This is a genomic window from Brachyspira suanatina (genome assembly GCF_001049755.1).
GTDB lineage: Bacteria > Spirochaetota > Brachyspiria > Brachyspirales > Brachyspiraceae > Brachyspira > Brachyspira suanatina.
On record NZ_CVLB01000001.1, the window covers coordinates 288,211 to 403,553 of the forward strand.

The window sequence follows — 115,343 nt, forward strand, 5'->3', positions numbered from 1 at the left end:
TTTGATTGAAATAAAAAAATAATTGAATAAAATGTAAAATATTTGGGGGCTTATTAATTTAAGCCTCCTTTTTTTATGAAAAAATCAAATATTATTGTTTAATAGTAAAAAAAAATTACTTGACAATAAAAAAATAAAAAATTATACTTTGCCAAAGTCTTATTTATTTGGAGATATTATTTATGGAAAACAAAAAAAAGAAATATATTTTAATGCTTAAATTTTTAGTTCCATTTGCAGTATTTATAATAGTGGTTGTTATAGGTTTGATGTTATATTTTATTCCTAGATATAAGAAAGAATTCTTATTAGAAATAGAATCTAATATGTACAAAAAAGAATCTTCCATTTCTTCTTGGCTTAGTTATTTTTATTCAGAGATTGATGTTTTATCTTCCTATTGTAAATATGAAACAGATTATACTCAAATGCTTGATTCTTTCAAAGAATTAAAAAATATGAAAGATGAGATTGGTAATATACATTTTAGCGGCACTGTGGGATATAAATACGGCGGATTATTAATTATAGTATACGGTGATAATATAGAAGGATTTGATCAAACTACGAGAGAATGGTATATAGAAGCTGTAAAAAATCCTTCCATTCCTTATTTGAGTGCTCCATATCAAGATGCTGAAACAGGGGAAACAGTTATAACTATATCTAAAGCTGTTTTTCAAAATAATGAGCTTAAAGGGGTAGTGGGATTGGATATTTCTTTTGCTAAAATAGCTAAGTCATTAATGGCTGATAAAGATAACAAATATTTTATAGCATTAACTGACGGCAGATTTATAACTCATACAGATGTAAATTTATTATTTAATCAGCAGAGAAATATTTATACTGAATTGAATGCTCCTAAGCTTGATGGTAAAGATTATGATGTAAACCTAAATAAAAAACAAAAACAGTGGACTGCAGCTTATAATATACCAAATACTCCTTGGGTTCTTGTAGGAAATGGAAGCTCATTAAATCTAACTAAAAAAATAATTACATTATCTATTATTATGATAATAGTTGCTATTGGTTTTTTAGCGATTCAGTTTATGCTTGTTCTATTAAATGTTAATCCTTTGGCTAGCACATTAGATAGGGCTATAGAGGTGATTAAGAATATGACCAATAAACATTTTAATGCTGTTTTCGATGAGAGGTTATTAAATAAATCAGATCAAACTGGTGTTTTAGTTAATTCTATTAAGGATATGCAGAAATCTCTTGGTGATTCTATTCATTTCTTTCAGGAATCACTTAACTTTATCAATAATGAAATAGATACTGTATCAGATGGAACAGCTAATTTATCGGATAGAAGTAATACTCAGGCTAGCTCACTTGAAGAGTTATCAAGCCTTATAGAATCATTATCTACATCTCTTGATGAAACTAATGTACATTCAGAAGATGCTAGAAATATGAGTGCTAAAGTTGCAGATGCTACTAAGGTGGGGGTAGAATCTTCTTCTGAAATTACTAGTAGTATGAATGAGATACTAGAATCAAGTAAGAAAATATCAGATATGACTAAACTTATACAATCTATTGCTTTTCAGACAAATATATTAGCTTTGAATGCGGCAGTAGAGGCAGCACGTGCTGGCGAACAGGGTAAAGGTTTTGCTGTTGTAGCTAGTGAGATACGTTCTCTTGCTCAGAATGTAGATGAAACTGCTAAAAATATCACTAATACAATAAATGATGCTTTGGATAAAGTTGAGATAGGAAATAAGGCTGTAGAAAATTCTTCTAAAATACTTTCTGAGATTGAAGCTTTGGCTCAGGATATGCTTAATAAATTAACTTCCATATCAGAGCGTGCTGTAGTAGAGGCCGACAGTATTAATCAGATAAATATTTCCGTAAGGCAGCTCAATTCTATAACTGGTGAAAATAGTATGTTAGCTGAATCTAATGCAAGCTCTACAAAAGAAGTAAGAAAAAAAATAGAGAATATGGTTGAGCGTATTGGCAGTTTTAAATTTTAATTAAAAATTTTGTTTATTAAAAAGAAATGGCTTTTAATTATAGTCATTTCTTTTTTTATATATTTTCTATACAGAATATATAATGAGGCATATCCATATTATAATAATGTTTTACCGTACTATCTATTATTTTCATTCCGTTTCTTATAGCTACTTTTTGAGATGCGATATTATTATCTCTTATTATTGAGTATACTCTATCAGCATTTAAAACATTAAAAGCATAATTTTTACAGGCTATTGCAGCTTCTGTAGCAAATCCTTTATGCCAGTAGTTTTTATTAAATAAATATCCTATTTCTATGAGTTCATAAGAATCATTTATTTTTTTATCTACCTTTTGCATAGTAAGTCCACATTGTCCTATAAACTCATTATTTTCTTTTAGTATACATGCCCATAATCCAAATCCGTAAGTTTTGTATCTGTTTATTTGATTATTGAACCATTGATGCACTTCCTCATTAGAAAAAGCATGTTCATAAGCATACATAGTTTCTTTGTCTTGAAGTATAGAAGATAATCCTTTATAGTCATTTTCATTATTTTCTTCAAATTCTCTTAAAATAAGTCTTTCAGTTTCTAGTATTTTTTTCATAATTATAAAACAAAAGTATTTTAGAAAAATGATATTAAATATTTGTTTTTTTGATTTATTTTTCAGTCCCGCCCTCTAGGCTTTTTAAATTTACATGTTATTTTTGTATTATATTTCTTTTTATTTTAATCTGTGATTATAGCACCCACCCAAAATTTTATTAGTATTTATAATCTCCTAACCGCACGCAGAGCGGCACTATAAATATAAGCTGATTAATAATTGCACTTAATTAATATATATAATATGCATTAAACGTGCGTTAAAAAGATAGAAAATTTAATTAAAACTTGGGTGGGTGCTATATATTCTGATTTCGTTTATAAGAAATTATTAGTTAAAATTGCATATAAATTTAATAAGGAAAAAGGGTGGGCATATGTAATTAGTAATAAAAAATATAGTTTTTTGTATTTTTCAGTATTGACAAAGTTTTAAAATATGTTAGAATATACTAACAAATGTTAGAGAGCATTGATAAAGTCAACAACTTTGTATCCCTAAATTGATACAATATATTTTATAACCTTCATTTAATTAAACTGTACGCCCCCTATGATGAGTAGGGGGCAATATTTTTTTATTAAATATAGAAAATAAATATAGCAAATTCTTTTTTATAACATATAATATTTTATCAATAAAAAAAATTTTATAGATAAACAAATGGAGGATTAAAATATTATTATGAAAGCTATAACAACTATAGTATTGCTTATATTGTCAAATACATTTATGACAATAGCTTGGTATGGACATTTGAAATTCAGCGAGATGAAAGGTTTTGCTAAGTTATCACTTCCTATAATTATATTAATAAGCTGGGGAATTGCTTTATTTGAATATTGTTTTCAGGTTCCAGCAAATAGAATAGGATTCCAAGGAAATGGAGGACCTTTTTCATTAATGCAGCTTAAAGTTATGCAGGAAGTTATTACATTAACTATATTCACTATTTTTACAGTGGTATTTTTCAAAACAGAAACTTTAAGAATAAATCATTTTATAGGTTTTTTATGTTTGATATTGGCAGTATTTTTTATTTTTAAGAAATAGTAATTATATAAAAAAGATATAATAAAAGGCAATTATATTTAGTATAATTGCCTTTATTTTATTGATGATTTTTTAATTATCTTAGATTATGTTTTTTTACTCTAGCATCTGCTATATGCTGATTTTCCCATTCTATTTGAATTAGATTCCTTCTCTGCATAGATAATTCTCTTTTCACAGCATTTTTAGTAGCAGCATCTAAAGTAGTTAAAGTAGCCATATTTGGTTTTTCTTCAGAAACTAATCTTATAACAGCCACACCATTATCCAATTTTATAACATCGCTTATTTGATTAGTCTGCATAGAGAATACATGCATATAGAAAGCTTCAGTAGAAGAATCAGGTATAATAGCACCTTCAGCAGTGTTTAGTCTTCCTTGATTATAAGAGAAAGGCTGAGCTGGTTTATAATATTTTATAAGTCCGTTTCCGTTTAATCTTGCTAAATTATTAACATTAGCAACAGCAGCTTTCAATATTTCAGCCTGTTTTGTTTTTTCAGCTTCTAAAAGAGTATTTATATTAGCATTTAAATATTCTCTTCTTATAACCTCTCTATTAACATCAGTATATTTTTCAGGTATTCTAATATCGTTAACTAATACAATATAGTAATATCCATTTGCATATATAGGCTGTAAAAGATTGCTTCCCTTAGTAGTGTTATTGTTATTAGCAAAAATTTTATTAGCAAAATCTTCATTAGGCATTTGCATTCTTGTAAGATATCCTAATTTATAGTTATTAGTATCAAAGCTTTTTTCCATAGCTGTTTTTTCAAATAAAGTTATATCATCTTTTAAAGTTTTATATAAATTATCAGCTACTCCTCCGCTTTGAGTTATTATCCAAGAAATATCAGCCTGAGCAAAATTAGTTTTATTATCTGTAAAATACTTTTCTAAATCAGCATCAGCTACTTGATTAGACTGTACTATTTCAGAAGCATTTATATAAACCATTTCAATATCTTTTTTTGTAAGATTTCTTTTGTATTCTTTTTGCATTTCTAAATCATTTAGTTTAACAGAAGTAAATAATTCAGCAGAAGCAGTTTGTGCTAATATATCTTCTTCTAAATCTTTTTGTATTTTTACTTTATCAGACTGAGAAGAATTTTTTATGAATGATTCATAAGCCATTTGATTATAAACACCATTAGTATCTATGAACTGACTTTTCATAGCTTCAACTATAAAATTATCGCTTACATTTATATTTTTTCTAGCTACATCATTTAAAAGAATAGTAGCAACAGCTCTTCTGAATGCCAAATCCTCTATATAAGTATACATTTCATTATTTATTTGTATTCCTAATTGCTGATAATAACCTTCTAATTGTCTGAAAGCTCTGCCATAAGGACTAGTGCTTGTATAATATATAGGTTTTCCATTAACAGAACCTATTGTAGGAGTTTTTTGGCTTCCTCTTGTATCAACTACCAAGAAATAAATTATCAAAAGTATTGAAACTGCTGATACTCCAAGCCATTGTAAAGTTTTTATTACTGGGCTTTTCTTTTTAGGTACAAAGTTTTTATTAGATGACATTATATATATCCTTAATTCTTTATTAAAAAATGATTATAATTTAACAATTATATAAGAAGAGTTTAAAAAATTCAAGTTTTTATAAAATTAAATTTATAATTGTTAGTATTTATGAACTTATGTAAAAAAAGCTGATAACCTTATAATTTAAATAAAGTTATCAGCTTCTAATTTCTTTTTTATTAATAGTTAGGTGCTTTAGAAGTTATTTTTACATCATGTACATGGCTTTCAGCTAAACCTTGATTAGTTATTCTTATAAATTCAGCTTTTTCCTGAAGCATTTGTATATCTTTAGCACCAATATATCCCATACCAGCACGAATACCGCCAACTATTTGATATACAACATCAGCAACATGTCCCTTATATTCAGTAACACCCTCTATTCCTTCAGGTACAAATTTAGATTTATTAACAACCTCACTTTGGAAATATCTGTCTTTGCTTCCATGTATCATAGCACCAACAGAACCCATTCCTCTATAAGGCTTATATTTTTTACCGTCTATTATAATAACATCTCCAGGAGCTTCATAAGTAGAGGAGAAAAGTCCTCCAGCCATAACAGCATCAGCTCCTATAGCAAATGCTTTAACTATATCTCCTGAATATTTTATACCTCCGTCAGCAATAGCTCCTACATTATATTTTTTAGCAATTTCAGAAGCATCATGTATAGCAGTAAGCTGAGGAACTCCAACACCGGCAATTATTCTTGTTGTACAAATAGAGCCTGCACCTATTCCTATTTTTATAGCATCTACTCCGGCATCAATCAAAGCTTTAGCTCCGTCTGCAGTAGCAATGTTGCCTGCTATTACTTCAACTTGAGTATATTTATCTTTAATTTCTTTTATAGCAGTAAGTACATTTTTTGAATGTCCATGTGCTGTGTCTATTACTATTAAATCTACTTTTGCTTCTATAAGTTTTTCTATTCTCTCATATCTGTCATCAGATATGCCTATAGCAGCTGCAGCTATTAAAGAACCATCTTCTGATAAAGTAGCCTTCTCTTTGTTTTCTATATCCTTAAAACTTTTTACTATTTCTACTTCTTTAACCTGCTGTTCTAAAGGCATGTTTTTATGTATAACCCCTAATCCTCCGCATAATGCCATAGCTATTGCCATTTTAGATTCTGTTACAGTGTCCATTGGAGAACTTATTAATGGTGTGTTTAATGTTACTTTTTTTGTTAATTTACTTCTTAAAGTTACATCTTTTGGAAGAATATCTGATTCTTTTGGTACTAATAATACATCATCAAAGGTTAATGCTTCTTTAATATTAATAGGCATAATTATTTTTCCTCTTTTTTAATTAGATATAGATTTGAATAATATAGATATTTTGATAAAAGATTCTATAGTAAAAATGCTATAATTGCAATGATTTTTTATTTTTTTAATGAATATTTTATTTAAAAATATTCAAATGTATTAAATGTTTATTATAATTGTAATTATATTGTAAAATTTTAAGTATTTTTGTATTTTTTAAGTAAAATATATTTACAAAAATATAATAATATATTATACTATAATTGTAAAGAAAGTTTACTAAGTATGCAGGAGGTAAATTATGACTATGACAATAAAAGATAATAACTTATTTGATATATATAAAATGTATTTTAAACATGGCGATTTTAATGATTTTTCAAATGTAAAAAGAAATCATATACTATCTTCTTTGATCAGAGAAATAAAAATCATAAGTGCTAAAAAAGATTCTATAAGTGAAAAAGAAATAGAGATTATATATGATATCTTGGTAAAACTTTCTGTTATAGCAAGAATTGATTTGATTATGGCTATGAAAGGTATAAAGAGTAAAGATACATCGTTTATAGGAGGTATAAAACGCTCTAAGGATGTTATAGATTATGCTTTAAAGATAATGGTGAAGTTGCTATATAAACTAGATGATGATCAGATAACTTCTCATTATGCTAATAAGTTTATTGATAATGACAGTATATCTCATACTAGCAGAGTATTTATTATAACTGTAAGATTTATGAAGTATTATAATAACAGCATAAATAATAATATTGTATCTGATATAAGAAAGAAATTTAAAAAGAGATATTCTAATTATTATAAAAATGTATTAAGAAAATTTAACATTAATAAAAAAATAACAAGATTAGAGCATGTGTATAAAAATGGTTTAAGAGATATTTTATTTAATGAATTAGTTAATATCGCTATAGCAGCATTTTGGCATGATATATCAAATTTATTTAATAACTATAATAAAGATTATAATACATCAAAATGCTATTCATATTTAAAGCATTTTGTAAAATATAATTATGATATATCATTAACAGTAGGGCTTCATAATGAATATTACGGACATGGAAATGGAGTATTTTTGAATTATTATAATACTATAGTTAATTCAAATACACTTTTCGCACCTAATTACATTATTAGTTTTGATTATAATGATACTTTGAAATTAAACAGCGTATCATATTTTCCATCAAAAGTTTTAGAGATAATAGATTTATTTGATAGAATAACTTATTCTAATAATAGTTCACTTAATAATGATGATGCTTTAGTATTTATTAGTGATAATTATTTGGATAGAGAAGTAAAAATTGATCCTATCATTTTTGATATATTTTCTTCTTTTGTATCTAATAACATGAAATTAATAGCTTGATAATAATTTAATTGTTTAAAATTATTTAAAAAAGAAAAGAGAGGGAAAATAATTTCCCCCTCTTTTTTATTTTTAAGAAATGTAAATTCTAAAATTAGAAGTTTTCAACTCTAACTTCGAAGAATTTTTTAGCATGTTTACAAACTGGGCAAAGTTCAGGAGCTTCTTCGCTTTCAACGATGAAACCGCAGTTTCTGCATTTCCATTGAACTTTAGTAGCTTTTTTGAAAACGCTTCCGCTTTTTACAGCTTCTCTTAATTTAGCATATCTTTCTCTGTGTTCTTTTTCAACATCACCGATTAATTTCATAGAACGAGCTATTTCATCGAAACCTTCTTCAGTAGCTTCTTTAGCCATTCTTGGGTACATATTTTCATATTCTTCGTTTTCACCTTCCCAAGCAGCTTGTAAGTTTTGAAGAGTATCACCTATACCGTTAAGATATTTGAAATGTACTTTAGCATGTTCTCTTTCATTTTCAGCTGTTTCAAGGAAAATAGCAGCGATTTGCTCATAACCTTCATTTCTTGCTACGCTAGCAAAATAAGTATATTTGTTTCTAGCCATAGATTCGCCAGCAAAAGCTTCATTTAAGTTTTTTTCTGTTTTTGTACCTTTTAAATCCTTCATTTTAATTCTCCTAAAAAAATATATAAATAATTAGTTAAACTATATTATTTAGCAAGTTTGATTCTTTCAGCAACATAGTCCCAATTTACTAAATGATCAACAAAAGTAGTTAAGAAATCAGGTCTTCTGTTTTGATAATCTAAATAGTAAGCATGTTCCCAAACGTCGCAAGTTAAAACACCATGTACTTTGTCAGCAATAGGGTTCATAGCATTAGCATATTTTCTAACTTCTAATTTACCATTATTAACAACAAGCCAAACCCATCCAGAACCGAATTGAGTTTTACCACCAGTAGTGAAAGCTTCTTTGAAAGCATCAAAAGAACCGAAATCTGCTTCTATTTTTGATTTTACTTCAGCAGGTATAGCAACATCTTTTTTAAGCATTTTAAAGAATTCTTCATGGTTATAAACTTGACCAGCATTGTTAAATACAGCTTGTTTATCAGCATTGTTATGAGATAAAGTGATTAATTCTTCAATGCTTTTTCCTTGTAAAGCTGAATCTTTAGCTACTAAATCATTAAGTGTAGTTACATAAGTATTTAAGTGTTTTCCATGATGGAAATCCAATGTGTTAGAAGACATATATGGTGCTAAATCTTCTTTTCCATAAGGTAATTTCATTAGATCAAACATACATTTTACTCCTTCATTTTATTTTATTTTATTATTAATAAATAATAACCTATTTTAAATTAATGTCAAGCATTTATTAAATAATAAAAAACTTTTATTAGTAAAAATTACTATTAATAAATAAAGGCACACCAAAAAATGGTATGCCTTTAATAATTTTTCATTTTTATTTTTAATTAGTTAGCAGCATCAGTAGTTTCTGTAGTAGTAGTTTCTGTAGTAGTTCCTGGATCAGCTGCTTCATTTTCATAATCTCTGAAAACTGGCATTTTTTCTCTGCTTAATATTTCATCTTCTGTTTGACCATAAGTAAATCCTAATTCATCATAGTATTTAGCATAAGTAGTTCTAAATCTTTCAGAAGTAGTATATAAAACTTTATGGTATTTAGTTATTAACAATTTATATTTAGCAGTTTTAATATTTTCATCAGCTGTTTTTAAAGTAGTCAAATCCCAAAGATTATTGAACATTTCATTTAAGAAATAAACTTTGCTTACATCGCTGTTTTGATTGATAGTAGCTAAGTTATAGTTAACACCTGCTAAATAAGTGTTTAACATAATCAATTTCTGACTATCATTAGCTCCTGTTAATTCATTATTTAATGCGTTCATTAAATGGAATCTGCTTTTTGCATAGTATCCAGCAGTACCTTTAAATAGATTCAAAACACCAGCATAAAGATTTAATTCATAATCTGCTTGTTTTAATTCATTAGTTTTTCCAAGTATTTCATAAATAGGTTTTATTTCATCATAAAGTCTAAAAGATTTATCTAATTCATGAAGAGCTATATCTATATTATTATCGTTAGCCAATGGGTTAGCTACTAGATCATAGTAATAAACCGCATTGTAGAACATTTCATTAGTGTCAGTGAAATTAACATTAGTATAACGCTCTAATATTTTGTTAGCTTTGTAAAGTACTCTGAATAAATAATCTTCTCTCATTTTTGTAAGATTAGTTTGAAGAAGATTGTATTCTTTGTCAAGAGCAACATCATCAGTATTTCTTAAATCAGTGAAAGAAGGACCAAAAGATGTTATTTCATTTACAGTATTAGTTCCTGTAGCTTCTTGATTTTCAGTTGTAGTTGCAGCAGTAGTTTCTGTTGTTTCAGTAGCAGTAGTATCTGCTGTAGTTTCGTCCTGAGCGTATACTGGGCTTAACGCTAGAATCATTACGCTTAATACAAGAAATAGTTTTTTCATGTATAACTCCTATATGTTTTTATTATAATTGTGTAACCAAGTATAAATGTTGCCTAAAGTTTTATAAAGCAGCATTTTAGGTTGAGTATTTGTATTAATTAGGGTATTGATTGTAGAATCTAATTCATCAATAGTCCATACAATACTTTCATCTGAAATAGAACTAGGCAATATATAATCTCTATTTTCTATTTCAAGATATTTATCTTCTAAAGACTTTTTTAAAATATTAATCATTTCTCTAAAAGCATCAATTATCTCATAATCTCCGTCACTTAATAATGTGGCAAGTGAGGCTATTTGAGACGGATTGTTATTTAAAGCAGCGTCCATAAAAGATAATAATACTTTGTATATATTATCGCTTGTATTTGATTTTTTGTCAAGTACATATTTTACTGCTTTAGCTACACTTCCATAAGAATTTTCTAATGCAAGGGCTGTTTTTTCTTCATTTAGCCTCAATCTCTTCATTAATATGGATCTTAAAGTATTTTCTGATAAAGGTGAAAATTTTAATTCCATCATGCGCGATCTTAGAGGTTTCATACCATCTTGCACCAATTTATTAGTATCTGAAGTTATTAGAATAAATATATTATTGTCAGAGGGTTCTTCTAAAGTTCTCAAAAAGATATTAGGAGCCCTTTTATCCATTAATTCTATACCTTCTATGATAATAATTCTCTTATTTGATATTCTCGGCTTTCTATACGTTAATTCTATAATATTTCTTACCGTATCGAGGGGAATTACCGTATGTATTATATTATAATAAATTTTTTTTAATGCGCTGAAGAAATCACCTTCTATTGAAATTTTCTTCTTTCCGCCTTTATTTTTAGCTATATTCAAGGCTTCTTTTGATTTATTTCTGAATATTGAATCTATAAACTCAACATTATCTGCATTTAACTCATTTAAAGTATAATTAACAGCCAAATAATAAGGTTCTATAAGAGCGTATCTTGAAGTTTCTTTTTTACTTCCAAGCATATATTCTTTGGGTTCGCTTGTAGGGTAATTATCATAACTATCAAAAAGCATAGATTCTACTTTGTAAAGTATAGAACGGCATGCAGAATAAAAATTATTAAACAAATGAGGCATTTTATACTCTAAATATTGATTAAAATAGAGTTCAGCATTTCTAAATCTTTCATCTGTGCCTGCTACTATAACATCAGGGTGTTTGTACTGATCTATCATTTTGCAGGATTTACATTCATCGCAGTAAGTTCCGTTTCCTCTCTCACAGCATATAGCTTTAGCATAGTTTAAAGCACTTTCAAATTTTCCAATACCTTCATCTCCGTAAAAAAGATAGGCATGATGAAGTCTGCCGCTTTTATATATTCCTGCCATTATTTTCAGCGGGGTTGTCTGTCCTAATACCTTAGCCAATATTAAACCTCTATTAGTATGATAATATTTTTTTATGGGTACATGTATAAATCATAAATAAAATTATATCAACAATAATTTTTAGCTTTTAAATTATAAGTATAATGATGACGATATTTTACTGTTGAGTTTTAATTTTTATATTAGAGCATAACAATATAATAACGAGGAATATTTAATGGCTGCAAATGATGATATAACAAAAAAAGATTTAAGTGAAAATAATGATAATAAAATTGTAAATATTTCTGAAAGACTAGATAAGTTAGAAAAAGATGTTGAAAATATTTTATCTGATGAGAAAATAACAGATGAGGAAAAAGAAAATCTTATCAAGGAAATTTTACAAAATGAAGAGTTTTTAAAATCTGCAGCGGAAACCATAAATAAAGATAATTCAAAATATGATGAACTTATAAATGAATTAAAAGAACAATTATCTAATAGTTTTGATGATAAGATAGATGAAAAAATCGATGAGAAGATAGAAAAAAATAATGCTAATTACAACAGCATAATGTTAGAACAGAATCTTAAAAATTTTAAAGATATTTCCAATTTGAGAAAGAATCAGAAAGATTTAGAGAATTCTATAACTGAAAATAATACAAAATATGATGATATTGTAAATAATATTAATAATATCAATGATAAATTAGACACTCATTCAGAAGAATATAAAAAAGATATAAAAATTTTAAATTCAAAATTAGAAGAATACAAAGAAGAACATTCTAAATTCTTAGAAGAAGAGATAGAACATTTTAATAACTTAAAAGAAGAATTATCTAATAACATCGAAGAAAAAATTGATGAAAAGATAGAAAAAAACAATGTTAATTATAACAGCATAATGTTAGAACAGAATCTTAAAAATTTCAAAGATATATCTAGTTTGAGAAAGAGTCAAAAAGATTTGGAAGAAAATATAAAAGAAAATGTTTCTAATATAGTTACTGCTTCTATCAATGAAAATAATTTAAAATATGATGAAGCTATAAATAATATCAATAATAAATTAGATACTCATTCAGAAGAATACAAAAAAGAAATAGAAACTATAAATAATATATTAGAAGAATATAAAGAGGAGCATTCTAAATTCTTAGAAGAGGAAAAATTAGATAATCTCAAAGAGGAATTATCTAATAGTTTTGATGATAAGATAGACGAAAAAATAGAAAAGAATAATGCTAATTATAACAGCATAATGTTGGAACAGAATCTTAAAAATTTCAAAGATATATCTAATTTGAGAAAGAGTCAAAAAGACTTGGAAGAAAATATAAAAGAAAATGTTTCTAGTATAGTAAGCTCTTCTATCAATGAAAATAATTTGAAATATGATGAAGCTATAAATAATATCAATAATAAATTAAATACTTATTCAGAAGAATACAAAAAAGAAATAGATGACTTAAATGCTAGATTAGAAGAATCAAAAGAAGATAATGTCAAATTTTTTGAAGAAGAAAAAAGCAATTTAAAGAAAAATTATGAAGATATACTAATTGATATAAAAGACATTAATGAACAAATGGAAAGATATAAGTCTATATATGATGAAAAACTTTCTACAGCAGAAAATCAATTTAGTACATTGATGTTGGATCAGAATTTGAAAAATTATAATGAGATTGATGCTTTGAAGAAAGATCATTCAGATTTAAAAGATGTTGTAGAAAGAATAGATAATACAGTAAGTATAAATAGTTTAAAATATGATGATTTAATAAATGATATTAATAATAAATTATCAGATAATTCATTGAAATACAGAAGAGAGCTAGAAAGTTTAAAAAATAAATTTGAAGAATCTAGAGAAGAACAAACTAAATTCTTAGAAGAAGAGAAAGAAAGCTTTAATAATTTCAAAGAAGAATTATCTAATAACTTTGATAATAAGATAGATGAAAAAATCGATGAGAAGATAGAAAAGAATAATGCTAATTATAACAGCATAATGCTAGAACAAAATCTCAAGAATTTTAAAGAGATATCAGATTTAAGAAAGAATTATAAAGATTTAGAAAATAGCATAAAAGAAAATATTTCTAATACAGTTTATGCTTCAGTAAATGAAAATAATTCAAAATATGATGAATTAATAAAAAATATAGATGATAAATTATCTTCTTATTCAGAGGAAAACAAAAAAGAAATAGAAGGTTTGAATACTAGATTAGAAGAGGCAAAAGAAGAACAAACTAAATTTTTAGAAGAAGAGAAAGAAAATTTAAATAATCTTAAAGAAGAATTCTCTAATATTGTAGATGAGAAAATAGAGAGAAGTAGTGCTAGTTATGGCAGTTTAATGGTAGAGCAGAATTTGAAGAATTTCCAAGAGATTTCAGACATTAAAAAGAGTTGTGAGGATTTGGGAAATTCTATAAATGAAAATAATGCTAAGTATGATGAATTAATAAAAAATATAGATAATAAATTATCCTCTTATTCAGAAGAAAATAAAAAAGAATTGGATAATTTAAATACTAAATTAGAAGAAGAAAGAGAAAGTTTAAATAATTTAAAAGAAGAATTATCTAATAACATAGACGAAAAAATTGATGAGAAGATAGAAAAAAATAATGCTAATTATAACAGCATAATGCTAGAGCAGAATCTCAAAAATTTCAAAGAGTTATCAGATTTAAGAAAGAATTACAAAGATTTAGAAAACAATATAAAAGAAAATATATCTAATACGGTTTATGCTTCAGTAAATGAGAATAATTCAAAATATGATGAATTAATAAATCAATTAGAAAACAAAACAGAAGAAAATAAAAAAGAAATAGATAGCTTAAATAACAAATTAGAAGAAGCAAAAGAAGAGCAAACTAGATTCTTAGAAGAAGAGAAAGAAAGTTTAAATAATTTAAAAGAAGAGCTATCTAATAGTTTTGATGAAAAGATAGATGAAAAAATGGAAAAAAACAATGCTAATTATAACAGCATAATGCTAGAGCAGAATCTTAAGAATTTCAAAGAGTTATCAGATTTAAGAAAAGGTCATAAAGATTTAGAAGATTCTATCTTATCAAATGATACAAAATACGATGAATTGATAAATCAATTAGAAAACAAAACAGAAGAAAATAAAAAAGAAATAGATAGCTTAAATAACAAATTAGAAGAAGCAAAAGAAGAGCAAACTAGATTCTTAGAAGAAGAAAAAGAAAATTTAAATAATCTTAAAGAAGAATTCTCTAATATTGTAGATGAGAAAATAGAGAGAAGTAATGCTAGTTATGGCAGTTTAATGGTAGAGCAGAACTTGAAGAATTTCCAAGAGATTTCAGATATTAAAAAGAGCTGTGAGGATTTAGGAAATTCTATAAATGAAAATAATGCTAAGTATGATGAATTAATAAAAAATATAGATAATAAGTTGTCTGCTTATTCAGAAGAAAATAAAAAAAATATAGAAGGTTTAAATACTAGATTAGAAGAAGAGAAAGAAACTTTAAATAGTCTTAAAGAGGAATTATCTAATAATGTTGATGAAAAGATAGATGAGAAAATAGAAAAGAACAATGCTAATTATAATAGCATAATGCTAGAGCAGAATCTCAAAAATTTCAAAGAGTTGTCAGATTTAAGAAAAGGACATAAAGATTTAGAAGATTCTATCTTATCAAATAATACAAAATATGAAGAAGTTCTAAATAATATCAATAGTATCAATGATAAATTGGATTCTACTTCAGAAGAAAACAAAAAAGAAATAGACAGCTTAAATACTAGATTAGAAGAACTAAGAGAAGAACAAACTAAATTCTTAGAAGAAGAGAAAGAAAGCTTTAATAATTTCAAAGAAGAACTATCTAATAACTTTGATAATAAGATAGATGAAAAAATCGATGAGAAGATAGAAAAGAACAATGCTAATTATAATAGCATAATGTTAGAACAGAATCTCAAAAACTTTAAAGAGTTGTCAGATTTAAGAAAAGGACATAAAGATTTAGAAGATTCAATCAATGAAAATATTTTGAAATATGATGAATTAATAAATCAATTAGAAAGTAAAATATCGAACTTTAATAATAATAAAGAAGAAGAATCATTCTTGGATGATGATAATAATTATATTGATGAAAAAATCGATGAGAAGATAGAAAAAAATAATGCTAATTATAACAGCATAATGTTAGAACAGAATCTTAAAAACTTTAAAGAACTATCAGGTTTGAAAAAAGCCCAAAAAGATTTGGAGGATTCTATTTTGGCAAATAATTCAAAATATGATGAATTAATAAGTCAATTAGAAAGCAAAATAACAAACTTTAATAATAACAAAGAAGAATTATTCTTGGACAATGATAATAATTATAATATTGATGAAAAAATCGATGAGAAGATAGAAAAAAATAATGCTAATTATAATAGCATAATGTTAGAACAAAATCTTAAAAACTTTAAAGAGCTATCAGATTTAAGAAAGCATTATAAAGATTTAGAAGAAGAAATTAATGAACTCGCTAATAGAGATAATAATTATAACTTTGAAGAGTTTGCTGATATCATTAATAAGAGATTGAATAATCAGGAAGTAAAAAATGATGAGTTTATAAAAGCAGTAAATGATATTCTAAATAGAAATAATATAAAGTATGAACAATTACTTGACTCAGTAAATAGAAAATCTGAAGTTAATAATATCAGAAATAATACTGAATATGTTAGGTATGTGAAAAATCATGATGAGAGATACAAAGATATTAATGATAATAATGTAGCTAAAGATATTAAAAGATTAGATAAAAAAATAAGCGATGTTACTATATTATCGATTTCTATTTTTGCAATTATAGTTGTGATATTTTTAGCTTATCAATTACTATGATTTTTTATGAAGATGTATTAATATATGGATATGTTTTTAGATAATAAAGCAGATAAATTTGTTTATGAGAGAGAATATTTATCATTGGGTTATAAATATATATGCGGCATTGATGAAGTAGGTAGAGGCTGTTTATTCGGACCTGTTACAGTTGCTGCTGTTATAATGCCTTTAGAACTTTATAATGAAACAGAATTAATAAAAGAAAATATAGTTGAAGGTGTAGATGATTCAAAAAAAATATATGTCAAAAAAAGAGAAGAACTTTATGATAAAATCATAGATAAAGCTTTATGTTATAGTATTTACTCAGTTGATTCAAAAACTATAGATGAGATAAATATTTATAATACAGTAAAACTTGCTATGGTTAATGCAGTTAATAATTTGAATATTAAGCCTGATATATTATTAATAGATGCTGTAAAATTGGATACGGATATAAAGCAATGTTCCATCACTAAGGGCGATGCCAAGTCATATAGTATAGGCTGTGCAAGTATAGTTGCAAAAGTATATAGAGATAGAATGATGAATGAGCTTCCGGATTCTTATCAGAAATATAAGGTTTCAAAAAATAAGGGATACGGAACTAAAGAGCATATGAAATATATAGAAATGTACGGACCAAGCGATATGCATAGATATTCTTTTGAGTCTATAAAATCAAATTATAAAAAAACAGAAGATGATTTATTATTATAAAATGCTTGTTTTTGATAAATTTTATGATAATATATTTATATGATTAAGAGTGATATAAAATTAATAGCTACCGATTTGGACGGTACATTTTTTAACAGCAATACTTCTATAAGCGATTATAATAAAGATGTTTTTCAATTTCTAATGAAAAATGGTGTAGAAATAATACTTGCTACAGGAAGATCTTTAAGCGGTATGAAACTTTATAAAGATATTCTTGGTAATGATAATTATTCTATAATATTTAATGGTGCGGCTATAATAGATAATGAGGGAAATTTTATATATGACAAAGTTATAGACTCTGATACATCAAAATCTATTATAAGTATATATAATAAGTATAATGTTTATTTGCATGTTTATAGACAGAATATGCATATAGCCTCAGAACCAGATTTTTATTTAAAAAGATATATTGAAAAAGAAAAAGTTAATAATATATCTATTGGATTGGAAAACATTGAGAATTTTGAATTTAATAAAATGGTATTTATAGGCGATAGAGAAGAACTTGAAAGACTTCAGAATGATATAAGAAGTAATTTTAATGTTCATACTTGTTTTTCTCATACTAATTTTTTGGAAGTATTAGGACCTGGTATTAATAAAGGAAGTGCTTTAGAATGGATATGCACTCAAAAAGGCATAAATAGAAACGAAGTAATAGCTTTTGGTGATAATTATAATGATATTGAGATGATAGAGTATGCCGGTGTCGGAGTTGCTATGGAAAATGCAGAAGAAGCATTAAAGAAAAAAGCTGATTATATATGTTTAACTAATGATGAGGACGGAGTAGGTAAATTTTTAAAAAAATATATGAAATTTTGATTCTATTAAATATATTTTGTTAGTATACTATTGACATTTTTTTTATTTAATGTTATATTGCTCTCAATGTCTATGCGGGAATAACTCAGTTGGTAGAGTTTCTGCTTGCCATGCAGACTGTCGCGGGTTCGAGTCCCGTTTCCCGCTCATTAATAAACCCCAATAGATAACTTCTTTTCTATTGGGGTTATTTTTTTTATTTTTAATTTTAAAGGTATTGCTAAAATGGATATTAAAGATTTAAATTTTGAAACTTCAACAGATGAAAAAGATTTAGTTACATTGAAAATCACTATTTCTAAAGATGCTTATGATAAAGAATTAGAAAAGCAAATAGAATATTATAAGCCTAGAGTTAATGTTAAAGGTTTTAGAGTAGGTCATGCTCCTAATAATATTATACTTTCAAGATATAGAGAAGCTTTAGAAGGTGCTACTAATGAAGTTTTGATAGAAGAGGCTTGGAATACTTATCATGATGAAAAAAATGTTAAGGCTTTAGGTACTCCTAAACTTCTTAATTTAGATAAAAAAGATGACGGACTTCATCTTGATTATGAATATTATCCTATACCTGAATTTGATTTGCCTGATTTAGCTTCTATAAATGTTGAAAAAAATAAATATACAGTTGATGATAATACTGTAGAGGAAGCTTATAAATTATCTCTTCAAAGATTTTCTCATTTTGAAGAAAGCGATTTGAAATCTGAACTTGGCGATAGAGTTTATGTAAAAATAGAATTCGATGATGATGAAAATAAAAAATATGACAAAGAACTTACAGTAGTTGCAAGCGATGATGAAAATGAAAGCATATTTGCTAAAAATGCTGTAGGCGTAAAAAAAGATGATAAAAAACTTCTTAAAACTTTTGTTGACGGAAGAGAAGCTACTTTAATAATGAATATAGTAAAAGTAGAAAAACCAGATATGAAAGATGATTCTAAAGAAGAAGACAGACAAAAAGTAAAAGAATCATTGAAAGAACATTTAGTAAAAAGAGCAGAAGACAGAGCTAACAGCGAACTTATTAATGATACATTATTTAATAAATTAATAGAGTTAGTTAATATTACTCTTCCTAAGGGTTATTTTGAAGAGCAGTTAGAAATATCTTTAAATGAATTTGAAAGATCTATGTCAAGCAGAGGAATGAGTAAAACAGATTTCTTAATTTCAGTTGCTAAAACAGATGATGATATCAAAAAAGAATATGAAGAAAATGTAAGAAAACAAATAACTTTTGATATGATCATGGCTAAACTTTCAGAAACTTATAAAGATTCTATAACAGTAAATGAAGATAAAGCAAAAGAATATGCTAATAGAATGTATCAATATCAAAGTTATATGGGACTTGCTAAACTTCCTAAAGAAGAACAGCAGAATATAATTAATTATATAATGCGTGATGCTCATACTAGAGCAACTTCTGAAGCTATAATGGATTATGTTAAAGAGCATGTAAATGTTTCAGAAAAAGATGCAGGCGAATTTAAACCTGAAGAAAGCGATGTTTGGGGCGGATATTAATAATTAATTGTAATAATAGGTAATTAGAGAGGTAATATATAGAATGGAGAAGAATTATATGACTATACCTTATGTAATAGAACAAACAAGCAGAGGAGAACGTTCCTACGATATATATTCCAGACTTTTAAAAGATAGAATTATATTTTTGGGCGGTGAGATTAATGATGATGTTGCTAATGTAGTTATAGCACAGCTTTTATTTTTGGAATCAGCTGATCCTGAAAAAGATATTTCTTTATATATAAACAGTCCTGGAGGAGTTGTTACTGCTGCTTTAGGTATGTATGATACTATGCAGTATGTTAAGCCTGATGTTGCTACTTTATGCGTTGGACAGGCTGCTTCAGCAGGTGCTTTACTTCTTGCAGGAGGGGCTAAAGGCAAAAGATTTGCTACTGCTAATTCAAGAATAATGATTCACCAACCTTCAGGCGGTTCCAGAGGTATGGTTACTGATATGGAAATACAGTTGAAAGAAACTATTCGTTTGAAAAGTATACTTAATAATATCATGGCTAATCATACAGGTCAGGATATCAAAAAACTTGAGGCTGATATGGACAGAGATTATTTTATGAGTGCTGATGAAGCTAAAGAATACGGCATCATAGATAAGGTTTTTTCAAGCAGAGAATAATTTTTTCAAATTGAAAATATATAAAGCTAATAATCTTTTTATTAAGTTTATTAGCTTTTAATTTTTTTATTGTAATTTTTTATTGCAATAGTTTTATTATAATATAGAATATGCTAATGAAATTTAAATTATTGTTATTTTTATAAAAAATAATACAATTTATATTGGAGAAATATGTCTAAAAAGAATAATGATAAGAAAGAAGTTTGCTCTCTTTGCGGAAGAGAATTAAAAGAATTGAATCGATATATTGAAGGCAATGAAGGATATTTATGTTCAGATTGTTCTGCTATAGCGAATGATTATTTCAATATGAATATGCAGAAGAAAAAATCTAAAGAAAAAGATTATGATATAAAAATAGTTCCACCTAAACAGATTAAAGCATTACTTGATGAATATGTTGTAGGGCAGGATTATGCTAAAAAAGTATTGTCTGTAGCTGTTTACAATCATTATAAGAGAATAACACAGAATGCTGAAGATAAAAATGATGTTGAAATAGAGAAGTCTAATGTGCTTTTAATAGGGCCTACAGGAAGCGGTAAAACATTATTAGCAAGAACTTTAGCTAAGGCTTTGAATGTGCCTTTTGCTATTGCTGATGCTACTACTGTAACAGAGGCTGGTTATGTTGGTGATGATGTTGAGAATATACTTTTAAGACTTATACAGAATGCTGATGGAGATATAAAATTAGCTGAAAAAGGAATAATATATATCGATGAGATAGATAAAATTTCTCGTAAAAGTGAATCACGTTCTATAACAAGAGATGTATCAGGTGAAGGAGTTCAGCAGGCATTATTAAAAATAGTTGAAGGCACTGTTGCTACAGTTCCTCCTCATGGCGGAAGAAAGCATCCTCATCAAGATAATCTTCATATAGACACTTCTAATATACTTTTTATATGTGGAGGTGCTTTCATTGATATAGAAAAGTCTATTGCTGAGAGAACTTCTAAAAAAGGACTTGGTTTTGCTGCTGAAGTTAATTCTATGGATAATCTCAATTATGATGAGATAATGAAAAATATTGCTACTGAGGATTTAGTTAAATACGGTCTTATACCGGAGCTTATAGGAAGGCTTCCTGTTATAGCTACTTTAGAAGAGCTTAAAGAAGAGGAGCTTTTAAAAATATTAAAAGAGCCTAAGAATGCTTTAACTAAACAGTATCAGAAATTATTTTCTTATGACAATATAGAATTAAAAATAGATGATGAGGCATTAAAATCTATAGTTAAAAAGACTATGGAAGAGCATACAGGTGCTAGAGGTTTAAGAGCACTATTTGAGAGAGTTATGCTTGATACTATGTATGATATGCCTGATGAAAGCAAAGAAAAGCAAGTATTTGAGCTTGATAAAAAATATGTTAATGAAAAATTAGGTATTGATGAGTAATGATTATCAATATTGAAATTTTATCTTTAATAAAATATAATTCACAAACTAAAAATTAATAAATTTTATATAGGGGTTTTTAATGTTACCAGTAAATGATTTAAGAAAAGGCGATGCTATAATTTTAGACGGAGAAACTTATTTAGTAGTAGATGCACATTTTCACAGAGCACAGCAAAGAAAGGCAAATGTTAAGACAAAATTAAAAAATATGCTTAAAGGAAATATGATAGAAAAAACTTTTTCTTCTACAGAAAGTGTTGAAGAAGCTGATTTATCATATAAAAAAGCTCAGTACCTTTATGAAGAAGGTGACAGTTATGTATTTATGATATTAGACAATTATGAACAAGTTCATGTAAGTGCTGATATATTAGGAGAGAGCAAATATTATCTATTAGACAGCTGTGAAGTTGATTTACAATATATTAATGATGAAGTTACAGCAGTACGTTTCCCTATTCATGTAATATTAGAGGTTACTTATACAGAACCTGGATTTAAAGGCGATACTACTGGTACTACTTTAAAGCCTGCAAAACTTGAAACAGGTATAGAGGTTAATGTACCTTTATTTATAAATATAGGCGATAAAATTAAAGTTGATACTAGAGATGACAGCTATGTTGAACGCGTAAATAAATAATGCTTTACATACTATACATCATTTCAGCTTTATTATTATTAATAACTATATTTTTTATAAAAGTTAATTATTTGATATATATTGCAATAGCTTTTTTTATACTTCATATAATATTTACTAAATCTATTTTTATGACTATAAAAAAGCTATTGTATTTAATACCTTATTTCTTAGCTATATTCATAATTCAGGCTTTAAATTCCAGGGGTGAGTATTATAATTTATTTGGATTCTATATTGATAAAGTAGGAGCAGATTTCACTATCATATATTTTATTAGAATAGCTTCTGTACTCTATTTATTATCAATTTTCTTTATTATCATAAAAAAGTTAAAAGTTCCTAATGGTTATATTTTTGATGAGATGATAAGAATTAGTATTTTTATGAAAATAGTTAGAAAATCATTTTTCGCAGAGTTCGCTAAAATAAGAGATAAAAATAAAACTTTTAAAGAAAAACTTAATTTAATAAAGAATTTACTTGAGAATGTTTATAATGATTCTTTTAGGCTTTATCCTTATGATATGCTTATTTCTCACTATAGAAATTTAAAAAAATAGATTTATTTTCATTCCCCGCCCTTTATATTTACTGCTCTATTTTTAATATTAGTTTTTCTATTTTTTATTGTTTAATTCAGATATTACAGTATCCCACCCAAGCGGAGTGTAGATTTTTTGTCTATTCAACGCACGGTGAGTTAAGCTAAAACTTTAAATCAAGTTATAAATACAATTTTTATTATATTATAAATTTTGCTAACCATGCGGTGAGAAATATAATAAATCTAATCAAAGCTAGGGTGGGGTATGCTCTTTCTTATTTGGACTTGTATATGATTATAGATTGTAATTTAAAGTTGATATCAAATTTAATGGGTGGGGTATGTAATTGATTTTAACAAAAAAGGAAACCAGTTTAACTGATTTCCTTTTTGATATTTTAATTAATTTAAAAATTATTTTTCTAAATATGCATAATCAAATCTATATTTAGCTAAAGGATCAAGTTTATAATCTTTAAGTTGTTTTGAAACCATTAAAGCATTTGCTCTGTAATGTATAGGTATTATAGGCATATCATACATAAGTATTTTTTCAGCATCATGAAGAACTTTCATTCTTTCTTGAGGATTAACTATTTGCTTTGAACCTTCTACAAGTTTATCATATTCAGGATTATTGTATCCAGGATTACTAGGGGCATAACTTAAATATAATTCAAGCATAGTCATAGGATCATTGTAATCACCAGTCCAACCGCTAAGCACCATTTGATAGCTTAAATCTCTGAAGCTCTGAAGTATAACAGCCCATTCTCTAGGTACTATAACAGCATCAACACCAATGTTTTTCCACATTTGCTGTATAGCTTCAACCATAACAACGTTTCCATCATTTGCTACTAACACTTCTAAAACAGGATAATTTTCACCATTAGGATATCCAGCTTCAGCCATTAGTTTTTTAGCTTCTTCTATATTTTTTTGATAATCATTGCTCTGTACGCTTATGTAATCTCCTCCTTTAGCTCTGAATTCACCTTCATAATCACTGATTAAAGGAGGAACAAAAGCACCAGCAGGTTTCTGTCCTGATTTGTTTATTGAATCTACTATGTAGTTTCTGTCAATAGCAAGAGCCAATGCTCTGCGGACTCTAGAATCTTTCAATGCTTCATTTGTAAGATTCATTTCAAAAAATACAGTACCATAAGCTTGATTCATAATAATTAACCCCTCTTTCTGAAGATTATCAACTTCTTGAGTAGGTACTAAATTAGAAAAATGTATTTGACCGTTTCTCAAAGCAGCTAAAGCAGTATTTTTATCGGCTATCATTGAAACAGTAATTTTTTTAGCAACTATTTTATCTTTATCATAATAGTTTGTATTAATTTCCATAACTATTCTGTCATCTCTTACCCTTTCAGTCATTCTATAAGCCCCATTACCTATATAACTTTCAGGACTAGAAACCCAAGTATCTCCATATTTTTCTATGATATCTTTTCTAACAGGTACAAACATATCAGAAAGTTCTAAGAAATATGCGGTAGGATTTTCTAATGTTATTTCTATAGTGTAATCATCAATCTTTTTTATTCCTAATTCTTCAACATTAACTTCGCCTTTTGATATTTTTAATGCATTTTTCACAGGAGCCATAAGTGAAGCATAAGGAGCAGCTGTTTTAGGATCTACAAATCTTCTATAGCTATATACAAAATCATCAGCAGTAACAGGGATACCATCAGACCATTTTGCATTAGTTCTTAGATAGAATGTGTAAGTAATTCCATCTTCACTCATTTTGTAGTTTTCAGCCATACCGCCTACTATTTTTCCGTCCTTATCTTTTTTCATAAGACCTTCAAAGAAATGTCTAATATAAACTGTTCCAGCACTTGCTGTATTAAGATGCGGATCTATAGTGGCAACTTCTCCTCCTAAAGATACAACTATAGAGTCTTCTGTGGTTTTCTTAGTTGAACAAGAAAATATAAAAAATAATAATAGAGTTATTGAAAGTATAATTCTTTTCATTTTATTTATCCTTTTAGTAAAGATACTATATTGTAGTATAAAATTATAAAAAGTACAAATTTATATTGATAATAAAATATATTTTATTTAATTATTATTATCTAAATAACAATAATTAAATCTATGCCTTCCAAATGGATTTAAAACAATATCTTTTAGAATAGGAGAGACTATAAAAGAATCAGATTTATAATATAAAGGTATAATAGGCATTTCATCTAATAATATAGCCTCAGCCCGCTTCATATTTTCCATTCTGAAATAATTGTTTGTGTATGTTGTTTTAGCTTCTGTTATTAAATCATCATATTTTGTATTAGAAAATCCTGAATGATTAACTCCTCCGTAACTAACCATAATATCAAGCATAGTCATAGGATCATGATAATCTCCAGTCCATCCCATTCTTGCAATTTGATACTTCTTTTTTGTAAGAGATAATAATGTAACAGGAAATTCTTCTTCGATTAAGTTAACATCAATATTAAGATTATCCTTCCACATTTTTTGTATAGCTTTTCCTACTTCATAAAATAATCCAGGTGATACTTTTAACTCTAAAGTAGGATAATTTTCACCATTAGGATATCCAGCCTCAGCCATTAATTCTTTTGATTTTATTACATTTTTTTCATAATTATCAATATCTATAAAATTTGATGATTCTTCTCTAAAATATGTTCTTTCTCCTTTTAAAGCAGTAGGTACAAATGCTCCTGCGGGTGTTTGAGAACCTTTAACTACATTTTCTACTAAATATTTTCTATCTATAGCTAATGATAATGCCTGCCTTACCCTTTTATCATTTAATGCCTCATTTGTTATGTTTAATTCTAAATAAATAGTACCTATAGCATCGTTTGCTCTAATATACCCCTTATCTGTAAGGTATGCTATCTCTTCAGGAGAAGGTTCCAAAGCTGAAAAATGCAATTCGTTTTTATAAATTTTTTCTACCATGTCAAAAATATCAGCACTTGGTATAAAAGTAAGTCTTTTTGCTATTATTTCACTTTTATCATAATAGAATGGATTTTCTTCAAATACTATTTTTTCATTTTCTATTCTATCTTTGAGTATATATTGTCCATTGCATATATAAGTTTTAGGTTTTAAAGTCCATTCATCTCCATATTTTTCTATTATGTCCTTTCTTAATGGTAGAAATACTCCAGCAGATGCTAAGAAATCTATGAAATACAAAGATGGAGTTTCTAATATCACTTTTAATGTATTATCATTTATAGCCTCTACTCCTAAATCATTCATATTCATAATACCAAGATTGATATTTTTTGCATTTTTTATTATATCGAGCATATATGAGTATGAAGAATGAAGTTTTTTATCTAAAGCTCTTTTCCAGCTATATTCAAAATCATATGCTGTTACGGGCTTACCATCAGACCATTTTGCATTAGTTCTCAAATAAAAAATATAAGTTATACCATCTTCAGAAATATCCCATTTTTCTGCCATACCAGGAATAATATTATTATCTTTATCTATTTTTGTAAGTCCTTCAAAGGCATGTAATATATAAGTACCTACTACCCCTATAGAGTTTAGTGTTGGGTCTATAGTTGTAGGTTCGCTTCCCATATTGATTATTATATCTCTAGTTGGATCTATCATAGAATTTTTTCTATTGCAGGAAATTATTATAAGCAATGTAAAAATAAATAATATTTTTTTTATATTCATAAATTTCCTCCTAAAATACTCTTAGTAAGATAATATTATATCTATTTATTATAAAGTCAATATAATTCTCAATATATAATATAATTGTATTAATATAATTCATTGTTAGTTATAATAAATATTATTTATTATGTATATAATATGAGTTATTTATATTATGTGTTTAAGTGTTAATTTTAATGATTTTTTATTATAAAATTATTGTATTGTAATTTTTATTTTATAGTATAAAAAATACATTAAAAAGCAGTGTAAGTAATTAATTAGAAATTTGATTATTTATTAGCTTTTATATTTTATTCATTATTATTTTATTAATATCTGTAATTATACATATACTTGGTATAATTATATTGTTTTAATTGTTTATGTCTTTTTATAATTTTTATAAATTCTATGATTTTATATTAAAAAGTTATGTTTATTGTATGTATATACAATAGAAATTTAGCTATAAACAGTATAGAACTATATAGTTTTGTATAAATAACATTATTTTGATATAAAATATTTTTATATTGTATATTTTAATATTTAATATGAGTTTTATTCACAATAATAAATATTTATTAATATTAGTTTCTAAATAAAAATTAAATAAAACAAATTTTTTTTAAAATAAAATTAAAAAAAATGCCTATAAATGAAAATTTAATTGACAATTGAATTTAATTTTACTATACTAGAGTTTATTAAAATAACTATTAAAAAATTAATTGGAGGTATTTCATGGATTTCAAAGCCTTATATAAACAAAAATTAACAACTGCTGACGAAGCAGTTAAAGTTATAAAATCTGGTGACTGGATTGACTATGGCTGGGTTACTGCTACAGTAATAGATTTGGATAAAGCTTTAGCAAAAAGATTGCCTGAATTAACAGATCTTAATTTCAGAGGCGGTATATTAATGTGGGAGCCTGAAATTTTTAAGATAGAAAATCCTGAAAAACATATCACTTGGAATTCATGGCATATGTCAGGTTTAGAAAGAAAAGCAGTTGATAAAGGTTTTTGTTTCTATGATCCTATTCGTTATTCAGAAATGCCTAGATATTATAGAGAGTTACCAAGAGGAATAGATGTAGCTATGTTCCAAGTATCAGAAATGGATGAAAATGGCTATTTCAATTTCGGTCCTAATGCTTCGCATATGCAAGCTTTAATAGAAAGATCAAAATGCGTAATAGTGGAAGTAAATAAAAATATGCCAAGATGTTTAGGCGCTGCTAATATAGGCGGAGAAGCTGTACATATTAATCAAGTAGATATGATAGTAGAAGGAAGCAACACTCCTATAAAAGAAATGCCAGCAGGCGGAGCTACAGAAGTAGATAAAACAGTAGCTAAACTTATAGTAGAAGAAATACCTAACGGTGCTTGTTTACAATTGGGTATAGGGGGTATGCCTAACGCTGTTGGTTCATTGATAGCTGAATCTGATTTGAAAGATTTAGGTGTTCATACAGAAATGTATGTTGATGCTTTTGTTGATATATCTTTAGCAGGAAAAATTACAGGTTCTAAAAAGAATATAGACAGAGGCAGACAAACTTATGCATTTGGTGCTGGTACTAAGAAATTATATGATTATATACATAATAATCCTGAATGTTTATCAGCTCCTGTAGATTATACTAATGATGTAAGAGTAATTTCTTCTATAGATAATTTTATGTCAATAAATAATGCCGTAGAAATAGATTTATTTGGACAAGTAAGTGCTGAATCAACAGGATTCAAACATATAAGCGGTGCAGGCGGACAATTAGACTTCGTATTAGGTGCTTATTTATCTAAAGGCGGTAAGAGCTTTATATGTTTATCTTCAACAGTAACAGGAAAAGACGGACAATTAAAATCAAGAATAGTTCCAAGTTTTGCTAATGGTACAGTAATTACAGATACTAGAGCTAACACTCATTATGTAGTAACAGAGTATGGTAAAGTAAACTTAAAAGGTTTAACTACTTGGCAGAGAGCTGAGGCTTTAATCTCCATAGCACATCCTGATTTGAGAGACGGATTAATAAAAGAAGCAGAAAAAGCAAAAATTTGGAGAAAGAGTAACAAATAAATTTGAATATTGTTGATCATTTTTATATACTATTAATTAAATAATATTGTTAAAGGAGAAGCAAATGTTTAAAACAACAGAAAAGCATGAAGAACTTCGTGCCAAAATTAGAGCATGGGCTGAAGAAGTTGTAACTCCAATAGCTCATGAGCACGATCAAACAGGTAAATTCCCAACAGAAGCTGTAAAACAATTAGGTAAAGGCGGATTAGATATTATGGGTTTGCCTTTTGAAACAAAATACGGCGGAGCAGGATTTGATAATATTGCTTATGCTATAGCTGTAGAAGAACTTTCAAGAGTAGACGGAAGTATGGGCGTAATTTTATCAGCTCATTGTTCTTTAGGTAGTTATCCTATCTATGCTTTCGGTACTGAAGAGCAAAAGAAAAAATATTTAGTTCCTCTTGCTGAAGGTAAAAAATTAGGTGCTTTCGGTTTAACTGAACCAGAAGCTGGATCTGATGCAGGCGGTACAGAAACTACTGCTGAATTAAAAGGCGATCACTATATATTAAATGGTGAGAAAATATTCATAACTAACTCTATAGAAGCTGAAAGCTATGTAGTATTTGCTGTTACTACTCCTGGTATCGGAACAAAAGGTATCAGTGCTTTCATCGTTGAAAAAGGCTGGGAAGGCTTTGAATTCGGTGAAAAATATGACAAATTAGGTATTCGTGCTTCTGCTACAGCTCAGTTACTTTTCGATAACGTTAAAGTTCCTAAAGAAAACTTGCTTGGTAAAGAAGGACAAGGATTCAAAATTGCTATGCAAACTCTTGACGGCGGACGTATTGGTATTGCTGCTCAAGCATTAGGTATCGCTCAAGGTGCTTATGAAGCTGCTGTAGCTTATTCTAAAGAAAGAATACAGTTCGGACGTCCTATTGCTCAGCAACAAGCTATCGCTTTCAAACTTGCTGATATGGCTACTAAATTACGTGCTGCTAGACTTCTTATCTACAGTGCTGCTGCTATGAAAGACAGACATGAACCTTATGGTACTGAATCTGCTATGGCTAAATTATATGCTTCTGAAATAGGTTTGGAAGTTGTTAACCAAGCTCTTCAAATCCATGGTGGTAACGGATATATTAAAGGTGCTTATATAGTAGAAAGAGCTTATCGTGATGCTAAGATCTGTACTATTTATGAAGGTACAAGCGAAATACAAAAAGTTGTTATTTCTGCTGCTATACTTGGTAAAATGCCTAAAGCTCCTGTTGCTGCTGCTGGTCCTATGGCTAAAAAAGGTCCTATCACTGGTGAAAGAAGAAATATCATCTTCAAAGAAGGTTCAGCTCAAGATAAAGTTGACGCTTTAGTAGCTGCTCTTAAGAAAGATGGAATCGACTTCTCTGTAGGTATTGATATTAATACTCCTATTGTTAATGCTGAAAGAGTTGTTTCTGCTGGTAAAGGTATCGGTGCTAAAGAAAATATGAAACTTGTTGAGGACTTAGCTAAAGCTGCTGGTGCTGCTATAGGTTGTTCTCGTCCTGTTGCTGAAGAATTGAAATACTTACCTATCATCAGATATGTTGGTATGTCAGGTCAAAAATTCAATGGTAACTTATACATAGCTTGCGGTATTTCAGGTGCTAACCAACACTTAAAAGGTATCAAAAACGCTTCTATCATCGTAGCTATCAACGTTAAAGGTTCTGCTAAAATCTTCAAAAATGCTGACTATGGTATCGTTGGAGATGTTAAAGAGATCCTTCCATTGTTAACTAAAGCTCTTGATACTGGTGCTAAGAAACCTGCAGAAGTACCATATAAGAAAATGAAAAAGATTACTCCTAAGAAAACAATCGAATTACCTAAAATCTATGTATGTAGCGGTTGTGGTTATGAGTATAATCCATTTATTGGTGATCCAGAATCTGAAATAGCTCCAGGTACAGACTTTACAGCTCTTCCAGATGAATGGGTATGTCCTGAATGTAGTGAAGAAAAAGCTAACTTCATTAAGGCTTAAAATATAAACTTAATTATTAATAATTTTTTGAGGAGGAAAAATAATGCATTGCGTTAGAAAAGTTACTGAAGATTTATATTGGGTTGGAGCGAATGAACATCGCTTGGCTCTATTTGAAAATGTACACCCTTTAACTAAAGGTGTTTCTTATAACTCTTATGTTCTTTTAGATGAAAAAACAGTTCTTTTTGATACAGTTGACTGGGCTGTTTGCAGACAATTCTTAGATAACTTAGAATATGTTTTAAATGGTAAAAAACTTGACTATATGGTTATTAACCACATGGAACCAGACCACGCTGCTTCTATAGATGAAGTTTTAATCAGACACCCTGAAACTAAAGTTATAGCTACTGAAAAAGCTTTCATGTTCATGGATCAGTTTGGCTTCACTATTCCTGAAGACAAAAAAGAACAAGTAAAAGAAGGCGACAGCAAAAAATTCGGTAAACACGAAGTTGCTTTCGTAGCTGCTCAAATGGTACACTGGCCAGAAGCTATGGTTACTTTTGATACTACTAATGGTGTATTATTCTCTGCTGATGCTTTCGGTTCTTTCATCGCTTTAGACGGAAGATTATTCAATGACGAAGTTAACTTCGACAGAGATTGGTTAGATGAGGCTAGAAGATATTATACTAACATCGTTGGTAAATATGGCCCTCACGTACAAAACTTGCTCAAAAAAGCTGGCGGAATTATTGATAAAATTAAAATGTTCTGTCCTTTACATGGACCTATTTGGAGAAACAATCTAGGTTATATTCTTGATAAATACAACAAATGGAGTACTTATGAGCCTGAAGAAAAAGGTGTATTAATCGTATATGCTTCTATGTATGGTAATACTGAAAATATGGTTGGCGTTTTAGCTGCTAAATTAGCTGAAAAAGGTGTTACTAATATAGCTATGCATGACGTATCTAGCACTCACGTTTCTTACTTGATCGCTGATACTTTCAAATTAAGCCACGTTGTATTAGCTTCTGTTACTTACAACCTTAATATTTATCCTCCAATGCATAGTTATTTAGATGATATGAGAGCTCTTAACGTTCAAAAACGTAAGTTTGCTATCATAGAAAATGGTTCTTGGGCTCCTAAATCTGGTGCTTTAATGCAAGAATTCATTGAAAACAACTTGAAACAATGTGAAATCTTAGATGCTCAAGTTTCAGTTTCTTCTTCTATGAAAGCTGCTAACGTTGGTGAAATGGACGCTTTAGTAGACGCTATAGTTGAATCTATTAATAAATAATAATACTATAATTATTTATTAATCTATATTGATAAAGACCGATTCAGGTGAAAACTTGAATCGGTTTTTTATTAAACCATTTTTAAATTTTGACGAAGATAAAAATAATATAGATAATGTAAATAAGGAAATAATTTTTTATGGTAAGTATTAAAAGACAAAGACAGATTAAGTTATTTTTTATATTATCTATTATATTAATTGTAGTAATTTCTCTATTTATTATATTTGGTTATTTTCCTTATGGTCTTCATGAAAAAGATATGTCTGAAGTCAAAATGCCAAAAGATAATATTGCTTATGTAAGTGTTAAAAGTCTTGATAAAAGTATACTTAAATTTTCTGATTCTATATATGCTTATAGAATATCACATGATGAATCTATGTATGATTTTTCTATTTTACTTAGAAAAGCAGATGCATTTGCAGATAGATTAAGAACAAATGATAATTTTTTTGTTAAGATGGCTTCTAAACCTATGTTAAAAAGAAATGCTGCTTTGCTTTTTTGGGGATACAATGGAAATTTATATAATTCTGAAATTTTTTATTTATTTGATATAGGAAGATTAAATTCTTTTATATTTAATTCAATTTTTAGTCCTGAAAGTTTAACTATAGATAATGTTGCTTATGAAATAAAAAAAGTTAATTATAATGGAAATAAAATATATGCTTTAGATAATGGAAATCCTTATTTATTTTTTAGCTTTTATAAGGGGCTTTTGATAATTACAAAAAATTATAACCATATAAAAAAACTAATTGATTTTTTAAATTCTGATGCTGGCAGTATTAATGATGTAGAATTACTTAATAAAGTTGAAAATAAATATGACTCTGATATATCATTCTATATTAATAAACAGCTTTTTGATTATAATAAATGTGAAGGTTCTTTACTATTCACACCATTACAATATTTCAATAATGCATACACCATATATGGAAATGCTAAGATAAATAATGATAATGGATTAATGGATATTTTTGTGGATTATGAATACGGAGGATCTGAAAGATATTCTCTTTATGGTTTAGAGGGCTCGATAGATATACAGAATTATTTGCCTAAAGAAAGAACTGTTATGTATTTTGGATTAAAATCATATTTGGCAGGGCTTTATCCTATAATGTATAATGATTTGAAAATGGATCATAATAATAAGCTGTATTCTGAACTATATAATTTATTCACAAAGATGAATGATGTTTATTCATTTGGAAGCATTATAAATGATTTATATGGTGAGATGGCTGTGGCATATATAGAGTCAAAAAGATCTGAATTAATTTATCCTGTTATGATTTTTAATATAGAAAATGATACTGCTTTGCTTCCTAAATTGGAAATAGCATTATTAGAAAAATATCCTAATCTGCTTAAAAAAGAAAGAAATTATAATAATCATTATATATATTCTTATGATTTAAATAATGGAAATATATTCTATTATACTTTTATAGATAAAGTATATTTTGTAAGCGAGAATGAAAAGTCTATAGAAACTATTATAGACAGTGTTTATGATGGGGAATCTTTAGACACATATATAAAATCTCAAATATCAAAAAATATAAATCCTGATTATATATTTACAATACAGCTTGCAAAATCTCAGGATATTTTAAGATATTTTAATATACCTCTAAGGACTTGGAGTTATCCTAACAGTATAATAATAGGCTCTACTATTAATTCTAATTATACTCATATTAATATAGATTTTAAAGCTAATTTTAATAGTGTAAGTAAATAATTATCAAAAGTTATAATAGGTTGATAAATATCATTATTTGTATATAATTATACTTATTTTTTGGAGTGAAATTTATTTTATGTCAATAATTGATAAACTGTCATTGGTAGAAAAAACTTATGAAGATATAGTGCAGAAACTTAATGATGCTAATATAAAAGATAATAGAGTTATACAGGATTTGATGAAAAAAAAATCAGAAATAGAAGATATTGTTGAAGAATATAAAAAATTAAAAGTGGTACTAAAAGAAATAGATGAATCTAATGAAATGATTAATAATCCTGATACTGATAAAGAGCTTAAAGATATGGCATTACTAGAGATAGAGGAACTTAATCAAAAAAAAGAAGATATAATAAATGGTCTTAGACTTCTTTTACTTCCTAAAGATAAGAATGACGGAAAAAATATTATAGTTGAGATCAGAGTAGGTACAGGAGGAGATGAATCTGCTTTATTTGTAGGCGATTTATTTAGAATGTACACTCGTTTTATAGAAAGAACTAATTTAAAAATGGAAATAATAGATACTAGTCCTACAGAGCTTGGAGGATATAAAGAGGTTATATTTTCGGTATCAGGAAAAGATGCTTACAGAACATTAAAATTTGAAAGCGGAACTCATCGCGTACAGAGAATACCTGCTACAGAGTCAGGAGGAAGAATACATACATCAGCTTCTACAGTTGCTGTTATGCCTGAAGCTATGGAAAGCGATGTTGTTATAAAAGATGAGGATATAAGAGTTGATATATTCCGTTCAAGCGGACCTGGTGGACAGTCTGTTAATACTACTGATAGTGCTGTTAGAATTACACATTTGCCTACAGGATTAGTTGTGCAGTGTCAGGATGAAAAGAGCCAGCATAAGAATAAAGCAAAGGCATTAAAAGTCCTTCGTGCTAGAATATATGAGAAAGAAGAAGCTGAGAGAAAGGCAAAAGAAGCTAAGGAAAGAAGAGAACAGATTGGTTCAGGTGATAGAAGTGAAAGAATAAGAACTTATAATTTCCCTCAAAACAGAGTTACAGACCATAGAATAAATGTTACTCTTTATAAATTAGATAGATTTATGGATGGTGAAATTACAGAGATAACTGATGCATTATTTAAAAAAGAGCAAGAGGATATGCTTGCTTCATATTCTGATTAATACTTTATGAGTTATTTATGAAAGATATAGAAAATATATTAGGCGAAGAAAAAATTATTCATAAATTATATGATGATGATCCTGTTATTAGATATATAAAAAGTTTTGATAATGTCTTATATGCTGATTATTCTTATAGCGGAAATGATAGTTATGAAACTGATGATTCTTTGATTGGATTATTTGCTTATCATAAAGATGATAAATATTTATTTGGAGAATTTGGATATTTTAAAGAAAATAGAGAAGAATTAAAACTTATTGTAAGCGATTATCCTGAATATATAACTTTGGATAATTATGAACTTACTAATGAAAAATTTAATGATTTAATTAATTTACATAATATTTCTATGAATCAGTTTAGTTCTTTAATGATAGGTAAAAATGAAATAGATAATATAAAATCTAATTCATTAAAAAAAATCACTTTAGATGAATATATAGAAATTTTTCCTCATAGATATATAAATAATAGAATAAGATTTTCATCAAAGAATAAAAGATATGAAAGAATATATATAGATGATATATCAGAAGATTTAATTTACAGATGTTCCTATTGCGGAGCTTCTAATTTATCGAAGATAGTAAATAATGATATTAGTAATTTGCAGGATATAGATGTTCTTGATTATGATAATAATGCAGAAAAGAATTTGTATATATGTAAAGTATGCGGCTTGATATCAAGAAGTCCTGATAATATTATGGATTATATTTAATTAATTTTTATAAGAGGTAAAAGATGAGTTTTTTAATATTAGCTGATAAAACTTTTTCCAATGAGTTTTCTAAAGAATTTGATAATATCTTCAATGATAAGATTAATATTTTAAAAGAAAAATTAAACTGTGATGTTAAATATATAGAAAATAATGATATTGAAAAAATAGAAAATTATTTGAACAATATATATAAAGAAAGTGAAAATTATGACAATATAATTTACATACCGGGAAATATGCCTTTATTTAATGAATATGAAACTGTTAAATTAACTAATATACATGAGAAAAATATATCATATTTTAGTTATGGTGAAAATTATCCTGCAGGTATAGTACCTTTTATAATAAGAAGAACTGCTTTTGAAAAATTATTTAATATAATAAAAACTAAAGATATTAAAGTATCTGAAAATGCTATAAATAATATTGTATTTGTTGATCCTAACTTTTTTGAAATAGAAATACTTATATCTGAACATGATATGAGATATTATAGACTTTCTCTCTTTGCTGATAGTAAAAGAAATGCTATTTTAATAAAAAAACTTATCAATTATAAAGATTATAATGAAATGGTTAAGGCAATAGAAGAAAATCCAAGTATCAGAAGGACATTGCCTTCATTTGTAGAAATAGATATTAATAACAGACAAAATGTATTAAATAAATATTTATTGAAGAATGAAATTATAAAAAATGAGCTTTCAAAAGAAGAAAAAAATATTACTTTAGATGAGTTTAAAACTATTTATGATAAACTTTATGATTTTTGCGGCGATTTCCATATGTCTATAGGAAGTTATTATGAACCGCTTTTAAATAAAGATGTTTTTGATATATTAGAATATTCTACAAGAAATAAAAATGTTAATGTATATTTAGAAACTAATGCCTTGCTTCTTGATAGTGATAATGCTAAAAAATTATTATCTATGCAGTCAGAAAGGAATAATCTTCATGTTATAATACATTTAGATACTGTAGAAGAAGATGTTTATAATAAGATATATGATAATGGCGATATAAAAACTATCATGTCTAATATAGACTATTATTTGCTTAGAGAGCCTAAAAATACTTATTTACAGATAACTAAGCAAAAGGATAATTTTGATTATTTAGCTTCATATTATAAATATTTCGATAAATACAAAGTGGATATCATAATGCAGAAATATTATAATTATAGAGGTATTATAGATGATAATAGAATAGGCGATATGGCTCCTTTAATTAATATAGGTTGCTGGCATTTAGCTAGAGATTTATTTATAGATAGCTACGGAGATGTTTATATTTGTAGATTCGATATAAACAAAGAAAATAAAATAGCTTCTATATATGAAGAGAATATAGATAATATATGGAAGACACTTGAAAATTATTTTATTGAGAATGTTTGCAAGAAATTAGATTTTTGCAAGAATTGTGATGAATGGTATTTATATAATTTTTGATTATGGAAAATATAATAGTAAAATATTTAGAATTTGTTTTAGCTTGTTACGTAGTAAGATTTTTAGCAACCAGATTCATATTAGAATTTCAATCTGTTAAAAAATTTTATTATAGAAGAGAAATATTGCCAGGTGTTCGTAATTGGAATAATAGAATAAAAATGATGTACTATTTTGAGTTTTTTTCTTTTATTCAAAGTTTACTAATAGCATTATTTTTTATGGTATTTTCTCATTTTGTGCCTTTGAAAGAGCATTTAAAACTAATTATAGGATTTTTAACATATTCATCTTTGATAATAGCAGATAAAGTGAGATTTTCAATACTTCTTACTAATTATCCGTATTCACTTTTAATAATGGATACAGGAATATTTCTATTTGTGAGTTTTTTGCAGTTTATTGTAATGGCCTTTATGAATGCTACATTATAAAAAAAGGAAGTACTTGTTGATTTAAGCACTTCCTTTCTAACTTTTTTATTAAAAATTAGTTCTGTTCTATAGTGATAGAAGCTCCTATATCCATTGAATGAGTTTTTACTTTGTATGTTACTTTTTCAGATATTATAGAATTATCCATAAAGGCATTGGATATATTTACTTCTTCAAATATAATACTATTTTTTAATATAGAATTTTCTATTTTTGAATTTTTTCCTATATGTACATATGGTCCTATTACAGAATTTTCTATTTTTACATCTTTATCTATAAATACAGGAGGTATTATAGCAGTGTCTTTTATACCTTTGCTTAATATATTATGTTTTATAATTGATTTATTTGTTTCTATCATAGTAGATTTTTCACCGCAATCATACCATCCGTCTAATTTAAATGTTTTAAATATGATTGAATTTTTTATCATATATTCTAAAGCATCTGTAAGCTGGTATTCATTTTTGGTTTTTATATCATTTTTGATAATATAGTCTATCGCTTCAAATAACTCTTTGGTATTAACTATATTGTACATACCTGTAAGAGCCAAATTACTTATAGGTTCTTTTGGTTTTTCAACTAATTTTGTTATAACACCTTGTTCATTCAATATAGCTACTCCAAATCTGCTTGGATTATCAACTTCGCATACCCCAAGCGAATTTTCATTTTTGCTTACTATATTTGAAAGATTCAATTTAAATATTGTATCTCCCAAAATGATAAATATTTTATCATCATCTTTTATATGCTCTTTTGTAAGCGATATTGCATGAGCTAAACCTTTATACTCTTTTTGTTCTACAAATGTAAGTTTTATATTTTTATATTTTTCAGATAAGTATTCAATCATCTGATCTTTTAAATAACCTACTATAAATATAACTTCTTCTAGATCTTGTATTGAAGATATTTCAGTCATTATAAAATCTATAATGGTAGAACCTGCTATAGGAAGTATTGGTTTAGGTTTTGTTATAGTATGTGGTCTTAATCTAGTGCCTTCTCCGGCTGCTGGTATAATAACTTTCAATTTTTAATCCTTATAATCATTTAATTAATGGTATTAATAAAGCATTTGCTAATTCTTCATTAGATCCATTTAAATATTTTACTATTTCTAAAGCAAAGAATACTGTAGTAGCAGGACCTTTAGAAGTTATAACATTATCATTGCAAACTACTAAATCTTTTTCTACATATTCTCCGCCTTTTACATGAACTTCGCAGCTAGGGTAGCAAGTATATTTTCCATTTATAACGCCAGCCTCACCTAATACTATAGGAGAAGCACATATTGCAGATACTAGCTTTTTATTTTCATGCATATTTCTAAGTTTTTCTAAAATTCTCATATCTGCTTTTAAATTATTCATGCCTATCATTCCGCCTGGAAGTGCTATAGCATCAAAATCATAATTTAATATTTTTTCTAAAGTAGTGTCTGCTTTTAAATAAATATTATGGGAGCCTTTTACTTCTAAATCATTAGTTAAAGAAGCAGTTACAACTTCTATATTTGCTCTTCTTAGAACATCAACAATAGTTACAGCTTCGATTTCTTCAGCTCCTTCAGCTAAAGGTACTAAAACTTTTTTGGACATGTTATAATCTCCTTTTTATCATAATTTTCCTCTTAATTATATAATAGTTTATATTCATAATATTGCAAGCAATTCTTTTTTATATTGTAATGAAAATTATTTAATTTAAAATTTAAATAGTGTATTATAATTACTATATTAGTTATTTAATTTTTCTATGGCTTTTTCATATCCTAAATCAGCTGATTTTTTTAAATATTTTTTTGATCTAAGAATATATTTTTCTTTTATTTCCTCATCTTTTTCATGTTTTGAAATAATATCATAGAGTTTATATAAATCATAATATGCTATATAATCTTCAGGATTAAATTCTAATGTTTCTTTTAGATATTTTATTGCTTTTTTATATTTTTTATTTTTTCTATATACTACTGACATTAAATAATAAGCATCAGAATAGGCTTTATTTTTTAAAATGGCTTTTTCCAAATCTTCTATAGCTTTATCATAATCTTCTTTATCAATATAAACTTCTGCTCTGTAATAATATGTATCGCTGTCATGCGGATATATTTCTATAGATTTATTATAAGTATCTATTGCTTTATCATAATCTTTTATCTCATAATAAGCTCTTGCTAGATTATGATAAGCATCTAAATTATCATTATCTAATTCTATGACTTTAAGCAGATCATTGATAGCTTCATCATATTTTTTATTTTGAATATTATTTAATGCACTATAAAAATATTTATTTTCTTCACTAATCATATTATATATTATCCTAAATGTTAAAAATTATAATATAGAAATTATACAAAAAATAATAAGTGAATGCAAATTTATTTTTATATAAATTTATATTCACTTACATATAAAGTACATAGAAAAATATAAAAACTTTTATTAATTTTATAATTCTTTTATTAATTTATTGGCTTCTTCAAATCTTCTTTTTATTTCTTTCCAATTTTTTTCTTTCATTAAGTTTCTAGGACATAGCCAAGAACCGCCGCAGGCAAATACATTTTTGTTTTGCAAATATTCTTTTACATTATCAATACTTACACCGCCTAAAGGCATGAATTTTACTCCTGTATGCTGATAAACCGAAGCTATATTTTTTATCCAATTAATTCCTCCGTATAAACCAGCATGAAAGAATTTGATATATTTATATCCATAAGCTAAACATTGTTCTACTTCAGAAGGAGTTGCGGCACCTGGTATATAATAATAATTTTTCTTTTTGGCATATTCAAGCATTATAGGCTGAAATCCTGGGCTTATTATTATATTAGTTCCCAAATCAAGTACTCTATCAACTTGTTCTGTATTTAAAACAGTAGCAGCAGATCTTGGCAAATCAGGGTAGTCTTTGGCCAATATTTCTAAAGCTTTATATCCATATTCTGTTCTTAAAGTTAATTCTATAGAAGGAAGAAATTCCAAACAAAGTTCTGCTATATTTCTTATTTCTTCTTCATTTTCTACTACTACTACAGGTACTATTTTATTTTGTATATATTTTTCTAACATAAAAAACTCCGTAAAATGTAAAACTATAATTAATAATCTATCATGCTTAATTATTAAAGTAAATAACATAATTATTCATGCAAAGATTTGTATTTATTTTTAGACAGTATCTATGCTATATAAACAAGGAAGGTTAAATATATGAATATTTAACCTTCCTTTTGATATTAGAGAATAAAAAAATATTATAGATTTTCTTTTAGAATTTTAATGATCTCTTCTTTGCTTAATACTTTACCATAAGAAAGAACTTTATCATCTAATAATAGGGCAGGAGTAGACATTACTCCATAAGAAGCTATTTCAGCCATATCTTCCACATATTTAATAGCCAAATCAAGTTTTGCTTCTTCTATGGCAGCTATTGTATTTTCTTCTAGCTTTTTACAATTAGCACAGCCTGTACCTAATATTTTTACTCTAGCCTCTATAGGCGATTCTTTTGTTGTTTCCTCTTCAACGAAGGGGGTAATAGCAGGTCCTCAGCCGCATCCGCCTTTTCCAAATAAAATATCTTTTAATGACATATTATCTCCTTAAAAATTTTTTAATATTTATAATTTTTCTTTTAAAATATTTACTATTTTTTCCCTATCCAAAACTTCTCCATAAGATATAAGCTCATCATTTACAATAAGAGCAGGTAAAGTCATAACACCATAATATGACATAGTTCCTTTACTGTCTGTATATTTTATGGATAAGTCCAAATTTAAATCCAATATAGCTCTTCTTAAATTATCAAGCATATCAAGAGAATTTTCATCATCATTTCCTAAAAGCAGTATTTTTTCTATTTCTCTTTCTATACCCTCATCCTCTAGAGGGTCAGGCAAACATCCTCAGCCAAATTGTATTTTTTCTATAGCCATAATATACCTCCAAAGTTAGTATATACATATTATAGGTATATATGAAATAATTGCAAATTTAAAAATAAAAAAAATCATACATTTTTTACAATTTATCTTTTAATAGTTCAATTATTTCATCTTTATTTAGTACTTTACCATAAGATAATACATTTTCATCTAATACTAGGCTAGGTGTGGATATAACTCCATAAGAAGCTATTTTTTCTATATCATAAATATGTCCTACTGTTAAACTAAGTCCCATATCTTTCAAAGCTTTCAATGTGTTTTCTTCCAATTTTTTACAGTTATTACAGCCTGTACCTAATATTTTTATTCTTGCATTTTCTTCAGATGATGTTTGACATAAGCTTCCGCAGCTGCATTGTTATTTTTTATTGTTATTGAAAAACATAATTTACTCCTTTTTATAGTTTTTTATTATTGATATCACCTAAACAACTATATTTTGTCAAAAATAAATTTATATTTTTGTTTTTATATCTGAGGCTTTGTCCACCGCGAATCGTACCAGTAGGGTAAGCCACCACTTCTTTTATTGCTACAGGTACAGCCCACCTCACGAAGTGTGCCTATGGTAGGCGAAAAGCTATGTTTTAGCTTAAATTTAATATTTTATCTTACATGTAAAACATAATTAGTATTGTTTAGTACTAATTTTATACTTGCACTTTCGCGAAGCGTGCCTGCGGCAGCAACTTTTTGCGGCGGGAAAAAGTTGAATAAAAAAATTGACAAACTTAAAAATTTTTAGTATCTACTAAAAATAAATCATACAAAAAGAAAATAAAAATTATTAAATAAGTACCCAATAATAATTATTCCTAAAGTTACTATAAATACAAAAAATATTAAAAGAGGCATTTTAACAGCTTTTTTAAGCATAATAATAGAAGGCAGAGATAAGGCAGTAACTGACATCATAAATGATAGAATAGTACCAAGTCCTGCACCTTTATAAAATAAACTTTCTGCTATAGGTAAAGTTCCGAATATATCTGCATACATTGGAATTCCTACCAAAGAAGCTAAAGGCACAGAATACCAATTATTTTTTCCTAGTATTGTATTTATCCATTCAGACGGTATAACATTATGAATAAAAGCTCCAATTCCAACTCCTATAAAAATGTATAAATAAACTTTTTTTATAGTTTCTATAACCTGTTCTTTTGAATACATTAATCTTTCTTTTTTAGTCATAGTTTGTATTGCTATTTCTGTATTATTTACTTTTATATTTTTTATAAAGTCTTCTAAATATTTTTCCATTTTAAGTTTACCTATTAAAGTACCTCCGGCAACAGCAAGTACAAGTCCTACTACAACATAAGCAATTGCAATCTTCATACCGAATATGCTTGATAAAAGTATTAAAGAAGCTAAGTCTACAAGAGGCGATGATATTAAAAATGAAAATGTCATTGAAATAGGTATTCCTGCAGAAGTAAATCCTATAAAAAGCGGTATTGATGAGCATGAGCAAAATGGTGTAACAGTACCGAAAAGGGCAGCCAATATATTTGCTGATATTCCTTTAAATCTGCTTAATATTTTTTTAGTTCTTTCAGGTGGAAAATAAGATTGAATATATGATATACAAAATATTAGTACTGATAACAGCACAAATATTTTTACGACATCATAAATAAAAAATTGTATTATTCCTTTAACTGTTTCTGATAAGGCAAAATTATTTAATATGTTTCCTATTAAAGTATTAAGCCATTTCATTGATATTATTTGATCTTGTATAAAGATGAATATTGATTTTATAATCTCCATTTTTTATAACTCCTAATTTATTAAAAAAATTATATTGTTAATTTCTTATTATTAATTTTTGAATTTATTTTTTGTGGCATTTGCTATTTTTACAAGAGTAAGCATTACAGGTACTTCTACCAATACGCCTACAATTGTTGCAAGTGCCGCTCCAGAATTAACTCCGAATAATGATACGGCTACGGCAACAGCAAGCTCAAAGAAATTTGATGCCCCTATCATTCCTGCAGGTGCCGCTACATTATGAGGAAGTTTTAATAAATAGCTTGCAATATATGCTATAAAAAATATTAAAAAGGTTTGTAATATTAAAGGTATTGCTATCAAAATTATATGAATAGGGTTAGATAGTATTACATTTCCTTGAAAGCTGAATAATAATATTAATGTTAATAGCAGGCCTATTATTGTAATATTATCAAATTTATGTATAAAAATATTATTGAAATATTCTATTCCTTTTTTACTGCATACATAAACTCTTGTAATAATTCCTGCTGTTAATGGTATAAATACAAATAACACAACAGATAAAAATAATGTATCCCAAGGAACTGTAACATTCGATATTCCTAATAAAAATTTTACTATAGGAACGAATGCTATAAGTATTATTAAATCATTAGTTGCAACCTGCACTACAGTATATGATGGATTTCCATTTGTTAATGCACTCCAAACAAATACCATAGCAGTACATGGAGCAGCTCCTAAAAGTACAGCACCAACTAAATATTCTTTTGCTAAATCTTTTGGTATAAAATTATTGAGTATAGTATAAAAAAAGAAAGAAGCTATAAAAAACATGGTAAAAGGTTTTATAAGCCAATTTACAATCCAAGTAACAAACAGCCCCTGCGGATTTTTTGTAACGTTCTTTATACTTTGAAAATCTACACTCATCATCATAGGATATATCATAAGCCATATTAATATTGCTATGGGTATAGAAACATTTGCATATTCAAATTTATTTAGTGTATTTGGGATTATAGGCAGGAATTTAGATATTAATACTCCTATAATCATACATATAAATACCCATAAAGTTAAATATTTCTGAAAAAAACTTATAGATTCTTTTTTATTTTTCATTATAGTATATTCCTAAATATTATTTTTTAATCGCATAGAGTTTTTATTTTTTTGTCTTTAGTAATTTTTGATGAATAGTAATTCAAAACATTTTTTGCTCTTTCAAAACCTTCTTTATTTATACTGTAATAAGTCCATTTGCCTTCTTTTCTTGGTATCACTACTTCAGCATCGCATAATATTTTCATATGATGAGATAATGTAGACTGCACTATTTTTAATTCTTCTAAAAGTTTGCATGCACATATTTCAGAGTCTTTAATCATATCTAATATTTGAAGTCTGTTTTCATCGCAGAATGCTTTGAATATTACTGCTTCTTTTTTATAGTCTTTCATATTAATAGTATCCTTATTAATTTTTATATATCGAAGTTTATCAATGTGTTAATATAGCATACATATCGATAAATATCAATATGTTTTTTATCTTTTTTTATATTATTGAAATAATGCTGTATAATGGTATAATATATTATTACTATATAAAATATGGAGTTTGTTATTATGCAAGTTAAAAATTTTGGAAACGGATATCTTTTATATGAATTAAAAAATGAAAATGATATGATATTAAAACTTACAGATATCGGTGCTTCAATAGTTGGTGTATTTTTCAAAGATAAAAACGGAAATGAAGTGCAGGTGTCATTTGGAAGCGATCATTATTCATTTTACTTGAATCCGCATGATTATATAGGAGCCTCTGTTGGAAGAATAGCTAATAGAACAATAAATGCAGAATTTACACTTGATGGACAAACATATAAATTAACTAAAAATGATAATGGAAAACATCATTTACATGGCGGCGATAAAGGAATATCATTTCAAAAATTTGATTCTAAGGTTTTGGATAATCATTCTGTATTATTCAGCTATAGTTCAAATGAAGGCGATGAAGGTTATCCTGCCAATGCTGATATAGATATAACATACTCTTTAACAGATGATAATGAAATAATTATAGAATATTTTGCTGCAGTTAATGCTCCTACACCTATAAATCTTACAAATCATGCTTATTGGAATCTCAATGGAGAAGGCACTATATATGATCATGATTTGTTTATAGATTCTTCATTTTATTTGCCTGTAACAGATGAATGCGTATCTACAGGTGAGATTTTAAAAACAGAAAATACTCCTTTTGATTTTACTAAAACAAAAAAAATAGGTGCTGATATAGAAAAAGCAAATGGTTATGATAACTGCTTTATGTTTAATGAAAAAAATATATTGTCTCATACCAATGAAGAAGAGAATAATTTAAATAAATTAAGAGCTTCATGCTATAGTGAAAAAACAGGAATATGCTTAGAATTATATACTACAAAACCTGCTATGCATTTCTATTCAGGCAATATGCTTAATAATAGAGAAGTTAGAAATACAGTTTTGAATAAACATAATGCATTTTGTTTTGAAACAGAGTATTTACCTGGTGCTGTAAACTTTCCTCATTTTCCAAGTATAATATTTGATCCGGATAGAAATTACAGTCATAAGACTATATATAAATTGTCATTAAAATAACAATAAAGAATTATAAAATATTTTTGGAAATATATATGGATAATAACAATAAAAAGTCAATAATAATAGAACATTATATAGAAAGGGTAAAAGATTTTAATATACCAGAGTACAAAGTTTTGGATTGGGAATCTCAGAACGCTCAGGAGGCTAGATTTTCTGCTTTGCTTAGTCATTTCGATATAAGAAAGTCAATTTTACTTGATGTTGGATGCGGACTTGGACATTTAGCCGAATACATAGATAAGCAGAATATTAATACTTATTATATTGGTATTGATATAATGCCTGAGATGATTGAAAGAGCTAAGCATAAGAAATTTAAAAATATTAATCCTCAATTTATGACTATAGATTTTTTTAAGAATTCTGATACAAAAGATGATTTTGATTATATATATTCTTCCGGTATATTTAATCTTAATCTTGGCAACAATGAAGAGTTTTTGAAAAATGCTGTTAGAGATTTTTTAATTGCTGCTAGGAAAGGCGTATGCTTCAATTTGCTTGATATTTCATGCAAAGAAAAATATGGTGATAAATATTACTACTATAAAAAAGATGAAGTATTCAATATGGTTTGCGATATAGTAAAAGATTTGGATTTAAAATGCCAAATAAAAATATCTGATGAATATTTATCAAATGATTTTTCTGTATTTGTAGATATATTATGATAAAATATATTTAATAAATTAAGGAGTAAGAATTTATGTTAAAAAGATTATTAATAATTTCTATTTTTTTGATTTTCAGTTTTTTAGTATATTCTCAAACTCCAAAAACTGCTAATAATACTTTAGAAGCTGTGTCTATAGCTTATGATGTAGAAATTAATTCTTCTTTTGCTTATGCTAAATTTTCTGCAGCTTCAAAAAATAAAGCTATAGTTAATTTATTTCAAGCTGTTTCTGATTCAAAATCTTGGCATGCTAATATTTTATATAATGCTGCCATTCAAGATAAGATAACAGACACCATTTTACAAGCTCAAGTAGGAGATCCTAAAGTAGGAACGGACATTGAAAATTTAAAATCAGCTCAATCAATGACATCTTATGAATATACGAAAATGTATCCTGAATTATTGAAAGTAGTAAATAAAGATAATAAAAAAGAAATGGCAAATGAGATTAATAATATAATAAAAGCAGAAAAATCACATAATGCTTTATTTACTCAAGCCATAAGCAATTTGCAAAATAATAAGCCATTAGCAGAGAAATATTATTTATGTGAAACTTGCGGTTATGTTGAAGCCAATTCAGCACCTGATAAATGTCCTATATGCGGCAGTTCTAAAAATACACTTAAAGAATATAAATAATTAATCTATAATTAAAAATATAAAAAAATAAAAGGCTGAAAGTGTTATACCTACAGCCTTTATTTTTTATATAGTATTAAATTTTTACAAGTTATTTGTTTATAGTACGCATATCTATTACATATCTGAATTTTACTTTTCCGTCTATAACTTTTCTATAAGCATCTGATATAGTTTGAGCATCTGCTTTTATTATTTCTACAGTAGGATAAATATTATTTTCTATAGAATAGTTAAGCATTTTCTGAGTTTCTTTTATGCCTCCTATAAGTGAACCAAATAATTTTTTACTGCCATGTTGACCTATCATAGCTATAAGAGTAGGCATTTTTGAAGTACGTGGAAGACCTAATAAACACATAGTACCGCCTCTTTTAAGCATACGCATATACATATTGACATCGTAATAAGCTGGAATTGTACTTATTATATAATTAAGAGTATTGTTAACATTTTTTAAATCTTCTGCATTATTAACATTAACATACTTTACAGCTCCCATATTTAAAGCATCTTGTCTTTTATCTTCTGTTATATCAAATACTGTAACTTCTGCACCTAATTTAACTGCATATTTTACAGCCATAGAACCAAGTCCTCCGAATCCTGCAATACCTATTTTATCGCCTTTTCGTACATTCATAACTTGTATAGGTGAATAAGTTGTAATTCCAGCACAAAGAAGCGGAGCAACTTTATCTAGTTCGGCATTATCTGGTATAAGTATTGCAAAATCTTCAGACACTACTATATTATCAGAGTATCCGCCTTGAGTGATTTCATTATTATGGAATCTATCCCTTGATCCGTAAGTATAAACAGCTCTATTTAAACAGTACTGTTCTAAATTATCCAAACAGCTTTCGCATTGTCCGCATGAGTTTACCATACAGCCTACGCCTGCAAAATCTCCAACTTTGAATTTTGTTACGGCATTTCCAACCTGTACGACTCTACCTGCTATTTCATGTCCTACTACAAGTGGAGTATTGCTTGATTTTCCTTCTACAACATGTATATCGCTATGGCATATTCCGGCATAAAGTATTTCTATCAAAACATCATTGCTTCCTACAGCATGCCTTGTAAACTCATGGTATTTAAAATCCATATTGGCTGAAATTGCTGCAAAGCCTCTTGTTTTTACTCTGCCGTTTGCATTGGTCTGTATATTGATAGGGGCTTTTTTCAATTCTTGATTATACATTGCGTTTGAAGAATTATTCTGATTATTAACCGCATTATTATTTTGATTATTTACGCTTGTTTGTGCATTTGATGAATCATTACATGACAGCACATATAATATTGCTATCATTATAATTAATATAGCTTTTTTCATTTTATAATCTCCTTCATAAATTTCTATAATTATATTATATCATTGAAGTAAACTCCAGAGTCAAGCAATTTTTTAAATTTCTTCATATATTTAATTTTATTCTAATTCCCGCCCATTTTGTTTTATAGTTTTCTTTGTTATTATTGTTCTATTATTCTTTTTAGTTTTTACTGTTAGTATATACCTAGACAACTATATTTTGTCAATTTTGATATTTTTCAAATGTATTATCAACTTTTTTGCCGCACAAAAAAGTTGCAAAAAACGCAAGTATTACAACCTTGTATTATTCAATATGTATTAAGTATGTGTTAACATCTAAAATTTAGGTTAAACCTTGCCGCAGTCACGCAGAGCGTATGCAGCGGGAAAAAGAACAATAAAAAAATTACAAACTTAAAAATTTTTAGTATAACGCCCGCCCTAGATTTTTTTAGATTTTGAATTTCTACACCGCACGGAGAATGGCATTATAAATATAAATTGGTTTTGAATGTTAATTTTTATTATATATAAAATTTCATTAACCGTACGTAGAGTTAGTTTTTATATTTAATAATTGCTGTGTTGTACTTTTTATTTTTTATTTGCTTATTAAAATTGAAAAATTAAAAATAATTAATAAATAAAATAAATGATATGTAAATATTTATATGGTGCTAAAATTAATTTTACCAGCACCTATATTTTTAGCTCTTTCTATCCAATCATCTACTGTTATCATTGCTGCACTTTTAATAAATGGTTTTCTATATATGCAGTCGTTTTTAATAAGGGGTAAATTTTGTTGTATAGCATTATTAATGTTTTTTATAAATCTAGGATCACGAATTTTAAAATTTAAACTAAATATTATAAAATAATATATATCTTTATCATTTATATTTTCAGAACTATATTCTTTAATAAAACTTCCTCTTCCTTTCTGTATTAATTCATAAATTATTGATTCTTTATTAAGCGGTTTATCTATTTTAAAACTATTTAATACTTCTTTAAAATCATGTTGAGAAACATTATTAAAATTTTTTAATTCTATAAATAATATTTTATCATCTAACCTTATAATTAAGTCTACATTACTTAAGCAATGAGAATATTGATTTATTTTTTCTTTTCTATTTTCTTTTTCTTCAGGATCTACTATTTGAATATTATCTTCGTAGGATATTGTGAAATTATCTTTTATTAAATTTGCCATATTTGTTACTCAAACATTTTATCTATAGATTCATTATGTTGTTTTATAATCTTAGCTTCTATTGGATTATATGATAAATTTGATAATATTTCATTACTTTCCACTTTTACACCATCTTTAATATTATCATCGTCAAAGTAAAAAGAGTGAAACATTATTTCGTCATCTTTTTTTCTTTGCAATTCTATATCATTAAGAATAAAATCATTGTGTGTAGCAATGAATATTTGACAGCCCAATCTTGATAAATCTAAAAGAATTTTTACAAGCAAATCAGTTAGCTGAGGATTTAAGTTTGACTCTGGTTCATCTACTAATAAAATAGTATTTTCATCTATTTCACCATTCATTATCAGTGTATATAAAAGAGCAAGTTTTTTATGACCTTCTGCCACCATATCAAAAGAAACTTCTCCTATATGATTATATTTAATAAAAAAACTATTATTTTTATAAACAGTTTTTCCTCCTATGGCATTTTCTATATCCATAGCTATATTTTCTAATTTTTTATCTAATGATCTTAATTTAGGAAGTTCAGCTTTTTTTAAAATGTTATAATAAATAGGTTCAAAATTAACATCTCTTTTATCATAAAGAGCTGTAAAACCATTAGAATAACTTAACATATCTTTACATGGAATAAATGTGAACTTCTTATTTTGAAATAGATAATTATCATTATTTTCTAATGATAAAAATAAATTATAATTATTTATATTTTTTTTAGGTTTTAGAAATAGATTTTTTATTTTTAGATTAATGGTATCATTAATTTTTATATAAAAATACTTATTAAAAAAACATTCCGTATCATTAAAAAATTTTTTAGCTTTTTCATTATCAAATATCATATCTAACAAATCTTTTAATGTATTACTTTCTATATTATCTAAATCTTCATTATCTAAATCTTCATTATCTAAATCCATTTTTAGTAATTTAAAAGCATCTTGTCCAAAAGGAGATAGTTTTTCGTCTATTTTATTGATTTTTATTGTTTTTATTTCATCATTATCTAAATCAATATCAAAATTAAAATCAAATGAATTTATATCTATAACTTCATCTATATTATAAAAATTATTATCTAAACAATTTATAATTTTTAATAAATGAGTTTTTCCTGTACCATTTTTTCCTATAAAAACATTTAACCCTTTTGATACATTTATATCAGCATATTTAAAAACTGTAATATTCGATATTTTTATATTTTCTATTTTATTACTTTCCATAATATTAATTGTATCGGATAAAAGATCAATATATATTAATATTAAATTGATTATTTTTATAAATGTCATATAATTTATAATACTTGAAAAATATATGAATTTGCAATATAATTTTCGACATTAAAAATATGTAAACTAAATTTTAATATTTTAATAAAAATTAATAGTATCTATCAAACAAACTACGGAGTGTTAATCATGGAATATAATTTTACTACCATTGAAAAGAAATGGCAGAAATTCTGGAAAGATAATCAGTCTTTCAAAACAGTATCTAAACCTACAAACAAAAAATATTATGTACTAGAAATGTTTCCGTATCCATCTGGAAAAATGCATATGGGGCATGTTTCTAATTATACTATAGCTGACTCTATAGCTAGATACTATAAACTGTTAGGATATGATATTTTGCACCCAATGGGCTGGGACGCTTTCGGTATGCCTGCAGAAAATGCTGCTATAGAACATAAAACTCACCCTGCTGAATGGACTTTGAAAAATATTGCTAATATGAAAGATCAGTTAAACTTGCTTGGATATTCCTATGATTGGGATAGAGAAGTTACTACTTGTTTGCCTGATTATTATAAATGGGGACAATGGTTCATATTAAAAATGTATGAGAAAGGTCTTTTATATAGAAAAGGCGGAGATGTTAACTGGTGCGATCATTGTAATACAGTACTTGCAAATGAACAGGTTACTCCTGAAGGTACTTGCTGGAGATGTGACGGAGAAGTTACTAAAAAGAAACTTGAACAATGGTATATAAAAGTTACTGATTATGCAGAACAATTAGATGCAGATTTGAAATTATTAGAAGGTTATTGGCCTGATAATGTTATAGCTATGCAGAAAAACTGGATAGGAAGAAGTGTAGGTGCTTATATTAATTTCAATTTAGATGACGGCAAAGAGTTTCCTATATTTACAACTCGCCCGGACACTATTTACGGTGTTACTTATATGGCTATAGCTTGGAACTATGACGGACTTTTAGATATGTGTACTCCTGAACAAAAAAGTGCTGTAGAAGAGTTTATTAAAAAGTCTGCTAAGATTGACCAAAAAACAGATTATGAGAAAGAAGGTGTATTTACTGGAAGATATGTAGTTAATCCATTTAATGGAGAGAAAGCTCCTTTATATGCTGCTAATTTCGTTTTAGCTGAGTATGGTAGTGGTGCTGTAATGGCTGTTCCTGCTCATGACCAAAGGGACTTTGAATTTGCTAAAAAATACAATATTCCTGTAAAAGTTGTTATACAAAATGCTGATAATTCTTTAAAAGCTGAAAACATGATAGAGGCTTATACTGAAGACGGTACAGTTGTTAATTCAGATATTTTAAATGGACTTTCTTCAAGAGATGCTATAAAAAGAGCAATAGAGTATGCTACAGAAAAAGGCTTTGGAAAAGAGAAAGTTCAATATAAACTTAGAGATTGGCTCATATCAAGACAAAGATATTGGGGAAATCCTTTACCATTTGTACATTGTGAGAAATGCGGTGTTGTTCCTGTACCTGAAAGCGAATTACCTATAACACTTCCTATGGATATAGAGTTTACAGTTGGAGATAACCCTCTTAAAAAATCAGAATCATTCGTTAATACTACTTGTCCTAAATGCGGCGGCAAGGCTAGAAGAGAAACTGATACTATGGATACATTCACATGCAGTTCTTGGTATTATGCTAGATATACAGATGCTCATAACACTCAAATGCCTTTCGATTCTGATATTGCAAATGCTTGGCTTGGAGTTGATCAGTATATAGGAGGTATTGAACATGCTTGTATGCACCTTTTATATTCAAGATTCTGGTACAAGTTTATGAGAGATATAGGACTTGTTAAAGGTGATGAGCCTTTCAATAGACTTCTCACTCAAGGTATGGTTTTAGCAAATAGTTATGAATCAAGAGAGTTAAAGAAATTCTATACTCAGGAACAAATGAATAATAAAGAGTATGAGAAAGACGGTATTAAAAGAGAAGATATAATAATAAAAATGGAAAAGATGTCTAAATCAAAAGCTAATGGTGTTGATCCTGCTGAGATTATAGAGCTTTTCGGTGCCGATGCTGTTAGAATATTTGTTATGTTTGTTGCTCCTCCTGAAAAAGATAAGGAATGGTCTGATGAAGGTGTTAAAGGTTCTTCAAGATTCTTAAACAGAATTTGGAACTTATTCCTCAAATACAAAGATGAAGAAGCATTCAAAAGCGGCAAATCATTTGATTATAATAATCTTTCAAAAGAAGGACAAAAATTATTCAGAAAATATAATAAAACTATTAAGAAAGTTACAATAGATATTAAAGACAGATTCCATTTCAATACTGCAATTGCTGCTTTGATGGAGCTTTTGAATGATATGTCTGTAATAAAATTAGCTAATAATGATGATTATGCTATGTTTAAAGAAGTTATAAGAGGATATTTAATACTTCTTAATCCTATAGCTCCTCATATGACAGAAGAACTTTATCAGATATTAAACTTCGGAAAAATGATACTTGAAGAAAGCTGGGTTGAGCATGATGAACAGTATTGCAAAGATGATACATTCGAGCTTGTATTCCAAGTTAATGGTAAGATAAGAGATAGGGTAGAAGCTGATGTTAATATAAGCGAAGATGATGCAAAAACTCAGGCATTATCAAGTGAAAAAGTTAAAGCATTCACAGACGGCAAAAACATTGTTAAAGTTGTTTATGTTAAAGGAAAACTTGTAAACATCGTTGTAAAATAAAATATAATTAATTTGAAATAATAAAAAAGAGTATGGATTAAAAGTCTATACTCTTTTTTGTAGTTTATATTATAAATCAAATATTATTATTTATTAAAAATATTTTTTATTTCTCTAGCTAAATTTTCAGCTATTATTTTATGTGATTCTTTATCAAGATGTATTTGATCCTTTTCACTAGGCTTTACTATACTTCCTAAATCAAAAAAATGAACTTTTTCTTGTTCGGCGAGCAATTTATATTTGGAAGCTAATTCTTTAGATATTTGTACAGAATTTTGATTAAATCCTGAAAAATCATTAACAATATCAACTTTATCTCCCACTGGAGGAGGGGCAAGCAGTAAAATTTCAGGCTTTTTATATCCCATTGGATCCTCGCTATTTCTAATTTTGAATATAAGTCTTTTCATTCCTTTAGCAATTAAATTAGAAGTAGCAGAAAAATGTGCCTTTACATCATTCGTACCCAAAGATAGTATAACTAAATCTAATGGTTTATGTGTTTCTAATGATATTTCTATATATGCAATTCCATTTCTTCCAGGTTCAAATGGATCATCAAATACTGTTGTTCTGCCTCCCAAACCTTCCTCAATAATCCTATAATCGTTGCCTAAAATATTCTGTAATATTCCTGTCCATCTTTCATCTATGGAATATCTCTTATTTGCCATTGGTATAGAACCAAATGTGTTGCTGTCACCATAACATAATATATTTATCATAATTTTAATGTCCTATTAAGTAAATTTTATTTTTTGTTATTATTAATATTACTAATATAAGTTTATATATTAATTATGCTATTAATTTTTTAAAGCGATAAACGAGCAGCTGATAACTTTAGTTGTCAGCTACATTTAAGCGAGTTTATCGCTAGCAATAATACTAATAAAAATATATTTGTCAATATTAATTATTGATAAACATATTTTTAATATTTTCTATTTAGCTTTAATTACATACCCCGCCCTTTATTCTTTATTATTTTATTTTATTTTATTTTTAAATAATAATTTTTATTGTACTTATAGCTTAATCAGAAATTACAGCCCCACCAAGTTTTTATTAGATTTAAAATTTTTAAGTTTGTCAATTTTTTTATTCAACTTTTTCCCGCCGCAAAAAGTTGCTGCCGCAGGCACGCTTCGCGAAAGTGCAAGTATAAAATTAGTATTAAATCATACTAAAATTGTACTGCATGTAAAATAATTTGTTAAATTTAAGCCAAATATAGTCTTTCGCGAAGCGTATCCAAGTTTATCGAGGATATAGCTTCTCGCCGTAGGCGTACTTCGTATGTGGCAATACCACACCTACACTTACAGTGGACTTCGTCAGGTACTCCTTTCAGTCGCAGTACTTCCTTCGGTCGCAAAAGAAGTGGGGTGCTGCACGCTGTGTATTTCGTAAGGGCAAAGCCCTGCAGATATTTAAAATTTAAAAAAATTATTTCCGACAAAATATAGTTGTTTATGTATATACAAAAGTTAACAAAAGTAATTATTTATGTATGTAATTTATAGTTAATCTATATTCATAGTATTGTTATGGCTGTGGAGTGTATATGATAAATTTATATTTTTTATATATTTGTGGAAGTATTACCTAATTAATTTTAGATAAATACTACCGCAAATAAAAATTTATTATTGATTAGAATTATTTTCTACAAATTCCCTTGCACTATCAACATTATAATTATAAGATTTAAAACCTTCTTCTTCGGTATTTGCTATGTTTATAATGTTTATTGAGTCTTTTATATCATTAAACTCTTCACTATCGTTTACTGTTTCATGTAAAAGTTTTAATGTTTCATAATTATTGATTGTGAAAAACATTTGCATATCATTATTTCTGCTTAAATTTAAAATGCTTTTAAATAGATATTTAGCTGTTTCATTGTCTAAAGAGCTGGCTATATCATCTGCTAAAATCACATTATTTTTATTTGCAGCTATAGGAAGTATTATAGATAAATATTTTTTTAATCCTTCACCCATTAAATTCAATATTACTAATTTATTCATTCCTTCAATATTAATATAAATATCATTGTTAAGTACACTTATTGCTTTTATATTTTTATTGAAAAATGAAAGCATTTCTATTATAGGCTCTTCATTTTTATTTTTTAAGATTTCTATTAAATATGCTGTTAATGTATTATATTCTATATTACTTGTTATATATGTTTCTTCTCTATTTCCTACATTATCAGTTTTTTTATTCATCATATATATTGTATTATTGATGTTTGGAATATTTAATTTTTTTTCTTCTATAGTGTCATCATTGTTGATTATAGTATTATAGTTTAATTCTATATTATCATCTTTAGGTATTTTATTATCTTTTAATACTGGGCTAATATTTATATTGTAGCTTGTATTATCATATTTATTATAATTAAAATTTATATTGTTGTTATAATCAAAATTATAAAATAATGTTTTTATTTCAGTTTTATTTTCTTTGAATCTGCTAATAGTTTTTATATTTTCTATTACATTAATACGGGATTCTGATAAAATAAGCATTAAGGCTTCAAGTATAGTAGTTTTTCCGGAATTATTTTTTCCTACTAAGAAATTTATTTTTTTTATATCATCTATTTTAATTTTGTTAAAACATTTAAAATTTTCTATATATAAGTCTTTAATCATAAAAAAATCCATTGAATTTAAATTAATCTAAAATTAAATATCGGAGTTTTGAGAAAAAAATAGAGTTTATTAATTTTTACATTTATAAATTATATGCTATAATAAATACAATTATCAATATAATATTTTAGGGGATTAAAAATGTATATACTGCCAGCGATAGATTTGAAAAATGGAGAGGTTGTACGACTTGTAGAAGGAGATTATGATAATAAAACAACTTATTTTAAAGATCCTTTAGAAGTTTTGGATTTTTTTATTGAAAGCGGAAGCAGTTATTTGCATGTTGTTGATTTAGATGGGGCAAGCGACGGAGAAACTATCAATTTTAAAACAATAGAAAAAATAATAAAAAAATGTGATTTATTTGTAGAAGTAGGCGGCGGTATAAGAAATGAAGAAACTATAAAAAAATATTTGGATATAGGGGTAAAAAGAACAATATTAGGAACTGCAGCTGTTGAAAATATTGATTTTACTAATAACATGATCAATAAGTATAAAGAGCATATAGCAGTTTCTATTGATTCAAGAGATAGAATGATAGCTGTTAAGGGATGGAAAGAGATAAAAAAAGAAGATTCTGTTGAATTTTGTATTAAATTGGATAGCATGGGAATAGATACTATTATATATACAGATATTTCAAAAGACGGCAAACTTTCCGGCACTAATTTGGATATTTATAAAGAGTTAAGAGAAAAAATTTCATGTAATATAATAGCTTCAGGCGGTGTTACATTTGAAGAAGAAATTATAAAATTAAGAGATATGAAAATTAATGGGGCTATAGTTGGAAAAGCTATATATGAAGGTAGAATGGATTTGAAAAGAATAATAGAAATAGCAAAGCAGTAATTTAATATTGTAATAATAGTGTTGTATATAATTGCTAAATTTTTTTGGGGATTATAAAAGTTGTGAGCGTCTAGCAAATTCGCCAAAGGCGGTTAGAGATGATTAACGAACAATTTTTATTAGCAATATTTTTTATATGCAGTTATTAATTTTTTGGGGGGTATCATAAAAATTGTGAGCGTCTAGCAAATTTATTTGCTAGAGGTGATTAGCGAACAATTTTTATTAGCAATAATATGAATAATATATTAGAAGAATGCAGAAAAATAGTAAATAAAAACTTCAGTAAAGAAGAAATAGAAAAAATAGAAAATAATGATAATTTTATAAAAGCTATGATGAATGAAAAAAATAATAATAGCTTTGATATTTTTTATAATATGCTTGAAGAGCCTTATTCTAAAGATTTATTTAAAAAGATAGTGAGATATAGATATTTATTATCGTTTTATAGAGATGCTTATACAAATTCAAAAGAAAAAATAAAATTAAGTATTAAGTACGGCTCTATCAATATATTTTCTTGGGGATTAAAGAGATTTTTATTTGGTTTACAGAAATATAAATATCCTAGTGAAATAGAAAATTTTTTACTTTTTTATATATTCGGACTTGAGCAGTATAATATAAAAGATATATTTGAAGTAAGCAATGATAGCGTAGTATTTGACGTTGGAGCTTGGAAAGGAGATACTGCTTACTTCTTTTCTAAAAAATGTAATGATAATGCAAAGATTTATGCTTTTGAACCTGATATAAATGCTTTTGAAACATTAAAAGTTATGAAAGAAAAGTACAAATTGAATAATGTTATTTTAGAAAATATTCTTTTTTCTAATAAAAATGAAACTATTGATTTTGTATCTATGACTCCTAATACTCCTGCCGTTAAGATGAAAGCTATTACAATAGATGAATTTGTTGAAAGTAATAATATAGAAAGAATAGATTATTTGAAAATGGATGTTGAAGGAGCTGAAAAACATATATTAGAAGGGGCATTAAATACAATAAAAAAATTTCGTCCGTCTCTTGCCATTGCTGTATATCATGGAGGAGAGCTTTTTATGGAGGATTTTTATAAAGTTCCTGTATTTATAAAAGAAATAACAGAAAATTACGAATATTATATAAGAACATTTTCTCCTTGGGGAGGAGAGACAATACTTTTTTGTATACCTAAAAAATAAAATTATGTTATAATTATTGTAGGCTAATATATAATATTGACTTTTTATAACTAAACTTATAAAATGAAACTTTAGGAGATTAAATCTATGGCAAGAAAAGACATGGTAAACAGTGTTATAGGAGATGGTTCATCTTTTAAAGGAACTTTTATCGTAAAAGGTTCTTTTCAAATAGATGGAAAATTTGAAGGTGAATTAAAAATAGATGGACATTTAATTATAGGACCTAATGGTAAGGTAAAAACAAGCACTATTATAACAGAAAGTATCACAATAGCAGGTACTTTGATTGGTAATATTGCAGCTGAAAAAGAAGTTATATTGATAGAAACAGGAAGAGTTTTAGGAAATATAGAAGCTCCTAAAATAGATGTAGGAGAAGGTGCTGTTATACAGGGAGAAATGACTATTACAGGCGGACAGAAAAAAGATATCACAAAAGTAGTGCATGAATCTTTTACAGGTATAAAAATTGAAGATGAGGCTTCAGAAAATAATAACACTTCTGATAATAATTTCTCATCAGATAATAATACTTATAATAGTTATGACTCTTATAATACAGATAATAATAATTCAAATAATAGTATTTTTTAATTAAGGTGTATTCATAAATGGCTATAAAAATAAAAACACAAGCTGAAATTAATTTAATGCGTGAAAGCGGACATATATTGGCTAATGTATTTAAAGAAGTTGAAAAGATAATTCAGCCGGGAATCTCTACTAAAGAAATAGATAAATTTGTTTATGATTATATAAGAAAACATAATGCCAAACCTTCATTTAAAGGCTATGGTAATCCTCCTTTTCCTGGTTCTATATGTTCTTCTATAAATAATGAAGTAATACATGGAATACCGAGCAAAAAGAAGATTTTAAAAGATGGCGATATCATAGGTCTTGATATAGGCGTATATTATAAAGGATACCATTCAGACAGAGCATTTACTTTCAAAGTAGGAAATGTATCAGAAGAGGCTTCAAGATTGATTGAAGTTACTATGCAGTCATTTTTTAATGGTGTGAAAAAGATAAAAGACGGCGTTCATTTGGGTGATGTTTCTCATGCTATTCAAAAAACTGCTGAAGATGCAGGCTATTCTCTTGTAAGAGAGTTTCAAGGTCATGGAGTAGGCGCTAATTTGCATGAAGAGCCTGCCGTACCAAATAGAGGAAAAGAAGGAGCAGGGCCTATACTTAAAACTAATATGGTTATAGCAATAGAGCCTATGGTTAATATGGGACATCATGCAATTCTAATAGAAGATGATGATTGGACAATCATAACTAGGGATGGTTCTCTATCGGCGCATTATGAACATACTGTAGCTGTAAAAGAAGATGGTGTTGAAATACTAACCGCTTTAGAAGATGATGAGATAGTCAATAAATATTTAGGTAAATGAATAAATGAGAATAAATTAAACTCTATTTAATGTTTGTTAAATAGAGTTTTTTTATGATTTTAATAAAAATAATGCTATAAAGTTAGTATATATTTTAATAATAAAATATTAAATTTGAATGCTCTTAAATATAAAACAGTATATAAGAAAATAAAAAAATAATATAATGTAAAAATTTATTATACCGATACTTTAGATAATAAAACTTTATTTTTGATTTAGCTTATGAAACGTATATTTTTTATATTTAGTATATTAGTATTGACTTGTTTATCAATATATGCTCAGGGGCAATCCCTTAATACACCTAATAGAACAGCAGATACAGTGAGAACTGTAGAAATTAATACAAATGCTTATGGATCATTATTCAGTGGTAAATTAGAGCCTGCTTGGGTATATATAGGAGAAGCCAAAAGAGCAATACATAGAGGAGACATTCCTTATGCTTTATATATAATGAATAAAACTTTGATGTATTATCCTGATAATGCTGATGCACATTATTTTTTAGGTTTAATATATGAAAAAGAAGCTGGTAATCCTGCAGAACAAGGCGGAGCTGCCTCTTATCGTTTAGCTATAGAGGAATACAAAAAAGCTATAAATTTATCAACTAATCTTACTATACCAGCATATAAATTAGATGCATATTTCAGTCTTTTATACATATATGAAAAATTAATAGATGAAAACAATTATGCTGCTATGGAAAAAGAGATTATTACTATGGCTGAAAATACATATAAAAATTATGAAAAAGGAAGAATATATTTCAAATTAGCAGAACATTATGGAAATAGAAATAGAGGAACTTCTGCTGTAGATTATTACAGACAAGCTTATATTAATGGATACAGACAGAAATTATCTCTTTTCAGAATGTCTTTAATATATAGAAGAATGCGTAATTATGTACAGGAAAAAGAAACTTTAATGCTTGCTATTAAGTATGATTTTGATAATGTTGAGCCTAGCAATTTTGATGTTCAAAAGGCTATAGTTCAAAGATTAGAGGCATTAAAGAATGTTAGAATACCTAAAAAATTAAATTAATTTTGAAATATTTAACTATAATAAAGAGCAATGATATATTTTATATTATTGCTCTTTTATTTTTTATAATTTTAGTTTATTTCTATTGTCAAAAAGTGTTTATTATATTAAAATATGATGCTTTATAGTAAATAAATATTAAGAGATGTAAAATGAAAATAAAATTAATTCTAATATTGTTAATATTATTAAGTTCATTGAATTTATATTCTCAGGAAAATCAATTAAATAGCGATTTAAATTATTTGGAATATGACTATACTTTCAGTAATCCTTTTCGTATATATGAAGTTGATAAATATTATATGGGATGGCAGGATCCTAGAGCATTTATAGGCAGAATATTATTTGCTAAAAACTTTAATGTAGATAAAAATTTATCTCTTATTGCTACAGATTTGAATTGGGATTATAAGTCTGTGTCTGTATATGTAGAAGGACGTCTAGCAAGTGAAATAATGTTTTATAGAAATAAATATTTTTCTGTAGGTATGGGAGGATCCATGGATATTTCTATACTTGGAAGAAACGTCGGATTATTTGATGTTTATGATTTTTCAGGGCAGTTTATGGTATTTGCTGATTTATGGCTTCAAAATCTTGTTGGAATTAATATGAAAATAAGATTCATACCTATGTACCATCAATCCACACATTGGGTAGACGGATTCAAAGGAGATACTCAAATAAAAAGAGGAAGCAGTTATGAATTTGGTTCTATAGCGGTTTATTATTATATTAAAAATTTCAGTGTTTATTTAGGTTCTGAAATTTCTTATAATGCTGTAGGAAATAGTCCGCAGTTATTTAGAATACATACAGGATTAGATTATAGATTTCCTTTATATAAAGATCAAATCAGCTTAATAACAGGAATAAATATCGCTGCTATTTTAGATAAGAAAGATAAACTTGGATTTATAAAAGACCCTTGGCATGCTGCTGTTAATTTTGGTATTGGTGTTGAGTTTTATAGATATGCTGTGTCTTTGAAGATTGGTTATGGAAAGCCTAGAGGAGCATCTAGTTACTTTGTTTACGAAACTAAGGTTGGACTTGAGATAAGTTTATTATTCTAATATTATAAATATTCTTATTAATAGTAATTATCTATAGATTAATTGTGCTTTTTAACAATATTTGTATTTTTTTATTTATCATAAATAAAAAATAATAAAAAACTATATTCAAAAATTATTTATTATGTTAAATTATAATTATGAAATGGAGGGAATTATATGGCTGGATTATTTGATATAATAGGTCCTGTAATGATAGGGCCTTCAAGTTCTCATACAGCTGGGGCTTGCCGTATTGGCAAACTTGCTAAGAAGATTTTGGGTGAAGATGTAAAAGAGGCAAAAATATATTTGCATGGTTCTTTTGCTCTAACTTGGAAAGGTCATGGAACTGATAAGGCTATTTTGGCAGGACTTTTGGGTTTTGAAACTGATGACCCTAGACTTAGAGATAGCTACAGTTTTGCTGAAAAGGCTAATCTTAAATATGAGTTTATTCCTACAAAATTAAGAGAGGCTTTTCACCCTAATACAGTATATATTGAAGCTAAAGGCGAAACTAATGAGATTGATATATTAGCTTCTTCTATAGGCGGAGGATTGATAGTTTTGGATAAAGTTAATGGTATAGAAGTGCATTATAAAGGAGATTTCCCTACTATTGCTATAGTTAATAAAGATGTTCCGGGTATTATAGCCAAAGTTACTTCTATTATATTTGAAAAGGGTATAAATATTGAAAATATGAATGTAACTCCTCAATTTGAAGGTCCTAATAGAGGATATGCTATTATTGTTATTGGTATGACTGATGTTATATCAAAAGATATAGAGGAAAAAATAAGAAAAATAGAAAATATAAGGGACTTTGTATTTTTAGATAAGTTATATTAAATATTATATGGAGTATTAAAATATTATGGATATAAAATCTATAGAATCATTAGTGGCTTTAGCTACGGAAAAAAAAGTGAAAATAAGCGATATAGTAATAGATATAGAGGCTCAGTCTCAAAAAACAGATAGGCAGACTGTTATTAATAATATGACTTCTTATTATGATATAATGAAATCTGCTGTTGAGAATGGTAAAAAGGATAAATTCAATTTTGTAACTGGTTTGCAAAATGAATGTGTTGAGATAGTAGAGAAATTCTATAAGAATAAAAAAAGTATATTGGGAGAAACAGTAGGTGAGGTTGTAACTGCTGCAATGGCTGTAAGCGGTTATAATGCTTGTATGGGTAAGATAATAGCTGCTCCTACTGCAGGAAGCTGCGGCGTAATGCCTGCTGTACTTACCGTATGTGAAAATAGAGGATATAAAAAAGAGGAAGTAGTAAAATCAATGTTTACAGCTGCTGGATTAGCTGATATTATAGCACAGATAGCAACATTTGCAGGTGCTGAAGGTGGATGTATGGCTGAATGCGGTTCTGCTGCAGGTATGGCGGCTAGTGCTTGTGCTGAGATTATGGGAGGAACTCCTCAGCAATGTGCTGATGCTTTTGCTCTTACTATATCAGCTATGCTTGGGCTTATATGCGATCCTATTGCAGGGTTTGTTGAAGTGCCTTGTATGGGTAAAAATGTTATGGCTGCTGTTCATGCTATGGTTTCTGCTGAGATGGCTTGTGCTGGTTTTAGAAGCGTTATACCGGCTGATGAGGTTGTATCCGCTATGAAAGAAGTTGGTGATGGAATGGATGAGAGATTTAAAGAGACTTCTCAAGGGGGGCTTGCCAATACTCCTACAGGTCGTGCTATTGCTGAAAAGCTTTTAGGAAAAATAAATAAATAATCTTATAATATATAAAAAGCTTACAAATATTTTTTGTAGGCTTTTTTATATAGATTTTATTTTGAACCCCACCCTTTATTCCTTATTACTTTATTTTGAATTTTTATTTTCATTATCTTTATGGCTCAATTAGAAATTTTAGCACCCACCCAAATTTTTTTAAGAATTTAAAATTTAATTAACGCACGTTTAGCTAAATTTTCAATATAAATAAATTTGAATTAAAAATAAATCTATATTTTTTAGTTTTACTCTGCGTGCGGTGAAGATGCCATAATTTTTTTAAAGATTTGGGCGGGCAGCAAAAATGACTAAAGAATGCAAAGAAGAAAAATAATGTGTAAATACCAGAGAATATAAAAAGCCTAAAGGGCGGGCAAATGTAATTAATTCATTATACTGAGAAAATAATATGTTAAATACACAAAGACTTATAATAAGAAAATTTAATATCAATGATGCTGAAGCTTTATTTAGTATTTTATCTGATGAAGAAGTTAATAAATATCTTCCATGGTTTCCTTTTCAAAGTTTAGAAGAAACTAAATTACATTTACAAAAATTTTATTTAAATACAAATGATAATCATAACTTTTATAGATATGCAGTATGTTTAAAAGAAAATAATATACCTATAGGTTATGTACATCTTGAAAACAATAATGACAATAATGATTTTGGATACGGACTTAAAAAAGAATATTGGAACATGGGAATAATTACAGAGGCTTCAAAAAGAGTTATAGAAGAATTAAAGAAAGATAATATAAAATATATAACAGCTACTCATGATATAAATAATATTGCAAGCGGTGAAGTAATGAAAAAATTAGGAATGCATTATCAATATAGCTATGAGGAATTATATCAGCCCAAAAATATAAAAGTTATATTTAGAATGTATCAGTTAAATTTAGATGATTATAATAAAAGAGTTTATAAAGGCTACTCGAATAAATATACAAATCATTTTGTAGAAAATATGTTGTAATTGATAATAATATATGATAATATATAGATAATAGTTCAATATGTAAATAACTATTGGGGGCTGTTATGAGATTTATTTTATGCACATTTTTATTATTAATACTATTATCATGCACTCAAAAGTCTGATGTCAATGTTGATGAAAATATTCAAAATGATGAAACATCTATGGAAGGCGGAAATATAGTTCAGGATTTATCTATAGAAGATGCTATAGCAGAATATGAAGAAAGTCCTTGTATAGATATAATAAAAAATCTTATTAGTTCAGGCAATATAAATAATACTTTAACAGAAACTACGAATATAGTAAATGCAGAAGATACAGAATATGATCTTAGTGTAACCTTTGATGAAGGTACTACAGCTTTAATGATAGCTTCATATTATGGATATGCTGATTTAGTAAATGCCCTTATACAAAATAATGCTGATGTTAATATAAAAAATAAAAGAAATTATACAGCACTTTTATATGCTACAGATATATGGTCTAGACAAGGTATAGGAATATTTGACAGTAATTTTAATGTGGTTGAGCTTTTGGTAATGGCTAAAGCAGATGTTAATGCGGTTAATAATTATGGATGGACTCCTTTATTCTTTGCTGCTGATAATTCTAATTCCGACATAGTTGCTTTTTTAGTTGATAATGGTGCTAATATTAATGCTGTGTCTGATGAAGGAATAACACCTCTTTTATTAGCGAATGATGTTGAAACAGTTAAAGTATTATCCAAGACAGTTAATATTAATAAAGCTAATTTAGCTGGAATAACACCTTTAATATCTTTCGCTGGAAGAGAAATATCTATAGAGGCTATTAGTATTTTACTTGAGAATGGTGCTGATGTAAATATGATAGATAAAGACGGAGAAACAGCTCTATCTTATGCTATTGAAAATGGTAATTTTGAGGCTGCTTTAATCTTGCTTGAAAATAATGCTAATCCTAATCTTGCCAAGAAAAAAGCTAAAGATTTGGCAAATATAGCTAGAGAATTAGGCGATGAGGAAGTTGCTTCTATATTGGATAAATATTAATAATATTGATAAATTCCTTTGACAAATTATTTTATTTTGGTATATTTATTATATTGGAAAAATCTATATATTTATTTGGAGTTTTATAATGTTTGATAACAATGTTCACTATATAAGAAAAGAGCTTGAATCTATTTACAAGATCATAGTAGAGAATTTAGGAAAAGAATTACTAAACACTGAAATTAAGCGTTTAGAGTATGAGCCTAAAATGGATAGAATTAATATTAATAATTTTATATTTATAAGGCTTACTTTTGAAAATGAATATGATCATAAAGAACTTTACTATGATATATATATTGAAGATGAAGACGGAAATGATGTTGAAAGAGCTTTAATCAGTGTAGAAAAACCTTTCACTAAAGTTGTTGATAAAATAGATTATTTGGTAAAATTAAATTATCAAGCTAATGAAGACGATTAATTTTTTATTTATTTGTTTAAAATAAAAAGAGGGACTTTTTAAGTCCCTCTATTTTTTAGTTATTTATCAGTATTAATTTAATGCTTTAGTAGATAATACATATTTATCTTCTCTGTATTTTTGAGTATTTCCACCTATTAATTCATTTAATTGTCTTTTTACGTCATCTTGATTATCGCCGTCAATTATATATAAAGTATCTCTATCAACTAAATAGTAGCCTTCATATTCTGTATCATTTTCATATTTTCCATTTTCTGTATTTCTAACTATACATGCATTCATATCTTTGTTAGCTTGAGCATTAGGTATATTAACTGCTTCAATATATTCTAATGTAGCATAGTCATCTCTTCCATCAATTATTCCATTTTCATATTCTCTTTCAATCATTTCAGAATTTTCATTAAAGAATACAAATGTTTCTTCTGTTTCTAATCTTCCGTCATCACTTTCTTCTTCAGACTGATACCAAGTAGTAGAATATAATCTTTCTAACAAGTTATATCCATCTTGAGCAGCTGCAGCCTGATTACCAGCAACTGAAGCGTTTACTGTTATAGACTGGCTATTTCCATTCCAACTGGCTAATGGAGTACCATCTCTTACTGTTTTATCATCGCTTGGTACATTAGTAGTTAATGGCTTACTTCCTGTAGCAGGTCCTGTTGCTTTGTTGCCGCATGCTACTGCAAATACTGATAAAATACTTATGATTAATATAATTCTTTTCATATTTTTTTAATCCTCTTATCAATTATTATTTTTGTTTATTTTGAGTAAAAAATAATTATGTTTTTAGTATCAAATGTATAAAACAATAGTATGTAATTTATTATAATTTAATTAATAATGTTTTTGACAAATTTTTATATTATTCTATAATAATAAAATATTAAATAAACTATTAGGGGATTGATATGCTTCAGTATGCTGTTATAGGAATCGGCACTTTAGGCAAGGCATTAATTAATAGACTTATGACAAAACCTTCTATAGAGGTATTTGCTATAGATAATGATATAAATGAAATAGAAGCTATAAAAAATAATGTAACTCAGGCTATGCGTTTGGACTCTACTCAGAAAGAAGCATTGGAAGCCATTGAGATTAATAAATTTGATGCTGTCATACTTACAATAGGTGAAGATATGATGACAAGTATATTAACAGCATTACTTTTAAAAGAGCTTAATGTAAAAAATATCATAGCAAGATACTCTAATGAAAAGCATAGAGCCATATTAAGTATGATAGGAATAACCCATTTGGTAAGCCCTGAAGAGTCTATGGGAGTGCATATTGCAGAACAGCTTGAAGTAGGTGATACTCTTCTTCTTTATGATCTTACTGAATATCACTCTATAGTAGAATTCCCTGTTCATGGCGGACTTGCCGGTAAAAATTTAAAAGAACTTGATTTGAGAAAGAAATACAAAATCAATGTTGTTGCCATAAAGAAAGAAACTGTAGGAATATTGGGAGAGAAAAAAGTTATTGTAGATTGTACTCCTGATCCTGATGTAGCTATGGTTGAAGGTGATATACTTATCATTGCAGGTCATGATAAAGATATAGAAAAGATGTATAAAAAAATGGCTGAATGATAAATGAATATTCAAATTGCTAAACTTTTTATAGTTATTGGTATAATATCAATAATCATTGGCATACTATTTTTATTTAATATAAAAATTCCTTTCGGCAAACTTCCGGGTGATATCATGATTAAAAAAGAGAATTTTACTTTTTCATTTCCATTGGTCAGCTGTATTATAATCAGTGTATTATTATCTTTTATAATGTGGCTGCTATCTAGATTTAAATAATATATATTCTATTATATAAGAATTTACTTTGTATTGATATAGTTTTTAATATATTATATAATTTTAAAAAAATAAATGTATAAAGAATTATTATGTCAGAAAAAAATAAATACCCTAAACTATATGTTAAAAATTTTGCTAAAATCAAAGAAGCAGAAATAGAATTAGCACCATTCACACTTTTTGTCGGCGACAACAACAGCTGTAAAACTTATTTGTCAACGTTAGTTTATGGATTAATAAAATATACTTCTAAGATAATATACGATATATTTGAATATACGGATGAAATTAAAAACTCAAATGAATATAAAAAAGTAACAAATATTATTAATGATATAATTGATAAAAATGAAGAAGTAAATTTAAGTTTGGAAGACAAAGAAGATTTTATAAAATTATTTAATTTTTTATTAAATAAATATTCTAATAAATTAATAAATTATATATTTAATTCTTCAGATATTATTCATTTAGATTATATAAATTTGGATTTTACATGTTACATAAATGAGAAAATTTATATAGAAATTAATAAAAGAAAAATAGATAATAAAGAATTTTATAATATAGAACTTGATTATAACAGAATTATTAGTTATAGTGATTTAGAAGAAAATCGCTTTAATATAATAAATATTATAATGAGTTTTATGATAAGAGCTCATTTTGATATATCATTATATATGAGTGCTAATATAGTTTTTTTTCCTGTATCAAGAACAGGATTACTATCAACAAAGAATAATATATTAAAATCTTATGTTGATAAGTTTAATAAAATAAATTCTTTTGATGATAATTTAATTAAAGAAGAATTATTATCTAATACTTGGCAGGATTTTTTAAAAAAACTAATAGATCTTTCAGGTAAAATAAAAGAGGAAAATAGATTTAAAGAAATAGTTTCATTAATAGAAGATAATATTATTGATGGTAAGATAAATGTTAATCAGGAAACAGGCGGAATTTATTATATACCAAATTTTAATAAAGGATCATCATTTCCAATGTATTTATCATCTGCTGTTATAACAGAAACAGCACCATTATATTTATTTTTGAAATATGGTTTTATTAAAGAAAGATTGATTATGGAAGAACCAGAAATTTCCTTACATCCAGAACTTCAGCAGCAATTAACAAGAGTTTTTATTAAATTAGTTAATAGTTATATTCATATTTTAATTACAACTCACAGCGATACTATTATTCAGCATATAAATAATATGATTAAATTAAATTCAAATGATGAAGAAAGAAAAAAATATTTGATGAATAAATACGGATATGATGAGGACGATTTGATTTCAGAAGATAAGGTTAGAATGTATCAGTTTGATATTGAAGAAGACGGATTTACAAAAGTTACAAAATTAGAAAGTTCAGAGTACGGTTTTGAAGTTCCTACTTTCAATAAAGTACTAAAAAAAATATCAGATGAAATATATGATTTTCAGGAAGAATTATAATAATGAAATGGTATGAAAATTATCCTGAAGTTTTTAGGGAAGTTTTAAGTAAAGTATTTGATAAAAATTTTTTTTATGACTATGATAATGATAAATATTTTTTAGAAGATAAAAATGTTTCTGTAAATGTAGAAGTCTTTAATAATTCATTAGCAATAAAAACATTAGAAGGTAATAAATTATTTCCTTATTTAAAAAATCAAAAGTGTGCTGATAAAGTTATTATTCAAGAAACAGAATCAAGAATATATGATATGCATATATTTGAATTTAGTATTGCATATAAAAAGAATAAAACATTAAAAGAACAATTTGAAGGTGCTTGTTTAAGAGCTTTAGCTGTATTTTCTTATTTTAAAAGAATTAAGATTAATAAAATATATTTGTATTTTGTAATAAATGAAACAACTAATCCATCAATTATGAGAAAAGATTTATCTAATAAGAGAATTCCGAAAGATATATATAAAAAAGATTTTTTAGTTGTCAGTAATGACTCAAGGCTATTTAAACAAAAGAAATTAAAAATAAAACTACTTGAGCATAATAAAACTTATAGTATAAAATACCATTCAGAAGAATATGGATTGAATATATCTTTTTTATAGTTCAATTACAATTTATTTATTTTAATATATACTGAAAATTTTTAACTTTGTTAACCGATACACTTTATATAGAATTATCAACTTTTTTGCCGCACAAAAAAGTTGCAAAAAACGCAATTACTAGAACTTTATATTTTAAAAATACTTATTAAATATAGGATATATTATAAATTTATACTAAAATGCAGTTCTTTTGGTTCTTTTATACCAATAAAAGAACTGGGGTATGGGGCAAAGCCCCAGATATAAAAATAAAAATATAAATTTATTTTTGACAAAGTATATTTGTTTAGGTATATTTCAATTTTTTAATTGCCCTTATTGATTGGTACAGCAAATTTCGGCAGAGTAAGCATATAAATAAAAGATATAGCTATACTAATTAAATTAAAAAATGAATAAGGCATGTACTGTAAAGTATGCACTCCAAGTATAGAAGTCATATAAACTCCTGTAACAGTCCAAGGCAGTAAAACCTCTGTAAGAGTTCCGCCTTCTTCCATAGTTCTTGAAAGTACGCCTCTATTAACATTGTATTTGTCGTATACTGTTTTTAATACATCGCCTAAAGTTAAAAAAGTAAATTGTAAACTGCTCAATGCTGAATTTATAGTGAATGTTGTAAACCAAGTTACAAATATTAAACTTCTGGCACCTCTGACTATTTTCACCAATAATTCTATTAAAGTATTTAAAGTACCTATTAATTGAAGCATAGCTCCGTAAGTAAGAGCAAGTATCAAAAATAATACACTAGGCATAGTGCTTATCATTCCGCCTCTGTTTAGTAATGTATGAAGATTTTGAGGTATGCTTTCAGGATTAACTGTAGGCGACATAGAAATATTAAAACCCGTTACAAATGATTTCATAGCATTAATAAATCCAAAGTTTTGAAATATCGCTCCTAATATTATTGCAATTAAACTTCCAATGAACATAGTTATTACAGGATTAACTCCTTTCACACTTGCAATAAGTACGAATATTGGAGGGATAAGCAAAAAGATGTTGAAATTGTATATATTTTCTAATGAAGTTAATATTTCACTAGCTTCTTTTAAGTTGAGAATATCAGAGTTAATAGGGGAGGCATTGAAACCTAATATAGTAAAAACAATAGCTGCTAATATTGCAGATGGTATAGTGTTTACAAGCATAGTTTTTATATGATTTTGTAAAGTAGTTCCAGCACCAAGAGCGGCTAAAACAGTTGTATCCGATATAGGAGAGTTTTTATCACCAAGATATGCACCGCTTATAACAGCACCTGCAACCAATGGAAGAGGTGTATTTGTAGCCTGTGCGATTCCTATGAATGCTACTCCTGCAGTAGAAGCAGAACCCCAAGAAGTACCTGTAAATATAGATAGAAAAGATGTTATAACAAATGCCATTAAAGGTATGAATGAAGGGTGAATTAATTTAATTCCATAGTATATAAGCATAGGTACAGTTCCAGAATATACCCAAGAACCAACTACTATACCTATTAATATAAATATTAGTACACCAAGCCAAGTATCTACAATCTTTTTTATGAAGGCTTCTTCCATATCTTTCCATTTGTATCCTGCAAAATGTGCTATTATGCAGGCTATTAATGTGCCTATTGTAAGTAAAAATTCTATAGGAACACCGTATTTTACAGTGAAGATTAAAACAGTTATAAGTATGAATAATAGTGGAAATAACTTCCAAAATGTATTGATTTTTTTTATATTCATGGGTATACTCCGTATATTCTAAAACATTGTAATGATTAATATTACAACAATATATAACATATTTTTATTATGATGTCAATATTTATAAGTAATTTTTATTATTTATAGTAAAGAATGTATTTTTTTATAGTAATAATAAAATAATAAAATTTATATATAGATTGACTTTTAACAAAAAATATAATAAAATGATAATAGTTACAAAATTCGTTTCAGATTTTTTAATTGCAAATATTTATTGTATATATAAAAAATAAGAAATTATTTCCGATAATAGAACAACTGTAAATTTTATGGAGGCATAATAAAAATGGCAGAGCAGACAGAGCAACAATCTATTGAAAGTACCGAAAATAGAGTTGATCTCGAAGATAGTACAAACCTTGTTACTTTTAGATTAGGCAGCGGCGAGTATGCCATAGACATCATGCAGGCTAAAGAGATAATCAAGATGGAAAAGATTACTCTTATTCCTAATGCCCCAGATTTTGTTGAAGGTGTAATAAATTTGCGTGGTAATATTATACCTATAATCGACTTAAAAAAGAGATTCAATTTAGAAGAAACAGAAGGCGATAAAAATACAGGTATTATCATAGTAAAAATAGAAGATGTGGATATGGGAATAATTATTGACTCTATTTCTAAGGTAGTATCTATTTCTAATTCTGATATTCAGCCTCCTCCTCCAATGCTTTCAGGTATAGGTCAAAAATACATTAAAGGTGTAGGTAAATTAGAAGATAAATTATTAGTTGTTTTAGACCTAGAAAAATTGTTTACTACAGATGAAGAAGAGGAAGAACCTGCTTCCGCTGAAAGTTAAGATTAAAAATTAGAGTTAATAATTAAAAAGTGGCAGTTATTACTTTACTTTCGCTTATAATAATGTCTAATATCTCATCATTATCATCTTTAGGTATTGATGGAAGTATCTGATAATCATAAGCTAAGCCTACTCTTAAGGCATTTTTATTTCTTTTTAACATATTATCGTAATAGCCTCTTCCAAATCCGAGTCTATTGCATTTTTCATCGAAAGCTAAAGCCGGAATAATAAACATAGATATTTCATTTATATTACAGTCTTTACAGTGTTCAAAAGGCTCACCGCATCCGAATTTTGTATTTTTATTTATATCTTTATTATAATCATTGATATATTTTAATTTCATATTATGATTATCTATAAGAAAAGGCACAGATACTTTGATATTATTTTTTAAAGCGTATTCTATTATTTCTTTAGTCGGTACTTCATTATTGAAATCTATATATACTGATATAGAATTAAATTTATTAATATTTACTATATTTCTAAATTTTTTAAAGATTACAGTACTTTTTTCTTTAATGAAATCCGAATCTAAATTATTTCTAATGAGTTTAAAGGATTCTCTTATTAAATTTTTTGCTTCTTTAATATTGCTTTCATTAGGAGAAGTTTTCATCTTTTAATTCTACTAATAATTCTTGTAATAGCTTATCTCTAATAATTTGGTCAATAATTTTTTGTGATGCCATACCTATATCAATAAATTGTACTGCAAAACCTTTAGGCAAATCAGGTTTTTGATTTTCATTATTTATCCAAACTACTTTAGCTTCAGTAAATAATTTGAAGTCTTTAAAAGATATAGTAAGACCTAACATATCGCCTTTATCAGGAATATTAGTATCAGATGATATGTAAGCTCCGTTACCGCTTATAGAAAGGATATTTCTATCTATAGTTCCTCTGATTTTATCTTTATATGCTATAATAACATTTAATGGCCAATTAACTCTTGAATATTGTCTTCTTTTTTTACTTCCGTCATCTAATATTTTTGAAACTTCATTTTGTATGGATTGTACTATTACGCTTACATCTGTATTTCTACGGAATATTAAAGCGTATGGATATACAGATTCATCAAAATCATCTGATACTTCTGTAATTACTAATTTTATTTGCGGATTAATTTTCTTTACTTTTTCTACAAATAAATTAATACTGTCTTTTTCACTTTCAGAGTATCTTATTATGTAAAAATATATGTTTAAGTTATTTTCTATTATATACCCTAAAGAAGAACTTGTATCATTAAAAGTGCTTATATCAAATATATTATTAAAAGCATTTTTATATTTAGTTAAAATAGAAGGATTATTTTCTATAATTACACCTTTTACTTGTTCTTTATCCATTATTACTTCTCCTGATAAGACTTCTTATTAAGTATAACATAATTTATTATTTATGCAATATTTTAAGTAAAAAAATAGAAGCCTTTAGTTATTCATATTTTCTGTTTATATGTTATAATAATGATAAAAGTTTTAAAGAGAGTGGTTTATGGGAATAAAAGAGAAATCAAAAGAATTATGGGAAAAAATTTCATTAGAAACTACATTTGAAAAATTAATATCTATTATTGATAAATCAAAGGATATATTAAATTTATCTTCATCAAGGCATCTTTCCAAATTTTTAGATAAAATTCAATTGATGGTAGATATGATAGGCGATTATATTAATGGTAATTATAAGGATGTGCCTTGGAAAAGTTTATCTGCTGTAGCTGGAGCATTAATATATTTAATACTTCCTTTGGATGTTCTTCCTGATTTATTTCCTTTTATTGGATTATTAGATGATGCTTTCATTATAGGATTATGTATAAAATGTTTTTCTACTGATTTACAGCAATATAGGTTTTGGAAATATGGAGAATTAGATGAGGAGTCTGAAGAGGCTGAATATGAAATAGCAGATGATGAAGAAGATATTGAAGAAACTGAAGAAGATAGGGAATAAATTTTGCTGAACAATTATTATAGTAAAGATATATTTACTAAAAGTATCAAATATTCAAAAGGTGTAGGACCTAAATACGCAGAAATACTTGCCAAAAAGGGTATAATTACTTTATATGATTTAATAGCATTTTTCCCAAGAACTTATGATGACAGAAGAAAAACTTTAAAACTTCATGAGGCATTGGAAAATAAAGATAAAACTTCTGTTGTATATGTAGAAGTTATAGATGTATCAAGTTTTACTTTTCAATATAGGAATAAACCTTTAGTAATAGTTACAGATGGAATTGCTGTATGTGAAGTACCTATTTATAGCGGAAGACTGCCTGCAGGAGTGACTAAAGGGGCAAAACTTTATTTAACAGGCAAGTTTGTAAGAAGCGGCAGAGGCAAACTGCAATGCAGAATGACTGAATTTGAAAAGCCTTCATCAAATGCCTTATCATATGGAAAGATTGTACCTATATATCCGCTTACCGAAGGACTTTCACAAAAAAAGCTTAGAACTTTAATAGTGGATGAGCTTGTCGGCTTTGAAAAGAATATGAAATATGATATTCCAAGCATCATTAAAAAGAAATATAGGCTTAAAAGTTTCGTACCTTCTATTATGGAGATGCATTTTCCCACTTCTTTTGAAGCTTTAGCTGAGGCTAGAGAGAGTTTGATTTTTGAAGAGTTTTTAACTTTTCAGTATATACATTTAAGTGAGAGAAGACCTAATATTCTTATAAAAGAAGAAAGGTATAATTCTTCAAATTTATTAGATAAAGTAAAATTAAGTTTATCATTTGAACTCACAACAGACCAATTAAATGCTATTGAAGAAATAAAAAGTGATTTATTTTCTAGTAAGCAGATGTTCAGACTTCTTCAAGGAGATGTTGGAGCTGGTAAAACTATAGTGGCATTTTTAACTGCATTAATACCTGCAGAATCAGGATTTCAGACCGCATTTTTAGCTCCTACTGAAATATTGGCTTTACAACATTATAATACTTTTAAGAAACTTATTAAATCAGCCGGTTTAGAAGATACTATAAAAATAGATATACTTACTTCTTCAGTTAATCAAAATGAAAGAGGATATTTATTAAAAAGATTAAGAGAAGGAAAAAGTCATATTTTAGTAGGTACGCATTCTATTATTTATGATGAGGTAATATTTAAAAATCTTTCTTATGCAATAGTAGATGAACAGCAAAGATTTGGAGCAGCACAAAGAAACAAACTTCTTTCTAAAGGAAATAATGTTGATTTTTTACTTATGACAGCAACTCCTATTCCTCAGTCTTTAGCATTAACATTATTTGGGGAATTGGATTTATCTATTATAAAAAGTATGCCTAGCAGCAGAAAAGGCGTACTTACAAAATATAAAGAGCTTTATGAGAGGGATCATTGCTACAAGTTTTTAAAAAGCAGAATAGCTAAAGGTGAGCAGGGTTATGTCGTTTTTCCCCTTATAGAAAATAATGATTCTAGCTTCATTACTCTTTCAAGCGAATTTCAAAGGGCAAAAGAAACTTATTTTTCAGACATTCAAATAGAAGTAATACATGGCAAAATGAAAGATGAAGAAAAAGAATATATAATGAATAGATTTTCTTCAGGTGAAATAAAGGTATTATTTTCTACAACTGTTATAGAGGTTGGTATTGATAATCCTAATGCCACAACAATACTTATAGAAGGTGCAGAACGTTTTGGTTTATCGCAGCTTCATCAGCTTAGGGGTAGGGTAGGCAGAGGAGATAAATTAGGGTACTGTTATTTGATACTTCATAGTGAGCTTAATGACATCATAAAAGAAAGAATTAACATAATATGTGAAACTACTGACGGATTTAAAATATCAGAAAAGGATTTGGAATTAAGAGGTTCAGGAGAGTTTTTAGGGGATAGGCAAAGCGGAATACCTGATTTCAAACTTGGAAACATCATAAAAGACAAGGAAATAATGCGTAAAGCAAAAGATGAGATGCGTTCTTTATTAAGAGATGAAAATTCAAAAGAAGCTTTTTATAAAGAAAATGAAGCGTTTATATTAAAGGCTAATTATCTGAAATCCAGAATTGTTAAAGATGAATAAATTTTTATATACTTTAGTATTTATTATTTAAATAAAAAAATCATACTATAGTAATTTATTTTATAATAAAATATTTTGATTTAATGTTGACAAAAAGATCATATAATATATGATTGTATCAACAGGACCCCCAGCATCATCATTTATATGATATGCATCATGGGGGACATTTTTTATTTGTGCTTATTTTATGTGTTATATAAAACGTCCTTATAAATATAAAGAGCAGCTTCAAAAATTAAAAGATAGAGGCTGCATTATTAATGACGATAAAAAATGTATATCTATACTTGAATCAGTAAATTATTATCGTTTTAGTGCTTATTTTTTACCTTTCAAACAAAGTAACGGAAATTATATTAATGGTACTTCATTTGAAAAAGTTTTTAATATTTATGAGTTTGATAGAAAATTGCATACTATATTATTTAATGCATTAGAAGAGATAGAAATTTTTATTAGAGCAAAAATAGCATATTATCATGCCCATAAATATGGAGCGTTAGGATATTTGTATGAAACAAATTTTTATAATAAAAATTATAATCAAAAATATATAAATAAAATTATAAATTATCATAAAAAATTTATAAACAATTTTCAAAGAGAAATAAAAAGTAATGAAAAAGTATTATTTGTTAAACATCATATAGATAATTATAATTCTTATTTTCCTATATGGGTTGCCACAGAAATATTTACATTTGGAATGTTATCAACTTTTTTTGCTAACTTAAAATTAGACGACAGAAAAGTATTAGCGAAAGATATGTATAACATTACTGCTAAACAATTAGAAAGTTGGCTTCGTTGCTGTACGGATTTAAGAAATATTTGTGCTCATTATGGAAGACTTTATTATAGAATTTTTTCATCTATTCCAAAACAAATGAATAATTTAGATAAAAATTCGGAAAGGAAATTATGGGGAGCTATTTTATTAGTTAAGGAATTATATCCTTTTAAAGATAAATGGAATAATGAAATATTACCCAATTTTATTAAGCTTATTAATGAATATGAAAATGATATAGATTTTGTTCATATAGGATTTCCAAAAGAATGGACAGATTATTTAAAAAAGTAGTTATTATATTATGTAATTTTATTTACATACCCAGCCCTTTATATTTTATTGTTTTATTTATAAATTTTAATTTTGATTATATTTATTGTGTAATTAGAAATTTTAGCACCCGCCCAAGCGTTTATTAAATTTAAAAATTTACTCTACGCACGGTTAGCTAAATTTTATATGCATTTAAAGTTACAATTTACAACAAAATCATATATTTAATTTCGCTCTGCGTGCGGTAAGTTAATTATAAATTTAAATAAATCTAGGGTGGGTGCTATATTTTCTTTTATGTTTTCTAGAAAAGTGTAGTTAAATATTATTGATAAAATTAATAAGAAAATAGGGCGGGAGAGTGATAATAAAGTTTAAAATATAAAAGCCCCATTGAAAATAATGAGGCTTTTTCTATTTTATTTAATTATATAAATTATTCTTTAATAAACTTTTTGAAATTAGCTACTTTTTCTTTAGCAACTGCAAGTCTCTTATCTTTGCTTTCTTTTACGCAAACTTCAAAATAGAATTTGATTTTTGGCTCAGTACCAGAAGGTCTGATAGTAATTTTAGTTTTATCTTCAAGTATGTATTGAAGAACATTAGATTTAGGTAAAGTAATATCTTTTATTTTTTTACCAGTATTATCATAAACTTCTTTTTTCTCATAATCGCTTATGCTTTCAACTTTTACACCTGAAATTTCTTTAGGTAAATTGTTTCTGTAATAAGTCATCAAATCAGCTATAGCTTTAGCTCCGTCAGCACCTTTTTTAGTTATAGATATAGTTTCTTCATAGAAGTATCCATATTTTTCATAAATGCTTTCTAAATAATCAGCTAAAGTCATATTGTTGTCTTTACAATAAGCAAGAACTTCAGCAAGCATTAAACAAGAACTAACACCGTCTTTATCACGTACATTAGAATTAATACAATATCCGAAACTTTCTTCAAATCCGAATAAATATGTACCTTCTTTATCTCTTTCTATAACATCAGCAATCCATTTGAATCCTGTAAGAACATCGTAAAGCTTAACATTATTAGCATCAGCAATAGCTCTTGCAAGTTCAGTAGTAACTATAGTTTTTACTATATATGGATTTTTAACATTCTTTTTATTTGTAATGAGATAGTAAGCCATAATAGAACCTATTTGGTTTCCAGTAAGGTACATATAAGAACCATCTTTAGTAAGCAAAGCACATCCCATTCTATCGCAGTCAGGGTCAGTACCCATAACAAGCTCAGCACCTATTTCTTTAGCTTTATCAACAGCAATTTTTAATGCTTCAGGGTTTTCTGGGTTAGGTGATTCAACAGTAGGGAAATTTCCGTTAGGCGGCTGAGCTCCTTCCATAGTTGTTAAATTAGTGAATCCTGCCTTTCTTAAAGCCATAGGAACCATTTTGTATCCGGAACCATGAATAGGAGTATAAACTATTTTTATATCATGATGTTTTTTGATGATATCAGGGTTAACTAAATATCCCATTAAATCATTCATATATTTATCTTCAATATCTTTTCCTATGATAGTAACTTTTGAAGAATCTCCCATTTTTACTTCTTCAGGCTTAACTTTTAATACTTCATCTATGATGTTTTTGTCATGAGGGGGTATAACCTGAGCTCCGTCAGTCCAATATACTTTATAACCATTATATTCTTTAGGGTTATGGCTTGCAGTAACAACTATACCAGCTATACAGTCTAAACTTCTAACTGCATAAGAAAGAAGTGAAATAGGGTGAATATCATCGTATAAATAAACGCTTATTCCATTTGAAGAAAGTATTTCAGCAGCGGCTTTAGAAAATACATCAGAATTATTTCTTGAGTCATAACCTATAGCAACTTTATAATTACTTCCACCCTGTTTTAATATATAGTTAGCCAAACCTTGAGTAGCAACACCAACAGTATATTTGTTCATTCTGTTAGTACCAACTCCCATTATTCCTCTAAGACCGCCGGTACCGAATTCTAAGTCTCTGTAGAAAGCATCTATTAATTCTTTTTCATTACCAGCATCTAATAATGCCTTAATCTCTTTTTTGGTTTCTTCATCATAAGAACCATTAAGCCAAGAGTCAATTCTAGCTTTTACTTCTTGTTCCATATATGCACCTCTCTCTATATTATTTATTTTATTTAAAAATATTTTTTAAGAAAAAATTAAAAAATTCTATATATAAATTATAGTATACAAAAAGTATATAATCAAGTTAAAATATGTTAATTATTCAGGCATAGAAACGCCGTAATGTATATTAACCCAAGTAACACCTAAAAAATTTTTCCATCTGCCGTCCCCAGGGTCTTTTGTTACATTTGGAAGATATAAATCAGAGGGTTTTACGGTTCCAGCAAATGGGGTTCCAGCTATTGTATTTGGAGAAGTTCCTAAATATTCTATATTTTTTAAAGAATTACAGTTTTCAAAGCTTGAGTTATCAATAATTAATAACAGAGAAGGTAATTGAACATTCACTAAAGATGTACAGCCTTTAAAAAAATTTGCTATTATTTTTTGAGATGATGCAAAATAAACTGTTGTTACAAATAAAGAATTTTCTAATGTGTAAATATAATTACTTTCCATAACAGCTTTAGATAAATCTAATTCAACATTAGTTTCATTTTTAAGAGCATTTTTTATATTATCAAAAATTTTAGAATTTGCCCCAATATATCCTTCAATAACAATAATATTTTTTCCTGTAGTATTTCTATTTTTTTGTAAAGCATCTTTAATATCTGCTTCTGTGGCATTAGCATCAATTATATAAAGATTTTTGTTTGAATTATTATCATAAATTCCGTCACTAAATCCATCAAATGGAGATATTATTTTATATTTGCATGAGCATGTTATTATCATTAATATTAATAATACAACTATATTTTTCATTTATATATTTTCCTTTTTTAATTAGGCATAGATTTGCCAAAAATGATGCTACCTTTATTTTTCCAGTCATATCCCAAGAAATTGTCCCAGCTTCCATCATCTGATTTTACATTTGGTAGATATAAATTTATTGCGGTTAATTGAGAATCAAATATATCTATTCCTATGGATGTTATATCTGAAGATTTATTTCCTGCATATTCTATATTTTTTAAAACAGGACATCCTGAAAAAACTCTATCTCCTATTCCTGTTATATTAGCATTTAATCTTATAGATTCCAATGATTTACAGTTATAGAATACAGCATCTCCAATTATTTTTGTTTTTGATGGTATATTAATTGTTTTTAATGATACACAGTCATAGAATGCCTTTGAATTTATACCGTCCATTATAGTTTCAGGAAGTATAATAGTAATTAAACTAGCACAGTCATTAAATATTCCATTATTTATGATTGTCATTTTTGTTTTTGAAATATCTGCTAAATATAAAGATCTGCAGCTTTTGAATGCCTCTTGGGCAATTTCTGTTATAGAAGCAGGAAAATTAATTGTTTTTAAAACTAAACAACCTGAAAATGCACCTATACCTATAGTTGTTATAGTATCAGGTAATTTTACATGAATTAAATTTTTATTATCAGTAAATGAATTATCTGCTAATTTTATAATATCTGTTCTGCTTAAATCAAGAGAAACACCTTTAAGATACTTCTCTTTTTTTATGATTGTATTAATGGTGCTTATTATATTATTTTTATCTATATTATCTTTAGTATCTTTTAAAAAGATTATATAGCAATTATATTCGTTAAAATATTCCTGCATTATCAATTCTATTTTATCTTCTTTATAATCTGATTTTATAAAATATTTTGGGTCTACATTTTCCGGTATATTAGAAACAGGGATATCACTGTTGCTATATGATTCATCTAAATAAAATGGATCTGTAACTTTATAATTATTGCATGATATTAATAGTATAAGTAATAATAATAATTTTAACTTCATGAACATTCTTATAATTTTTCCTCATATTTTATCTTTTAAAAAACTTTACATTAATTTTTAAGAAGTTTAAATAAGTTAGAGAATTATATATAAAAAAAATATATAATCAAGTATAAATATGCATTAATTATTTAGGCATAGAAGTGTTGTAATGTATTTTGTTCCATTTAGAACCTAAAAAATTATCCCAGCTTTGATCCCCTGGATCTGTTTTTACATTTGGAAGATACAAGTCAGTAGGCTGCAGACCAGTAAAAGGTGTACCATTTATTATGTTTGGAGAAGTTCCTAAATATTCAACATTTTTTAATGATGTACATCCTGAAAAACTTGTTTGATCTATTGTATCTAAAGTCTTTTGTAATTGTATACTAGTTACAGAAGTACATCCTTTTAAAAAATTACCAACTAATGTTCTAGATGATGGGAGAAGAACTATTGTTAATTCTTTAAAGTTTTCTAAAGTTCCTTTAAAATTACTTTCCAATGTAGACATTGATAAGTCTAACTCTATATCTGTTTTACCGCTTATTACTTTTTTTATATTATCAAATATTAAAGAACTTTGATTTATATATCCTTCCACTATTATTAAATTTTTACCGGTTAATTGTTTATTGTTTTCAAGTGAATTTCGTACTTCTTCTTCACTGGAGCTTGCTCCTACAGTATACAAATTTTGATTATTATTATTTCCATTATTCCCATTATTATATATATTATTTCCCTCATCAATATCAATAATAGGCGATACTATTTTATATTTACAAGATACAATCATTAAAGAAATAAGTATAAATAATGCTGTTATTTTTTTCATTGTCAATTTCCTTTATTTAGGCATGGATTTTCCATAATGAATAGTTTTCCAAGCAACAGCTAAAAAATTATCCCAGCTTCCATTATTAGGGTCTTCTGCCACATTAGGAAGGTATAAATCTTTTGCTGGTGAACCCATGAATGTATCATTTTCTTGAAGTATTTTTACAGGATCTTTTCCCAAATATTCAACATTTTGAAGCATTTTACAATCAGAAAAAACCTTACCTTCTGATGGATTTACAAGAGTTTTTATACTATCAGGTAAACTTATATCAGTTAATGAAGAACAAAGGTTAAAGGCATTATCACTTATACTAGTTAATCCTTGATTTAATTTTATATTTTTTAATGATTTACAGCTGTAAAATGCTGCTATTCCTATAGATTGTAAAGTTGATGGAAAATTAATTGATTCCAATGATGTACAGTAATTGAATGCGCCATCTTCTATTGAAGTTAATCCTTCAGGAAGTATTACTTCTCTCAAAGTAACACAATTTTGAAATGAATTATTAGCTATAGTTTTTACTTTTGATGCTATATTAATAATTTCTAAAGACATACAGTCTTTAAAAGCTAAAGATTTTATATCTGTGATAGAGTCTACAAGATTTATATATTTTAATCTTTCACATGATTCAAATGCAGATGAATTTATCATTTTTAATGAGTTAGGAAGCTTAATTTCTATTAAATTTTTATTTGCCTTAAATGCATTTTGTGCTATTTCTGTCATATCAGTTCGGCTTAAATCAACAGCAACTCCGTTATGAAAATAAGCAGATTTATTAACTACTTTATTTATTGTTTCTATTGTTTTATTTTTATCTATATTATCTTTAGTATCATCTAAAAATATTATATATTCCCCAAAATTTTTGAAATATTTATTCATTATATCTTCTATTTGCTGTTCAGTGTAAGATGCTTTGATAAAATATTGACTGTCTACATATTCTGGTATAATACTTGTGTTATCATTATTATTGTTATTTTTAATTGTAAATGGATCAGTAACTCTATAATTAGAGCAGGAAATAGCTAATAAATATATAATGAAAATATATTTAATATTTCTAATCATAAATAACCTCTATCTAAGTATTATATTCATTTTTTTACAGTATTCAATTTTTATTATAAAAAAATTAATACTTGTAAAATTATTTATAATTTTGGCACTTTGAATCTCAAACCAAATAATACTTCATGATATCCGTCAGCCTTAGTATCCAATAAATATCTATAGCCCAAATCTATAGACATATAAGGTAATACATTAAAAGCCATTCCGCCACTGAATCCAAACACTATTGTGCTTTTTGATAGTCTCTTTTGTATTTTATTATTATCAGTATATGTACCTACTAAATAATCATTTATTTTAGTTCCTATGGATATTCCCAAATAAATAGTAAAAGGCGGATATTCATTTAATAAAGTTTGTCTATATGTTTCATCTGTTAATTTTTCTTTTATAAGAAAAAAGTTAATATCAAAATATACTGAACCTAATAGAGTATGCATTTTTATATCATTAGTCATTCCTATTACAGTTCTTCCCATATATTCAAATTCAAATCTTACAGGAGAAGATTTATTTATAGTTGGTATACTGTATCCTAAAGAAAATCCTCCGCCTAGATAATTAAAATATCCTAGATTATTACCGGTTTTTTTATAAGCATAATTTCCATCATGTGAAAAAATAAACTTAGGAGTAATATATAAACCTTCAGGAATAAATGAAAATAGTTTTTGATTATTATGAAATAAAAACACAATCATAAATATAATAAAATAATATCTTTTCATCTAATCCGCTCCTAAAAATTAAACCTTAAAGATGTTACTATATCATGATTAGACTGAAGTTCTGTAGTGAAAGTTACTCTATAGCTTAAATCTAAACTAATTAACGGGGTTATATGAAATGCCAAACCGCCTCCAAGTCCGTAAAGAAATTGCACTGTATTATAGTAATAACTGTATTGAAAAATACCATTCTGTTCAAAAGTATTACTAGTTATATATGTGTTTAGTCCTGCTCCAATCAAGAATCCAGCATAAACAGCCATTAAAGGCCTTTTTCCATTATTAATTCTAGTTCTAATTGAATCAGGATTGTCATAATTTATATACCAAAAATAAAAATCATAATAAGCACCGAATAAAAAACTATGTGAATACATTGTTTTTACTTTCGGTATGTAAACATTTCCTAACATAGGATTTCTATATAAATATTCAAATTCAAGTCTTACAGTACTGTATTTATGAAATATGTTGAAGTTATATCCTATTGCAATACCGCCTCCTACATATAAGTTTTGTGTATTTTTTTTATTATCATTTTGCTTTCTTATTCCTGAATCTTCTATTTCAAATAGGAATTTAGGTGATAAATATGCTCCTATATCCATAGACATAAGCATATTAGCGAAACATGATGATAATATAGAGATTAATAAAAATTTTCTTATCAAAAAATTCATAAAATGATTTCCTTAAAAACATCAAAACAGTATGCCTATAGCAAATCTTGGCAGCGGAACAATTCTTATTATACTTTTATATGAAAAACCTATATCAAGTATAGATATATCAAAGAAAGGACGAATTCCGCTATTAACTCCTAAACCTCTTGAAATATCTATTCTAAATCCCATCTCTCCTGATATATAAAAATCCCATATATTACTATTTCTATTAGTATATGATGATGTATCTTTTTGCAATTCTTTTCCTTGAGTTATGAATAATGTTGTACCTACTTTAGGCATTAAGAAGAAACCTGAAGCCCTATCTTTACCGTTAAAATAGAATCTTCCGCCTACAGCAAGTCCAAGTCCGTATACATTTCCATTATATTCAGATGAAGAATTATTATAATATGTTTTCATAGCATAAAAACCTGCATCCACATTAAGATCTATTTTTTCAGCTGCTCTGAAAGTATATGTAAGATCTAATCCAAAATTACCTTGAAGTTTGAGATTATTTGGATCATTACTAGGCAGAGCTAAATTAAAAACTGACGGAGCTATAAGCATATAAAAAATTGTAGGTCCGAAATTAACTCCTATAGAATGTCTATGAGAGCTTAGAGCATCATTTATATTTGCTATACTATTATTATTTGCTGTACTGTCATTATAATTATTATTATTATTATTATTTGCATTTTTATTTATAATATTGTTTGAAGGTTCTTGTGCTAGAATATTATTAGCAAGTATAAATAAAAATAAAATTATTAATATATTCTTTTTCATTATTTATACCTCACTAAAACCTTAGACTGAACCCTATTCTAGGGAACAATGAAAATCTTATGGCTGATACATAATTAAGCCATACAGGGAATGAATTCCAACTAGGTATTACTGCCCCTACATCAACCAAACCGCTTCCAAAGAAAGTAATGCCTTCTCTTATATCTCCGTAAACCCCAGACATCCCGGATCTTATATAATATCCGATTTCCAGTATTGAAATATCTATATATGGCTTAACAGGCCATTCTTTATGCGGAAATAATTCTATAGTCCATCCAAGTTCATAAGAAAGATACATAGTGGCATCAATTGTATGTCTTTTAGTTTTCAGTCCGCTTATTCCATTTTCTGTTTCTATATCAGACATTAAAGCTTCTATACCAAATCTGAATGTATTAACAACTTCTCTTTTTTTACCGCCGTAGAATTTTACTCCTATTGTAACAGGAAAATATATTAACGATGCTTTAAGATATGTATCAGATCCAATCAGACTTCCAATATTATTTCCTATAATATTGCCTGTATTTCCGGAACTAGGAAGTAAAGAACCTGCTAAATCTACTACTTTATCCTTTGGTATTGCAAGTTGGAATGACATAGCTTGTACGCCGAATCCTATTTCTACACCTATTCTAGGATGAAGCAATAATGTATATGATATGTTTGGAACATACCAGAAGCTTCCCTTTACATCCAAAGCATTTATAAATTTTGCACTTTCTCCTAAATCAACACCTAATAATCCGCTGAATGTTTCATAATTATCAAATATTGTATTAAGCATAGGAGGAAATAATCCTGCATACCCAGGACTTAAATTTACGCTTACTATTTGTCTGCCTTTAATCCAGCTATAAGTATTTGTATCCGACTGTGTGGACAGAGCTATTCCATTAGCATATAAATTAATAAATGATATATTAAATACTATAATAGCTGTAAGGATTTTTTTCATAAAATATACCTTAAAAAATTATTGTTATGATTTTGCAGGACCTATTGTGTTAGGATTGCTAAAGTTATTGCCGCTTAATCCTCCAAACAAATCCTCTAGTCTCTTTTTTTCTTCTTCTGAAACTCCTGAAGTTGAAGCTATTTTATCTACATCTACTTTACTAGGATCTCCTCCGCTATTTATTATATCTTTCATAACACCAGTAACATTTTCTTCCCCTACTATATTCATAATTTCATCAATAGATTCTTTTGCTTGCTGATCCATCTCTACAGTATATAAATTATCTCCTCCAGGAACTGCTACTATATATCCTTTATCTCCGCCTTTATAAACACCACCTACACCTAATATTTGATCTTCAAATGTATAGTCTTTACCATTTATCGTTAATTTATTTCCATCAACTTTTACTTTGTCCCAATTACCGTTTTGCATTTTACCTAAAAAGAAATCAGGACCTGGTTCTGTTATAGTAAGAGTTGTTTTTTTGCATGAGAATGCTGTTATTAAAATGAAAATTATTAATATATATTTATAAAATTTCATTATATGCTCTCCTGAAATAATAATTATATTTAAATTATATAATTTTTATTTATAAAAACAACTAAAATAAATGCACCTATATAGACTCGGATATATATACATTAAAATTTAATATCAGAAATTATTAAAAATATGATTTTTTACTATATATTTGTTCATCTTAATAATATGTTAATATAAAAAATATGTGCTATAAATATTTTTATTAATTGTATTATATAATGCTTGACAGAAAATTTGAATTGAAGTAAAATTCTTAAATACGCATTAAAGAAATTAAGGTAAATCTTTGGTCTTATGGATAAAAATACAGAACATATCACTTGTCTAATTAATCATGAAGAAAGTTTCAAAAGGATCATTATAAATAGAAATTACAAAACAAAAAGATACTATATAGATTTTTTTGTTGCAGGATATAAATATAATAATGGCAAAGATGTTATAGATTTATTACTTAAAAATGAGCCTATAAATTTGCTTCGTGATATAACAAATCCTTATGACAGATTCGCCATAGCTATTTATGATAGAAGTTTTGATTTTAGGTTAGGGTATGTTCCAAGCGTTATCTCACCTTTAATATCATATAAATTAGAGGATAAAAGAAACAGAGTATATGCAAGAATAAAAAATGTAAAATTAGATGCCATAGATGAATGTAAAATAGAAATAAGAGTATTTATAGATATAGCCAAGAAGAAGAAAAAGGCTATGTAACTAATAATATTGCATATAAAGAAATATATGATATTATATATTCATTATGAATAGAGTTTCAGTAAAAACAGAGATAGAATTTCAAAAAATTAAAGATAACTATATAAAAGAGCCTTTTAAACACTGTATTTATATACTGACAGGTAAGGAAAGACTTTTTAAAAAGGCCTTTATAGCAGCTATGCATTCAAGCATGTTTCCAGATGAGGGAGACAGCGAAATGAATTATAGCCTATTTTATGATAAGAATGATGCTATTGGATTTACACCTTTAGAAGTGGCAGATACTCCTCCATTTGGTTCTAAATTAAGATTAATAGTAATTTATAAATATAATAATTTTCAGGAAGATTTTTTAGATTACTGCTCAAATCCTTCAAAAACTTCTATAGTTATACTTGAAACAGAAAATACTTTGGAAGAAGATCCTATATACAAATATTTTTCCAAAAAGAAAGATATTAATAATATATATTTTATAGATTTCCCGCTTCCAGATGAAAAAGATTTCAGAGGATTAATAAATGCTTATATAATTAAACAAGGTAAAAAAATATCCTCTGAGGCAATAGAATATCTTATTAACAATATAAATTTGGATTATGATTCTCTTTATTCGGAACTTGCAAAAATATGCAGCTATAACGATAACGAATATTTAAATGTTGAAGATATTGCAGATTTTACTTATGTGTCAAAAAATAGAAATATATTTGATTTTTTAGATGCTGTTTTTGAGAGGGACAGAAAAAAATCTTTCAGTATAATGCATAGATTAGATCAAGATGCTTCAAGTTCTTTAACTTTGATGATGAATAATTTCTTGGCTATATATTATATGAAAATATTTCCTCCTCAAACTACTTTAAATGAAATAAGTAAATTAACAAAAATACCTGAATTTATATTGAAAAAGAAAAAAACTTCATTGAAACTATTTTCATTAGAAGAGGTAGTAAATATAATATCAAAAATATCGTATTTAAATACTTTAAGTGTTACTACACCTGCAAATATATTCAAAGCGCATTTTGAATTATTTTTGTTTACAATAACTAAATAATATAAAAATTAATTATCATATTTTCTATATAATTGATAATTTTTTAATAATATTATCCTAAATTTAATTAAGTTTTAAATATATTTATTAATTTTTAATAATAGTAATATTATATCCTCAACAATATCATTATAATTTTTGACTGTATACTAATACTAAATATTTAAGCCAAAAATACATTTTATATATTATTTGTTAGTTGTTTCTTTAATATAAAAAATATTTTAACATAAAAATTATATAAATAAAACAACTTTTATATTACAATTAATAAATTTATTTCATATTAATAGAATTTGCTTTGACAAATAACAGTTTATTTTGTATAATATATATTAATTAGGAGGAGTTTTTTCTATGTATTTAGTAAACCTTATGGAACAGAAAGTTTCAAAACTAGCAGATTCATACTTAAGAGAAAAAAATATTCCCGTTAACACTAATATGCGTATGGATATAATAGCGTATACTTTAAATAGAGTGCAGCCTCAGTACGTTACAAGTGCCAGGGGGGTTCTTCATAGTTATAATAAAGATCCTATACAAAGTAATACAGAAATATTAAGTATTATAGCAGATGCTTGTGAAATAGTTACTAGAAGAAAAGAAAATACATTGTTGGAGTCAGTTCCTTCTATTGACGAAAGCGGATATTATTTAACTTATCCTAGTATAATGGGTAATATTACAGCTTCTAATAATTTTGAGAGAATAGAAAATGCTTTAGTTTATATATTTTCTGAAGGAAAAATATTAGAAGGATATGGAGTTAATTTCCCTAATCCTGCTATAGTATCAAGCAATGTTCCTGGTAAATTTATGTTTTGCTTTATGCCTAAAAAAGTGGATTCTAATGCCGAAGTTGAGATTAAACTTGATATAGTTGTAGAATCAGAGAAATTTATGCAATATGAAAATGTATTAACTTTCAAGTTAAAGCCATCATATTATAATGCAGGAGATATGCCTCTATTTTCTATAGAAGAGGTTAATGATATAATTCTTATAGAAAATCATAATATACCTAGTTAACTATAATTTATTGCTATCAAATTGTGCAGTTTGTTTGAATATTTGAAGAGAAGTTGATGAGAGTAATTAGATTTATAGTATTTGCATGTTTTTTAGTTATTTTTATAGTTATAGCAAACATAATTCATAAGAATATTAATTCTTATGAAGTTATTAATATAAAAACTCCTTTTACTTATTATAATTTGATAGCCTATAGTAATAATGATATTAAATCATTGGCTTCTCTGTCATTTAAAGATTCCTTTGAAAGTTTATCTGAAATGTTTGATATAGAGATTGCTTTTGTGTCGAATAATATATTAAAAAAAGATATAAAAATTAGAGAAGATGATGCTGATTTAATTGTATTTACAGGGAGTAATTCTATATATCAAATAACAGTTAATAGTTATGATAATGTTGAAAATTTATTTGAAAATGTTGTTGAGAGTTTATATTCAAATAATATACAATTAGAAAAATACTCTTTAGATGATGAAAAAGGAAATCTTTTAGCTGAAATTTATACTCATCAAACGGATAGTTACAAAATAGTTATAACAAAGACTTATGTATCAAATACTATTAATTTATCTATAGATTATATTAATTTATTGACCACATAATAATTTTTTCTGTATTGTTTGTATAAAATATTATTTTTTTTCTTGACAAATAATTTACTTGATATAATATTACTAAATAAGATTAATTATTAATTGCTTTAGCAAGGAAATTAGGGTTATGAATAATACAAGAAATACAATACAAAAACAAGTGATTTTAAATGCCGTAAGAGAGCTAAAAAATCATCCTACTTCAGAAGAAGTTTATAATCATATAAAGCCAAACTTCCCATCTATAAGTTTGGGCACAGTATACAGAAATTTGAATTTACTGTCAGAAACTAAGGAGATACAGAAATTATCTATAATAGATGATGCTGTTCGTTTTGATCATATAACAAATGATCACTATCATTTTCAATGCAGTAAATGCAAAAAATTATCAGATATACCTATGGAATATCAGAAAAAACTAGATGAATTAGTTTCCAAAGAATATGATGTAGAAATATTCAAACATGATATTGTATTCACTGGTATCTGTAAAAATTGTAAAGATTTTTAATTTATCTGTGCATATTATTGGCATAAATTTATTAATGATTTTTATTTTTTAATAATAAGTATATTGAAAGTCTTGATTTTAATATTTATATTTTATATACTATTTATATAACATTTTAAATTTAAGGAATAATTATGTCAAAAGGCTATTTGGCTTTAGTGCTGCATGCTCACTTGCCTTATGTGAGACACCCTGAACATGAAAATTTTTTGGAGGAAGAATGGTTATATGAGGCCATAACTGAAACGTATATCCCTCTATTAGATGCTTATGACCGAATGGTTAATGATGGAGTAAACTTTAAGATAACTATGAGTGTAACTCCGCCTCTTATGAATATGCTAGCTAATGAATTGCTTCAAAATAGATATGTTAAATATATAGAGAAACTAATAAAATTGTCGGAATTGGAATGTGAGAGAACTTCATTAGATCCTAACTTTCATCATACAGCTGAATTTTACAGAGATAAGTTTAAAAAGATAAGAGATATATTTGTTTATAAGTATAATAAAAACTTATTAAATGGATTCAGATATTTTTTAGAAAGAGGTAATTTAGAGATAATTACTTGCGGTGCTACTCATGGATTTTTCCCATTTATGCAGGAATATCCTAAGGCAATAGAAGCCCAATTAAAAATGGCTGTAAAAACCCATGAAAAACATTTGGGAAGAAAGCCTACAGGAATATGGCTTGGTGAATGCGGTTTCTTTCCAGGACTTGAAAAGCATCTTGCTAATAATGGTATTAAATATTTCTTTGTTGATACTCATGGTATAATGTATGCTGATAAAGTGCCTAAATATGGTGTTTATGCTCCTTTATACTGTTCTAGAGAGAGTAGGGTTGCAGCTTTCGGAAGAGATATAGAGAGTTCAAGAAGCGTATGGAGTGCCGAAGTAGGTTATCCAGGCGATTTCAGATACAGAGAATTCTATAGAGATATAGGTTATGATTTGCCTTTCGAGTATATTAAAGATTTTATACAAAGCAATGGGCTTAGAAAGAATACTGGAATAAAATATTATAGAATCACAGGTAAAGACTGTGCTAAAGAACCTTATAATCCTGAATGGGCTATGGAAGCTGCAGGAGATCATGCTGGAAACTTTATGTTCAATAGAGAAAAACAAATTGAATATTTAGATTCTGTTATGGACAGACCTCCTATAGTAGTATCTCCTTATGATGCTGAATTATTTGGACACTGGTGGTATGAAGGTCCTATGTTTATAGAGTTCTTAATGAGAAAGATTCATTATGATCAAAATACAATAGAAACTATTACACCTAAAGAATATTTGGAAAGACATCCTGTAAACCAAATATCAATGCCTTCAATGTCAAGTTGGGGTGCTAATGGATATGGAGAAGTATGGCTTAATGGTACTAATGGCTGGATATACAGACACTTGCATAAAGCTGCTGAAAGAATGATTGAATTGGCTCATGATTACTATAATGAAACAGGTCTTTATGAGAGAGCATTGAATCAGGCAGCACGTGAATTGCTTCTTGCTCAAAGCAGTGACTGGGCTTTCATTATGCATACTGGTACTATGGTTGATTATGCTGTTAATACTACAAAATTATATATAAAGAGATTTACCGATCTTTATTATGCTATTAAAAACAGAGATTTAAACGAAGAATGGCTAAGCAAAATAGAATGGCGTGATGATATATTCCCAGAAATGGATTTCAGAATATACAGTTAAATTATTCTGTTTAAGTGAAAGTAATTAAAAATAAAAGAGTATGTATATTTAATATGCATACTCTTTTTTATATAGTTATAATACTATAATAAAAATAATAATTGCAGATATAAATCATAATAGTTTATTTTGATATTTTTTAATTATTATTGATATTGGTATATTTTTATTTATTTCTTCTTCAATATTATAATTATTTAATATGTATAATAATTCATAACCATTAGGCATTATTCTTATATAGTTATCATATAAATCTTCAATAATTATAGGATAACAAGTTATTCCTAAACATTTATTGTCATATAAAAGCTGTATATGATTTATGAAATTAGCTCTTCTATCTTGAAAATCTTCGTTATAATAAAAAGAATCAAAATATACGCCAAATTGCTGTGATATATGACTTCCAATTATTTGATAAGATGAACTATTATGTATAAACTCAAGAATATCTTTAATAAGATTAAAATCTATTTTCATAATTTTAAATCTCTTAAATTATGGTATTAGAAAAATTGGAGATGGCGGGACTCGAACCCGCGTCCTACGAAGCGTACCATATTCGTCTACATAGCATATCTTATCTTTGAAAGTTTCGCCTTATAGGTAGAAGACAAGCAGAAAAACTATAAGACTAGCATGAGTGTACGTAATATTAGGCTCATACGGCACCTAATACAAGTTCTATGTGTTTTGGCACCGAAAAAGTAACCCATAGACAAATCACTTAATCAGCGGCAACTTCAATTAAGCTGCGAGTGCATATTCGTCTGCACTTATTTTTCGGTATGATATTAACGTGCATACACCTAGCACGACTATGCAAAATATGTTCCAACCATCGCAGTCGAAGCCGGAGCATCCCCTTTCAAAGAACAAATGTTAATTTATATTATCATTTATAAAAAAATTGTCAATATTGAAATTGATATTAAAAATCAAAACAATATCTTTTTTAGATATTTTTATCTTGAATTTTTTCGCTAAATTCTATATCATATTTTAAAACCTATATTGGGAATGATTATGAAAAATAGAATTAGACTCATATTAAGTTTTACAATTCCATACATCATTTTTATATCAATAATAGCAGTTATTTTACTTTCAATATTTATTCCTCTAAATAAAGAGTTCTATTTCAATAGAATATCATTAAACGTAGAATTAGCCAAAAGTGATATAGAAAGCCGAGTTGATGATATTGTAAACTCTCTAACCTTTTTAAGTTCTTATGCTGAAATAGGCATCAATACTCAAAATATAGCACAAAGTGTTACTAATGTAAAAAAATTCGGTAATTATTTCGATGTGTTTTACTGCGATACAGTACCTTATAGCAGAGGCGGTACGTTTATAAGTTCAAGAATAACATATCCCAGCAATTATGATCAAACTGCAAGAGAATGGTATATAAATGCTTCAAAAAGTCAGAATAGTTTATATATAACAGCTCCTTATATTGATTTTAATTCAGGTAGTTTAGTTATAACATTTATTAATAAGATAATGATTAATAATAGATTAGCAGGATATTTTGGTATTGATTTTGATAATATGAATACCGTTGTTAGAAATGCTAATAAGGATTTTATAGATTCTATAAATGTAGTTACTGAAGACGGATTATATATAACTCATGAAAATAATGAATATCTTATGAATCCTAAAATGCTTGTTTTTAATGATAATTTATTTTCATCATATAAAAATAATATGCAAGACTCAGGAATATATATAAAAGATAATTATTGGTATACAGTAAGAAAAGTTAATAATGCTCCTTGGTATATAGCAGTTAAGGGCGATGCTTCATATTATTTTAATTTAACTAGATATTTAATATTATTCTTAATTGCTTTTGGAATATTATTTATAATTGGCGAGCTTATAATTGTTTCTATATCTTTGATACCTATTTCTGATAGATTAGATGATGTTATAGTGAGTTTAGAGAGTATGGCTAATGGAGATTTTGCTTCAAGAATCAAAGAGCATAAATTGATGGACAGCAGTGCAAGAAGACTTTCTAGTGTTATGGAAAAGATGCAGAGAAATATTGGAAAGACTATGTATAAGATAAAAACAGGAGTTGAAGAGGTTAATAAAAATGGAGAGGCTATAGCAAATGTAAGTATGGAATTATCCAGCAAGGCTAATGAACAGAGTGTGTCTTTAAATAATTTAATAGATGCTATAAATGCAATATCTTCATCCATAGAGTATGCTTCTAAAAAAACTGACTCTGCAAAGACTATGAGTGATGAATCTTTTGAGAACACTAAAGTCGGTGTTAAGATGATCGGCGAAATAAAAGATAATATGAATGAGATAACAGAGGCAAGTAATCAAATTTCACATATTATAGAAACTATACAGGCAATAGCTTCGCAGACAAATATACTTGCTCTTAATGCCGCAGTAGAAGCAGCACGTGCCGGAGATCAGGGAAGAGGTTTTGCCGTTGTTGCCAGCGAGGTTCGCTCACTTGCTCAAACAGTAACTAATTCGGCGGATAATATTACAAATATAGTTGAAGGTGCTGTTTCAAAGATAGAGCATGGAAGTGAATTCGTAAGCAAATCATCTGAAGTTCTTAACAGTATAGAATCATCTTCTTTGGAATCTTCAAATTCTTTATCAGAAATATACAGAATGTCTAATGATAAAAAATCAGGCATAGATAATATTAATAATATAGTAGCGAAGATTAATGATATTACAATGAGTAATGCGAAATTTGCAAATGAAAGTGCTGAATCTAGTGTTAAAGCTTCTAAAATAGTAAATGAAATAGTAGATGAACTTTCTTTCTTTAAGTTTAAAAGTTCAAATAAGGATTAGAATAATATGAAAAAAAATATTAAGCTTTTATTAAAATTGATAATTCCATATTCTTTATTTATTATAATAACATCTGCTATTATATTTGTTTTGTTTACAAGAGCATATAAATCTGATTATTTAGATCAGATATCAATAAATATAGATAAGATAGGATATTATATAGAAAGAGATATTGAGAATGTAAATTTGGTATTAAATATGCTTGATTCTTATGCCGTAGCTGATTTAACTCCTTATGAAATGGGTTTATCTATGAGTAATGTTTATAATAAAAGACAGGAATTTTTTGATATACTCTATGGTTCTACAGTTCCATTTTCAGAAGGCGGATTATTTTTGAGCGTAACACATCAATATCCTACCAATTATGATCAAACTTCAAGAATATGGTATAAGTCTGCTTTAAGCACTAATGGAATATATATTACAGATCCTTATATAGATTTTAATACACAAAAACTTTTAATCACTTTTTCAAAGGCTGTTTATACTAATGGAAGATTGAAAGGTGTTATAGGTATAGATTTTTCAAGTGTAAGTAATGTAAGGACAGAAGGCAATATAGATAAAAATAATATATTCCTTATTACATCTGATGGTCTTTATATTAAGCATAGCAATCCTGATTATGTGCTAAAAGAAGGAGTTACTATATTTAATACTGATAAAACATTTGAAGGTGCTGAAGAGTATGTTAATAATATATCTTCGCCTATTAAAATAAAAAATAATAATTGGTATTCTATTCGTCAAATACCTAATACTAAGATGGCTTTAGCTGTTAAAGGAAGTTTAGACGATTATAAATCTATTTTTAAGAAAACATTTTTTATATTTTTATCAATACTGATATTTTTATTAATTATGGGATTATTTTTAACAACTATTGTTCTTCTTCCTCTTTCAAAATATTTGGATATGGCAATTACTGCTATTGATAATATGGCAGATGGTAATTTCTCATATAGAATAGATAAATCCATATTATCAAAAGGCAATAGGGCAGGTGATTTGGCACGTGCTATAGATAAAATGGAAGCAAATATTGGAAAATTGATATTTAAAATTAAAAAAGCAATAGAAGATATTAATGCAGTAGGTGTAGAAATATCACAATCAAGTGAGAAGCTGCTTGAAAGAGCTTATATACAAGCAGTTCATCTTGAAAAGCTTGATGAGGCTCTAAAGGATATAGGAACAGCAATTAATTTATCATCAATAAGTGTTGCCACCTCTAAAGATTCTATGGAAAAGATGGAGAATACAACTCAAACAGGTGTTGATACTATAAATGAAATAGAAAGTAATATGAATGAAATACAGGCTTCAAGTAAAAAGATATTCGAGATAACAAAGTCTATAGAGTCGATAGCATTGCAAACTAATATACTAGCTCTTAATGCCGCAGTAGAAGCAGCAAGGGCAGGAGAGCAGGGCAGAGGTTTTGCTGTTGTTGCAAGCGAAATAAGAAAATTGGCTACTACTGTTTCACAGGCTACAAAAGACATTACTGTTATAGTTGAAAATGCTGTAACTAAAATAGATAATGGAAGTATTTCAGTTTCAAGAACTTCTAAAACTTTAGATCATATAGCAAAAAGTTCTGTTGAAACTTCATCTATACTTTTGGAGATATCAGCTTCTTCAAATGAAGAGATAGAGCGTATAAATAATATTAATAATGATATAGGTGTTATTAATGAAATAATGATCAAAAATGAAGAGCTTTCAAAACAAGCCTCTGAAGCTAGTGCTAAAACTTCAAAAATGGCTGAAGATATAGTGAAAGAATTGTCATTCTTTAAATTTGGTCATGGTAAGTAAAATGAAATAAATAAAATTAATTGAGAGTAAATAGAAAAATAGTAAAACAATTTAATATTTATTGTTTTACTATTTTTTTATATAAAATTCTATTTTTGTAGGAATAATTTTCTTTAACTTTTAGGAAGAAGTTTAACAGGGTCTACTGCTCTTCCCTGATAAGAAATTTTAAAGTATAATTCGCTTCTGTCTATCATACCTGTATCACCTATATCTCCTATATAATCTCCTTTTTTTACTATATCTCCAAGCTTAACATTTATCTTAGAAAGATGAGCATAAGAAGTATTATATCCGTTTTTATGTTTAAGTATTATAACAGTACCGAATCCTCTTATATTATCAGCATATTCTACTATTCCGTCGTCGGAAGCTACAACTTTATCTCCAACATCTCCTAATATATTAACGCCTCTGTTTGCGAGTTTGTCAGAAGCTACCCCATATCCTGAAATTATTATACCTTTATAAGGCCATATAAAAGAACTTTCAGGCAATATAGAATCATCATTAAAAGAATATGGAACCATTTTAGCTGTTTTTACTTTTAGATTTGCACCAACATATAATTTATATTCATTGGCATTTTTTATATTATTAAGCTGCATTAAATCTCTTAAATCCATTTTATGCTTTTTAGCTATTGAATATAAACTATCACCGCTTTGTACTTTATAATTTGATATTACTAAAGTGGTTGTTTTTTTAGGATTAGCATATACTTTAAGAGTATCTCCAACCTTCAAAATATATTTATCATTTATATTATTTATAGAATATAATTCTACTAAATCCATTCCTCTTGCCAAAGCTATTTCGCTTAAAGTATCTCCGCTTTTAACTTTATAATTTTCTAAAGTTCTGTATTCTGTTGATTTTGAAGAACTTGTTATATTAATATTATCATATATTTTTAAAGTATCTCCAACTTTAAGTACATAATTATTTTTGAGATTATTTAACTGAAGCAAATCTTTTAAAGACATAGAATTCTTTAATGCTATCTCTCCAAGTGTATCTCCATTTTTTACTTTATATGTTTTTATAGTTTTACTTTGTGCGTTAGAGGCATTTGCTCTTGCATATATTTTTAATTTTTCGCCTGTTCTTAATTTGTATTTTAGAGGATCATCTATATTATTAATTTTTAGAAAATCGTTTACACTAATATCATTTTGAAATGCTATACCGTATAAAGTGTCTCCGCTTTTTACAGTATAATATTCTATTTCTTTTCCTGTATCTTTTTCATTATTAGTATTTAAATTATTTTCTTTAGATGATTTAACATACATAGTTTTACCTACATATAGTTTATATTTATCAGGATCATCTATATTATTGATTTTCAAAAATTCGCTTGCTGTCATGCCATGAGAGAAAGCTATTCCGTATAAAGTATCACCGCTTTGTACTTTATAAGTATCATAACTTTCTGTATTATTATCATTATTATTGCTGTTATTTATTATATTATTTGAAGGCGAATTACTTTCTTTTTGATTATTTGCCACTTTAAGAGTTTGTCCCACTCTAAGATTATATTTATTGGCATCTTTAATATTATTTATAGCTAGAAATTCATTAGCAGTCATTCCATGAGCGAATGCTATACCAAATAAAGTATCACCGTTTTGTACTTTATAATCTTTATATGAGTTTCCTTCTTCTCCTTTCAAGCCGAAAACTTTATTATCAGTGTCATATACAAGAGTATAGCCTTTCTCTTTTACTTTTAAAACTTCTCCTACTTTAAGATTATATTTATCCGGGTCTTTTATATTATTAATTTTTAAGAATTCGCTTGCACTCATATCATGAGCGAATGCTATTCCAAATAAAGTATCTCCGTTTTTTACTTTATAATCTATATAATCAGCCGCGAAATTAAGCGAGGCAAAAGTGCATCCTATAATGGAAGCATATTTAAAAATATTTTTCATAATTGTTATTTTTTAGTTCAATATAAAGGCTTTAATTTGCTATTTCAAAAACTTCATCTACAAGAGGATCTGAAGGTGTAACCGTAACAGTTACCTCTTTAACGCTTGACATTTGAGGTCCTATCTTTATTTTTTCTACAAACTCATCAATATCATTTTTAGTTTGTAAATATCCTATCACTTCTACAGAACCGTCATAGTTATTCCATACTTTTCCGCCGATTTTCATTTCATCGGCCACCTGTTTAGCATAGTATCTGAAGCCTACGCCTTGAACTCTTCCTTTTAATATAATATCTACTTTAAACATATATAAATTATCGGAAATATATTTTATGGAATTTATATCAATAAATAAAAATTGACAATTTATATAAACGATTATAAAATACTTTAAATGTATAATATAGAAATTACAATAAAAAATATTGATTTAAAATTTAATTCGAATGATAAACTATTTTCGCCTAAAAATATAGATATTGGTACATTATCTATGATTGATGAAGTGAATTTTGAAAATGAAAATAAAATTTTAGATTTAGGATGCGGATACGGTTTTGTGGGCATATTAGCAGCAAAAATAATAGGTGAAGATAAAGTAGTTATGTGCGATATAGATTCTGAAGCTGTAAAAATATCAAAGCATAATGCTATTCTAAATAATGTGGAAAATATTAATATTCTTCAAAGTGATGGATTAAGAAATATAATTGATAATGATTTTTCTATGATACTTTCAAATCCTCCTTATCATACAGATTTTTCTGTGGCAAAACATTTTATAGAATCAGGATTTTATAAATTAGCATTGAATGGTAAATTCATTATGGTAACTAAAAGGCTTGATTGGTATAAAAATAAACTTTCATCTGTATTTGGAGGAGTAAAAGTAAAAGAAAAAAATGGATATTATATTTTTATATCTGAAAAGAGAAATATTATTGACTCAAATAAATTAAAGAAGAAATTAAAAAAAGAAAATAAAGAGATTATTAAAAATATGAAATCTCAAAAAATTAGAAAAAATCATAAATGACCTATTATAGGAAGACCTGTTATATAGAAAAATAATACATTTGATAAAAGTCCTATTATAGTACCAAAAATTATACCAAATATCACATCGAAAGGATAATGCAGTCCTACATATACTCGGCTGAATGCTATAAGTGATGCTATAGGATAGAACAGTAAAGCAGAATATAAACTATAGCTTCCCATAGAAAATGATACTGAAAAAGCTACCATTGTATGTCCTGAAGGGAATGAATGTTTGTCAGGAGGATACATTATAGGTATTTTTTGATGTTTTTTATAAGGCCTCGTTCTGCTGAAGAAGCTTTTTATATATAAGAATAAAAATATACATATAAAAATTCCTGTTACGGCTCTTGAAAAATATAAAGCAGCATAATCTATTCTAAACATATAGAATATCAAATATATTGTCATCCATATATATCCATCACCCATTCTGCTCATAAATTTCATGAAAGTTTTTACAGGACCTTTTCTATTGTCTTTAAATATTTTTAAAAATAATTTGTTGTCTATATTTGACATAAATCTTATCAATGGAAGATTATTTATATAATTAATCCTTTTTTGTTTTCTTCGTTTTTTTAGAATTTTTTTGATTTTTTTTCTAATTTTTTTACGATTCTTAGAGTTATTATCATTAATGTTATTTTGTTCGTTTTCCATATAAAGAAATCCAATTTAATGATTTATAATAAAATACCATAAAATATAAATAAATCAACTGTTATATATTAATATTAAAAATATATATATTTATTAACATTTTAAAATATTTAGTGATTTTTGTAAAGTTTCCGAAAATGGTACAAACATATAAGAAAAATTTAATTTTTAGGATATGAAAAGGTGCTTGTAGGAAATGATGCTTATCAAAAGTTTATAGATTATATAGAAAATATTATAAACTTTAATTTTTTATCCCATATACCTGGATCTAATGATACTATAGAAATGCAAAGAGAATCTATTATCAATATAGTGAAAAGATCAAATACTAATGAATCTTTTTTAGACTATATATCATACACATATACAATATTTGAAAATGATATAATAAAACAAATATTATCTATATCTTGGATTAAAGGAAACGGAGAAGAAGATAAAATAATAAATGATGATAAGTTTGAGCTTAATGATGAAGAGTTAGTTAATTATATTTCTATTCTTTTAGTTTTAAGGGATGTTATGCATACAAGCTATATAGCATCTCTTCCTATATACTATGAATATAAATATGAACAAAAAGAATTTATTGATAAAGCTAGAGAAATGATAGATCATTCTATATCTAATATATCTACTTTGGAGCATATTAATCCTATGTTTATAGCAATAGCAGCAAAAAGTGTTATTCCTTATTCTATAACGAATGATGAACTTTCTTCTTCATCTAAGTTAATAGCAATACTTTTTAATTTATCAAGGATAATGGCATCATACCCTTATACTGATAAAATTATAGAAGACACTCAGCCTATATTTTCAAGTGCCTTGTATAATTTAGTGAATAATGCTTCTTTTTTGGGATTAGATTATAAGATGATTAGAGTTATATATGATAAAGCAAAAATAGGAGAGATAAAGTGGAAAAATTAAGTAAATATAATATTACATTTATAGTATCTGCTGTATCATCTTTAACTATAATATCAATGTGTGCATATATGATTCTAGATATACCTACATATATTATGAAGTTATTAATGCTTATAGAATTTTTATGCTCTTTTTATTTTGTATGCGTCTTTTTTTATAAGATTAATAAATATTCCAGAGTAGAGACTTTCTTTTATTTAATTATATATTTAGTTCCTTTTATACTGTCAATATTGGGACTTTTTTATATAACAAACTTTTTCTCTTTGAACAGAGTATTTTTAAGAGAGAATATTATAGCTTCTTTTCTTACTAGAGGATATCATGTTCTGTTTATTTTTTATATATCTCATATAATATACTTTTTTTATTTATTTAGTATTGAAAATAAAAATACATTTTATTCTTTAATATCTTCGAATTTTGTCGTAGTTGTTTCAGTGATAATGGCTGTTATATTTATAGTGTTATACGGAATAATAAATTGGGTGTTTGATAATAAGATAATTACATCTTATGGAGATAAAAAAAATGAAATAATATATGAAGCAGGCCTTGTATTTTCTCAGAATGTAAATACTGATGATCTTGAATATGAGGGTTTTGCTAAAAGTTATGATATGGTGCTTTTATATTATGACAATGAATTAAAATATAGATCAGAAGATTGGGATGATTTTGAAAGAAGGCATTTGCTTTTTGAAGCTGCTATTATGCAGGGAAATGGATTTTTATTTATGGGAAGCGGAAAGGAATTTATTTATCCTTATTATATGTTTATACTGATATATGTAATAGTGAATTCTATTATACTTACTTGTTCTATAATGTTCTTTAAATTATTCTTTGATAAAAAATTTAATAATTATGTTAATATTATGATTAAAGGATTTAAAGAAGACAGTTACATATATGCAATAGATACTGAAAAAATGGATAATACAGAAATAAAAAAATTATCAGAATTATATAATAAAAAGTTACTTACTTATAAATACAGAGAAAGATTTATAAAAATGTTTACTAGATAAATTTGTTTATTAATATATATCATTTTTATTATTGAATACGCTTTCAATCTGTATAAACTGTTATAGTTTGCAATGAAAATCTATTTATTAAAAACTTTTAATAATTATAAATTTTATTTAAAATCATTTAAAAAAATTAATTTATATAAAATATATTATATTGCTATGCTATTTTTTATATAAATTACATACAGTTGATTTTTATTTGAAACTTTTTTTACATTTTATCGTCTAATATGCTATAATACTAGTTGGATATTATAAAATATAAATTTAAGAAAACATTTTGATTATGAAAACAATAATAGAAACAGTTGTTAAAAGACCAGTAACTATACTCATGGTTATTGTTTCAGTGATTATATTGGGGGCAGTTAGTCTATCAAAACTTTCAATAGATTTTATGCCTAGTATTGAAGTTCCTTATGTAAGCATTTATACAAGATATAAAAATGCAGGTCCTGAAGAGATAGAAAAATCAATTACAAAAATAATTGAAGGTGCTGTAGCTACAGTAAATAATATAAAAGAAATCACTTCAACATCAAGAGAAAATGCATCAGATGTAACTATAGAGTTTAATTGGGGAACAGATTTGAACGATGCTTCAGAAGACATAAGAGAGGCATTGGAACAGGTTATAGACTTGCTTCCAGATAGTGCTGAAAAACCTATAATAAGAAAATTCAGTACTGATGATATTTCATTAATGGAAGTTGCTATTTACGGTATGAATGATCAGGCAGCTTTATATAATATAGCAGATAATCAAATAGCACCTCAAATAAAACAAGCTAAAGGAGTTGCTCAGGCTGAAGTTTTAGGCGGATTAAAAAACGAAATAAAAATAGATGTTAATTTAAATAGATTAAAAGCATATAATATAAATATCAATGAAATAGCTTCTGTACTTGCCAGAGATAATAATAACTTAGTAGGCGGGCAGGCTAATCAGGGTTTTTATAGATACACAATAAGAACAATGGGAGAAATAAAGAGCCTTGATGATATAAAAAATACAATTATCTCTTTAAAAAAAGATAGTATTGGAAATGCTTCTGTAGTAAAAATACAGGATTTAGCAGAAGTTTATCAGGGTTATGATGATGATGTTAATATAATAAAGATTAACGGAGAAAATTCTATATCAATAGCTGTAAGTAAAGAGTCAGGAGCCAATACTGCCGAAGTTTCAAAAAATGTAATAAGGCAATTAGAAGAATATAATTTTCCTCAAGGCGTGAAATATGAAATAATGTTTAATACAGCCGATAGTATAAATGAGTCTATAAAAGGAGTTCTTGAGGCTGCTTGGCAGGGAGGACTTTTTGCTATTATAGTTCTTATGATTTATATGTGGAATATAAGAACCGTATCAATAATAGCTATATCAATACCTATTTCTATAATAGTAACTTTTACTCTTATGTATTTTATGAAAGTTACTTTAAATGTAATATCACTTTCAGGGCTTGTACTTGGAATAGGAATGATGGTTGATAATTCTATTGTAGTTCTTGAAAATATATTTTATTATAGACATCATGGATATGGAAAATATTCATCGGCTATTAATGGTGCTTATAAGGTATCGCTTGCAATTTCAGCTTCTACTTTCACCACTATTGCTGTATTCCTTCCTTTTTTATATATTGAGGGTATGGTTAGTCAAATTTTTAGAGATTTATGCATTACTGTTACAGTATCAATGATAGCCTCTTTATTAGTTGCTCTTTTAATAGTACCTATGTTTGGGGCAAGACTCATAACAAATAAAAGATTAAAACTATTTTCAAAACTTGAAGCTTTAAGCAATAAATACATACATGATAATATGAGTAAACTCTATGATAAAATTTTGCATTTTTCAATAAGAAGAAAAAAAACTGTACTTATACCTTCTATCATATTAGTATTTGCTGTAATATTTTTAGGAGTTATGTTTATTGGTAAGGAAGGATTTCCTAAAACAGATGAGGGACAGTTTATGGTTCGTATAACTATGCCTATAGGTACCAAATACGAACAAACTCAATCATTTATTGAACTTATGGAAAATGATATAAGAGAAATAGTTAAAGATGATTTAGTAAAAATTCAGTCAAGGATAAGAAAAGGCGATGAGGCAAATAATGCTAATATAAGAATAGAATTAAAATCTAAAAGCGAAGGAAGAAAAGGTACTATTGAAGATTATGTTGAACTTACAAGAGAAAAACTACAGAAATATCCAGCCAGAATAAATATTAATACATTAGGTTCAGCTTCAGGAGGAGGAACAGGTGAGGCTATAAGAATAGAGATGCTTGGAGATGATGCTGGGCAGGCAGAAGAACTTGGAAATAGAATAGTAAGTGCAATATCAAATATAGAAGGTGTCAGAGGTGCTATGGTTGATATTGATGAATCAAACAGAGAACTTCAAATATATGTTAATAGAGATATAGCTGCTAAAATGGGGCTTAAAGTTAATGATGTAGCAAGAATAATAAATACAAGTTTTGCAGGAAGAACAGCTACTACAATAACACCTGAAAATTCTGACTTTACAGATATAGATGTTAATGTTCAATTAGAAAATATTGATAAGGTTACAATAGATGATGTAAAAAAAGTGAGTATACCTGTAAAAGGTGTATTGATACCATTATCCTCAATAGCGGATATAGTAAAAAGTTATGGACCTAATAGAATATATAGAAAAGATAGAAAAAGATTTACAACTGTAATCGCTAATGTTTATGAAAGACCTTTAAATGAAGTTATTTCTGAAATAAAAGATAATATAGATAATAATGTATTCATACCAAACGGAATATCTATAAATTATGGCGGAGATTATGAGGATATGAATGAAGCTTTTTCTCAGCTAATACAGGCTTTGGTTTTAGCTTTAGTTTTAGTTTATGCTATTATGGCTAGTCAATTTGAATCTTTGATAGCACCATTTGTAATAGCATTTGCAATACCTTTCGGATTTGCCGGTTCGCTCATTGCTTTATTTATAACTAATACCACACTCAACGCTTATAGTGCCATAGGTTTTATAGTATTAATTGGAATAGTTGTTAATAATGGTATAGTATTAATAGATTATATGAATCAGCTTATGCATGAAAAACATATAAATGGAGATGAATCTGCTTTACTTGCTGGAAAAAGAAGATTAAGACCTGTACTTATGACAACTCTTACCACTATATTAGGTATATTGCCTATGACTTTGGGTATAGGAAGCGGAAATGAAATGTATAAACCTTTGGCTATAGCATTATTAGGAGGACTTGTCGTTTCTACTATGTTTACATTGATTATAGTACCTACTATTTATGCGGGTATCAGAAATAAAATACCTCTTAAAGATTATGATAAAAAAGACCAGGAAAGTGCTAATGATTTTGCTTTAAATAACACTGTAAATGCAAAATAATAAATTTTTAATTTAATTAGAGTTTATATATGAGTAAAAAGATTTTAATTATAGGAAGTATAAATAAAGATTTGGTTGTAACTGCCCCGCGTTTTCCTAAGGAAGGGGAAACTATATTAGGCAGCAATTTTTATACAGGAAATGGAGGAAAAGGAGCAAATCAAGCCTGTGCTATAGGTAAATTAGGCGGTGATGTAAGCATACTTAGTGCTGTAGGTGATGATAGTTTTGGAAAAGATTTATGCAATGCTTTAATTTATAATAATGTTAATACTGATAATTTAATAATAAAAAACAATGTTTCTACAGGTATTGCTGTTATTACTGTTACAGATTATGGCGCAAATAATATTATAGTGGCACAAGGAGCTAATGCTTTAATTACAAAAGATGATATAAAGGAAGAATTAATATCTTTATATGACATTGTAGTTATGCAGCTTGAAATTCCATTAGAAATAGCTGAATACTCGGCATATATTGCTAAAAAACTTGGAAAAACAGTTGTGCTTAATCCTTCTCCTGCTGTAAAACTCAATAAAGATTTTTTAAGTTATGTTGATATATTGATACCTAATGAAACAGAGATAGATATTATAGGCGGTATAGATTATGTATTTGAATGCGGAGTTAAAAATATAATACTTACTTTGGGTGCTAATGGATGCGATTTAATAAATAAAGATGGAAGAAAACATTTTGAGGCATACAAAGTAGATGTTGTTGATACTACTGCTGCAGGTGATAGCTTTTTGGGCGGAGTTGTAAGAATGATAGCTAATAATAAATCTATAGAAGAAGCCATAATTTTTGCTACTAAAGTTGCTAATATAACAGTTACTAGAAAAGGAGCAATAGATTCTATACCAACTTATGATGAAGTTATTTCTAAAAAGTGGTAATTTTATTATATCTATAATAGTATTATTTAATATTGTAAAGAATTTTTATTAAGGTCCTAGCATAAGTATTGACATATTGACTTTTTTTAATATACTAAAAATTATATATAGCAAAACTAAAAGAGATTTTATTTATGAAAAAGTACTTGTTTATAATGTCATTTATGCTGTTGGTTATGTTTTCTGAAAAAGAGTGTAAAGGACCTGATGGAGACAGTAAGCCAACTCCTTTTAGAAAAGAAACTGAAATGATTTATAATAAAAAATATAGTTTAGATGTTGAGAATGTTTTTTATAGTGTAATATTATTTGCTGTGATTACATTGCCTTCATTATATATTGTAAATAAAAAAATCGATTAAAAAACTATTCATTCTAAAATTACGGAGAAGATTATGATAAACATAGAAGACTTAGTAGATGTAGAAGATGCTAATATAAATGAAGATGATTGGAAATTGTATAAAGTATTCAAACCTATGAAAATTTTCGGTAAACAATTAGAAAGTTTATTTGATATAGGTATTCATAAATCTTGGAAATTAGAAGATATTATAAATAATTTGAAAGATCATATTACATTATTATCAGATTCAAGAGAACAATTAAAAACTGCTTATGGCGATTTTATGTTTATAGATGTAGATGATAATTGGTATGATAATTTAGAGATATATAAAATATTAATAAAAATAAATGATGACGGTAGTATAGATTCTAAAATTGACTGCGGAGATGATGAAAATATATTCAGTGTATATTTTAAAGATAATGATATTATTGATATAATGGAATCTAGAATAAGATAAATTATCCCCATATCATTAATAAAAGTTTATATAATATAGGTATAAGTACAACTGATAAAGCGCCTGCAATACCAATGGCTAATCCAGACATAGCACCTTCAGTTTCTCCTAATTCTATAGCTTTACTTGTTCCAACAGCATGAGATGCAGTTCCGATAGAAAGTCCTACAGCTAATGATGATTTTATTTTACATATTTTGCATACAGTAGGAGCAACAATAGCACCTGTAACTCCTGATATAATAACTGACAAAATAGTTATAGATCTTATTCCTCCCATATTAGCAGTTATATCTACAGCAATAGCAGTTGTTACAGATTTTGTAAGCAAAGAAGGAAATAAAGCATCTGATATACCAAGCAATTTAGCGGATATAAATATTCCTGTTATTCCTATTGAACTTCCTATAGCTATACTTATAAATATTACAGCTAGATTAGCTTTTAATATAGGAAGATTTCTATATATTGGAAGAGCTAAAGCAACTGTAGCAGGTCCTACCAAGGCATTTATAAATTTTCCGCCGCTTTCATTATAAACACTATAAGGTACTTGCATAAAATAGAGAGAAAAACCAACCAAGATAACGCTTGTTACCAATGGAGTTAAAATCGGTAGTTTTGTTTTTATATATATAGTGTATGATATTATATATGCTATTAAAGTTATAACTATTGGTATAATAGGGTTTTGTATAAATAATTCTTTCATATATTAATCCTTATTGTTGCTATGCTCGACAAGCCAAATAGTCCCGAGTAATTTCATTACTTGGCATCTTGTATCGCTTTTTTATTGCTATGCTTGTCAATATGTAAAATTCTAATTATTTTTATTGTTTTTATGTTTATTTTATTAATTTATATGTTTAAGCAAAACAATATTTACAAAAAATTTCATTACTTTATATTTATATGCCGGTCTAATGTAATATATTAAATTATCACTATATAGGCTAAATTAATTAAATAATTCTATTTCCTAAACTTTGAGAATAATTTTTCAAAAAACTGTGCTGATAATCCTGTAGCTATCATAATAATTATTGCCATAAATATGCATATTGCTACAAATGGTATAATTTCAGCTTTTACATATTGATATTCATCTATTATAGCCAAAGTTCCCGGTATGAATAATAATGACATATTTGCTATTAATAAGTCACTTGCTTCATCTATATGGCTTTCTCTTACTATTCCTGTTAATAATAATATAAATAGGAGCATCATACCTATTACATTTCCAGGTATTGGCAATTTTAAAGTTTTACTTAGAATATCAGATATCGAGTATATAGAAAATATTATAGCAAATTGTTTAATGAGTTTCATATTTACTCCATTTATCTGTTATTTGTTAATTTTTTTGGTATAGATTATATATATTAATTTATTCTTTTTCAATAGAAAAGTTTAGAAAATATAATATATTTATTTATATTTTATATTGACATAAAATTTATTTAGGTATATAATAGCATACCTTGTAAATTATAGGTTATCTGAAATTTGTTTAAGATAAATTTAAGGAGCAAAAAATGGCAGGTGCTAAAGTAAAAACAGAACAAATCCATCTTCAATGCACAGAATGCAAAAGAAAAAATTATATAACAACAAAAAATAAACAAAATGTTCCAGAAAAATTGGAATTAAAAAAATATTGCCCTCATGATAAAAAACATACAATTCACAAGGAATTGAAAGTATCAAGATAAATAATTCTTTTAATTAAGATTGTTTATAAATTTTTTGGGTCAGTAGTTCAATTGGTAGAGCACCGGTCTCCAAAACCGGGTGTTGCAGGTTCGACTCCTGTCTGACCTGATTCTTTTCTAAATTGTTGTAATATAATTTAAGGTAATATTTATGGCTGATAAAAAGAAAAATAATATAATTGATTCTATCAAAGAGATAAAAAAAGAACTCTTTGAAAGAAGTGTTTGGCCTACTCGTCAAGATGTAATAAATCAGACAGTTGTTGTTATAATATTGCTTATTTTGGCATCAGCTTTTTTGGGTGCTGCTGATTATGTAGTAACATTTTTGACAAGGGCGTTATTAGACGGTTCTATTTTGAGTAGCTTAATATCTTCTAAAATTACATTAGTTTTAATTCTTGCTGTAGTTGTTTTGTTTGTGATATATTTTGCTATTCGCTATATGAGAAAAAATAGATATAATAGGTGAAAAACATGTCTGAAGAAATATCTGATATAAAAGATTATAAATGGTATATAGTGCATACTCAGCACGGTTATGAAAATAAAGTTCGTGAGCGTATAGAGAAAAGAGCTAAAGAAAACGGTATGACTGATTTAATAGTTGATATATATATACCTTCAGAAACAGTAACTTCTACAAAAAATGGTAAAAAAGTATCTAAAGAAGAATTCTTTTATCCTGGCTATGTTTTAGTAAAAATGATAATGAATGATGCTACACAGTCTATGGTTAGAAGAACTCCAGGAGTTGCAGGCTTTATAGGAAGTCATGCTACAACTAAAGAAGAAGGTAATATTATTCCTACTCCTTTAAGCGAATCAGATGTTGCACGTATATTTGAAAATAGAGAAGAAAAATCCAAAACTGGTATCAATGAAATTATTGGAATGGAATTTGATATAGGAGAAAAGGTTCAAGTAATAGATGGGCCTTTCAATGGACTTAATGGTATAATAGAAAATATTAATTCTGATAAAGGAAGAGTAACAGTAAAAATCGAAATATTTGGAAGAAGTACTCCTACAGAATTAGAATTTAGTAAAGTAAAAAAGTTATAATTTATAAAGATATTAAAAAATAAATAAATCAAGAGGTAGTAAAAATGGCTAAAAAAGTGGTTGGTATTGTAAAGGTTCGCATACCAGGCGGAGAGGCAACTCCTGCTCCTCCATTAGGACCTGCATTGGGTCAGAAGCAGATACAAATAGCCGCTTTCGTTAAGGATTTTAATGCTAAAACATCTAAAATGAAAGGTCAGCTATTAAATACTTACATAACAGTGTATGAAGATAAAACTTATACATTCGTTACTAAAGGAACATCTACTTCTACATTAATCAAAAAGAAATTGGGCATAGAAAAAGGTTCTGGAGAGCCTAACAAAACTAAAGTTGCTACAATCAATCAAAAGCAGCTTGAAGAAATTGCTCAGGAAAAAATGGCTTATATGTCAGCTAATGATATAGAAGCAGCTAAAAAAATAGTTGCGGGTACAGCTCGTGCTATGGGTATTAAAGTAGAATAATAATTAAGAAGCATACCATTTATTAATTGATAATAAATGGGAGTAAACGTTTGAAAGAAAAGGAAGAAAACAATTATGGCTACAAAAGAGAAAAAAATAGGTGGCAAACGTTACGACGCTATAAGAAAGCAAGTAGAGAAATTAAAACTCTATTCCGTAGATGAAGCTATTGAATTAGCTAAGAAAAACGCTACCTGTAAATTTGATGAAACTATTGAGGTAACAATAAACCTTAATATCTTACCTAAACACTCAATAAGAGACACATTATCATTCCCAAATGCTTTTGGTAAAGAAAAAAGAGTAGTAGTATTTGCACAAGGTGAAAAAGCTGATGAGGCAAAAGCTGCTGGTGCTATGGAAGTTGGTTTTGAAGATTTAATTGATAAAGTTAAAGGCGGATATACAGACTTCGATGTTGCTATTGCTACTCCTGATTTGATGAAAGAAGTAGGTAAATTGGGACAAATTCTTGGAAGAAAAGGACTTATGCCTAACCCTAAAACAGGAACAGTTACTCTTGACATAGCTCAGGCAGTAAAAAGTTTTAAAGCTGGAAGAATGGAATACAGAGCTGATAAAAATGGTATAGTAAGAATGGGTATAGGAAAAGCATCAATGGATGTTAATAAGTTAAATGAAAATTTCAAAGTATTCTATGATGAAATTTTAAGAAAAAAACCTACAGATTTAAAAGGTGAATATATTAAAGCAGTAGGTGTAACATCTACAATGGGTGTAGGTATAAAAATAGATCATAAAAGAATCAAAATGTAATTAATTTAGCGATAAACTTATTTTGCTTAAGCGAAGTCATATTTTGTGATCCCATTATATGAATAGTATTATCAAAATAGTTTAATATAATAGAGGTGGTATTTATGCCTAATAAGAAAAACATTGAAACAGTATCATTGCTTAAAGAAACTATGGGAGGATGTGCTGGTTTAGTATTCTTTGATTACAGAGGAGTAACAGTAGCACAGCTTACAGAGTTAAGACGTGAATTAGCAAAGACTTCTTCTTCAATGAAAATATGTAAAAACTCTTTAGTTGATATTGCTTTAAAAGAGTTAGGCAGAGAAGTAAAAGATGAGATGTTCGTTAATCCTACAGCTGTAGTATTTGCTAAGGAAGATGTTCCTGGCGCAGCTAAAGTTATAAGTGAAGCATCTAAGAAAAATGATAAGATAAAAATCAAAGGCGGCTATATGGGTGAAGATTTGCTTAATCCGGCAGATGTTCAAGTAGTAGCTAATATTCCGCCAAGAGAAGTTTTACTTTCTCATCTTGTTACAGCACTCGAGTCTCCTATATCTGGCTTGGCAAACAGCTTGCAAAGCGTTATATCAGAACTTGCTTATGTGCTTGACAGTGTTGAAGAAGAAAAGAAAAAATCAGCTTAATATGCTGACAAATTATTAATTAAAAAACTATTTTAACAATTTTAAGGAGATAAACAATGGCTTTAAGTAAAGAAGAAATATTACAAGCAATAGAAGAAATGAAAGTTATAGAGCTTCATGAATTAGTAGAAGCTATTAAAGAAAAATTCAATGTAACAGCAGCTATGCCAGTTGCAGCAGTAGCAGCAGCTCCAGCAGGCGGTGCAGCAGCTCCAGCTGAAGAAGAGAAAAATGAATTTGATATCATTCTTACTGGTTTTGATGCAGCTCAAAAAATTGCTCTTATTAAAGAAGTTAGAGCAGTTAGCGGCTTAGGCTTAAAAGAAGCTAAAGATGCTGTTGAAAAAGGCGGAGAAACTATCAAATCAGGCGTTTCTAAAGAAGAAGCTGCAGCTATTAAGAAACAATTAGAAGCTGCTGGTGGTAAAGTTGAAGTTAAATAATTATTTTTGTAAATATATCATTAACATTTAATGATTCGTATATAGGAAGGGTATGAGTCTTTGTACCCTTCTTATTAGTGTATTTAATAAGTCAGTAAAACTAAAAGCGTAAAAGCGGAGATCTTTTAATATGGCCAATAATATTCAGATAGATAATAAAGTATATCCGGAAAGAGGGGTAGAGTTCGCAAAAAAATATAGGATGGAAAACGGACGTGTAAACTTTTCACGCACCGCTTCTGTAATAGAACCTCCCGATCTCCTCGCTATACAAAAAGAATCTTATGAAAGCTTCCTTCAAAAGGATGTTCCTGAAAATAAGAGAAAAAATGAGGGATTGCAGGAAGTTTTGACTTCTATATTCCCTATAGTAGCTTCTAACGAGAAAATGCAGATAGAATTTATTTCTTACTCTATAGGCGAGCCTAAAATTACAGAAAAAGAGGCTAGAAGAAGAGATAAAACTTATGCTTATCCTTTCAAAATAAAAGTACAATTAACCGTAAGAGACCCTGAAAGAATCATTGAACAGGAAATATTTGTGGGTGATATACCTGCTATGACAGACAGAGGTACATTTATTGTTAATGGTGCTGAACGTGTTATAGTTTCTCAGATTCATAGATCTCCAGGTGTAGTTTTCAACCGCAGCGACAGAGATGCTATGTTCGTAGCTAAGATAATTCCAGATAGAGGTACTTGGCTTGAATTCGAACTCGATACCAAAAAAGATATAATGTATGTAAGAATAGACAGAAAGAAAAAACTTCCTGTTACTGTATTTTTAAGAGCTATTGGTATCACAACTAATGAAGAAATTTTGAAATTATTTTATGAAGTAGATAATATATCATTAGAAAAACTTTCAGATGAAAATTCTAAAGAGGCTTTAATAGGTAGAAGATCTTATTCTACAGTATTTGATACAGAAAACCCTGATGAAATTATATTGAATCCGGGCGAACTTATCAACCCTAACTTAGCTGAAAGACTTTTAATGAGCGGTATTAAAGAAATATCCGTATTAAATATGGAAGCAATAAAAGACAATGTTACCATAATTAATACTTTAGATAAAGATACAACTAAAAACCAAGAAGAGGCTTGTACTAAAATCTATAATGTTATAAGACCTGGAGAGCCTGCTTTAATAGAAAACGTTGTAAGAACTTGTAATGATTTAGTATTTGATCCTAAATCCTATGCTTTAGGAGATGTGGGACGTTATAAATTAAACAAAAGATTGAATTTCCCAGAAAGCGAACAGGATAAAGTTTTAAGACATAAAGATATAATAGAAACTATTCGCTTTTTGATTAAAGTATTCATAAACGAAGAACAATTAGATGATATTGACCATTTAGGAAACAGACGCGTAAGAAGTGTAGGTGAATTATTATCTATACAAATAAAAGCCGGCTTCACTAGAATGGAGCGTATAGCTAAAGAAAGAATGCAGATGCAGGATATGGAGGCAGTAACTCCTCAATCTCTTGTAAGCATAAAACTTATACAGGCTGTAATAAAAGAGTTCTTCGGTACAAACCAATTATCTCAGTTCATGGATCAGAACAATCCATTATCAGAGATTACACATAAAAGAAGATTAAATGCCTTAGGTCAGGGAGGTCTTACAAGAGACAGAGCAGGTTTCGAAGTAAGAGACGTACACCATACACACTATGGTAAAATATGTCCTATTGAAACTCCTGAAGGTCCGAACATTGGACTTATAGTATCTCTTGCTACTTATGCTAAAATTAATAAGCATGGTTTCTTAGAGACTCCATATA

The 115,343-nt window shown here is 27.1% G+C and carries 109 protein-coding genes, 2 tRNA genes, 1 other RNA gene and 1 pseudogene (2 of these 113 only partly in view); 68 read left to right on the forward strand and 45 right to left on the reverse strand.

The features are described 5' to 3' along the window. A protein-coding gene (locus BRSU_RS01330; RefSeq protein WP_048593423.1) for a PTS sugar transporter subunit IIABC crosses the window boundary here: on the forward strand, positions 1-22 show its end. 2,144 nt of this gene lie to the left of the window's left edge; 22 of the gene's 2,166 nt are visible here — the last part of the coding sequence; its start codon lies off the left edge, out of view; it ends in the stop codon at positions 20-22. A 160-nt stretch (positions 23-182) separates the two neighbouring features. Beyond that, on the forward strand, positions 183-1,994 hold the full coding sequence (locus BRSU_RS01335) for a methyl-accepting chemotaxis protein (protein ID WP_048593424.1): 1,812 nt from the start codon (positions 183-185) through the stop codon (positions 1,992-1,994). Between the two features lie 55 nt (positions 1,995-2,049). Here the strand turns inward: BRSU_RS01335 and BRSU_RS01340 are convergent, their stop codons facing one another. Next, positions 2,050-2,592 (reverse strand): GNAT family N-acetyltransferase, encoded by a 543-nt coding sequence (locus BRSU_RS01340; protein WP_048593425.1) that lies wholly within the window; start codon positions 2,590-2,592, stop codon positions 2,050-2,052. Positions 2,593-3,279: 687 nt separating this feature from the next. Between BRSU_RS01340 and BRSU_RS01345 the strand changes: the two genes are divergently transcribed. After that, positions 3,280-3,648, forward strand: a complete 369-nt coding sequence (locus tag BRSU_RS01345; RefSeq protein ID WP_014488883.1) for a DMT family protein — start codon at positions 3,280-3,282, stop codon at positions 3,646-3,648. Positions 3,649-3,724: 76 nt separating this feature from the next. Here BRSU_RS01345 and BRSU_RS01350 read toward each other — a convergent pair whose 3' ends face one another. Both BRSU_RS01350 and guaB read right to left on the reverse strand, forming a co-directional pair. Beyond that, positions 3,725-5,203: a peptidylprolyl isomerase gene (locus BRSU_RS01350; RefSeq protein ID WP_048593426.1), complete on the reverse strand. Its 1,479-nt coding sequence runs from the start codon at positions 5,201-5,203 to the stop codon at positions 3,725-3,727. A 182-nt stretch (positions 5,204-5,385) separates the two neighbouring features. Beyond that, positions 5,386-6,507, reverse strand: coding sequence for an IMP dehydrogenase (gene guaB / locus BRSU_RS01355; RefSeq protein ID WP_048593427.1), 1,122 nt, complete (start codon positions 6,505-6,507; stop codon positions 5,386-5,388). A 283-nt stretch (positions 6,508-6,790) separates the two neighbouring features. On the opposite strand from guaB, the gene BRSU_RS01360 reads away from it, so the two are divergent. Further along, positions 6,791-7,885: a hypothetical protein gene (locus tag BRSU_RS01360; RefSeq protein WP_048593428.1), complete on the forward strand. Its 1,095-nt coding sequence runs from the start codon at positions 6,791-6,793 to the stop codon at positions 7,883-7,885. Between the two features lie 94 nt (positions 7,886-7,979). Here BRSU_RS01360 and rbr read toward each other — a convergent pair whose 3' ends face one another. The 4 genes from rbr to BRSU_RS01380 form a co-directional block, all read right to left on the reverse strand. Continuing rightward, complete coding sequence (gene rbr / locus BRSU_RS01365) at positions 7,980-8,516, reverse strand: rubrerythrin (RefSeq protein WP_014488879.1); 537 nt, start codon at positions 8,514-8,516, stop codon at positions 7,980-7,982. Between the two features lie 44 nt (positions 8,517-8,560). Further along, a complete protein-coding gene (locus BRSU_RS01370; protein ID WP_048593429.1) occupies positions 8,561-9,157 on the reverse strand; it encodes a superoxide dismutase in 597 nt (198 codons plus the stop codon). A 176-nt stretch (positions 9,158-9,333) separates the two neighbouring features. Continuing rightward, complete coding sequence (locus BRSU_RS01375) at positions 9,334-10,374, reverse strand: hypothetical protein (protein ID WP_048593430.1); 1,041 nt, start codon at positions 10,372-10,374, stop codon at positions 9,334-9,336. 9 nt (positions 10,375-10,383) lie between these two features. Then, the gene (locus BRSU_RS01380) at positions 10,384-11,778 is read right to left on the reverse strand and encodes a DNA polymerase III subunit delta' (RefSeq protein ID WP_048593431.1); all 1,395 of its coding nucleotides are present in this window, start codon (positions 11,776-11,778) and stop codon (positions 10,384-10,386) included. A gap of 178 nt (positions 11,779-11,956) precedes the next feature. Between BRSU_RS01380 and BRSU_RS01385 the strand changes: the two genes are divergently transcribed. The 9 genes from BRSU_RS01385 to BRSU_RS01425 all read left to right on the forward strand — a co-directional run bounded on the left by BRSU_RS01385 (position 11,957) and on the right by BRSU_RS01425 (position 22,958). After that, positions 11,957-16,627, forward strand: a complete 4,671-nt coding sequence (locus BRSU_RS01385; protein WP_048593432.1) for a hypothetical protein — start codon at positions 11,957-11,959, stop codon at positions 16,625-16,627. A 24-nt stretch (positions 16,628-16,651) separates the two neighbouring features. Beyond that, complete coding sequence (locus tag BRSU_RS01390) at positions 16,652-17,332, forward strand: ribonuclease HII (RefSeq protein WP_053082758.1); 681 nt, start codon at positions 16,652-16,654, stop codon at positions 17,330-17,332. A 39-nt stretch (positions 17,333-17,371) separates the two neighbouring features. Beyond that, a complete protein-coding gene (locus BRSU_RS01395; RefSeq protein WP_048593433.1) occupies positions 17,372-18,166 on the forward strand; it encodes a Cof-type HAD-IIB family hydrolase in 795 nt (264 codons plus the stop codon). A 74-nt stretch (positions 18,167-18,240) separates the two neighbouring features. Then, a tRNA-Gly gene (locus BRSU_RS01400) sits at positions 18,241-18,313 on the forward strand. A 78-nt stretch (positions 18,314-18,391) separates the two neighbouring features. After that, positions 18,392-19,702 carry a trigger factor gene (locus BRSU_RS01405; RefSeq protein ID WP_048593434.1) on the forward strand — a complete coding sequence of 437 codons (1,311 nt, stop codon included), beginning with the start codon at positions 18,392-18,394 and terminating at the stop codon, positions 19,700-19,702. Between the two features lie 58 nt (positions 19,703-19,760). Further along, positions 19,761-20,342, forward strand: coding sequence for an ATP-dependent Clp endopeptidase proteolytic subunit ClpP (clpP, locus tag BRSU_RS01410; RefSeq protein WP_008729298.1), 582 nt, complete (start codon positions 19,761-19,763; stop codon positions 20,340-20,342). Positions 20,343-20,516: 174 nt separating this feature from the next. Beyond that, the gene (gene clpX, locus BRSU_RS01415; protein WP_048593435.1) at positions 20,517-21,749 is read left to right on the forward strand and encodes an ATP-dependent Clp protease ATP-binding subunit ClpX; all 1,233 of its coding nucleotides are present in this window, start codon (positions 20,517-20,519) and stop codon (positions 21,747-21,749) included. A gap of 82 nt (positions 21,750-21,831) precedes the next feature. Further along, the gene (efp, locus tag BRSU_RS01420) at positions 21,832-22,395 is read left to right on the forward strand and encodes an elongation factor P (protein ID WP_048593436.1); all 564 of its coding nucleotides are present in this window, start codon (positions 21,832-21,834) and stop codon (positions 22,393-22,395) included. Beyond that, complete coding sequence (locus BRSU_RS01425; protein WP_048593437.1) at positions 22,395-22,958, forward strand: energy-coupling factor transporter transmembrane component T family protein; 564 nt, start codon at positions 22,395-22,397, stop codon at positions 22,956-22,958. Before efp ends, BRSU_RS01425 begins: the two co-directional genes overlap by 1 nt. A gap of 398 nt (positions 22,959-23,356) precedes the next feature. Here the strand turns inward: BRSU_RS01425 and BRSU_RS01430 are convergent, their stop codons facing one another. Together BRSU_RS01430 and BRSU_RS01435 are read right to left on the reverse strand one after the other, a co-directional pair. Next, a complete protein-coding gene (locus BRSU_RS01430) occupies positions 23,357-24,943 on the reverse strand; it encodes a peptide ABC transporter substrate-binding protein (RefSeq protein WP_048593438.1) in 1,587 nt (528 codons plus the stop codon). Positions 24,944-25,030: 87 nt separating this feature from the next. Next, positions 25,031-26,647: a peptide ABC transporter substrate-binding protein gene (locus BRSU_RS01435; RefSeq protein WP_048593439.1), complete on the reverse strand. Its 1,617-nt coding sequence runs from the start codon at positions 26,645-26,647 to the stop codon at positions 25,031-25,033. 729 nt (positions 26,648-27,376) lie between these two features. Between BRSU_RS01435 and BRSU_RS01440 the strand changes: the two genes are divergently transcribed. The 8 genes from BRSU_RS01440 (at position 27,377) to BRSU_RS01475 (ending at position 37,503) form a co-directional block, all read left to right on the forward strand. After that, positions 27,377-28,723, forward strand: coding sequence for a butyryl-CoA:acetate CoA-transferase (locus BRSU_RS01440; protein ID WP_048593440.1), 1,347 nt, complete (start codon positions 27,377-27,379; stop codon positions 28,721-28,723). 64 nt (positions 28,724-28,787) lie between these two features. After that, positions 28,788-30,707 (forward strand): acyl-CoA dehydrogenase family protein, encoded by a 1,920-nt coding sequence (locus tag BRSU_RS14720; protein ID WP_083997851.1) that lies wholly within the window; start codon positions 28,788-28,790, stop codon positions 30,705-30,707. A 43-nt stretch (positions 30,708-30,750) separates the two neighbouring features. Next, positions 30,751-31,965: an FprA family A-type flavoprotein gene (locus tag BRSU_RS01450; RefSeq protein ID WP_048593441.1), complete on the forward strand. Its 1,215-nt coding sequence runs from the start codon at positions 30,751-30,753 to the stop codon at positions 31,963-31,965. Between the two features lie 140 nt (positions 31,966-32,105). Beyond that, positions 32,106-33,725 (forward strand): hypothetical protein, encoded by a 1,620-nt coding sequence (locus tag BRSU_RS01455; protein WP_048593442.1) that lies wholly within the window; start codon positions 32,106-32,108, stop codon positions 33,723-33,725. Positions 33,726-33,804: 79 nt separating this feature from the next. Continuing rightward, a complete protein-coding gene (gene prfA / locus BRSU_RS01460; RefSeq protein ID WP_041177460.1) occupies positions 33,805-34,881 on the forward strand; it encodes a peptide chain release factor 1 in 1,077 nt (358 codons plus the stop codon). A 17-nt stretch (positions 34,882-34,898) separates the two neighbouring features. Beyond that, positions 34,899-35,606: a hypothetical protein gene (locus tag BRSU_RS01465; RefSeq protein ID WP_048593443.1), complete on the forward strand. Its 708-nt coding sequence runs from the start codon at positions 34,899-34,901 to the stop codon at positions 35,604-35,606. A 23-nt stretch (positions 35,607-35,629) separates the two neighbouring features. Further along, a complete protein-coding gene (locus tag BRSU_RS01470; protein ID WP_048593444.1) occupies positions 35,630-37,069 on the forward strand; it encodes a spiro-SPASM protein in 1,440 nt (479 codons plus the stop codon). Between the two features lie 2 nt (positions 37,070-37,071). Continuing rightward, positions 37,072-37,503 carry a hypothetical protein gene (locus tag BRSU_RS01475; RefSeq protein WP_048593445.1) on the forward strand — a complete coding sequence of 144 codons (432 nt, stop codon included), beginning with the start codon at positions 37,072-37,074 and terminating at the stop codon, positions 37,501-37,503. Positions 37,504-37,558: 55 nt separating this feature from the next. Here the strand turns inward: BRSU_RS01475 and BRSU_RS01480 are convergent, their stop codons facing one another. The 10 genes and pseudogenes from BRSU_RS01480 to BRSU_RS01530 form a co-directional block, all read right to left on the reverse strand. Then, complete coding sequence (locus tag BRSU_RS01480) at positions 37,559-38,545, reverse strand: sugar phosphate nucleotidyltransferase (RefSeq protein ID WP_048593446.1); 987 nt, start codon at positions 38,543-38,545, stop codon at positions 37,559-37,561. A gap of 16 nt (positions 38,546-38,561) precedes the next feature. After that, on the reverse strand, positions 38,562-39,116 hold the full coding sequence (locus tag BRSU_RS01485; RefSeq protein WP_048593447.1) for a DJ-1 family glyoxalase III: 555 nt from the start codon (positions 39,114-39,116) through the stop codon (positions 38,562-38,564). 138 nt (positions 39,117-39,254) lie between these two features. Further along, positions 39,255-39,833, reverse strand: coding sequence for a tetratricopeptide repeat protein (locus tag BRSU_RS01490; RefSeq protein ID WP_048593448.1), 579 nt, complete (start codon positions 39,831-39,833; stop codon positions 39,255-39,257). Positions 39,834-39,974: 141 nt separating this feature from the next. Continuing rightward, positions 39,975-40,601: a bifunctional 4-hydroxy-2-oxoglutarate aldolase/2-dehydro-3-deoxy-phosphogluconate aldolase gene (locus BRSU_RS01495; RefSeq protein ID WP_048593449.1), complete on the reverse strand. Its 627-nt coding sequence runs from the start codon at positions 40,599-40,601 to the stop codon at positions 39,975-39,977. A 185-nt stretch (positions 40,602-40,786) separates the two neighbouring features. Continuing rightward, positions 40,787-41,128 carry a thioredoxin-like selenoprotein Sec.2 gene (sec2, locus tag BRSU_RS14280; protein WP_245158023.1) on the reverse strand — a complete coding sequence of 114 codons (342 nt, stop codon included), beginning with the start codon at positions 41,126-41,128 and terminating at the stop codon, positions 40,787-40,789. A 27-nt stretch (positions 41,129-41,155) separates the two neighbouring features. Continuing rightward, positions 41,156-41,473 (reverse strand): thioredoxin-like selenoprotein Sec.1, encoded by a 318-nt coding sequence (gene sec1, locus BRSU_RS01510; RefSeq protein ID WP_245158024.1) that lies wholly within the window; start codon positions 41,471-41,473, stop codon positions 41,156-41,158. Positions 41,474-41,558: 85 nt separating this feature from the next. Next, a pseudogene (locus BRSU_RS14730) lies at positions 41,559-41,870 on the reverse strand (thioredoxin family protein). A 377-nt stretch (positions 41,871-42,247) separates the two neighbouring features. Further along, positions 42,248-43,261, reverse strand: coding sequence for a permease (locus BRSU_RS01520; RefSeq protein WP_048593453.1), 1,014 nt, complete (start codon positions 43,259-43,261; stop codon positions 42,248-42,250). Positions 43,262-43,312: 51 nt separating this feature from the next. Then, the gene (gene arsB, locus BRSU_RS01525) at positions 43,313-44,356 is read right to left on the reverse strand and encodes an ACR3 family arsenite efflux transporter (protein WP_048593454.1); all 1,044 of its coding nucleotides are present in this window, start codon (positions 44,354-44,356) and stop codon (positions 43,313-43,315) included. 26 nt (positions 44,357-44,382) lie between these two features. After that, complete coding sequence (locus BRSU_RS01530; protein WP_048593455.1) at positions 44,383-44,694, reverse strand: ArsR/SmtB family transcription factor; 312 nt, start codon at positions 44,692-44,694, stop codon at positions 44,383-44,385. Positions 44,695-44,862: 168 nt separating this feature from the next. Here BRSU_RS01530 and BRSU_RS01535 point away from each other — a divergent pair, with 168 nt between their 5' ends. The 3 genes from BRSU_RS01535 to BRSU_RS01545 are packed head-to-tail and all read left to right on the forward strand — an operon-like array spanning position 44,863 to position 47,218. After that, positions 44,863-45,891, forward strand: a complete 1,029-nt coding sequence (locus tag BRSU_RS01535) for an aldose epimerase family protein (protein WP_048593456.1) — start codon at positions 44,863-44,865, stop codon at positions 45,889-45,891. A gap of 35 nt (positions 45,892-45,926) precedes the next feature. Further along, entirely contained in the window at positions 45,927-46,568 is a 642-nt protein-coding gene (locus tag BRSU_RS01540) for a class I SAM-dependent methyltransferase (protein ID WP_048593457.1), read from the forward strand. A gap of 35 nt (positions 46,569-46,603) precedes the next feature. After that, complete coding sequence (locus BRSU_RS01545; protein WP_048593458.1) at positions 46,604-47,218, forward strand: rubrerythrin family protein; 615 nt, start codon at positions 46,604-46,606, stop codon at positions 47,216-47,218. A gap of 91 nt (positions 47,219-47,309) precedes the next feature. On the opposite strand, the gene BRSU_RS01550 is transcribed toward BRSU_RS01545, so the two are convergent. From BRSU_RS01550 to BRSU_RS01560, 3 genes are all read right to left on the reverse strand, one after another. After that, positions 47,310-48,560: an NAD(P)-dependent alcohol dehydrogenase gene (locus BRSU_RS01550; RefSeq protein WP_048593459.1), complete on the reverse strand. Its 1,251-nt coding sequence runs from the start codon at positions 48,558-48,560 to the stop codon at positions 47,310-47,312. 649 nt (positions 48,561-49,209) lie between these two features. Next, complete coding sequence (locus BRSU_RS01555) at positions 49,210-49,761, reverse strand: hypothetical protein (protein ID WP_048593460.1); 552 nt, start codon at positions 49,759-49,761, stop codon at positions 49,210-49,212. 5 nt (positions 49,762-49,766) lie between these two features. Beyond that, positions 49,767-51,068: an ATP-binding protein gene (locus BRSU_RS01560; protein ID WP_245158026.1), complete on the reverse strand. Its 1,302-nt coding sequence runs from the start codon at positions 51,066-51,068 to the stop codon at positions 49,767-49,769. Positions 51,069-51,197: 129 nt separating this feature from the next. Between BRSU_RS01560 and leuS the strand changes: the two genes are divergently transcribed. Then, positions 51,198-53,759, forward strand: a complete 2,562-nt coding sequence (gene leuS, locus BRSU_RS01565; RefSeq protein ID WP_048593461.1) for a leucine--tRNA ligase — start codon at positions 51,198-51,200, stop codon at positions 53,757-53,759. Positions 53,760-53,845: 86 nt separating this feature from the next. On the opposite strand, the gene BRSU_RS01570 is transcribed toward leuS, so the two are convergent. Together BRSU_RS01570 and BRSU_RS01575 are read right to left on the reverse strand one after the other, a co-directional pair. Next, positions 53,846-54,487 carry an SGNH/GDSL hydrolase family protein gene (locus tag BRSU_RS01570; protein WP_048593462.1) on the reverse strand — a complete coding sequence of 214 codons (642 nt, stop codon included), beginning with the start codon at positions 54,485-54,487 and terminating at the stop codon, positions 53,846-53,848. 924 nt (positions 54,488-55,411) lie between these two features. Then, positions 55,412-56,431: an AAA family ATPase gene (locus tag BRSU_RS01575; protein WP_048593463.1), complete on the reverse strand. Its 1,020-nt coding sequence runs from the start codon at positions 56,429-56,431 to the stop codon at positions 55,412-55,414. 141 nt (positions 56,432-56,572) lie between these two features. Here BRSU_RS01575 and hisA point away from each other — a divergent pair, with 141 nt between their 5' ends. From hisA to BRSU_RS01630, 11 genes are all read left to right on the forward strand, one after another. Then, positions 56,573-57,289 (forward strand): 1-(5-phosphoribosyl)-5-[(5-phosphoribosylamino)methylideneamino]imidazole-4-carboxamide isomerase, encoded by a 717-nt coding sequence (gene hisA / locus BRSU_RS01580; RefSeq protein ID WP_048593464.1) that lies wholly within the window; start codon positions 56,573-56,575, stop codon positions 57,287-57,289. Between the two features lie 236 nt (positions 57,290-57,525). Further along, positions 57,526-58,479, forward strand: a complete 954-nt coding sequence (locus BRSU_RS01585) for an FkbM family methyltransferase (RefSeq protein ID WP_048593465.1) — start codon at positions 57,526-57,528, stop codon at positions 58,477-58,479. A gap of 87 nt (positions 58,480-58,566) precedes the next feature. After that, positions 58,567-59,076, forward strand: a complete 510-nt coding sequence (locus tag BRSU_RS01590; protein ID WP_048593466.1) for a bactofilin family protein — start codon at positions 58,567-58,569, stop codon at positions 59,074-59,076. A gap of 17 nt (positions 59,077-59,093) precedes the next feature. Continuing rightward, complete coding sequence (gene map, locus BRSU_RS01595; protein ID WP_048593467.1) at positions 59,094-59,888, forward strand: type I methionyl aminopeptidase; 795 nt, start codon at positions 59,094-59,096, stop codon at positions 59,886-59,888. 225 nt (positions 59,889-60,113) lie between these two features. Continuing rightward, positions 60,114-60,944, forward strand: coding sequence for a tetratricopeptide repeat protein (locus BRSU_RS01600; RefSeq protein ID WP_048593468.1), 831 nt, complete (start codon positions 60,114-60,116; stop codon positions 60,942-60,944). 152 nt (positions 60,945-61,096) lie between these two features. Beyond that, entirely contained in the window at positions 61,097-62,023 is a 927-nt protein-coding gene (locus BRSU_RS01605) for a hypothetical protein (RefSeq protein ID WP_048593469.1), read from the forward strand. 159 nt (positions 62,024-62,182) lie between these two features. After that, positions 62,183-62,857, forward strand: coding sequence for an L-serine ammonia-lyase, iron-sulfur-dependent subunit beta (gene sdaAB, locus BRSU_RS01610; RefSeq protein WP_014488819.1), 675 nt, complete (start codon positions 62,183-62,185; stop codon positions 62,855-62,857). A 25-nt stretch (positions 62,858-62,882) separates the two neighbouring features. Continuing rightward, complete coding sequence (gene sdaAA, locus BRSU_RS01615; protein ID WP_048593470.1) at positions 62,883-63,764, forward strand: L-serine ammonia-lyase, iron-sulfur-dependent, subunit alpha; 882 nt, start codon at positions 62,883-62,885, stop codon at positions 63,762-63,764. A gap of 412 nt (positions 63,765-64,176) precedes the next feature. Continuing rightward, positions 64,177-64,755 carry a GNAT family N-acetyltransferase gene (locus tag BRSU_RS01620; protein ID WP_048593471.1) on the forward strand — a complete coding sequence of 193 codons (579 nt, stop codon included), beginning with the start codon at positions 64,177-64,179 and terminating at the stop codon, positions 64,753-64,755. A 65-nt stretch (positions 64,756-64,820) separates the two neighbouring features. After that, entirely contained in the window at positions 64,821-65,798 is a 978-nt protein-coding gene (locus BRSU_RS01625; RefSeq protein WP_048593472.1) for an ankyrin repeat domain-containing protein, read from the forward strand. Between the two features lie 88 nt (positions 65,799-65,886). Further along, entirely contained in the window at positions 65,887-66,225 is a 339-nt protein-coding gene (locus BRSU_RS01630; protein WP_014488815.1) for a hypothetical protein, read from the forward strand. 72 nt (positions 66,226-66,297) lie between these two features. On the opposite strand, the gene BRSU_RS01635 is transcribed toward BRSU_RS01630, so the two are convergent. Next, positions 66,298-66,960, reverse strand: coding sequence for a hypothetical protein (locus tag BRSU_RS01635; RefSeq protein ID WP_048593473.1), 663 nt, complete (start codon positions 66,958-66,960; stop codon positions 66,298-66,300). 185 nt (positions 66,961-67,145) lie between these two features. Between BRSU_RS01635 and BRSU_RS01640 the strand changes: the two genes are divergently transcribed. From BRSU_RS01640 to BRSU_RS01655, 4 genes are all read left to right on the forward strand, one after another. Further along, positions 67,146-67,832, forward strand: coding sequence for a potassium channel family protein (locus BRSU_RS01640; protein ID WP_048593474.1), 687 nt, complete (start codon positions 67,146-67,148; stop codon positions 67,830-67,832). Between the two features lie 3 nt (positions 67,833-67,835). Further along, positions 67,836-68,054: a DUF2905 domain-containing protein gene (locus BRSU_RS01645; RefSeq protein WP_048593475.1), complete on the forward strand. Its 219-nt coding sequence runs from the start codon at positions 67,836-67,838 to the stop codon at positions 68,052-68,054. A gap of 92 nt (positions 68,055-68,146) precedes the next feature. Further along, positions 68,147-69,526 carry an AAA family ATPase gene (locus tag BRSU_RS01650; protein ID WP_048593476.1) on the forward strand — a complete coding sequence of 460 codons (1,380 nt, stop codon included), beginning with the start codon at positions 68,147-68,149 and terminating at the stop codon, positions 69,524-69,526. 2 nt (positions 69,527-69,528) lie between these two features. Further along, entirely contained in the window at positions 69,529-70,134 is a 606-nt protein-coding gene (locus tag BRSU_RS01655) for a hypothetical protein (protein ID WP_048593477.1), read from the forward strand. A 308-nt stretch (positions 70,135-70,442) separates the two neighbouring features. On the opposite strand, the gene nhaC is transcribed toward BRSU_RS01655, so the two are convergent. Next, positions 70,443-71,861 carry a Na+/H+ antiporter NhaC gene (nhaC, locus tag BRSU_RS01660; protein ID WP_048593478.1) on the reverse strand — a complete coding sequence of 473 codons (1,419 nt, stop codon included), beginning with the start codon at positions 71,859-71,861 and terminating at the stop codon, positions 70,443-70,445. Between the two features lie 310 nt (positions 71,862-72,171). Here nhaC and BRSU_RS01665 point away from each other — a divergent pair, with 310 nt between their 5' ends. Next, on the forward strand, positions 72,172-72,687 hold the full coding sequence (locus BRSU_RS01665) for a chemotaxis protein CheW (protein WP_048593479.1): 516 nt from the start codon (positions 72,172-72,174) through the stop codon (positions 72,685-72,687). Between the two features lie 22 nt (positions 72,688-72,709). Here BRSU_RS01665 and BRSU_RS01670 read toward each other — a convergent pair whose 3' ends face one another. After that, positions 72,710-73,312: a 5-formyltetrahydrofolate cyclo-ligase gene (locus BRSU_RS01670; protein ID WP_048593480.1), complete on the reverse strand. Its 603-nt coding sequence runs from the start codon at positions 73,310-73,312 to the stop codon at positions 72,710-72,712. After that, complete coding sequence (locus BRSU_RS01675; protein ID WP_048593481.1) at positions 73,296-74,051, reverse strand: PilZ domain-containing protein; 756 nt, start codon at positions 74,049-74,051, stop codon at positions 73,296-73,298. The genes BRSU_RS01670 and BRSU_RS01675 overlap by 17 nt, the downstream gene beginning before the upstream one ends. 148 nt (positions 74,052-74,199) lie before the next feature. On the opposite strand from BRSU_RS01675, the gene BRSU_RS01680 reads away from it, so the two are divergent. The 3 genes from BRSU_RS01680 (at position 74,200) to BRSU_RS01690 (ending at position 77,842) form a co-directional block, all read left to right on the forward strand. After that, the gene (locus tag BRSU_RS01680) at positions 74,200-74,661 is read left to right on the forward strand and encodes a YkvA family protein (RefSeq protein WP_048593482.1); all 462 of its coding nucleotides are present in this window, start codon (positions 74,200-74,202) and stop codon (positions 74,659-74,661) included. Between the two features lie 3 nt (positions 74,662-74,664). Next, positions 74,665-76,755 carry an ATP-dependent DNA helicase RecG gene (locus tag BRSU_RS01685; protein ID WP_048593483.1) on the forward strand — a complete coding sequence of 697 codons (2,091 nt, stop codon included), beginning with the start codon at positions 74,665-74,667 and terminating at the stop codon, positions 76,753-76,755. A gap of 190 nt (positions 76,756-76,945) precedes the next feature. Further along, positions 76,946-77,842 carry an Abi family protein gene (locus tag BRSU_RS01690; RefSeq protein ID WP_048593484.1) on the forward strand — a complete coding sequence of 299 codons (897 nt, stop codon included), beginning with the start codon at positions 76,946-76,948 and terminating at the stop codon, positions 77,840-77,842. A gap of 418 nt (positions 77,843-78,260) precedes the next feature. On the opposite strand, the gene BRSU_RS01695 is transcribed toward BRSU_RS01690, so the two are convergent. The 10 genes from BRSU_RS01695 to BRSU_RS01740 form a co-directional block, all read right to left on the reverse strand. Next, complete coding sequence (locus tag BRSU_RS01695) at positions 78,261-79,952, reverse strand: phospho-sugar mutase (protein ID WP_048593485.1); 1,692 nt, start codon at positions 79,950-79,952, stop codon at positions 78,261-78,263. 120 nt (positions 79,953-80,072) lie between these two features. After that, on the reverse strand, positions 80,073-80,744 hold the full coding sequence (locus tag BRSU_RS01700; RefSeq protein WP_048593486.1) for a leucine-rich repeat protein: 672 nt from the start codon (positions 80,742-80,744) through the stop codon (positions 80,073-80,075). A gap of 17 nt (positions 80,745-80,761) precedes the next feature. Then, positions 80,762-81,769: a leucine-rich repeat domain-containing protein gene (locus BRSU_RS01705; protein ID WP_048593487.1), complete on the reverse strand. Its 1,008-nt coding sequence runs from the start codon at positions 81,767-81,769 to the stop codon at positions 80,762-80,764. A gap of 121 nt (positions 81,770-81,890) precedes the next feature. Continuing rightward, positions 81,891-82,583, reverse strand: coding sequence for a leucine-rich repeat protein (locus BRSU_RS01710; RefSeq protein WP_048593488.1), 693 nt, complete (start codon positions 82,581-82,583; stop codon positions 81,891-81,893). Positions 82,584-82,595: 12 nt separating this feature from the next. Next, positions 82,596-83,669, reverse strand: a complete 1,074-nt coding sequence (locus BRSU_RS01715) for a leucine-rich repeat domain-containing protein (protein ID WP_048593489.1) — start codon at positions 83,667-83,669, stop codon at positions 82,596-82,598. 83 nt (positions 83,670-83,752) lie between these two features. Further along, positions 83,753-84,400 (reverse strand): outer membrane protein, encoded by a 648-nt coding sequence (locus BRSU_RS01720; protein ID WP_048593490.1) that lies wholly within the window; start codon positions 84,398-84,400, stop codon positions 83,753-83,755. Between the two features lie 11 nt (positions 84,401-84,411). Continuing rightward, positions 84,412-85,080 carry a tia invasion determinant gene (locus BRSU_RS01725; protein ID WP_048593491.1) on the reverse strand — a complete coding sequence of 223 codons (669 nt, stop codon included), beginning with the start codon at positions 85,078-85,080 and terminating at the stop codon, positions 84,412-84,414. 21 nt (positions 85,081-85,101) lie between these two features. Then, entirely contained in the window at positions 85,102-85,860 is a 759-nt protein-coding gene (locus BRSU_RS01730) for a hypothetical protein (RefSeq protein ID WP_048593492.1), read from the reverse strand. Between the two features lie 13 nt (positions 85,861-85,873). Continuing rightward, positions 85,874-86,821, reverse strand: a complete 948-nt coding sequence (locus BRSU_RS01735; RefSeq protein WP_048593493.1) for a hypothetical protein — start codon at positions 86,819-86,821, stop codon at positions 85,874-85,876. 24 nt (positions 86,822-86,845) lie between these two features. Further along, positions 86,846-87,370: a hypothetical protein gene (locus BRSU_RS01740; protein WP_048593494.1), complete on the reverse strand. Its 525-nt coding sequence runs from the start codon at positions 87,368-87,370 to the stop codon at positions 86,846-86,848. Between the two features lie 297 nt (positions 87,371-87,667). Between BRSU_RS01740 and BRSU_RS01745 the strand changes: the two genes are divergently transcribed. The 6 genes from BRSU_RS01745 to BRSU_RS01770 all read left to right on the forward strand — a co-directional run bounded on the left by BRSU_RS01745 (position 87,668) and on the right by BRSU_RS01770 (position 93,019). Further along, positions 87,668-88,090, forward strand: coding sequence for an HIRAN domain-containing protein (locus BRSU_RS01745; RefSeq protein ID WP_048593495.1), 423 nt, complete (start codon positions 87,668-87,670; stop codon positions 88,088-88,090). A gap of 46 nt (positions 88,091-88,136) precedes the next feature. After that, the gene (holA, locus tag BRSU_RS01750) at positions 88,137-89,153 is read left to right on the forward strand and encodes a DNA polymerase III subunit delta (RefSeq protein ID WP_048593496.1); all 1,017 of its coding nucleotides are present in this window, start codon (positions 88,137-88,139) and stop codon (positions 89,151-89,153) included. 357 nt (positions 89,154-89,510) lie between these two features. Next, positions 89,511-90,185, forward strand: a complete 675-nt coding sequence (locus tag BRSU_RS01755; RefSeq protein WP_048593497.1) for a late competence development ComFB family protein — start codon at positions 89,511-89,513, stop codon at positions 90,183-90,185. Positions 90,186-90,241: 56 nt separating this feature from the next. Next, positions 90,242-90,793 carry a hypothetical protein gene (locus BRSU_RS01760; RefSeq protein ID WP_048593498.1) on the forward strand — a complete coding sequence of 184 codons (552 nt, stop codon included), beginning with the start codon at positions 90,242-90,244 and terminating at the stop codon, positions 90,791-90,793. Between the two features lie 118 nt (positions 90,794-90,911). After that, entirely contained in the window at positions 90,912-91,298 is a 387-nt protein-coding gene (locus BRSU_RS01765; RefSeq protein ID WP_048593499.1) for a Fur family transcriptional regulator, read from the forward strand. A 134-nt stretch (positions 91,299-91,432) separates the two neighbouring features. Beyond that, a complete protein-coding gene (locus BRSU_RS01770; RefSeq protein ID WP_014488791.1) occupies positions 91,433-93,019 on the forward strand; it encodes a glycoside hydrolase family 57 protein in 1,587 nt (528 codons plus the stop codon). Between the two features lie 114 nt (positions 93,020-93,133). On the opposite strand, the gene BRSU_RS01775 is transcribed toward BRSU_RS01770, so the two are convergent. After that, positions 93,134-93,502, reverse strand: a complete 369-nt coding sequence (locus BRSU_RS01775; protein ID WP_048593500.1) for a hypothetical protein — start codon at positions 93,500-93,502, stop codon at positions 93,134-93,136. Positions 93,503-93,535: 33 nt separating this feature from the next. Beyond that, positions 93,536-93,888: a transfer-messenger RNA gene (ssrA, locus tag BRSU_RS14285) on the reverse strand. A 160-nt stretch (positions 93,889-94,048) separates the two neighbouring features. Between ssrA and BRSU_RS01780 the strand changes: the two genes are divergently transcribed. Both BRSU_RS01780 and BRSU_RS01785 read left to right on the forward strand, forming a co-directional pair. Continuing rightward, the gene (locus tag BRSU_RS01780) at positions 94,049-95,866 is read left to right on the forward strand and encodes a methyl-accepting chemotaxis protein (protein WP_048593501.1); all 1,818 of its coding nucleotides are present in this window, start codon (positions 94,049-94,051) and stop codon (positions 95,864-95,866) included. A gap of 6 nt (positions 95,867-95,872) precedes the next feature. Beyond that, the gene (locus BRSU_RS01785; protein ID WP_048593502.1) at positions 95,873-97,693 is read left to right on the forward strand and encodes a methyl-accepting chemotaxis protein; all 1,821 of its coding nucleotides are present in this window, start codon (positions 95,873-95,875) and stop codon (positions 97,691-97,693) included. Positions 97,694-97,806: 113 nt separating this feature from the next. Here BRSU_RS01785 and BRSU_RS01790 read toward each other — a convergent pair whose 3' ends face one another. Together BRSU_RS01790 and BRSU_RS01795 are read right to left on the reverse strand one after the other, a co-directional pair. Then, complete coding sequence (locus BRSU_RS01790) at positions 97,807-99,636, reverse strand: LysM peptidoglycan-binding domain-containing protein (RefSeq protein WP_048593503.1); 1,830 nt, start codon at positions 99,634-99,636, stop codon at positions 97,807-97,809. Between the two features lie 31 nt (positions 99,637-99,667). Further along, complete coding sequence (locus BRSU_RS01795) at positions 99,668-99,946, reverse strand: acylphosphatase (RefSeq protein WP_014488785.1); 279 nt, start codon at positions 99,944-99,946, stop codon at positions 99,668-99,670. Positions 99,947-100,033: 87 nt separating this feature from the next. On the opposite strand from BRSU_RS01795, the gene BRSU_RS01800 reads away from it, so the two are divergent. Next, a complete protein-coding gene (locus tag BRSU_RS01800; protein WP_048593504.1) occupies positions 100,034-100,675 on the forward strand; it encodes a class I SAM-dependent methyltransferase in 642 nt (213 codons plus the stop codon). Here the strand turns inward: BRSU_RS01800 and BRSU_RS01805 are convergent. Then, entirely contained in the window at positions 100,666-101,343 is a 678-nt protein-coding gene (locus tag BRSU_RS01805) for a phosphatase PAP2 family protein (RefSeq protein ID WP_048593505.1), read from the reverse strand. The two genes, BRSU_RS01800 and BRSU_RS01805, sit on opposite strands and share 10 nt — an antisense overlap. Positions 101,344-101,526: 183 nt before the next feature. Between BRSU_RS01805 and BRSU_RS01810 the strand changes: the two genes are divergently transcribed. From BRSU_RS01810 to BRSU_RS01835, 6 genes are all read left to right on the forward strand, one after another. Continuing rightward, positions 101,527-102,279, forward strand: a complete 753-nt coding sequence (locus BRSU_RS01810; RefSeq protein WP_048593506.1) for a hypothetical protein — start codon at positions 101,527-101,529, stop codon at positions 102,277-102,279. Continuing rightward, positions 102,267-103,310, forward strand: a complete 1,044-nt coding sequence (locus BRSU_RS01815) for a hypothetical protein (RefSeq protein WP_048593507.1) — start codon at positions 102,267-102,269, stop codon at positions 103,308-103,310. The genes BRSU_RS01810 and BRSU_RS01815 overlap by 13 nt, the downstream gene beginning before the upstream one ends. 292 nt (positions 103,311-103,602) lie before the next feature. Continuing rightward, on the forward strand, positions 103,603-106,740 hold the full coding sequence (locus BRSU_RS01820) for an efflux RND transporter permease subunit (RefSeq protein ID WP_048593508.1): 3,138 nt from the start codon (positions 103,603-103,605) through the stop codon (positions 106,738-106,740). A gap of 29 nt (positions 106,741-106,769) precedes the next feature. Then, on the forward strand, positions 106,770-107,642 hold the full coding sequence (gene rbsK, locus BRSU_RS01825) for a ribokinase (RefSeq protein ID WP_048593509.1): 873 nt from the start codon (positions 106,770-106,772) through the stop codon (positions 107,640-107,642). Between the two features lie 134 nt (positions 107,643-107,776). Continuing rightward, positions 107,777-108,004: a hypothetical protein gene (locus BRSU_RS01830; protein WP_048593511.1), complete on the forward strand. Its 228-nt coding sequence runs from the start codon at positions 107,777-107,779 to the stop codon at positions 108,002-108,004. Positions 108,005-108,037: 33 nt separating this feature from the next. Further along, positions 108,038-108,451 carry a hypothetical protein gene (locus BRSU_RS01835; protein ID WP_048593512.1) on the forward strand — a complete coding sequence of 138 codons (414 nt, stop codon included), beginning with the start codon at positions 108,038-108,040 and terminating at the stop codon, positions 108,449-108,451. Position 108,452: 1 nt separating this feature from the next. Here the strand turns inward: BRSU_RS01835 and BRSU_RS01840 are convergent, their stop codons facing one another. Together BRSU_RS01840 and BRSU_RS01845 are read right to left on the reverse strand one after the other, a co-directional pair. After that, on the reverse strand, positions 108,453-109,163 hold the full coding sequence (locus BRSU_RS01840) for an LrgB family protein (RefSeq protein ID WP_048593513.1): 711 nt from the start codon (positions 109,161-109,163) through the stop codon (positions 108,453-108,455). A 263-nt stretch (positions 109,164-109,426) separates the two neighbouring features. Further along, positions 109,427-109,786, reverse strand: a complete 360-nt coding sequence (locus BRSU_RS01845; protein ID WP_048593514.1) for a CidA/LrgA family protein — start codon at positions 109,784-109,786, stop codon at positions 109,427-109,429. Between the two features lie 206 nt (positions 109,787-109,992). On the opposite strand from BRSU_RS01845, the gene rpmG reads away from it, so the two are divergent. The 9 genes from rpmG to rpoB form a co-directional block, all read left to right on the forward strand. Beyond that, entirely contained in the window at positions 109,993-110,169 is a 177-nt protein-coding gene (gene rpmG / locus BRSU_RS01850; RefSeq protein ID WP_008723772.1) for a 50S ribosomal protein L33, read from the forward strand. Positions 110,170-110,205: 36 nt separating this feature from the next. Further along, positions 110,206-110,278 (forward strand) — tRNA-Trp (locus tag BRSU_RS01855). 42 nt (positions 110,279-110,320) lie between these two features. Continuing rightward, complete coding sequence (secE, locus tag BRSU_RS01860) at positions 110,321-110,641, forward strand: preprotein translocase subunit SecE (protein ID WP_048593516.1); 321 nt, start codon at positions 110,321-110,323, stop codon at positions 110,639-110,641. Positions 110,642-110,646: 5 nt separating this feature from the next. Further along, positions 110,647-111,234 carry a transcription termination/antitermination protein NusG gene (gene nusG, locus BRSU_RS01865; RefSeq protein ID WP_014488770.1) on the forward strand — a complete coding sequence of 196 codons (588 nt, stop codon included), beginning with the start codon at positions 110,647-110,649 and terminating at the stop codon, positions 111,232-111,234. A 44-nt stretch (positions 111,235-111,278) separates the two neighbouring features. Next, positions 111,279-111,701, forward strand: coding sequence for a 50S ribosomal protein L11 (gene rplK, locus BRSU_RS01870; RefSeq protein ID WP_012671806.1), 423 nt, complete (start codon positions 111,279-111,281; stop codon positions 111,699-111,701). Positions 111,702-111,776: 75 nt separating this feature from the next. Beyond that, complete coding sequence (gene rplA / locus BRSU_RS01875; RefSeq protein ID WP_048593517.1) at positions 111,777-112,478, forward strand: 50S ribosomal protein L1; 702 nt, start codon at positions 111,777-111,779, stop codon at positions 112,476-112,478. Positions 112,479-112,582: 104 nt separating this feature from the next. Then, positions 112,583-113,107 carry a 50S ribosomal protein L10 gene (rplJ, locus tag BRSU_RS01880; protein ID WP_048593519.1) on the forward strand — a complete coding sequence of 175 codons (525 nt, stop codon included), beginning with the start codon at positions 112,583-112,585 and terminating at the stop codon, positions 113,105-113,107. Between the two features lie 56 nt (positions 113,108-113,163). Continuing rightward, positions 113,164-113,550: a 50S ribosomal protein L7/L12 gene (gene rplL, locus BRSU_RS01885; RefSeq protein ID WP_008728857.1), complete on the forward strand. Its 387-nt coding sequence runs from the start codon at positions 113,164-113,166 to the stop codon at positions 113,548-113,550. A 130-nt stretch (positions 113,551-113,680) separates the two neighbouring features. Next, positions 113,681-115,343: the start of a DNA-directed RNA polymerase subunit beta gene (gene rpoB / locus BRSU_RS01890; protein WP_048593521.1), read on the forward strand. The gene runs 1,859 nt beyond the window's last position; the window shows 1,663 of its 3,522 coding nt (coding positions 1-1,663); the start codon lies at positions 113,681-113,683; its stop codon lies beyond the right edge, outside the window.

Bases quoted from the DNA above. Each gene is read 5' to 3' on its own strand.
- BRSU_RS01425 (WP_048593437.1), top strand. From the start codon at position 22,395: ATGCTTTACATACTATACATCATTTCAGCTTTATTATTATTAATAACT.
- BRSU_RS01435 (WP_048593439.1), bottom strand. From the start codon at position 26,647: ATGAATATAAAAAAAATATTATTTATTTTTACATTGCTTATAATAATT.
- BRSU_RS01470 (WP_048593444.1), top strand. From the start codon at position 35,630: ATGAGTTTTTTAATATTAGCTGATAAAACTTTTTCCAATGAGTTTTCT.
- BRSU_RS01555 (WP_048593460.1), bottom strand. From the start codon at position 49,761: ATGGCAAATTTAATAAAAGATAATTTCACAATATCCTACGAAGATAAT.
- BRSU_RS01620 (WP_048593471.1), top strand. From the start codon at position 64,177: ATGTTAAATACACAAAGACTTATAATAAGAAAATTTAATATCAATGAT.
- rplJ (WP_048593519.1), top strand. From the start codon at position 112,583: ATGCCTAATAAGAAAAACATTGAAACAGTATCATTGCTTAAAGAAACT.
- BRSU_RS01465 (WP_048593443.1), top strand. From the start codon at position 34,899: ATGAAAGATATAGAAAATATATTAGGCGAAGAAAAAATTATTCATAAA.
- BRSU_RS01440 (WP_048593440.1), top strand. From the start codon at position 27,377: ATGGATTTCAAAGCCTTATATAAACAAAAATTAACAACTGCTGACGAA.
- leuS (WP_048593461.1), top strand. From the start codon at position 51,198: ATGGAATATAATTTTACTACCATTGAAAAGAAATGGCAGAAATTCTGG.
- BRSU_RS01390 (WP_053082758.1), top strand. From the start codon at position 16,652: ATGGATATGTTTTTAGATAATAAAGCAGATAAATTTGTTTATGAGAGA.
- BRSU_RS01430 (WP_048593438.1), bottom strand. From the start codon at position 24,943: ATGAAAAGAATTATACTTTCAATAACTCTATTATTATTTTTTATATTT.
- BRSU_RS01745 (WP_048593495.1), top strand. From the start codon at position 87,668: ATGGATAAAAATACAGAACATATCACTTGTCTAATTAATCATGAAGAA.
- BRSU_RS01725 (WP_048593491.1), bottom strand. From the start codon at position 85,080: ATGAATTTTTTGATAAGAAAATTTTTATTAATCTCTATATTATCATCA.
- BRSU_RS14720 (WP_083997851.1), top strand. From the start codon at position 28,788: ATGTTTAAAACAACAGAAAAGCATGAAGAACTTCGTGCCAAAATTAGA.
- BRSU_RS01665 (WP_048593479.1), top strand. From the start codon at position 72,172: ATGGCAGAGCAGACAGAGCAACAATCTATTGAAAGTACCGAAAATAGA.
- BRSU_RS01765 (WP_048593499.1), top strand. From the start codon at position 90,912: ATGAATAATACAAGAAATACAATACAAAAACAAGTGATTTTAAATGCC.
- BRSU_RS01395 (WP_048593433.1), top strand. From the start codon at position 17,372: ATGATTAAGAGTGATATAAAATTAATAGCTACCGATTTGGACGGTACA.
- BRSU_RS01570 (WP_048593462.1), bottom strand. From the start codon at position 54,487: ATGATAAATATATTATGTTATGGTGACAGCAACACATTTGGTTCTATA.
- rplA (WP_048593517.1), top strand. From the start codon at position 111,777: ATGGCTACAAAAGAGAAAAAAATAGGTGGCAAACGTTACGACGCTATA.
- rplL (WP_008728857.1), top strand. From the start codon at position 113,164: ATGGCTTTAAGTAAAGAAGAAATATTACAAGCAATAGAAGAAATGAAA.
- BRSU_RS01770 (WP_014488791.1), top strand. From the start codon at position 91,433: ATGTCAAAAGGCTATTTGGCTTTAGTGCTGCATGCTCACTTGCCTTAT.
- BRSU_RS01375 (WP_048593430.1), bottom strand. From the start codon at position 10,374: ATGAAAAAACTATTTCTTGTATTAAGCGTAATGATTCTAGCGTTAAGC.
- BRSU_RS01530 (WP_048593455.1), bottom strand. From the start codon at position 44,694: ATGAAAGACTATAAAAAAGAAGCAGTAATATTCAAAGCATTCTGCGAT.
- BRSU_RS01695 (WP_048593485.1), bottom strand. From the start codon at position 79,952: ATGGAACAAGAAGTAAAAGCTAGAATTGACTCTTGGCTTAATGGTTCT.
- BRSU_RS01645 (WP_048593475.1), top strand. From the start codon at position 67,836: ATGAATATTCAAATTGCTAAACTTTTTATAGTTATTGGTATAATATCA.
- BRSU_RS01630 (WP_014488815.1), top strand. From the start codon at position 65,887: ATGTTTGATAACAATGTTCACTATATAAGAAAAGAGCTTGAATCTATT.
- clpP (WP_008729298.1), top strand. From the start codon at position 19,761: ATGACTATACCTTATGTAATAGAACAAACAAGCAGAGGAGAACGTTCC.
- BRSU_RS01670 (WP_048593480.1), bottom strand. From the start codon at position 73,312: ATGAAAACTTCTCCTAATGAAAGCAATATTAAAGAAGCAAAAAATTTA.
- sdaAA (WP_048593470.1), top strand. From the start codon at position 62,883: ATGGATATAAAATCTATAGAATCATTAGTGGCTTTAGCTACGGAAAAA.
- BRSU_RS01560 (WP_245158026.1), bottom strand. From the start codon at position 51,068: ATGACATTTATAAAAATAATCAATTTAATATTAATATATATTGATCTT.
- prfA (WP_041177460.1), top strand. From the start codon at position 33,805: ATGTCAATAATTGATAAACTGTCATTGGTAGAAAAAACTTATGAAGAT.
- BRSU_RS01350 (WP_048593426.1), bottom strand. From the start codon at position 5,203: ATGTCATCTAATAAAAACTTTGTACCTAAAAAGAAAAGCCCAGTAATA.
- BRSU_RS01485 (WP_048593447.1), bottom strand. From the start codon at position 39,116: ATGTCCAAAAAAGTTTTAGTACCTTTAGCTGAAGGAGCTGAAGAAATC.
- BRSU_RS01840 (WP_048593513.1), bottom strand. From the start codon at position 109,163: ATGAAAGAATTATTTATACAAAACCCTATTATACCAATAGTTATAACT.
- BRSU_RS01545 (WP_048593458.1), top strand. From the start codon at position 46,604: ATGTTAAAAAGATTATTAATAATTTCTATTTTTTTGATTTTCAGTTTT.
- rbsK (WP_048593509.1), top strand. From the start codon at position 106,770: ATGAGTAAAAAGATTTTAATTATAGGAAGTATAAATAAAGATTTGGTT.
- BRSU_RS01370 (WP_048593429.1), bottom strand. From the start codon at position 9,157: ATGTTTGATCTAATGAAATTACCTTATGGAAAAGAAGATTTAGCACCA.
- BRSU_RS01690 (WP_048593484.1), top strand. From the start codon at position 76,946: ATGTGTTATATAAAACGTCCTTATAAATATAAAGAGCAGCTTCAAAAA.
- BRSU_RS01335 (WP_048593424.1), top strand. From the start codon at position 183: ATGGAAAACAAAAAAAAGAAATATATTTTAATGCTTAAATTTTTAGTT.
- BRSU_RS01705 (WP_048593487.1), bottom strand. From the start codon at position 81,769: ATGTTCATGAAGTTAAAATTATTATTATTACTTATACTATTAATATCA.
- BRSU_RS01805 (WP_048593505.1), bottom strand. From the start codon at position 101,343: ATGGAAAACGAACAAAATAACATTAATGATAATAACTCTAAGAATCGT.
- BRSU_RS01835 (WP_048593512.1), top strand. From the start codon at position 108,038: ATGATAAACATAGAAGACTTAGTAGATGTAGAAGATGCTAATATAAAT.
- holA (WP_048593496.1), top strand. From the start codon at position 88,137: ATGAATAGAGTTTCAGTAAAAACAGAGATAGAATTTCAAAAAATTAAA.
- BRSU_RS01830 (WP_048593511.1), top strand. From the start codon at position 107,777: ATGAAAAAGTACTTGTTTATAATGTCATTTATGCTGTTGGTTATGTTT.
- BRSU_RS01405 (WP_048593434.1), top strand. From the start codon at position 18,392: ATGGATATTAAAGATTTAAATTTTGAAACTTCAACAGATGAAAAAGAT.
- rpmG (WP_008723772.1), top strand. From the start codon at position 109,993: ATGGCAGGTGCTAAAGTAAAAACAGAACAAATCCATCTTCAATGCACA.
- BRSU_RS01760 (WP_048593498.1), top strand. From the start codon at position 90,242: ATGAGAGTAATTAGATTTATAGTATTTGCATGTTTTTTAGTTATTTTT.
- guaB (WP_048593427.1), bottom strand. From the start codon at position 6,507: ATGCCTATTAATATTAAAGAAGCATTAACCTTTGATGATGTATTATTA.
- rbr (WP_014488879.1), bottom strand. From the start codon at position 8,516: ATGAAGGATTTAAAAGGTACAAAAACAGAAAAAAACTTAAATGAAGCT.
- BRSU_RS01640 (WP_048593474.1), top strand. From the start codon at position 67,146: ATGCTTCAGTATGCTGTTATAGGAATCGGCACTTTAGGCAAGGCATTA.
- BRSU_RS01455 (WP_048593442.1), top strand. From the start codon at position 32,106: ATGGTAAGTATTAAAAGACAAAGACAGATTAAGTTATTTTTTATATTA.
- BRSU_RS01820 (WP_048593508.1), top strand. From the start codon at position 103,603: ATGAAAACAATAATAGAAACAGTTGTTAAAAGACCAGTAACTATACTC.
- BRSU_RS01800 (WP_048593504.1), top strand. From the start codon at position 100,034: ATGTATAATATAGAAATTACAATAAAAAATATTGATTTAAAATTTAAT.
- BRSU_RS01675 (WP_048593481.1), bottom strand. From the start codon at position 74,051: ATGGATAAAGAACAAGTAAAAGGTGTAATTATAGAAAATAATCCTTCT.
- BRSU_RS01650 (WP_048593476.1), top strand. From the start codon at position 68,147: ATGTCAGAAAAAAATAAATACCCTAAACTATATGTTAAAAATTTTGCT.
- BRSU_RS01795 (WP_014488785.1), bottom strand. From the start codon at position 99,946: ATGTTTAAAGTAGATATTATATTAAAAGGAAGAGTTCAAGGCGTAGGC.
- BRSU_RS01520 (WP_048593453.1), bottom strand. From the start codon at position 43,261: ATGGAGATTATAAAATCAATATTCATCTTTATACAAGATCAAATAATA.
- sdaAB (WP_014488819.1), top strand. From the start codon at position 62,183: ATGGCTGGATTATTTGATATAATAGGTCCTGTAATGATAGGGCCTTCA.
- BRSU_RS01450 (WP_048593441.1), top strand. From the start codon at position 30,751: ATGCATTGCGTTAGAAAAGTTACTGAAGATTTATATTGGGTTGGAGCG.
- BRSU_RS01740 (WP_048593494.1), bottom strand. From the start codon at position 87,370: ATGAAATTTTATAAATATATATTAATAATTTTCATTTTAATAACAGCA.
- BRSU_RS01590 (WP_048593466.1), top strand. From the start codon at position 58,567: ATGGCAAGAAAAGACATGGTAAACAGTGTTATAGGAGATGGTTCATCT.
- BRSU_RS01495 (WP_048593449.1), bottom strand. From the start codon at position 40,601: ATGTTAGAAAAATATATACAAAATAAAATAGTACCTGTAGTAGTAGTA.
- BRSU_RS01345 (WP_014488883.1), top strand. From the start codon at position 3,280: ATGAAAGCTATAACAACTATAGTATTGCTTATATTGTCAAATACATTT.
- BRSU_RS01535 (WP_048593456.1), top strand. From the start codon at position 44,863: ATGCAAGTTAAAAATTTTGGAAACGGATATCTTTTATATGAATTAAAA.
- rplK (WP_012671806.1), top strand. From the start codon at position 111,279: ATGGCTAAAAAAGTGGTTGGTATTGTAAAGGTTCGCATACCAGGCGGA.
- BRSU_RS01540 (WP_048593457.1), top strand. From the start codon at position 45,927: ATGGATAATAACAATAAAAAGTCAATAATAATAGAACATTATATAGAA.
- efp (WP_048593436.1), top strand. From the start codon at position 21,832: ATGTTACCAGTAAATGATTTAAGAAAAGGCGATGCTATAATTTTAGAC.
- BRSU_RS01680 (WP_048593482.1), top strand. From the start codon at position 74,200: ATGGGAATAAAAGAGAAATCAAAAGAATTATGGGAAAAAATTTCATTA.
- clpX (WP_048593435.1), top strand. From the start codon at position 20,517: ATGTCTAAAAAGAATAATGATAAGAAAGAAGTTTGCTCTCTTTGCGGA.
- BRSU_RS01755 (WP_048593497.1), top strand. From the start codon at position 89,511: ATGTATTTAGTAAACCTTATGGAACAGAAAGTTTCAAAACTAGCAGAT.
- BRSU_RS01490 (WP_048593448.1), bottom strand. From the start codon at position 39,833: ATGATTAGTGAAGAAAATAAATATTTTTATAGTGCATTAAATAATATT.
- arsB (WP_048593454.1), bottom strand. From the start codon at position 44,356: ATGAAAAATAAAAAAGAATCTATAAGTTTTTTTCAGAAATATTTAACT.
- BRSU_RS01710 (WP_048593488.1), bottom strand. From the start codon at position 82,583: ATGAAAAAAATAACAGCATTATTTATACTTATTTCTTTAATGATTGTA.
- BRSU_RS01585 (WP_048593465.1), top strand. From the start codon at position 57,526: ATGAATAATATATTAGAAGAATGCAGAAAAATAGTAAATAAAAACTTC.
- BRSU_RS01730 (WP_048593492.1), bottom strand. From the start codon at position 85,860: ATGAAAAAGAATATATTAATAATTTTATTTTTATTTATACTTGCTAAT.
- BRSU_RS01475 (WP_048593445.1), top strand. From the start codon at position 37,072: ATGGAAAATATAATAGTAAAATATTTAGAATTTGTTTTAGCTTGTTAC.
- BRSU_RS01635 (WP_048593473.1), bottom strand. From the start codon at position 66,960: ATGAAAAGAATTATATTAATCATAAGTATTTTATCAGTATTTGCAGTA.
- BRSU_RS01775 (WP_048593500.1), bottom strand. From the start codon at position 93,502: ATGAAAATAGATTTTAATCTTATTAAAGATATTCTTGAGTTTATACAT.
- nhaC (WP_048593478.1), bottom strand. From the start codon at position 71,861: ATGAATATAAAAAAAATCAATACATTTTGGAAGTTATTTCCACTATTA.
- BRSU_RS01550 (WP_048593459.1), bottom strand. From the start codon at position 48,560: ATGAAAAAAGCTATATTAATTATAATGATAGCAATATTATATGTGCTG.
- BRSU_RS01735 (WP_048593493.1), bottom strand. From the start codon at position 86,821: ATGAAAAAAATCCTTACAGCTATTATAGTATTTAATATATCATTTATT.
- BRSU_RS01790 (WP_048593503.1), bottom strand. From the start codon at position 99,636: ATGAAAAATATTTTTAAATATGCTTCCATTATAGGATGCACTTTTGCC.
- BRSU_RS01625 (WP_048593472.1), top strand. From the start codon at position 64,821: ATGAGATTTATTTTATGCACATTTTTATTATTAATACTATTATCATGC.
- map (WP_048593467.1), top strand. From the start codon at position 59,094: ATGGCTATAAAAATAAAAACACAAGCTGAAATTAATTTAATGCGTGAA.
- BRSU_RS01780 (WP_048593501.1), top strand. From the start codon at position 94,049: ATGAAAAATAGAATTAGACTCATATTAAGTTTTACAATTCCATACATC.
- BRSU_RS01845 (WP_048593514.1), bottom strand. From the start codon at position 109,786: ATGAAACTCATTAAACAATTTGCTATAATATTTTCTATATACTCGATA.
- BRSU_RS01720 (WP_048593490.1), bottom strand. From the start codon at position 84,400: ATGAAAAGATATTATTTTATTATATTTATGATTGTGTTTTTATTTCAT.
- BRSU_RS01655 (WP_048593477.1), top strand. From the start codon at position 69,529: ATGAAATGGTATGAAAATTATCCTGAAGTTTTTAGGGAAGTTTTAAGT.
- BRSU_RS01385 (WP_048593432.1), top strand. From the start codon at position 11,957: ATGGCTGCAAATGATGATATAACAAAAAAAGATTTAAGTGAAAATAAT.
- BRSU_RS01700 (WP_048593486.1), bottom strand. From the start codon at position 80,744: ATGAAAAATATAGTTGTATTATTAATATTAATGATAATAACATGCTCA.
- BRSU_RS01785 (WP_048593502.1), top strand. From the start codon at position 95,873: ATGAAAAAAAATATTAAGCTTTTATTAAAATTGATAATTCCATATTCT.
- nusG (WP_014488770.1), top strand. From the start codon at position 110,647: ATGTCTGAAGAAATATCTGATATAAAAGATTATAAATGGTATATAGTG.
- secE (WP_048593516.1), top strand. From the start codon at position 110,321: ATGGCTGATAAAAAGAAAAATAATATAATTGATTCTATCAAAGAGATA.
- BRSU_RS01575 (WP_048593463.1), bottom strand. From the start codon at position 56,431: ATGATTAAAGACTTATATATAGAAAATTTTAAATGTTTTAACAAAATT.
- BRSU_RS01600 (WP_048593468.1), top strand. From the start codon at position 60,114: ATGAAACGTATATTTTTTATATTTAGTATATTAGTATTGACTTGTTTA.
- BRSU_RS01340 (WP_048593425.1), bottom strand. From the start codon at position 2,592: ATGAAAAAAATACTAGAAACTGAAAGACTTATTTTAAGAGAATTTGAA.
- hisA (WP_048593464.1), top strand. From the start codon at position 56,573: ATGTATATACTGCCAGCGATAGATTTGAAAAATGGAGAGGTTGTACGA.
- BRSU_RS01715 (WP_048593489.1), bottom strand. From the start codon at position 83,669: ATGATTAGAAATATTAAATATATTTTCATTATATATTTATTAGCTATT.
- BRSU_RS01605 (WP_048593469.1), top strand. From the start codon at position 61,097: ATGAAAATAAAATTAATTCTAATATTGTTAATATTATTAAGTTCATTG.
- BRSU_RS01360 (WP_048593428.1), top strand. From the start codon at position 6,791: ATGACTATGACAATAAAAGATAATAACTTATTTGATATATATAAAATG.